103 protein-coding genes (2 of these 103 cut by a window edge) are annotated in these 115343 nt (G+C 42.9%); 15 read left to right on the top strand and 88 right to left on the bottom strand.

Going from position 1 to position 115343, the window contains the following annotated elements:
• The 17 genes from V5M37_RS02140 to V5M37_RS02060 all read right to left on the bottom strand — a co-directional run.
• Positions 1-147 carry the beginning of a galactokinase gene (locus V5M37_RS02140; protein WP_423800545.1) on the bottom strand. It extends 1038 nt beyond the left edge of the window, so 147 of the gene's 1185 nt are visible here — the first part of the coding sequence; its start codon is at positions 145-147; its stop codon lies beyond the left edge, outside the window.
• A 167-nt stretch (positions 148-314) separates the two neighbouring features.
• Positions 315-3467 (bottom strand): beta-galactosidase subunit alpha, encoded by a 3153-nt coding sequence (gene ebgA / locus V5M37_RS02135; RefSeq protein WP_423800544.1) that lies wholly within the window; start codon positions 3465-3467, stop codon positions 315-317.
• Positions 3468-3502: 35 nt separating this feature from the next.
• Positions 3503-4336: a carbohydrate ABC transporter permease gene (locus V5M37_RS02130; protein WP_423800543.1), complete on the bottom strand. Its 834-nt coding sequence runs from the start codon at positions 4334-4336 to the stop codon at positions 3503-3505.
• Positions 4336-5202, bottom strand: coding sequence for a carbohydrate ABC transporter permease (locus V5M37_RS02125; RefSeq protein ID WP_423800542.1), 867 nt, complete (start codon positions 5200-5202; stop codon positions 4336-4338). Before V5M37_RS02125 ends, V5M37_RS02130 begins: the two co-directional genes overlap by 1 nt.
• Before the next feature lie 123 nt (positions 5203-5325).
• Positions 5326-6603, bottom strand: coding sequence for an ABC transporter substrate-binding protein (locus V5M37_RS02120; RefSeq protein WP_423800541.1), 1278 nt, complete (start codon positions 6601-6603; stop codon positions 5326-5328).
• Positions 6604-6816: 213 nt separating this feature from the next.
• Positions 6817-7815 (bottom strand): LacI family DNA-binding transcriptional regulator, encoded by a 999-nt coding sequence (locus tag V5M37_RS02115; protein ID WP_423800540.1) that lies wholly within the window; start codon positions 7813-7815, stop codon positions 6817-6819.
• A gap of 634 nt (positions 7816-8449) precedes the next feature.
• Entirely contained in the window at positions 8450-9634 is a 1185-nt protein-coding gene (locus V5M37_RS02110) for an amidohydrolase (RefSeq protein WP_423800539.1), read from the bottom strand.
• 2 nt (positions 9635-9636) lie between these two features.
• Positions 9637-10866 (bottom strand): Zn-dependent hydrolase, encoded by a 1230-nt coding sequence (locus tag V5M37_RS02105; RefSeq protein ID WP_423800538.1) that lies wholly within the window; start codon positions 10864-10866, stop codon positions 9637-9639.
• A 15-nt stretch (positions 10867-10881) separates the two neighbouring features.
• Positions 10882-12090, bottom strand: coding sequence for a hypothetical protein (locus V5M37_RS02100; protein WP_423800537.1), 1209 nt, complete (start codon positions 12088-12090; stop codon positions 10882-10884).
• Between the two features lie 244 nt (positions 12091-12334).
• Positions 12335-13090: an NRDE family protein gene (locus V5M37_RS02095; RefSeq protein ID WP_423800536.1), complete on the bottom strand. Its 756-nt coding sequence runs from the start codon at positions 13088-13090 to the stop codon at positions 12335-12337.
• Positions 13091-13344: 254 nt separating this feature from the next.
• On the bottom strand, positions 13345-14970 hold the full coding sequence (locus V5M37_RS02090; RefSeq protein WP_423800535.1) for an ATP-binding protein: 1626 nt from the start codon (positions 14968-14970) through the stop codon (positions 13345-13347).
• Between the two features lie 110 nt (positions 14971-15080).
• Complete coding sequence (locus tag V5M37_RS02085; RefSeq protein WP_423800534.1) at positions 15081-16493, bottom strand: sensor histidine kinase; 1413 nt, start codon at positions 16491-16493, stop codon at positions 15081-15083.
• Entirely contained in the window at positions 16483-17157 is a 675-nt protein-coding gene (locus tag V5M37_RS02080) for a response regulator transcription factor (protein WP_423800533.1), read from the bottom strand. The genes V5M37_RS02085 and V5M37_RS02080 overlap by 11 nt, the downstream gene beginning before the upstream one ends.
• Before the next feature lie 170 nt (positions 17158-17327).
• Entirely contained in the window at positions 17328-17987 is a 660-nt protein-coding gene (locus tag V5M37_RS02075; protein WP_423800532.1) for a PspA/IM30 family protein, read from the bottom strand.
• 1 nt (position 17988) lies between these two features.
• Positions 17989-18435 (bottom strand): hypothetical protein, encoded by a 447-nt coding sequence (locus tag V5M37_RS02070; protein ID WP_423800531.1) that lies wholly within the window; start codon positions 18433-18435, stop codon positions 17989-17991.
• A 704-nt stretch (positions 18436-19139) separates the two neighbouring features.
• Positions 19140-20372 (bottom strand): Zn-dependent hydrolase, encoded by a 1233-nt coding sequence (locus tag V5M37_RS02065; protein WP_423800530.1) that lies wholly within the window; start codon positions 20370-20372, stop codon positions 19140-19142.
• 194 nt (positions 20373-20566) lie between these two features.
• Positions 20567-21859 carry an ATP-binding protein gene (locus V5M37_RS02060; RefSeq protein WP_423800529.1) on the bottom strand — a complete coding sequence of 431 codons (1293 nt, stop codon included), beginning with the start codon at positions 21857-21859 and terminating at the stop codon, positions 20567-20569.
• Positions 21860-22077: 218 nt separating this feature from the next.
• On the opposite strand from V5M37_RS02060, the gene V5M37_RS02055 reads away from it, so the two are divergent.
• A complete protein-coding gene (locus tag V5M37_RS02055) occupies positions 22078-23235 on the top strand; it encodes a M20 metallopeptidase family protein (RefSeq protein ID WP_423800528.1) in 1158 nt (385 codons plus the stop codon).
• A 125-nt stretch (positions 23236-23360) separates the two neighbouring features.
• Here the strand turns inward: V5M37_RS02055 and V5M37_RS02050 are convergent, their stop codons facing one another.
• From V5M37_RS02050 to V5M37_RS02030, 5 genes are all read right to left on the bottom strand, one after another.
• Complete coding sequence (locus V5M37_RS02050; protein WP_423800527.1) at positions 23361-24743, bottom strand: L-cystine transporter; 1383 nt, start codon at positions 24741-24743, stop codon at positions 23361-23363.
• 282 nt (positions 24744-25025) lie between these two features.
• Entirely contained in the window at positions 25026-26435 is a 1410-nt protein-coding gene (locus V5M37_RS02045) for an amino acid permease (protein ID WP_423800526.1), read from the bottom strand.
• Between the two features lie 102 nt (positions 26436-26537).
• Positions 26538-28157 carry a M20/M25/M40 family metallo-hydrolase gene (locus V5M37_RS02040; RefSeq protein WP_423800525.1) on the bottom strand — a complete coding sequence of 540 codons (1620 nt, stop codon included), beginning with the start codon at positions 28155-28157 and terminating at the stop codon, positions 26538-26540.
• 29 nt (positions 28158-28186) lie between these two features.
• Positions 28187-28990, bottom strand: a complete 804-nt coding sequence (locus tag V5M37_RS02035) for a dimethylarginine dimethylaminohydrolase family protein (protein WP_423800524.1) — start codon at positions 28988-28990, stop codon at positions 28187-28189.
• Between the two features lie 19 nt (positions 28991-29009).
• On the bottom strand, positions 29010-29864 hold the full coding sequence (locus V5M37_RS02030; protein ID WP_423802559.1) for a dimethylarginine dimethylaminohydrolase family protein: 855 nt from the start codon (positions 29862-29864) through the stop codon (positions 29010-29012).
• A 171-nt stretch (positions 29865-30035) separates the two neighbouring features.
• Between V5M37_RS02030 and V5M37_RS02025 the strand changes: the two genes are divergently transcribed.
• Positions 30036-30770 carry an IclR family transcriptional regulator gene (locus tag V5M37_RS02025; RefSeq protein WP_423800523.1) on the top strand — a complete coding sequence of 245 codons (735 nt, stop codon included), beginning with the start codon at positions 30036-30038 and terminating at the stop codon, positions 30768-30770.
• A gap of 57 nt (positions 30771-30827) precedes the next feature.
• On the opposite strand, the gene V5M37_RS02020 is transcribed toward V5M37_RS02025, so the two are convergent.
• Positions 30828-31298 carry a nucleoside deaminase gene (locus V5M37_RS02020; protein ID WP_423800522.1) on the bottom strand — a complete coding sequence of 157 codons (471 nt, stop codon included), beginning with the start codon at positions 31296-31298 and terminating at the stop codon, positions 30828-30830.
• Positions 31299-31543: 245 nt separating this feature from the next.
• Here V5M37_RS02020 and V5M37_RS02015 point away from each other — a divergent pair, with 245 nt between their 5' ends.
• A complete protein-coding gene (locus V5M37_RS02015) occupies positions 31544-32797 on the top strand; it encodes a GGDEF domain-containing protein (RefSeq protein ID WP_423800521.1) in 1254 nt (417 codons plus the stop codon).
• A gap of 118 nt (positions 32798-32915) precedes the next feature.
• Here the strand turns inward: V5M37_RS02015 and V5M37_RS02010 are convergent, their stop codons facing one another.
• Both V5M37_RS02010 and V5M37_RS02005 read right to left on the bottom strand, forming a co-directional pair.
• A complete protein-coding gene (locus V5M37_RS02010; protein WP_213147678.1) occupies positions 32916-33509 on the bottom strand; it encodes a biotin transporter BioY in 594 nt (197 codons plus the stop codon).
• Between the two features lie 154 nt (positions 33510-33663).
• Positions 33664-34965, bottom strand: coding sequence for a S8 family peptidase (locus V5M37_RS02005; protein ID WP_423800520.1), 1302 nt, complete (start codon positions 34963-34965; stop codon positions 33664-33666).
• Between the two features lie 217 nt (positions 34966-35182).
• On the opposite strand from V5M37_RS02005, the gene V5M37_RS02000 reads away from it, so the two are divergent.
• Together V5M37_RS02000 and V5M37_RS01995 are read left to right on the top strand one after the other, a co-directional pair.
• On the top strand, positions 35183-35695 hold the full coding sequence (locus tag V5M37_RS02000) for a DinB family protein (protein WP_423800519.1): 513 nt from the start codon (positions 35183-35185) through the stop codon (positions 35693-35695).
• Positions 35696-35801: 106 nt separating this feature from the next.
• Positions 35802-36338, top strand: coding sequence for a ribonuclease H-like YkuK family protein (locus V5M37_RS01995; protein ID WP_213147820.1), 537 nt, complete (start codon positions 35802-35804; stop codon positions 36336-36338).
• Positions 36339-36566: 228 nt separating this feature from the next.
• On the opposite strand, the gene V5M37_RS01990 is transcribed toward V5M37_RS01995, so the two are convergent.
• The 25 genes from V5M37_RS01990 to rlmD form a co-directional block, all read right to left on the bottom strand.
• Entirely contained in the window at positions 36567-37577 is a 1011-nt protein-coding gene (locus V5M37_RS01990) for a DUF418 domain-containing protein (protein WP_423800518.1), read from the bottom strand.
• Positions 37578-37615: 38 nt separating this feature from the next.
• Positions 37616-38158, bottom strand: coding sequence for a histidine phosphatase family protein (locus tag V5M37_RS01985; RefSeq protein ID WP_423800517.1), 543 nt, complete (start codon positions 38156-38158; stop codon positions 37616-37618).
• Between the two features lie 127 nt (positions 38159-38285).
• The gene (locus V5M37_RS01980) at positions 38286-39299 is read right to left on the bottom strand and encodes a DUF3231 family protein (protein ID WP_423800516.1); all 1014 of its coding nucleotides are present in this window, start codon (positions 39297-39299) and stop codon (positions 38286-38288) included.
• Positions 39300-39428: 129 nt separating this feature from the next.
• Positions 39429-40946 carry an acetyl-CoA hydrolase/transferase family protein gene (locus tag V5M37_RS01975; protein WP_423800515.1) on the bottom strand — a complete coding sequence of 506 codons (1518 nt, stop codon included), beginning with the start codon at positions 40944-40946 and terminating at the stop codon, positions 39429-39431.
• A 129-nt stretch (positions 40947-41075) separates the two neighbouring features.
• The gene (locus V5M37_RS01970) at positions 41076-41720 is read right to left on the bottom strand and encodes a LytTR family DNA-binding domain-containing protein (RefSeq protein ID WP_423800514.1); all 645 of its coding nucleotides are present in this window, start codon (positions 41718-41720) and stop codon (positions 41076-41078) included.
• A 69-nt stretch (positions 41721-41789) separates the two neighbouring features.
• On the bottom strand, positions 41790-42290 hold the full coding sequence (locus V5M37_RS01965; RefSeq protein ID WP_423800513.1) for a hypothetical protein: 501 nt from the start codon (positions 42288-42290) through the stop codon (positions 41790-41792).
• A 45-nt stretch (positions 42291-42335) separates the two neighbouring features.
• Positions 42336-42944 carry an SAM-dependent methyltransferase gene (locus tag V5M37_RS01960; RefSeq protein WP_423800512.1) on the bottom strand — a complete coding sequence of 203 codons (609 nt, stop codon included), beginning with the start codon at positions 42942-42944 and terminating at the stop codon, positions 42336-42338.
• Between the two features lie 5 nt (positions 42945-42949).
• Positions 42950-44326: an RsmF rRNA methyltransferase first C-terminal domain-containing protein gene (locus V5M37_RS01955; protein ID WP_423800511.1), complete on the bottom strand. Its 1377-nt coding sequence runs from the start codon at positions 44324-44326 to the stop codon at positions 42950-42952.
• A gap of 173 nt (positions 44327-44499) precedes the next feature.
• Positions 44500-45321: an MBL fold metallo-hydrolase gene (locus V5M37_RS01950; protein ID WP_423800510.1), complete on the bottom strand. Its 822-nt coding sequence runs from the start codon at positions 45319-45321 to the stop codon at positions 44500-44502.
• Between the two features lie 114 nt (positions 45322-45435).
• Positions 45436-45993 (bottom strand): hypothetical protein, encoded by a 558-nt coding sequence (locus V5M37_RS01945; protein WP_423800509.1) that lies wholly within the window; start codon positions 45991-45993, stop codon positions 45436-45438.
• A gap of 3 nt (positions 45994-45996) precedes the next feature.
• Complete coding sequence (locus V5M37_RS01940; RefSeq protein ID WP_423800508.1) at positions 45997-46629, bottom strand: SCO family protein; 633 nt, start codon at positions 46627-46629, stop codon at positions 45997-45999.
• Between the two features lie 134 nt (positions 46630-46763).
• A complete protein-coding gene (locus tag V5M37_RS01935) occupies positions 46764-48443 on the bottom strand; it encodes a cbb3-type cytochrome c oxidase subunit I (protein WP_423800507.1) in 1680 nt (559 codons plus the stop codon).
• A gap of 15 nt (positions 48444-48458) precedes the next feature.
• Positions 48459-48926, bottom strand: a complete 468-nt coding sequence (locus tag V5M37_RS01930; protein WP_423800506.1) for a cytochrome c oxidase subunit II — start codon at positions 48924-48926, stop codon at positions 48459-48461.
• An 11-nt stretch (positions 48927-48937) separates the two neighbouring features.
• Positions 48938-49087, bottom strand: a complete 150-nt coding sequence (locus tag V5M37_RS01925; RefSeq protein WP_213120851.1) for a hypothetical protein — start codon at positions 49085-49087, stop codon at positions 48938-48940.
• Between the two features lie 353 nt (positions 49088-49440).
• On the bottom strand, positions 49441-50376 hold the full coding sequence (gene cyoE / locus V5M37_RS01920) for a heme o synthase (RefSeq protein ID WP_423800505.1): 936 nt from the start codon (positions 50374-50376) through the stop codon (positions 49441-49443).
• 161 nt (positions 50377-50537) lie between these two features.
• Entirely contained in the window at positions 50538-51326 is a 789-nt protein-coding gene (locus V5M37_RS01915) for an enoyl-CoA hydratase/isomerase family protein (RefSeq protein ID WP_423800504.1), read from the bottom strand.
• Positions 51327-51444: 118 nt separating this feature from the next.
• Entirely contained in the window at positions 51445-53520 is a 2076-nt protein-coding gene (locus V5M37_RS01910; RefSeq protein ID WP_423800503.1) for a DUF4179 domain-containing protein, read from the bottom strand.
• A gap of 13 nt (positions 53521-53533) precedes the next feature.
• Positions 53534-53998, bottom strand: a complete 465-nt coding sequence (locus V5M37_RS01905; RefSeq protein ID WP_423800502.1) for a phage tail protein — start codon at positions 53996-53998, stop codon at positions 53534-53536.
• 222 nt (positions 53999-54220) lie between these two features.
• Positions 54221-55552: an amidohydrolase gene (locus V5M37_RS01900; RefSeq protein ID WP_423800501.1), complete on the bottom strand. Its 1332-nt coding sequence runs from the start codon at positions 55550-55552 to the stop codon at positions 54221-54223.
• Positions 55549-57261 carry an adenine deaminase C-terminal domain-containing protein gene (locus V5M37_RS01895; RefSeq protein ID WP_423800500.1) on the bottom strand — a complete coding sequence of 571 codons (1713 nt, stop codon included), beginning with the start codon at positions 57259-57261 and terminating at the stop codon, positions 55549-55551. The genes V5M37_RS01900 and V5M37_RS01895 overlap by 4 nt, the downstream gene beginning before the upstream one ends.
• A gap of 75 nt (positions 57262-57336) precedes the next feature.
• Positions 57337-58395 (bottom strand): ABC transporter substrate-binding protein, encoded by a 1059-nt coding sequence (locus tag V5M37_RS01890; protein WP_423800499.1) that lies wholly within the window; start codon positions 58393-58395, stop codon positions 57337-57339.
• A gap of 53 nt (positions 58396-58448) precedes the next feature.
• Positions 58449-59489: an ABC transporter ATP-binding protein gene (locus tag V5M37_RS01885; RefSeq protein WP_423800498.1), complete on the bottom strand. Its 1041-nt coding sequence runs from the start codon at positions 59487-59489 to the stop codon at positions 58449-58451.
• A 40-nt stretch (positions 59490-59529) separates the two neighbouring features.
• Entirely contained in the window at positions 59530-60309 is a 780-nt protein-coding gene (locus tag V5M37_RS01880) for an ABC transporter permease (protein WP_423800497.1), read from the bottom strand.
• The gene (locus V5M37_RS01875; protein WP_423800496.1) at positions 60302-61138 is read right to left on the bottom strand and encodes an ABC transporter permease; all 837 of its coding nucleotides are present in this window, start codon (positions 61136-61138) and stop codon (positions 60302-60304) included. Before V5M37_RS01875 ends, V5M37_RS01880 begins: the two co-directional genes overlap by 8 nt.
• Before the next feature lie 308 nt (positions 61139-61446).
• Positions 61447-62817 (bottom strand): 23S rRNA (uracil(1939)-C(5))-methyltransferase RlmD, encoded by a 1371-nt coding sequence (rlmD, locus tag V5M37_RS01870; RefSeq protein WP_423800495.1) that lies wholly within the window; start codon positions 62815-62817, stop codon positions 61447-61449.
• A 233-nt stretch (positions 62818-63050) separates the two neighbouring features.
• Between rlmD and V5M37_RS01865 the strand changes: the two genes are divergently transcribed.
• Positions 63051-63371, top strand: a complete 321-nt coding sequence (locus tag V5M37_RS01865; RefSeq protein WP_213147746.1) for a hypothetical protein — start codon at positions 63051-63053, stop codon at positions 63369-63371.
• 200 nt (positions 63372-63571) lie between these two features.
• Here V5M37_RS01865 and V5M37_RS01860 read toward each other — a convergent pair whose 3' ends face one another.
• The 3 genes from V5M37_RS01860 to V5M37_RS01850 all read right to left on the bottom strand — a co-directional run bounded on the left by V5M37_RS01860 (position 63572) and on the right by V5M37_RS01850 (position 66819).
• Complete coding sequence (locus V5M37_RS01860) at positions 63572-65041, bottom strand: nicotinate phosphoribosyltransferase (RefSeq protein WP_423800494.1); 1470 nt, start codon at positions 65039-65041, stop codon at positions 63572-63574.
• Positions 65042-65105: 64 nt separating this feature from the next.
• Positions 65106-65657 (bottom strand): cysteine hydrolase family protein, encoded by a 552-nt coding sequence (locus V5M37_RS01855; RefSeq protein WP_423800493.1) that lies wholly within the window; start codon positions 65655-65657, stop codon positions 65106-65108.
• Positions 65658-65877: 220 nt separating this feature from the next.
• Positions 65878-66819, bottom strand: coding sequence for a diacylglycerol kinase (locus V5M37_RS01850; protein WP_423800492.1), 942 nt, complete (start codon positions 66817-66819; stop codon positions 65878-65880).
• A 414-nt stretch (positions 66820-67233) separates the two neighbouring features.
• Between V5M37_RS01850 and ehuB the strand changes: the two genes are divergently transcribed.
• The 5 genes from ehuB (at position 67234) to plsY (ending at position 71230) form a co-directional block, all read left to right on the top strand.
• The gene (gene ehuB, locus V5M37_RS01845) at positions 67234-68103 is read left to right on the top strand and encodes an ectoine/hydroxyectoine ABC transporter substrate-binding protein EhuB (protein WP_423800491.1); all 870 of its coding nucleotides are present in this window, start codon (positions 67234-67236) and stop codon (positions 68101-68103) included.
• Positions 68104-68192: 89 nt separating this feature from the next.
• Entirely contained in the window at positions 68193-68849 is a 657-nt protein-coding gene (ehuC, locus tag V5M37_RS01840; RefSeq protein WP_423802558.1) for an ectoine/hydroxyectoine ABC transporter permease subunit EhuC, read from the top strand.
• Complete coding sequence (ehuD, locus tag V5M37_RS01835; protein WP_423800490.1) at positions 68846-69556, top strand: ectoine/hydroxyectoine ABC transporter permease subunit EhuD; 711 nt, start codon at positions 68846-68848, stop codon at positions 69554-69556. Before ehuC ends, ehuD begins: the two co-directional genes overlap by 4 nt.
• A gap of 76 nt (positions 69557-69632) precedes the next feature.
• Positions 69633-70415, top strand: coding sequence for an ectoine/hydroxyectoine ABC transporter ATP-binding protein EhuA (gene ehuA, locus V5M37_RS01830; RefSeq protein WP_423800489.1), 783 nt, complete (start codon positions 69633-69635; stop codon positions 70413-70415).
• A 188-nt stretch (positions 70416-70603) separates the two neighbouring features.
• Positions 70604-71230, top strand: coding sequence for a glycerol-3-phosphate 1-O-acyltransferase PlsY (gene plsY / locus V5M37_RS01825; RefSeq protein WP_423800488.1), 627 nt, complete (start codon positions 70604-70606; stop codon positions 71228-71230).
• 123 nt (positions 71231-71353) lie between these two features.
• Here the strand turns inward: plsY and V5M37_RS01820 are convergent, their stop codons facing one another.
• Entirely contained in the window at positions 71354-71908 is a 555-nt protein-coding gene (locus tag V5M37_RS01820; protein WP_423800487.1) for a thioredoxin family protein, read from the bottom strand.
• 224 nt (positions 71909-72132) lie between these two features.
• Here V5M37_RS01820 and putP point away from each other — a divergent pair, with 224 nt between their 5' ends.
• Positions 72133-73611, top strand: coding sequence for a sodium/proline symporter PutP (gene putP, locus V5M37_RS01815; protein WP_423800486.1), 1479 nt, complete (start codon positions 72133-72135; stop codon positions 73609-73611).
• A gap of 40 nt (positions 73612-73651) precedes the next feature.
• Here putP and V5M37_RS01810 read toward each other — a convergent pair whose 3' ends face one another.
• Positions 73652-74194, bottom strand: coding sequence for a DUF1697 domain-containing protein (locus V5M37_RS01810; protein ID WP_423800485.1), 543 nt, complete (start codon positions 74192-74194; stop codon positions 73652-73654).
• A 141-nt stretch (positions 74195-74335) separates the two neighbouring features.
• On the opposite strand from V5M37_RS01810, the gene V5M37_RS01805 reads away from it, so the two are divergent.
• On the top strand, positions 74336-74767 hold the full coding sequence (locus tag V5M37_RS01805) for a VOC family protein (RefSeq protein ID WP_423800484.1): 432 nt from the start codon (positions 74336-74338) through the stop codon (positions 74765-74767).
• Between the two features lie 497 nt (positions 74768-75264).
• Here the strand turns inward: V5M37_RS01805 and V5M37_RS01800 are convergent, their stop codons facing one another.
• The 12 genes from V5M37_RS01800 to V5M37_RS01745 form a co-directional block, all read right to left on the bottom strand.
• The gene (locus V5M37_RS01800) at positions 75265-76413 is read right to left on the bottom strand and encodes a cation:proton antiporter (protein WP_423800483.1); all 1149 of its coding nucleotides are present in this window, start codon (positions 76411-76413) and stop codon (positions 75265-75267) included.
• Positions 76414-76953: 540 nt separating this feature from the next.
• Positions 76954-78381, bottom strand: coding sequence for an Asp-tRNA(Asn)/Glu-tRNA(Gln) amidotransferase subunit GatB (gene gatB / locus V5M37_RS01795; RefSeq protein WP_423800482.1), 1428 nt, complete (start codon positions 78379-78381; stop codon positions 76954-76956).
• Positions 78382-78393: 12 nt separating this feature from the next.
• Positions 78394-79845 (bottom strand): Asp-tRNA(Asn)/Glu-tRNA(Gln) amidotransferase subunit GatA, encoded by a 1452-nt coding sequence (gene gatA / locus V5M37_RS01790; RefSeq protein ID WP_423800481.1) that lies wholly within the window; start codon positions 79843-79845, stop codon positions 78394-78396.
• Positions 79846-79858: 13 nt separating this feature from the next.
• Complete coding sequence (gene gatC, locus V5M37_RS01785) at positions 79859-80152, bottom strand: Asp-tRNA(Asn)/Glu-tRNA(Gln) amidotransferase subunit GatC (protein ID WP_213120875.1); 294 nt, start codon at positions 80150-80152, stop codon at positions 79859-79861.
• A gap of 174 nt (positions 80153-80326) precedes the next feature.
• The gene (locus tag V5M37_RS01780; protein WP_423800480.1) at positions 80327-80983 is read right to left on the bottom strand and encodes a bifunctional 4-hydroxy-2-oxoglutarate aldolase/2-dehydro-3-deoxy-phosphogluconate aldolase; all 657 of its coding nucleotides are present in this window, start codon (positions 80981-80983) and stop codon (positions 80327-80329) included.
• 21 nt (positions 80984-81004) lie between these two features.
• On the bottom strand, positions 81005-81946 hold the full coding sequence (locus V5M37_RS01775; RefSeq protein ID WP_423800479.1) for a sugar kinase: 942 nt from the start codon (positions 81944-81946) through the stop codon (positions 81005-81007).
• 20 nt (positions 81947-81966) lie between these two features.
• Positions 81967-83115, bottom strand: a complete 1149-nt coding sequence (gene dgoD, locus V5M37_RS01770) for a galactonate dehydratase (RefSeq protein WP_378587982.1) — start codon at positions 83113-83115, stop codon at positions 81967-81969.
• Between the two features lie 52 nt (positions 83116-83167).
• Positions 83168-83989, bottom strand: coding sequence for a carbohydrate ABC transporter permease (locus V5M37_RS01765; protein ID WP_423800478.1), 822 nt, complete (start codon positions 83987-83989; stop codon positions 83168-83170).
• Positions 83986-84864, bottom strand: coding sequence for a carbohydrate ABC transporter permease (locus V5M37_RS01760; RefSeq protein WP_423800477.1), 879 nt, complete (start codon positions 84862-84864; stop codon positions 83986-83988). Before V5M37_RS01760 ends, V5M37_RS01765 begins: the two co-directional genes overlap by 4 nt.
• A 123-nt stretch (positions 84865-84987) precedes the next feature.
• Positions 84988-86310, bottom strand: coding sequence for an ABC transporter substrate-binding protein (locus tag V5M37_RS01755; protein WP_423800476.1), 1323 nt, complete (start codon positions 86308-86310; stop codon positions 84988-84990).
• Positions 86311-86600: 290 nt separating this feature from the next.
• Positions 86601-87347 (bottom strand): IclR family transcriptional regulator, encoded by a 747-nt coding sequence (locus tag V5M37_RS01750; protein WP_423800475.1) that lies wholly within the window; start codon positions 87345-87347, stop codon positions 86601-86603.
• 172 nt (positions 87348-87519) lie between these two features.
• Positions 87520-88002: a VanZ family protein gene (locus V5M37_RS01745; protein ID WP_423800474.1), complete on the bottom strand. Its 483-nt coding sequence runs from the start codon at positions 88000-88002 to the stop codon at positions 87520-87522.
• Between the two features lie 96 nt (positions 88003-88098).
• On the opposite strand from V5M37_RS01745, the gene V5M37_RS01740 reads away from it, so the two are divergent.
• The gene (locus V5M37_RS01740; protein ID WP_423800473.1) at positions 88099-88548 is read left to right on the top strand and encodes an OsmC family protein; all 450 of its coding nucleotides are present in this window, start codon (positions 88099-88101) and stop codon (positions 88546-88548) included.
• Between the two features lie 23 nt (positions 88549-88571).
• Here the strand turns inward: V5M37_RS01740 and fosM are convergent, their stop codons facing one another.
• The 16 genes from fosM to V5M37_RS01660 all read right to left on the bottom strand — a co-directional run bounded on the left by fosM (position 88572) and on the right by V5M37_RS01660 (position 109689).
• A complete protein-coding gene (gene fosM, locus V5M37_RS01735) occupies positions 88572-88994 on the bottom strand; it encodes a FosM family fosfomycin resistance protein (protein WP_423800472.1) in 423 nt (140 codons plus the stop codon).
• Between the two features lie 80 nt (positions 88995-89074).
• Positions 89075-89518 carry a YueI family protein gene (locus tag V5M37_RS01730; RefSeq protein WP_423800471.1) on the bottom strand — a complete coding sequence of 148 codons (444 nt, stop codon included), beginning with the start codon at positions 89516-89518 and terminating at the stop codon, positions 89075-89077.
• 324 nt (positions 89519-89842) lie between these two features.
• Positions 89843-91126 (bottom strand): isocitrate lyase, encoded by a 1284-nt coding sequence (gene aceA, locus V5M37_RS01725; RefSeq protein WP_213147767.1) that lies wholly within the window; start codon positions 91124-91126, stop codon positions 89843-89845.
• Positions 91127-91201: 75 nt separating this feature from the next.
• Entirely contained in the window at positions 91202-92794 is a 1593-nt protein-coding gene (aceB, locus tag V5M37_RS01720) for a malate synthase A (RefSeq protein ID WP_423800470.1), read from the bottom strand.
• Positions 92795-92993: 199 nt separating this feature from the next.
• Complete coding sequence (locus V5M37_RS01715) at positions 92994-93611, bottom strand: NAD(P)-binding protein (protein ID WP_423800469.1); 618 nt, start codon at positions 93609-93611, stop codon at positions 92994-92996.
• A gap of 12 nt (positions 93612-93623) precedes the next feature.
• Entirely contained in the window at positions 93624-95093 is a 1470-nt protein-coding gene (gene cobA / locus V5M37_RS01710) for a uroporphyrinogen-III C-methyltransferase (protein ID WP_423800468.1), read from the bottom strand.
• A gap of 27 nt (positions 95094-95120) precedes the next feature.
• Positions 95121-95441 (bottom strand): nitrite reductase small subunit NirD, encoded by a 321-nt coding sequence (nirD, locus tag V5M37_RS01705; protein WP_423800467.1) that lies wholly within the window; start codon positions 95439-95441, stop codon positions 95121-95123.
• 5 nt (positions 95442-95446) lie between these two features.
• The gene (nirB, locus tag V5M37_RS01700) at positions 95447-97873 is read right to left on the bottom strand and encodes a nitrite reductase large subunit NirB (protein WP_423800466.1); all 2427 of its coding nucleotides are present in this window, start codon (positions 97871-97873) and stop codon (positions 95447-95449) included.
• A gap of 229 nt (positions 97874-98102) precedes the next feature.
• Positions 98103-99650 carry an L-glutamate gamma-semialdehyde dehydrogenase gene (pruA, locus tag V5M37_RS01695; RefSeq protein WP_423800465.1) on the bottom strand — a complete coding sequence of 516 codons (1548 nt, stop codon included), beginning with the start codon at positions 99648-99650 and terminating at the stop codon, positions 98103-98105.
• Between the two features lie 182 nt (positions 99651-99832).
• Complete coding sequence (locus V5M37_RS01690) at positions 99833-100996, bottom strand: CamS family sex pheromone protein (protein ID WP_423800464.1); 1164 nt, start codon at positions 100994-100996, stop codon at positions 99833-99835.
• 12 nt (positions 100997-101008) lie between these two features.
• Positions 101009-103015 (bottom strand): NAD-dependent DNA ligase LigA, encoded by a 2007-nt coding sequence (gene ligA / locus V5M37_RS01685; protein WP_423802557.1) that lies wholly within the window; start codon positions 103013-103015, stop codon positions 101009-101011.
• Positions 103016-103113: 98 nt separating this feature from the next.
• The gene (gene pcrA / locus V5M37_RS01680; RefSeq protein WP_423800463.1) at positions 103114-105435 is read right to left on the bottom strand and encodes a DNA helicase PcrA; all 2322 of its coding nucleotides are present in this window, start codon (positions 105433-105435) and stop codon (positions 103114-103116) included.
• Between the two features lie 71 nt (positions 105436-105506).
• The gene (locus tag V5M37_RS01675; RefSeq protein ID WP_423800462.1) at positions 105507-106190 is read right to left on the bottom strand and encodes a heptaprenylglyceryl phosphate synthase; all 684 of its coding nucleotides are present in this window, start codon (positions 106188-106190) and stop codon (positions 105507-105509) included.
• A gap of 297 nt (positions 106191-106487) precedes the next feature.
• Positions 106488-106793 carry a YerC/YecD family TrpR-related protein gene (locus tag V5M37_RS01670; protein ID WP_213147778.1) on the bottom strand — a complete coding sequence of 102 codons (306 nt, stop codon included), beginning with the start codon at positions 106791-106793 and terminating at the stop codon, positions 106488-106490.
• A gap of 24 nt (positions 106794-106817) precedes the next feature.
• The gene (locus V5M37_RS01665) at positions 106818-107870 is read right to left on the bottom strand and encodes a DUF3048 domain-containing protein (protein ID WP_423800461.1); all 1053 of its coding nucleotides are present in this window, start codon (positions 107868-107870) and stop codon (positions 106818-106820) included.
• Positions 107871-107943: 73 nt separating this feature from the next.
• Positions 107944-109689 carry an adenine deaminase C-terminal domain-containing protein gene (locus V5M37_RS01660; protein ID WP_423800460.1) on the bottom strand — a complete coding sequence of 582 codons (1746 nt, stop codon included), beginning with the start codon at positions 109687-109689 and terminating at the stop codon, positions 107944-107946.
• A 166-nt stretch (positions 109690-109855) separates the two neighbouring features.
• Here V5M37_RS01660 and V5M37_RS01655 point away from each other — a divergent pair, with 166 nt between their 5' ends.
• Positions 109856-110167: a YgaP family membrane protein gene (locus V5M37_RS01655; protein ID WP_423800459.1), complete on the top strand. Its 312-nt coding sequence runs from the start codon at positions 109856-109858 to the stop codon at positions 110165-110167.
• A gap of 58 nt (positions 110168-110225) precedes the next feature.
• Here the strand turns inward: V5M37_RS01655 and purD are convergent, their stop codons facing one another.
• The 5 genes in view from purD to purF are tightly spaced (at most 15 nt apart) and all read right to left on the bottom strand, a layout consistent with a single transcriptional unit that may run on beyond the window.
• Positions 110226-111497, bottom strand: a complete 1272-nt coding sequence (gene purD, locus V5M37_RS01650) for a phosphoribosylamine--glycine ligase (protein ID WP_423800458.1) — start codon at positions 111495-111497, stop codon at positions 110226-110228.
• A gap of 15 nt (positions 111498-111512) precedes the next feature.
• Complete coding sequence (gene purH / locus V5M37_RS01645; protein ID WP_423800457.1) at positions 111513-113048, bottom strand: bifunctional phosphoribosylaminoimidazolecarboxamide formyltransferase/IMP cyclohydrolase; 1536 nt, start codon at positions 113046-113048, stop codon at positions 111513-111515.
• The gene (purN, locus tag V5M37_RS01640; RefSeq protein ID WP_423800456.1) at positions 113026-113628 is read right to left on the bottom strand and encodes a phosphoribosylglycinamide formyltransferase; all 603 of its coding nucleotides are present in this window, start codon (positions 113626-113628) and stop codon (positions 113026-113028) included. The genes purH and purN overlap by 23 nt, the downstream gene beginning before the upstream one ends.
• Complete coding sequence (gene purM, locus V5M37_RS01635) at positions 113625-114659, bottom strand: phosphoribosylformylglycinamidine cyclo-ligase (RefSeq protein WP_423800455.1); 1035 nt, start codon at positions 114657-114659, stop codon at positions 113625-113627. Before purM ends, purN begins: the two co-directional genes overlap by 4 nt.
• Before the next feature lie 5 nt (positions 114660-114664).
• On the bottom strand, positions 114665-115343 hold the final stretch of the coding sequence (gene purF / locus V5M37_RS01630; protein ID WP_423800454.1) for an amidophosphoribosyltransferase. It continues 731 nt past the right edge of the window; the window shows 679 of its 1410 coding nt (coding positions 732-1410); its start codon lies off the right edge, out of view; the stop codon is at positions 114665-114667.

The raw sequence follows: 115343 nt of genomic DNA, 5'->3' as shown, positions 1-115343 counted from the left end.
ATACGTAATGGCACACGGAAATACATGGCCGCCGTTATAGTCAGTATGTTCGCCGATTAAATTGATCCTTCCGGGAGCGAAGAATGCCCTTTCGGGTAAAGAATGAAATAATTCTTGAAATTTATTAGATAGTACTGTGATGGTCATTTCCTTTTCCTCCAGAAGCTAAGGTTTGGTTCGTAACTTCATTTTATCCCCCATAGTAAAAACAATCAATATTTTAGTAAAAATTTAACTAAAAAAATAAAAACCCTTCCTGGAGGGAAGGGTCACTTTAATTAATATTGCAATTTGGCAGATTACTAGCCTATTTGTCACACCAATTTACTTAATTCAACTGGCGATATTTCATTTTTTGAAAATGCTTTGAAACTTACTGCAAAGTGGAAATCTTTGTTTAACAGGCGATATTGTTCTAGCACTCCTGGTCCACAGCTTGCGGATCCAAGTCCCTGCTGTTTATAATCAACATTAAATGTAATGAAGTCTTCTTTAACCAAATCATAGGTATGCTTTGCCCGTTCTAAACCTTCTGTAGTGTAAAAATGTGCGCTAAAGTCAAAGCTCGGCTTCCCTGCCGCTAACAAACCGGTCCCTGAAAGATTTGTCAAGGACACCCATCTTACCTCATGACGGTTTCCATTTTCCTGTGGGACCACATAAGGAGTAAATAAACCAGCAACCGTCGAAGACCAGATACCAAACCGTGCCGCTTGTTTACTATCGGCATACGATTCACCTGGCCCCCGTCCATACCAATCCACCTGGTCAAATGGACGTTTTAATTTCATTTGTAAGCCTATTTTCGGTAATGTGGCTGATGACACACCAAATTTTTTACCGCTCACATCGACTGATACCACACCATTATTCGTGATTTGATAGGTAATGACCGTATTAAATCCCCAAGCAAGAACAGGTGGTGCAAGTCTTGATTTTACAGTAATGGTGACTACATCCTTAGCCTGAGACAATTTATAGTCAAACGATTCAATGCGGTTTTTCATTTGGTGCAGTCCATACTTTCGCCATTCTGACTCTTCTTTTTTAACGCTGAATTCTTCTAATCCCAGCCTGTCATTATCAGTCGGCGCCCGCCAAATGTTCACAGTTGGACCGCTTTCTAATAGTTCCATCCCATAAACCTTCCAAGAATTTAGGACACCAAATACACGGTCAAAGGCAAGAGAGAAGGATTCCCCCGCTACTATTAACTGATGTCCGGATTCTTCTATTAATAGCGGACTGAGGCATCGTGGATAAGCAATATCTTTATTACTCTTGACAGCCGAAGGCAGTTCGAATTGTGCCCAGGCAACTTCATGGCCCGCCTTTGCCCATTTTAGATCTTCTGCTTGAATAAATGAAATATTTAACCAATAATCTGTATTTTGACGTTTCACACTAGGCAATACAAAAGGAATTGATACTTCTTGTGAATCACGGGGTAAAATTTCAGGCATTTTCATTGTTCCATTATCAAGAATCTTACCGTCAGACTCTACCGTCCATGATAAACTAAGATGATTTAAATGAATAAAGTCATACAGATTATGAATACGAACTACACCGTTCTCGAGGGCAACTGCCTCCACGCGAACCGGCTCAATAACCTTTTTATATTCAAGCAGGGCCGGAGAAGGTGTTCTATCAGGCATAACAAGCCCATCAATAACAAAATTGGAATCATGAGGGGTCTCACCGAAATCGCCGCCATACGCAAAATACTCTTCACCATTTTTAGCAAATTGACGGATGCCATGATCCAGCCATTCCCAAACAAATCCACCTTGTAATCTATCATATTGATAAAAGAGATCAAAATATTCTTTTATCCCCCCGGGTCCATTCCCCATTGCGTGAGCATATTCACATAGAATATGCGGCTGTTTTAAATCTGTACGTCTACCCAGTCGTTTCATTATTTCATGAGGGGTGTACATAGTTGAAAACATATCAGCAGCTTCGTGCAGTCGTGTTGGATTATGATCTGATTCCGTCATGATAAAACGCGTTTCGCCTTCGTAATGTATGAGTCTGGTAGGATCCTTTTGTTTTGTCCACTTCGCCATTTGTATATGATTTTCCCCAAATCCAGATTCATTCCCTAAGGACCAGATAATAATCGATGGATGGTTTTTATCGCGCTCCACCATCCTCTTCATCCGATCAACATAGGCTTCCTTCCACTCCGGATCTTGGCTTAACTGATGAATATTGCCAATTCTATCAAAACCATGAGTTTCCAAATCTGTCTCATCTATGACATAAAGCCCATATTCGTCACATAAATCGTAAAAACGCGGATCATTTGGATAATGGGCTGTCCGAACAGCATTAATATTATGCTGCTTCATCAACTTAATATCTTTTTCAATCCAATCTATTGGAACAGCCCGGCCTAAGTCTGGATGATGATCATGTCGGTTCACACCTTTAAATAGAATCGGCACACCATTCACTTGAATCAAGCCATCCCTCAGCTCCACCTGCCTAAAACCGATTTTTGCCGGAATAACTTCGATGGCCTCACCATTTTCACCCTTTAAGGTTATCAGCAAATGGTATAAATACGGTGTTTCGGCCGTCCATTTGTTAGGGGAAGAAATCGGAATGGTGATATTTAAGCTTGATTCACCTATCCCATTCAGTACAACCTCCTGCGTTTTCTCAGTTACTTTTCGATATTCACTGTCAAGAAGTTGTACCATAAACTCATGACGATTTATCCCGTCCCTATAGGAATGAATCCATGACTCAATCCGTAATTCAGCATCTGTATAGTCTTCATCAAGAATTGTCTTTACAAAGAAATCATGCGTATACACTTTGGGCTTTGCTACCAAATAGACATCGCGGAAAATACCGCTTAGCCACCACATATCTTGGTCCTCAAGGTAGCTTCCATCCGACCATTGGTAGACCTGTACCGCAATAGTATTTTTTCCCTCTTTAACAAACGGCGTCACATCAAATTCTGAAGGAAGGCGGCTCCCCTTGCTGTAACCAACCTCTTGGCCATTGATCCAAAGATGGAATGCACTATCCACTCCCTCAAAACGCAAGAACAGACGCCCCTCCAGCATTTCTTTTGATAAATAGAAATCTCTTCGATAGGAGCCTGTTGGATTTTCTGTTGGAACATATGGCGGGTCTACAGGAAATGGATACTGTACATTGGTATAATGCGGTCTGCCGTATCCTTGCATCTGCCAGTTAGAAGGCACCTGCAAATCTGCCCAAGCACTTACATCATATTCATTTTTATAAAATTGATTCGGGGCTAGTTCAGGTGTTTCAGCATAATGAAATTTCCACATTCCATTCAACAATAAAAATCCATAAGCGCGGCCGCGCTCATAGCTGATTGCATCCTCCATATTCTTATAGGACATAAAATAAGAGCGATCTTTTATTCGATTTCTATGAAGTACAGAAAGTAATTCATAATCTTTTGTTTGTCTCATTCTGAACCTCCTGCATCTTCTTATTTAAGTGCTGCTTATTTCACCGCACTTCCTAACATACCTTGGATAAAGTGCTTTTGAAGGACTAAGAAGAAAATAATAATTGGAATAGTCGCAATCAGGATTCCGACATTAATTTGCCCATAGTCAATAATCGAACTTCCTCTAAGACTTGATAACGCGACTGGGAACGTATACATCTCCTTGGATGTCGTGACAACTAACGGCCATAAGAAGTTATTCCATTGCTGCAGGAATAAAAAAATGGACGTCGCCGCAAGCGCTGGTTTCATAGAAGGCAATACAATCCGGAAGAAAATTCTCAACTCACCAGCGCCATCCATTCTAGCTGCCTCCATTAATTCGGTTGGAAACGCCATAAAGTTTTGCCTCATTAAAAAGATCGCAAACGGCGTACAAACAGACGGCAGGATAAGCGCCAAATACGTATTCAGCATATTAAAATCCGACATCATCCGAAATTGCGGTATCAACAGTGCCTGATGAGGAATCATCATCGATAACAAAAACGCCATAAAGATAAATTTATTTCCTTTAAAGTGAAACTTTGATAATGCATATGCCGCCATGGTCGAAACAATCAGCGCCAAAATCACATAGGAAATGGACACAAAAAGGGAGTTAAACAGCACCCGCCAAATCCCAATCGATGCATTTAGATTATTTAAATTCGTTAAAAATTGATCTCCCACAACCATCGTCGGCGGATTGGAAAATATTTTACTTGTGTGATTGGTGGATCCAACAAGCATCCAATAAAAGGGGAAGATTGACATCACAATACCAATGAGCAATAGGAGAGGAAGAATCACTTTTTTAATCCGAGTGGAAGCTGTCTTTTCCTGCATTATTTTCCATCCCCTGTCGTTTTCATTTGAATGATTGAAAGAATAGCTACTAAAATCACCACTACATAGGCTATTGCAGATGCATAGCTAAAGTCATAGTACTTAAATCCATTAGAATAAATCATTAACCCAAGTGTCATCGTAGCATCCCCTGGACCACCTTTTGTCAGGTTAAACGGTTCATCGAATAACTGTAAGGTGGAAATAGTTGAGATCACAGACGTAAACACGATAATCGGTTTTAATTGTGGAATTGTAATCGAAAAGAACTGTCTGATTTTCCCAGCCCCATCAATAGATGCCGCCTCATAGGTTTCTTCCGGGATGTTTTGCATTGCTGCAAGATAAATGACCATATTATAGCCTGTCCATCTCCATGTCATTGCAAGAATAATTGAAACCCTCGCCCAAAAAGAATCTTTTAACCACGGAATGGGGTCAATCCCTATCAATGTTAAAAGCTGATTGACAATTCCTTTATCCATCAAAATGATAGAGAACAAGATGGAATAGGCTACTAACGATGTAACCGACGGCATAAAGAATGCTGTACGATAAAGTCCTTTAAACTTTAACAGTTTACTATTTAAAAATGCTGCTAATATGAGAGCTAGTATTAGCATAACTGGTACTTGGATTATGAAAATAATAAAGGTGTTAAATAACGCCCGATAAAATGTCGAATCGTGCAATAATCGGATATAGTTATCTAAACCTGCAAAAACATAGGAGCCGCCTTCTAATTTTTGAAAACTTAAAATGAAAGAGGAAATAATCGGATATATCGTAAAAAGAATGAAAAATATGACAGCTGGGGCTAAAAATAGATACGGCGTTATTTTTGCTTTATTTATTCGATTAATCATGCTGTTCAACCCCTTAAATGGTAATAAACGCTTCAGCACATTACCTCGCTAAAGTTTAAAATTGGAACTTTGGTTAATGAATAGCTTCAGCACCCGCTTGAAAAAACGGGCGCATCTGCACTTTTACTTCAATCTGTTTTCAATATTCTTCTTGGTATTTTTAATTATATCTTCTGGATTAGCCCCATTTATAACTTCCCCTAAAGCTTTGACAATTTCATCTCGAACAATCGGGTCATTTTTTGTATACGTAATGCTAGGGATTTTATCCATTTCACCAGCAAAGAAACGCCATATTTTTTGATTTCCAAAGAACTCTACTTCTTCATCAAATAGCTTCGATTCAAACACTGGGTTATACGAAGGGAAAAGCCCGCCTTTCATGGCAATTTCCTGAGCTTCGAAGCTAGTTGTAAACCATTTTAAGAATTCATACGTTTCTTTTACATTTTTACCTGTAGACGGGATGACAAATGAACTTCCTCCCTGAAGTGATGAACGTGAGCCGCCTTCTTCGAATGCAGGCAACGGCATTACTCCCCATTTTCCCTTTGTATCTGGTGCTTGCTGTTCAATGGTTCCTGTTAACCATCCGCCGGCAACTACGGATGCAGTATCAGAATTGGCAATGCTTGTAACCCATGAATCCCAGCCTGTTACACCTAACAATATCCCTTTGTCGTTTAACGCCTTCATCACTTTCATGGCTTTAATGGATGCATCACTGCCAACCGTTAATTTATTGTCTTTATCAAAATATCCTTCGGCTTGTTGATTTAACAAAATCGTATAGACATTTGAATCTGCTTGGTCAAAGGCTAACATTGCTTTACCAGTTGCTTTCTTAACTTTTTCACCTGCTGCGATGAAATCATTCCATGTTTTAATTTCTTCCGGATTTACCCCCGCTTTTTTGTATAAATCGGTTCGGTAAAAGACACCTGCCGGACCAGCATCAAATGGCATCCCATATATTTTTCCATCTTTTGATACTGCGTTAATTTTAAACTCTGGGAAATCCTTTTTATACTTGTCATATCCTAATTTACTTAAGTCTTCAAATGCGTTCGGAAAAGCTTCTAATTTACCATTAAGGTCATCATCTGATTGTAGTAAGCCATCTGGCAGGCCTTTGCCCCCAGCTTGCAAACCAGTTGTGGTTTTTTGAATAATGTCTTTTCCGCCAGTTTCAATCACATTTACTTTAAAATCAGGATGATCTTTCTGATAGATTTCTGCCGCCTTTTCAAGGACCGGCACATTAATATTGTTTGCCCAAATCGTGATGGCTCCGTCTTTCGAAGCTCCATTCTCCCCGCTGGAACCGGAGCCGGAACCGCATGCTGCAAGGAGCAGAGATAATGCTGCAACTGATGAAAATAATTTTAGCTTTATTTTCATAAAATAATCACCCCTGTTTTAGTGTTTTGTTTACTAAAAAATAGTAACATGTTTTAGTTAAAATGTAAACGCTATTTTTATCAATATTTTAGTAAATTTGTATATTTCAATTGATCGTCTATGTTTAGTTTTTTACCTTCCAAGTTTGGCTATTGTTAATCTCTTTTAAAACACACAAAAAAAAAACGAGCTGGTTTGCTCGTCTTTTTTGGTTTATTTAGCTGGAGTACTTTTGCGGAAAATCGGTGTACCTTGTATGTATACCGTTTTTGCTGTGGTTCGATTCTTAAAGAGTCTCTCGGTTATAAGATCTAATCCGGTTTCACACATCGTAGGAATATCAATATGGAATGTCGTTAACGGAGGCGACACATATTTGGTGACACTGATATTATTTATACTGAAAAAGGCGACCCTTTGAGGAATCGGAATCTGCTTTTCATTAAACGCCTGCAAGGCTCCGATTGCAAGTGGATCTGTCGCAACAACAAATGCCTCCGGAAGGTCATCCCCCATCTTCTCAATTGCTTGCAATGCAATCTGATAGCCATTTTTTACTGTACTAGAAGGAACAATTAATATATCTTCTTCTCTTAATTTATTTCTTTCCCTTTGATAGTTCCGAAAGGTGATTTCCCTTAATTGTGGAATTGGTTCTTTCGTTTCAACGTCATAGTCCATTGCTCCAATAAAACCAATCCGTTCATAGCCGCATTCTTCAAAAAATTGAATCATATATTCTGTCATCAGTTTTAAATCTGGGAGCACCGAATCCAAATTCTGCGGATCCCTGCTTGTATTTAAAAACACACCATGGGGTGTAATTTCTTCCAAATACTTTATTTCTCGATCCGTTAATTTTCCGATCGCGATAAAAGCCGATGAATTTTTATCAATTTTCTCAATACCATCTTTTTGATGGTATCGTATTAATTCTATTTTCCTTTGTTCTGCCTGCTTTTCTAACTCTGTACGAATTCCCTTAAAATAAACATCCTCAAGCTCTTCCTCATTAGATATCCAATATAAAAAAGCAACATTATTCAATTGAGTTATCCCTTGTTTTTTCTTATAGCCCATCTCTTCCGCAATCGCTTTTATTTTCTCCCGTGTATCATCACTTACTGATAAATTGTTATCATTATTAAGAACTCTTGAAACGGTTGTGATTGAATATCCTGATTTTTTGGCAATATCCCTAATGGTTGCCATTCTCTTCCACCCCCTCTTCTTCGCTCCATTTTTATTTTATCCAAATGAGCTAGCAAAGTAAATAAGTTTACTAAACGTTTTATTCACGAATCATACTAAGTCGCGGGATTTTTATCACAGCCTTTTTGAAAATTTCCATTCTCCTATTTTAACGGTTTATCTCCTTATCCGCCATGTTCTTAATAAAATTCAATCAAACGTTTGATTAATTTTTCCTTTCAACCTAAAATATCCAATCATACGTTTGATTAGTTTTTTAATTAAAGGCTCTGTTATTATACCGAACGTTGATTTCACTGTGTTTGAAAAATAAACGGTAAAGTTCCGTTTAAATTGGGAAATACCCATATTACCTTAAAAATAAAGGAAGTTTTTCCGCTTATATTATCCAAATCTTTGGGTTTTGTCTTATTTAGAGCAGTTAATCGGAATATCTTCGCTTATATCTGCTTCTTAAGCTTCTTCTTTATACATTAGCCGGAAATTCTCCGCCTATGAATTACATAACTAAACGGATATCAACAATGAATAATAACAGAGCCTAAATAAAAAAGGTGTCAGGCACCCTCCGTGGACAAAATCCCATTTTGTCCATGAAGGGTGCCTGACACCTTTCCTCATTTTATTCCATTTCCTATGCTTTCTTTTCGTTCAAATATGCCCATGCATATTGTGCGTAAAGTTCGGCGCCGGTTGCAAGGGCGTCTTCGTCGATGTTGAATTTGCCATGGTGGTGGGCCCATTGTGTGTCTTTTTCAGGGTTGCCGCAGCCTACAAGAGCAAAGCTGCCAGGGGCCTCCATCATGTATTCACTAAAGTCTTCACCGCCCATGGTTGGCTTTTCGAAGTAGATGGCCTCCTCGCCAAACGCTTCGGAAGCTGTCTTTTGAACAAGCTTTGCACTGTACTCATCGTTGTTGACTGCTTGGGTGCCGTGAACATAGTCGACCTTTGCCGTTGCCCCGTAAATGGCAGCCACTTGTTCCGCATATTGCTTCAGCTGGGTTTCAATATGGTCTCTTACTGCCGGATCAAAACAGCGGACCGTTCCCTCAATGTACGCATTTTCAGCAATTACGTTAAACCGCGTCCCGACGACCATTTTTCCAACCGTTAGAACGGCTGGTTGCTGCGGATCGACGGTACGTGAGACCACAGATTGCACATTCATCACAAAGGAGGAAGCCACAACCGCTGCATCAATACAAGCTTGTGGAATTGCTCCATGACCGCCTCTGCCTTTAAAAGTGACGGTAAATAGGTCTGCGGACGCAAAGGATGGACCAGGATTGCAGGAAACCTTTCCTGTTGGCATCTGTGACCAGATATGGATGCCGAAAACATTATCGACCCCATCCATCGCCCCTTGCTTCACCATTCCTTTCGCACCTGTCGCCACTTCCTCGGCCGGCTGATAAATCAAACGGACATTTCCGGGCAGTTCTTCTTTTATATCATTCAGAGCCTTGGCGGCAATCAATAGCATCGCAGTATGAGCATCATGGCCGCAAGCATGCATTTTGCCATCTTCTTGGGACGCATACGGAAGTTCCTTATTTAATTCCTCCACTGTCAAGGCATCCATATCCCCCCGCAGCCCCACGGTTTTACCAGGCTTCCCGCCTTTAATCGTAGCAATGACTCCCGTTGGCTCTGTCTTCCGGTACGGGATCCCAAGATTCTCAAGATACTCACAAATAAAGGCGGTTGTCTTATATTCCTCCCAGGACAATTCCGGTTCACGGTGAAACTTTCTGCGTAATTCTATTAATTCTTCGTTATATTTTTGAATCGCTTCTTTAATTTTTGCATGAATCATATCTATTCTGCCTCCGTTAACGTTTTTGCTGCTTCGTATAGAATCTCAACGGCATTTGCGATATCCTTAACACTCGACCACTCTTCCGGACAATGGCTAAGCCCGTCCTTACTAGGAATAAACAGCATCGCCACGTCGGTCACATCAGAAAGGACCATTGCATCATGGCCCGCACCGCTGTTGATTGAGCAATAGGAAAGGTTCCGTTCGCTACATTTCTGTTTTAAAAGAGAGACAATCTCTTGATTCATCACTTTCGGCGGCATGTATAATTGCTGCTGTACTGTCGTCTTAATTCCATGGCCATTATAGGACTTTACCCATTCCGTTACTTTCTCGACCGCATCAAGGACGCGTTCTTCTTTTCCGGAACGGATATCGACGGTAAAAACAACCTTATCAGGAATCACATTCGCCCCGTTCGGCCAAACGTTAAGACGGCCGGTGGTTATGACTGTTCCATCCCCTTCCTCGCAAGCGAATTCCGGGAATTTAGCAATCATTTGTGCAGCAGCTACTAAGGCGTCTGCCCTTCGGTCCATTGGGGTGGTTCCCGCATGCCCTGCACGACCTTCAACCGTTACTTCCAATTGGGTTAATCCGACAATGGCTTCGACCATGCCAATCGGAATGCCCTTTTCTTCAAGGATTGGCCCCTGTTCGATATGCAGTTCCAAAAAGACCTTCAGCGTTTTTGGATCCCTTTTTTTCGGCAGAGTCGGGTCAAGGCCAATTTCCGTCATCGCTTCTACAGTGGTCTTCCCGTCTTTGTCGGTAATCTTGGAAAATTCTTCCTCTGTCAGCAAGCCAGTTATCCCTCTCGACCCCATCAGACCGCCGCCAAATCTAGAACCCTCTTCTTCTATCAGGGCGATCACTTCCAATGGGTATTTGGGTGTCAGATTATTTTTCGAAAAAAGACCGGCCACCTCAAGTCCTGCCACTACTCCGGCAGGACCGTCATAGGACCCGCCGTTCGGTACGGAATCAAAGTGGGAACCGACCAAGACACTAGGTGCATCCTTTAACGTCCCTTCGAGTTTACCAAAAATATTGCCTAGACCATCTTCACGAACCTCTAGTCCATATTCCTTCATGATTTCTTTAATATAATTCCGAGCCTGCAAGTCCTCTTTGCTATAAGTCAGCCGGGTCGTCCCTTTTCCCGGTGTGGCAGTGAATTGGCTCAAGACTTCTATATGTTTTTCGATTCTCTGCTGTAAATCGCTCAATGTTTTCCCCTCCAATTACTTCAAGAAACCAACAAAGATACCCGCTAAAACAACCGATACAATTGTCACTGTGATGAAACCACCCACTAGCATTGGCGGCAGCATTTGGTTTGTCAGCATTTCTCTTTCTTTCTCGTCATCCGTTAACGATTTGATTACCTCATTGGTAATGATATAGTCAGCCGGAAATCCGTATAAAGCAGTCAGAGAAACGGCAAACGCCATATTTTTGCTCACCTTCAAAATCTTGCCGGCGATAAATGAAAAGATATACATACCGATGACCGCTAAAATGATAGTTCCCACCAATGGGAATAAAATTTCCAACATCATGCTTGGTGTCGCTTGCTTTAGGCCGTCAAAAACAAACAACATCAACGCCATAATGGCTAGACCAAAACCATTGGCTTTTTGCAGAACTTGCTTTTCCAAAAATCCTACACTTGAGGCGATGACCCCAAACAATAAACAAAGAACAAACGGGCTGATGGAAACAACCGGCGCGGCTAGCGTTGAAACAAGATAAGCAAGGTAAGCAACTAGCGCAAGTCTAAAGAACTTAAAGAAATCGGTGTTGTATTTATCAGGTAAATTTTTAAACAGCTTAAGCTCTGGTTTTGCAATTGCGGAAGCGGCTACCTCTGCAGCAGCATTTTCCTGTTCCTTAACTGCGGCAATTTCCCCGCTGCGGTACTGCTTCAAAAGCCTTTTTCCCTCTTTCTTTAACACGATTGAGGTGATTGGATAACCTGCAAACCCCTGAATAACATAGATAACAATGGCAAAAACGGATAGTGTTGCAAGGCCTGCTTCCTTTGCTCCCTCTGACATGATCAATGCAGAAACCACCCCGCCCACTAATGGCGGAATCGCAACAACGACTGTCTGAAAACCAAAAATAAGGCTGCCAACGGTCATCAACACAGCAATAATGCCTAGGATTCCTGATAGGGCGATAACAATCGTTTTCCACTGATTCTTCAATTCACGAAGGGATAGCAATGTGCCCATATTGGTGATGAGTAAATACATCATCATCGTGGCCACAACGGGCGGTACACCGGAAATGGCTACGATATCTTTTGGAAAAAAGGTCCAATAACCGATCAGGAATAACACAGCACTGACAAATATCGATGGGATCCACGCCTTCGTCCGTACTGCAACAAGGTCTCCTACTAATAAAATGAATACTACTATGACTAAGGCTAGCATTTGTGACATAAAATCACTTCACTTTCTCTAAGATGGAATATTAATATTTCGCGTTGCTAAATTATTGTTATTAATAGAATAATAATATAATTTTATTTTTCAGTCAATTTATAATTTTTCCATTTTTCAAGTAACCGTTTTCAAAGCATTTACCCAATTACCTGCAAATTAATTGTTATTTTAGTAGTTTTATAAAATTATTCCAAAATATTTATAACCAAAAAAAAATACAGCAGATGCTTGATCCGCTGTATTAATAGGAGATGATATATATTTGATCATTGGTACCTTCAATTGAAAAAACTCGTTCTATATATTTGATTCCATTATTGTACATAAGCATAACCGTCGAACTTCTTGTCCCGTAATTCCCACTTTTGATAAACATAGGTGAAAGCATTCTTTCCATCTCTAATGACACGCCCGTATTCGGCAGTCGTTCATCCGGAGCAGGATCTGCATTATTGAGGAGAGTCATAAGCTGCTCTTCGAGGTCCTTTGAGTCTTCGGTTACGATGTTTGACAGGCCTTCCTTCCCTGTTATCACCTTCGGCCACTCGGTATTAAGAAGATGGTTACTGACCCCATAAATGCCCGGCTCAAGCTTTTGAAGCTCTTGTCCAATGTTAGAATAATAATAAAGCCCCTCGGTATCTCCAGCCAGCAAGTTGTAGCCGGGATACTGCTCCTTTGTTTCCGACAGCTTTTGCATGTAGCTTTCAATGGTCCCATTATAATTCAAGGCATCGGCCACCAGTTCCCCCCGTGACCGTTTTCCCTCGGCAACCTCTTTTGGATTACGATAGTTGGTCAATGCGGCAAACCGCCCTCCCCGGGTAACGCCCATCCAAGTTCCCATTTTCTCCAGGTCCCTTCCGGCAAGGATATCCGGCTCATCTTTCCAAAAATGGGCAGGGGCAGTCGGTCTTTTATAAAACTCATCTCGATTGGCAGCCACAATCAACTGATGCTTAGGGTGGACTTTATACGCAAAAAGAATTAAACACACGAATCATCACAGCCTTTTTGAAAAATTTCCCTTCTACTATTTTAACGGTTTATCACCTTATCCGCCATGTTCTTGATAAAACTCAATTAAACGTTTGATTAGTTTCGCAAAGCCTTATGTATCAAGTATTCCGGCGTTTCAATCAAACGTTTGGTTAGTTTTTTTCTCTCTTTCCCAAGTTTTAATCAAACGTTTAATTAGTTTTTCCCACAAAAAAGAGACTTCCTGAATAGACAGTCCCTTATACCAATCTTTTATTCTGCCAGCGGCAGTTTAATTACCACTACTGTTCCTTCGTTTTGTTTGCTTGAGTACGAAATACTTCCTTTATGCTGCTTGATGATCTTGTGGCAAATCATGACACCAAGTCCGGTTCCTTTTTCTTTTAAACTATAAAACGGTTCACCTAACCGCGGCAAAAGCTCTTCCGGGATCCCGCAGCCATGGTCCCTGATTTGGACAATACATTCGTCGTCATCCCCTTTACGGAGATAAATCTCGATATTACCGCCCTGGGGCATTGCCTCCATGGCGTTTTTTAAAATGTTCAGGAATACCTGCTTCAATTGGTTTTTCTCACAAATAATCGGGAACGGTGCTTCCTCGAACAAAGTGTTCATTTGAATACCGTTCATAAGGGCCTGAGGAGATAGAAATTCAATCGTATTTTCAATCAATTCCCGTAAATCTGCCTGGCTGAGTTTGACCGCCTGCGGTTTACCTAACGAAAGCATCTCGCTTGTAATCGTTTCAATCCGTTCAAGTTCACCCAGCAGCAAATCACTATATTCAAGATTATTGTTACCAGCCTTATAAAGCTGAACAAAGCCCTTAATGGTCGTAAGGGGATTCCGTATTTCGTGGGCTACCCCTGCAGCCAGCTCTCCAACAATTGAAAGCTTCTCGGATTGCAAGAGAATCTCTTCGGCCTTTTTCCGTTCTGAAATATCCCTGCTGACAATGACAAGGTGCTCGATTAAATTATTTTTTCCTCTAACAGGCATACAGCGGGATTCAAACTCAATCCAGCGGCCGTCCTTGTGAAGGAAACGGACCTCCATTGACTGTGCTTCTTCTTTTTCAAACAGCCTTTGGACGTTTTTTCTAAAAAATCCAACATCATCAGGATGAATGAAATGGCAGAGTTCTTTCCCTTCCAATTCTGAAAGCTGATATCCCAGGACTAGCTCATGTGACGGGGAAAAATAAGTAATCGAGTGATCCTTCCACATTACTTTGATTAGGTCCGATGTATTTTCGGCAATCAGCCGATACTTTGCTTCGCTTTCTTCGATCATCTTATACGTTTCTGCCAATCTATTATTTAATCGATAAAGCTTCAGATAGGATTCAATCAGGATCACACCCGAAATGACCCCCAGCATCACGAACAGAACATATTGAAGATGAAACAAGGGCTTATCTCGAAAAATATGAAATAGGATTGGTACATCTATGACATAAATAACAGCATAAATGACAAATAATATAGCGCTTTTTTTCACTGCAGAAAAGCGGGCTATAAACAAATGGCTGATGCAAAAACCTGCCATAATGATAAGCCAGCCAATGACAGGTGTAACCCACTGCCCTCCAGCCATCAGTCTTGCGGTTAATGAAAAAACGGCCGTAACCAATCCGCCGATCGGCCCCAGATAAGCAAAACTGATAATAACAGCAGCATAGCGGATATCGTAAACGTAGCCATTCTGATGGATTGAAATTGCAACAAGAATAGCCGCTACAATTCCCGCATAAAGACCATATAGTATAGTTCTATGCTTCACCTGTTTCATGATATTAAACGATTGAAGCACCAAAGGGATACATACAAGGACAGAAAAAAGTGACAGATTAACAATGTAATCTAATAGAACCAACGGACTCCCACCTAAAAACTAGTATATTCATATCATAAACCAGACTGTCTTTCATTGGAATAGTTACCTTTAGGTGGAATTTTCCAATAAATGAATAATCTCCAAATGCATTAGCCAGCCAATTTGATGCCTTGAGGAATCTGGATGATAAAGCGGCTTCCTTTTCCCAGTTCACTGTCGACTTTTATGGTCCCGCTGTGGGTTTCCACAATCCATTTGGCAATCGAGAGCCCCAAGCCATGCCCTTCTGTTTTCCGAGTCCTCGATTTATCAGCCCGGTAAAAGCGCTCAAAAATATGGGGGATATCTTCCTTTATGATTCCTATCCCTGTGTCCTCGACGACCATTCGCAGCTCCTGCCCGTCCTTTTCAAGACGGAGATGGACTTCCCCGCCGTTTGGGGTGTATTTAATGGCGTTGTCCAATAATATATATAAAAGCTGTGATAGTCTGTGCGGGTCGCCAATGCTATTCAAGGTTTCCGGCGCACTCAGCGTAAAAATGATCTGTTTGGAAGCGGCAAGGGCTCCAACAGATTCGATGGCTTTATCAGCAAGCAGCCGGAAATCAAATTGCTCTGCCCGTAATTCAATCGTATTCGAGTCCAATCGGGCCAATGTTAGCAGGTCACTGACCAAATGATTCATCCGCTTGACTTCCTGCCGCATGTTCGCGAGGACCCTGTCTAGAAAAGCCTCCCTCTGTGGTTCGATGGTCATTTCCATGGCATCAATTGAAGACAGCAGGACGCTTAAAGGAGTCCGCAGCTCGTGGGAGGCATCCGCGGTAAACTCCTGCTGCCTTGTAAAGGCTCTGCTGATAGGCACCATGGCTTTTTTTGACATATTTGCACTGATTAAGAGGGCTACCCCGATAAAAACAAACCCTAAGACAACAAACACAATCAGCAGCAAGTAGAACATCTGATAGGCAAATGAAATGTCTTTTCCTATATAAAGCTGGCCCACAAGCTGGCCTTTCACATAAATAGGCTGGCTGGCAGTGAGAAGACGGACATCCTGGGGCTCCTGAGAAGGGCGGAATTCCCCCGGCTTTCCCCTTCCCCGGGGATTACCTTCCACATGCAGTTTTACATGACGGATCTCGGCCATCTTTTGAAACTTACCGCTCACCATTCGAAGCAGGTCAGGGTGAAGCCGGTAATCCGTTTCATTTCCCATGATGATATCTCCTTTTGAGTCAACTACATAATAAAAGGATTGTCCGGCACCGGCAAATACGATTTCTTGATTCTGAATTCCCTGGAGACTGTTTTTTCCATTTTCCCATAAATAATTCTCTATATACGCAGCTTCCTGCTTCACCAATGTTTGCAGATCTCGTTCCTGCGTTTTTAAAATGACGAGATAAAGAACGGAAAACACGATGACAATAAAGATGGCAAGAAATAGAACTAACAGCCCGCTATATATCCGTGCCAATTTCCCTTGTGTTTTCTTAAAGACATTCTTCTCGTTTCGGTTGGTAAAAAGGCGGAAAAATGAAAGGATATTAGTGTACAAGCTTATAACCTACCCCTCTTACGCTTTGCAGCAGCTCCTGTTTTCCAATCGGATCAAGCTTCTTACGGATTAACTTCACGGTGGCATCAATCGTTTTTGGCGCGACATCCGCATCAAAACCCCAAATCCGTTCCAAAATGACCTCGCGTGGCAGGACCTGTCCCTTGTTTTGCACGAGCAGATCCAAAAGCTGAAATTCGCGGGGGCTGAGCTGGATTTCCCCGTCCTGTGTGCGGACGGTATGACTGTTTCGGTTCAGGACCAAATCTTGAATCCGGGTTTCCTCTTCCAGTATTGGCGCATAGTTGCGACGAGATAGGGCCCGCAGCCTGGCTAAAAGCTCATCAATTTCAAATGGCTTCACCAAATAATCATCGGCGCCGGAATCCAGGCCTTCAATCCGGTCCTGAACGGAATCTTTTGCCGTTAACATCAAAATGGCGCCCGGATAGCCTTGTTTGCGAAGACGGCGGCAAACCTCGACTCCGTCGCCGTTCGGCATCATCCAATCCAGTATTAACACATCATAGTGGGTGGCGGTAGCATAATATAACGCATCCTCCCCTTCCTGGACCCACTCGACTTTGACGCTGGCCTTTTTTTCTAACATATAGACAACTAGTTCTCCTAGATTAAAATCATCTTCAGCTAATAAAATTCTCATTAGTAATAAGAGCCCCTTTCGAGTTTGATAGGACGCAAATTTCTACAGCTTGAATCTACTATCGGAACCTTAACTTTTACTTAAAATCGAGTAAGGGCTTTTTTGCATTGCGACATAAAAAAGAAGCACCCGGACTGTCTAAAGCCGAAGGTGCTTCTTTCCTGCCTGTACTATACAAGCAGTTCTTTTTCCGTTTTAAGTTTTTCGATTTCTTTATTCAGTTCATCCTCGTTAACAAAGCTATTGAACTGAGTGACCGGCGGGGCGAATTGGCTGCAGGCTTGTACTTCTGCTTCCATTAATAGAATTTTATCTTCAGCGCGAGCAATTCCCCTTGCAATCGTGTCGGTTTGGAAGGATACCGTTGCTTTTTGAATTTGTTTCATTGACAGAGCTACATTTGCACGGGATGCCAGCACAATCTTCTTTTGCTGAAGGTCGTGATAAAACTCTTGCAGCTCCTGGATTTTCCCTTTCAGAACTTCAGTCTGGCCTTTCATGGCTTCATATTGCTGCTCATACAGGTTTAGCTGCTTTTCTTGGGCTAGTTTTTCCTGCACGGCCAATTTCGCCATCGTTTCCTCGCCTTGCTCGATCGCAAGCTTCGCTTGGCGGGTTCTTTTTTCAACTAATGCCTTCGTGTCGAGAATGAGAGCCGCAAGTTTATTTTCCGCAAAAATTTGCCGGGACAGAGCTTTTTGGGCTTTAACCAATTCTTCTTCCATTTCTCTTGAATATTCGTTTAACATGGCAATTGGATCCTCAAGGCTGTCTAACAAACCATTGATATCTGCCTTCGCGATTGTTTTCATTCTTTTAAAAATACCCATTTTACTGATTCTCCTTTTTGATAGTAAGATTTTTTTCCCATTGGTCTAAAAGGTTTGCATTTTGGTTGATTAAAGGTTTATGTGAACTCATTAAAGATGTATCTATAAACTGCTGCATCGAAGAAGCCTTAGCCCGTTTTCTTAGCCACTTCACTAAGAAGTATACGGCCGCTACTGCGATTGCAATGAATAATAGGGTGCCAAGCCAGTGGAAGCCGCCACCGTGATGAGGGCCGTTCATGAAATGCCCATGTCCGAAACCGCCTTGAGGATTCATTCCGGCCATGCCTCCGCGGCCGCCTGGCCCTCCTTGTCCCATTCCTGGGCCATGTGGACCGCGGGCCATGGCACTTGCACCTCCAAACAGATAATGGAGGACATTTACTACAAACACCATTGCAGCAATGATCACAACCCAGAAAACTCCTTTTTTCACTTTCGTATTCATCATCTCTTGCCTCCTTTCGTCCTTGATGATTGAAGTGTATAAGAGTTTGGTGAAAACTTGGTGAAAGAATGGACATGCTATAAATTTTTTCAAAAAAAATATGACTCCCCCGCTAAAGGAAGAGTCTGTTCTTCTAACTGATTCCGTTTCCTATTGCAAAACGTCAATTTGCACAGGAAAATGCAAACCAAAATGTAATCCTTTTTGCACTATAAATTGTAGGGCAGAAAGATTAATCGATTTTTGTGTAGGCATAAGAAATTATAGGCGGAGAATTTCCTGCTAATGTATGTTGGGGAAGCTTGAGAAGCGGATTAAGCGAAGAAATTCCGGTTAACTGCTCTAAATAAGACAAAATCTAGTGATTTGGATGATATAAGCGGAAAAACTCCCCCTATTTTTAAGGAAATATCGGTATTTCCCAATTTAGCCGGAATTTCTCCGTTTATTTTACTTACCCAGTGAAATCAACATTCAGTTATAACAGAGCCAACCAAGATTTTTCTGTAAAAATGTGTTGTATTTTCCTTCGGTACACAAGCTATCAAAAAGGCACTACAAATTACCCCAAAATAATGATCGAAATCCATTCCTATCAACAAAAATAGACCTCCAAATTGCCATACAATTTGAAGGTCATTTTGCATTACATTTTTAATGTTTGCGATAGTTAAAGGAACCCGTTACTGTTCTTCATTGCTATTTTACTTATTTAACAGCTTCAGAACCGTATCCAGAACGACATTGACCCCTTTTTCACAGTCTTCCCAGGTAGTCAGTTCTTCCTCGCAATGGCTTTTTCCATTAATACTTGGAACAAATAGCATGGCTGTTGGGACATAGCTTGCCATGAATTGGGCATCATGCCCCGCACCGCTAACCATTCGTTTATGGGTATACCCTAGTGACTGGGCGGATTGTTCCAAAGAAGCGCACAGTTCAGGCGCAAACCAGACCGTGTCGCGCTCCCAAAGTTTTGTTACCTTTACCTCACAGCCTTCGTTGAGGCCTTGGTGCGGCAGCCCTTGAACAAAATCCTTAAAGCTGTTGACGATGTCCATGTCCTTATGGCGTGCTTCTAGCGTAAAGACCACTTTGTTAGGAATGACGGTATGGATGCTTGGATATACGTTGACCCTGCCGATGGTGAAAACAAGATCGGAGTCCAATGCACTTAGACGTTTACGGGTTTCATTAATTAGGTTGTTGGTGGCAAATAGGGCATCCTTGCGCATGCTCATCGGAGTTGTTCCGGCATGGTCCGATTCGCCGGTTACCTCTATTTCAAAGCAGGCCATGCCCACTACGCATTCGACGACACCAATTGTAAGGCCTTCTTTTTCAAGGATAGGACCCTGCTCAATGTGCAGTTCCAAAAAGGCTGTTGCTTCTTTGAGACGATTTTCTTCACTGCCTTCGTATCCAATTGCCTTAAGGGCTTCCTCAAAGGTTATACCCTCTGAATCTTTCTTTTGCAGCATGGCAGCTTTGTCAAATTTTCCGGCGAGCACACCTGAAGCCATCAGCGAAGGCTCAAATCTTGCTCCCTCTTCGTTTGTGAAGTTTACGATTGTAATCGGGTACTTGGGTTGGATTTTATGATCGACGATTGTTCGCACGACCTCCAGTCCCGTTACGACACCCAAAACACCGTCAAACCGGCCGCCTTTTTTGACCGAATCAAGATGGGAGCCAATCAGGATGGGCGGCTTATTTTCCGTTCCGGCCAGTGTCGCGTACATACAGCCCATGTCGTCGACCTTCACAGCCATCCCCAGATCCTCACAGCATTTGCGGAAATAACCTCTTGCCGCACGGTCCTCATCCGATAAAGAAAGACGAGTGACACCATTGTTTTCCGTTCGGCCGAACTGGGCAAAACGTTCCAATTCTTCTTTAAGTCTTTCTCCATTAATCAACAGCTTTTGTTTTTGCATTTAAACACTCCCCTTATAGATTGATAACATTTTTTAAAAATCTCTTGGAGAAGAAATGCTTTTGTGTTAAAAATGCCCCTTAAACATTACAGGAATATTCAGTTATTTTAATTATAGTCCAGCTAAACAATATTTCACTAGACAGTTTCAAAAATAAAAAAGGATAACCGACTAGGGCTATCCGTTCATATAAATTACTCTTCGTGAAATCCGATGAATCCCATCGAAGCATTCGAATCGTTGTCATCCCACAATTGTTTTTTCTGTTTTTGCTGGATGGATTTTAAATCGGCACAAAGTCGCGCGATGTCGACCTGCTGTTCATAATGCCATTGAAGTGCAATGGAGGTGTACAGTTCGTTCAACTGTGCATAGGAAAAGTCCTTCGATGTCTCGACGACCTCCCTTATTTCCTCCTCTGATAAGATTCGGTCAAGCTTTTTCGCCATTAAATACTGATAGCGAAGCTCTTTTGTCGGCAGTTTAATTTCATAGGCGCGGTCAAACCGGCCGGAGCGGTTCATTAGGGCCGGGTCAATTTTTTCCGGATAATTCGTCGTGCCGATTAAGAAAACACCCTCTTTAGAGGTAGCTCCATCGAGCGTATTCAAGAATACCGAGCGGACCCCCGCTGGCATTGAGTCAATATCCTCAATCACCAGCACCATTGGCGCCAGCTTCAAAACCGAACTAAACACTTCTTTAATCGTATAGCTCGAGGTATATTCGGTAATCTGCCAATAAGCCACCGGAGCATTGATGCTGCTGGCAATTGATTTTACTAATGTTGTTTTGCCGTTGCCGGGACTGCCGTATAACAGAATCCCTCGCTTGTAAGGGATATCATACGTCTTGAAAAACCCACCGCTATCTGAGAAGAATTCGTCAATCGACCGGAAGATTTCCTTTTTCAAGGGTTCTTCAAGGAAAACGTCTTCTCTTCTTACCAAACTATTAATGCTTTCGATGTCTGTCTCCACACCATCTTCGGTATCCGTATAAACGGTCACGTAGTTTTTAATATAATCCCGCTTTCTTTTTAGAACATATTGCAGGAAAGAAACCAAACATGCGTCATTTTCGGCAAAAATAAGGTCGCGGTGGAGCTCGCCATCACTTTGAAAGGTTAGCACCCTGGATAAGGCAACCCGATAGGCTGGATAGTAGTAAAGACCATTCGCAATCCGCGGCTTGATGATAAACTCCAAAGCTTTATCCGTATGGTTGGAGGAAATTGTCCGGGTCTCACCCTCCTTATAAACATAGCTTAGAAGCCGTACCTCGGGTGATTCCACCTTCAAATCTTCCTCGAGAATCTCCCAAATCTCATTGGAGGTGTCTTCATCGGAATACATGTTGAAGTCCACGCCCACTTCCTCATGAAGACGATATTGAATCGTGGAAATTATTTTTCCATAATCGTAATAGTAAGGTAATTCTGTGCGGTCCATTTCCCCTGTATTAAAAAGCACTTTATTGTTTTTCATCCGGCTCTCCTTTTTCAAAAATCTTACAATAAATATATCTCTTAATTAGGTTAATAGTCTAGTGGATTTCTTTTCCGGATTAGGACCTTTGGAACTACCTAGATTAGCCGCTGCATGACAGCATTTTTTTCCATCCAGCATTTGATTCTTGTAATATTAGTGAATATACCTTAAAATTGGTTGCATAAAAATACACACAGAATCGAAGGAGTTACATCATGTTACAGACAAAAAATGTAGATTCAGAGTTAAAGGCTTGGGCCATCGAGCAGCGCCGACATTTTCATATGAATCCGGAGCTGTCCGGGCAGGAATACAATACCTCCGCCTATGTAAAAGAAAAATTGGCGGAATTCGGCATCCCTTTGGATGACAGATTTTCAGGCCCAAGCGTAGTGGCCTTTTTTAAAGGAACGGAAGGCAACAAGACGATTGCCTTAAGGGCCGACATGGATGCCCTGCCGCTCCAAGAGGAAGGGGACAAGCCTTATATTTCCAAGGTTCCAGGCGTCATGCACGGCTGCGGCCATGACGGCCATACGGCGGTTTTGCTAGCGGCGGCAAAATGGATGAGCAATCACCCTGATTTGGTGAAAAATAATATCCGCTTGATTTTTCAAAGCTCAGAGGAGGCCTCGCCAAGCGGCGCCCAGAAGCTTGTGAAAGAAGGAGTGCTGGACGGGATTGACGCGATTTATGGAATCCATCTGATATCACGCATGCCTATGGGAAAGGTTGGCTTTGCCACCGGCTATGCGATGGCTTCCTGTAATGATTTTGATATAAAAATTGAAGGTAAAGGCGGACATGCAGGCTATCCGCATGATACGGTCGACCCAATTTATATTGCCAGTCACTTGATTCAGGCTTTCCAATCCGTTGTCAGCAGGAATTTACATCCATTACATGCAGGCGTTATTTCATTTGGTGGGATGCAGGCAGGAAATTCCTACAATGTCATTCCTCACGAAGTAACGTTGAAGGGGACAATCAGGGCGCTGACCTTTGAGGCAGCCGAGCTCATGCACGAGAAAACGGCCCAGCTGACAGAGTCCATCTGCGCAAGCTTTGGGGCTAAAGGACATTATCAATTTATCGAGGGAACCCCTCCGTTGTACAATCACCCGGAGGCATGTGAATTTGCCCGCAGTGTCATTGAAAATACCTTCGGAGCAGATGCCTTCTTGCCAATAGATCCTGTATTAGGAGCCGAGGATTTCTCCTATTACCTAAAAGATAAGGTCGGGGCCTTCATCAACGTCGGGATGCAAAGTGAAAAAAGCCAGTATCCGCACCACCACCCGAAATTCGATATTGACGAAGAAGCTATCCCAACCGCTATCGAACTTATGATCCAACTGGCGCTGCAAGCATAGATTAGAGAGTTTAATAAGGAATAAAAAGAAGCCGAACCCAACCGTAACATTTGGGGCTCGGCTTTTTATATTAGGTGTCCACCCTAGGCGGACAAATATCCACGAGCGTTGCCTGACACCTGTGCTTATGCTTCAACGATATCCGGCTGTTTGTAGGTGTCTGTATCGAATTCGCCTGTTGCTTTGCTAGTGAGGACGCCAGCTGTCATGGCGCCGCTGACGTTTAGTGCGGTACGGCCCATATCAATGAGCGGCTCAACGGAGATGAGCAGGCCGACGATGGCAATTGGCAGGTTCATCACGGATAGCACGATGAGGGCTGCGAAGGTCGCACCGCCGCCAACACCGGCAACACCGAAAGAACTAATTGCGACGACAAGAATAAGGGTCAGAATAAAGCTTAGACTCGTCGGATCGACCCCGGCAGCCGGTGCAACCATGACCGCCAGCATTGCTGGATAAATCCCGGCACAGCCATTTTGCCCAATGGTCAGTCCGAAGGAGCCGGCAAAGTTTGCAATCCCTTCAGATACACCCAAATCCTTCGACTGGGTTTTAATCGTCATCGGCAGCGTTCCCGCACTCGTTCGTGAAGTGAACGCAAAGGTTAACGTTGGCAATGCTTTTTTCACATAGTTATATGGGCTTAATTTCGCCGCCATTAAAAGCAATAGATGCACAATAAACATAATGATGAGCGCTACATAGGAGGCGATCACAAACGTCCCCAATTTCACAATCGCGTCGTAATCGCTTGTTGCAGCCACCCTCGTGATAATCGCAAGAATCCCATATGGTGTCAGCCGGAGCACCAGGGTGACCACTCTCATAACGATTGAATAAACGGTATCAATGATTTTTGCAAAGAATTCCGCATGATCCGGTTCTTTTCGTTTTACCCCGAGATAAGCAATCCCGATAAAGGCGGCAAAGATGACCACCGCGATTGTTGAGGTTGCTCGGGCACCTGTAAGGTCTTGAAACGGGTTACTTGGGATGAAATCAACGATTTGCTGCGGCAATGTCATATTTTCCACGGTCGGAACCCGTTCCTCCAACTGTGCAATACGGGCCTTCTCTGCATCGCCCTGGGTCAACTGAGCGCCGTCTAAATTAAATCCTAGGGCAGAACCAATTCCAACGGCTGCCGCAATCGCCGTCGTCCCCAGCAGGATACCAATGACAAGGACACTGATTTTGCCAATGTTTTTGGATAATTTCAGTTTCGTAAATGCCCCGACAATCGAGACAAAGATCAACGGCATTACTAACATTTGCAGTAGTTTGACATAACCGTTTCCGGCAATATTAAACCATTCAATGGAACGGGCCAGCACTTCAGATGTCGTACCGTAGATGGCATGAAGAATAATTCCAAAAATAATACCTAAGCCAAGCGCCGTAAAAACACGCTTCGAAAACGAGACATACTTCCTTTGCATTTGGAACAACCCGAACATGAGCAACAACAGGACAGCAATGTTTACAATGATCAGAATGGTATTCATGTTAGTCCTCCCTTTAAAAGTTGTGGGAAACGCTATTCTACACATTCCAATGCGCCAAGTCGGAATTCCGTTTTTAAAATCATCAAACGTTTGATATTACATAAATATGTCTAGAAGAATATTAAAATTCCATTACAGAAGCGGTGTAATCGAATAAATTTTTTAAATGGAAACTCCGATTGGCTAGTCCGATAGGACGAAGACAGAGGCGAAGTTGAATTTCCTATTAGCTAAAAAAAAAAACTGACCTGCCGCGAAGCAAGTCAGTTTAATAGAATGTTCTTAAAGTGGATTTATATCGTTACTCGTTGCGCTCAGTTTCTCCAACTTCTTATTTCTAAAGTAATAGAACAAATAACAAATTAATAAGAAGCCTAGTCCAATCAGGAGCCCGGTCAACTGGGTTGGGTCAAAGGCCAGGAATATTAATATGGATACACAGAAGATGATGCAAACGAGCGGAACTAGAGGATAGTAGCGAACCTTAAATTGCAGGTCTTCCAATTTTCCGCCTGCTTGCAAGAACTTTCGCCGGAACATAAACTGGGACAGAGCGATCCCAATCCACGAAATAGTAACAGAAATTCCAGCAATGGACATGAGCAGCACAAACACTGTATCTGCCGCCAACACGCTTGTAAGCAGTGACAATAATGAGAAAATCATCGTAAACACAAGGGCTGCGAACGGAACTTTCCGTTTCGATAATTTTCCAAAATACTTTGGCGCCATATCGTCATGCGCCATCGCCCAAAGCAGCCGGGTGGAAGCATAAATACAGGAGTTCCCCACCGAAAGAATTGCAGTTAAAATAACAAAGTTCATAATATCAGGAGCAAATGGGATTCCCGCCATATCCATTAGCGTTACGAACGGGCTTTCCAGCAGGCCAAGTTCTTTCGTTGGAAAAATAGCCGATAAGATAATAATAGAAGCGATATAAAAGACGATAATTCTAAAAAGGACATTTCGAATGGCACGAGGTATATTCTTCTGAGGTTCTTCACTTTCGCCGGCGGCAATGCCGATTAATTCTGAGCCTTGGTAGGAAAAAATAACATTCATCATGGTGACAAAAATAATTGTCAAGCCTGCTGGAAACAGCCCTTTGGGAGCGAGGTTTTCCATAAATGGTGCCGGTCTGTCTTCAAGCGGAATGATCCCAAAAATAGCCGCTGCCCCAATAATAATAAAGAAAATTACGGCTACGACCTTAATACCTGCAAACCAATATTCGGCCTCAGCAAAGCCCCTTGTGGTCAGGGCATTAAGGACAAATAACAAGGCGATGAAAATGGCGCACCAAATCCACACTGAAACACCCGGAAACCACCGCTGCATCAGGATCCCCGCAGCTGTAAATTCCACACCCGCAGTGGTAGCGGAACCAATGAAATACATCCAGCCCAACGAGAAACCGGCTGCTGGATTAATAAATTTGCTGGCGTATGTTTGAAAGGAACCTGTAACCGGCATATAGACCGCAAGCTCTCCCAGGCACACCATTACTAAATATAAAATAAGGCCGCCAAATAAATACCCTATTAACGCCCCGCCTGCTCCTGCCTGGTTAATCGTGTAGCCCGCATTTAAAAATAACCCGGTACCAATGACACCTCCTAACGAAAGCATAAACAAATGACGCCGTTTCATTGACCTGCTTAACTGGTTCTTTTGACCTTCTTGTTCCATCTTTGCCCCCCCTTTTTTAGCGGTGTCCAACCTCACGTGGACAAAACACCCATTTGTCCACGCGCGGTGCCTGACACCCATTCCAATAACATTCATTAATTCCTAGCAGCGAACCTTTTTCTCCGCCAGCATTTTGACCATGCCTTCGACGAGGGCTGGCACTTCTTCGAAGGCGTTTTTGATGTGAAGGCGTTCGGTTCGTTTGTGGGCATCTTTGCCTAATGGTCCGACGTTTAGAACCGGTGCATGGAGCTTGGTCATTTCATCGAATGGGATGCTGTAGCTTGTTCCCCAAACCGGTGTGTTCTCTTTAAATACGGTCCAGCCCTCCCCGGCATCCTGGTAATTGACATAGCTTAAATCGCTGATTCCATTAAAATAATGGACTTGGTTGACAGGCAGACCAAACTTTTCGAAACCGCGTTCCTTCACGTATGAAATACACTTTTTCACTAATTCATTTTCTGATGAATTTACTGCCGGATAATATGGCGGTGCATACAAGAGGACAATCGCCGGTGCGAGTTCTTGGCACTCAATGATTAACGCATCCGCAATTCGGAAGGATTTTTCCCGGTCGTCCCATTCCTCCCTTTTCTGAATCGCAGCTTTGATTCCCGCAACATACTCAACACCAAATTTTCGAACCGCATGCTTTTCCAAGTCTTCGTAACGGAGCACGCGGACGTCTCCTACCGGAGTGACAGTCTGCTCTTTGCAAATCTCATGATAGGCCTGGTTGCAAGCTTTAGCTGCATCTGTAGCCACCTTTTCAAACATATTCATAATTTCTTCGGCGTTTCGCTGCATTAAAAATACATTATATAAAGCTGCCGAACGGTACGGTGTTTGAACAGAGTACTCCGATCGCAAATCCTTTTGCTGCAGTGTCACCGGAAGGGGCGTCCTCTCTCCCATCACCGTTTCCTGCAAGCTTAAGTTCCACTCCATCCGCTGTGTTAAAAATGATGCGATATACGGGGCCGTAATGCCGCTGAGCGGTTGCCCCACATGTGTTTCTTTTCCGTAAAATAAAGCGGATGGCATGATTTTGCCAATTGAACCTGAGTACACATAATAATTTCGGTCACCTGGCTCCTGGGTAAAGACCGGCTCACCGTTTAGGAAAAGCTTAAAGGTTAGCTGATGCTTTTCCTTTAATTCCAATAATTTTGGAACCGCTGCCCGCATTCCCGAAGAATTCACTTCTTCATCCGGAACCGTCAGGAGCAAGAGATTAATCGGCCATTGCTCGACCGAAGCTTTTTCAATCAGCCCCATATGCATGACCAGACCCATTTTCATATCCATCGTGCCCCTGCCAAATAGGTACTCTCCTGATAAAAGATCTTCCCGGGCCTCTGCCGGCAATTCATCGATTCGAGAATGGAGAAGCCTCGTTAATTCCTCTGGCTGGTATGCATACTCCTGAAGGTCTCCGTATTCTTCGGTATTCACCGTATCAAAATGACTAATCAATACAACCGTACCCAAGGCACTCGGGTGTTTATATAAAGCGGTTACAAAGCGGCGTCCCAGATCGGCATCATGAAGACCCAAGTGTTCTGGATTTTCTTGAAAATATGTCAAACCTTTAAGCTTCGCCGCCACCTTGGAAGGAAACTCACGCTCTCCCTCCGTCAGCGTCATACTTTTCCAGCTTACTACTTCGCATAACAGCTCCCTCAAAGCCTTCGGTGTTCCCCACTTAAGCTGTGTCATTGCTTCCAAAACTCCTTCACACACAATTTTTAAAATCTTAGTGACAAGCAGCTCAAACCGCCGTCTAATTTCCTGAATTCCGAAGTATCCAGCTCAATCGTCTGATAGCCGGCTTCCTCAATACTTTGTTTAGTTTGCGGATAGCCTGACGGGATTATAACGTAGTCGTTTATGCGAATACAGTTCGCTGCATACTCCTCTTCCGGAGGCACAATAATTTTTTTGTAAGAATTGAAATCAGGGTGATCGACAAATTCACCAGCCGCCACAATGGTTTGATTTCCCAAATAAGCAATTCCGGTTTTTAAATGGAAAAACTTCTGAAGCGGTACAATGGTAGCTTTATAGTTTTCAGATTCTAAGATTAGTTTCAGCTGCTCGGCGCCTTCCTGGTTTGTCCGGGCGGAAATTCCGATATAAAAATGGTCTTCAGCTTGTAAAATATCGCCGCCATCGAGTGTACCTGGCGCTTTAATATAGTAAATTTTATCGTAGAAGGATTTGATGGCCGGCTCCATGTCATGGATTTCTCCGTTTCTTGCCTCAGCTCCCGGATTGGAAATAACCGCAAATTCCGGGGTTAAAACAGCTGTATCTTCCACAAAGGTGGAGTCCGGAAACTGGTCATTGCTTGGCAGGACAGTTACTTCAGTGCCGCACTTTTTAAGTGCTTCAATATAAGCATCGTGCTGCTCAAATGCTTTTTCCAAAATCGGTTTGCCAAGGTCTGAGGTAGTTAAGCCATTAACGTAAGTCGTTCCAGGTCTTTTAACAATTGTATGATGGAACAATTTTGTTCCTTCTGTTGATTTCAACGCAGAATCTTTTAACATTTTTTCATCCTCCAATTTCTTATTCTCGTTCTACTGGGCATGTCAGGCAGGTCGGGCCGCCAGTCCCTAAATAAGAGATTTCGTTTCCGTCATATTCATAGACAGTTGCTCCGGCATCAATTAATTGCTGTTTTGTGAAGGGGTTTCCAGAAACCATCATACAAACCCGAGGTGCCAGCGCGAGCACGTTGCAGCCAAGTCTTAGGTACTCATCTTCGGGTACCTCAACCAGCCGGAAGCCCCGTTTAATCAGCATTTGTCTGAGAAACACAGGCATCAATCTTGAATAGACTACTGACAAATCTTTGTCCACGATACTGATTATGGACATTAGGTGCAGACACTCGTTCTCCCCTTGGTCATGCGGGAGCTGCACCACGATTACCTCTTCGACTTGATCTGCGACCATCTCTTTAATTTGCCGGATAGCTTCATCATTTGTCCGGTAGCCACGTCCGATTAACAGTGTGCGGTCATCAAGCCAGACAAGGTCTCCCCCGTCGGCAACTGCCTCGCCCGTCAATTCTCCTACTATCGGAATCTCTTTTTCTTGTAAAAAATCTTTGTAAACCTCTGCCTCCGGCTGCCGCAATGTTTTTCCTGATTTCAAAATGATGGCGCCCTTTGGCGTAAATTTAACGGGATCATGGGCATAGAGTGAATCCAATCCAACCCGTTCCGAGACAGGCAAAAACTCAATATTTCCCACATGCTCCTTGATGATGGCAATAAACTGCTCATATTCATGTTGAGCCTTTAGAAAATCCGGTTCATTAATATAGTTGAATTTTTTCCACTCCCTGCCTAAATGTTCTTGACTGATAAAAGCGTCTTTCGGATGTTTGACGATGACTCTGTTGAGCTTCTTATACATGGACGTCAGCAAAAAATCTCCTCCGTTTTCCGAATAGTGGAATACGTTTCCTGTGACAGGAAAACTTATAATATGATATTATAATCTTAGAAATTACATGTCAATATTTTTCGAATTTACAGAATATATACAGTATCTTCCAGTAGTTTAATAAAGGCAGGGAATAGCTATATGCAAACAATCGATCGAGCAATGCAGGTTATTAAGGTTCTTGCAGGAAGTGATACAAAAAGATGGTTCGCCATTTCTGAATTATCGAAGGAATGTGGACTGCCTGTCAGTACACTTCACCGGCTTTTGCAATCCATGAAGCAGCACGGTCTTATTCAACAGGATTCCGATTCAAAATTCTATTCAATGGGGAATGCCTGGCTGGAGTACGGCCTGCAAATGTACGATACCTTTGATTTTGTGGGACTCATCCGTCCAGAAATGGAAAAGTTAATGAAAATCGTGGAAGAGAGCGTTTATTTTAGTAAACCAAACGGATTAGAGTCTATGATTGTAGAAAGGATTGACTGCCCGAATAATCCTATCCGTATTTATGACCAGCTTGGAATCCGGATCCCTTTGAACATCGGGGCAGCCAATAAAGTAATGCTCGCCCATATGCCCCAAAAGGAAGCCATCAGCAACGTTTATTCGTTAGTAACTGAGGATGAACGAGAGGCATTTTTGAAACTATTGCGGGAGATTAGGAAACAGGGCTATGGGGAGAGCCATGGGGAGAGGACACCAGGCACATCATCCGTGGCCGCCCCGATTTTCAACCACCAAAATGAGCTGATTGGGGCCATCAGCATTGGCTACGTCGATCTCAACGTAACGGAAGAACGAAAAAGCCTTTTAATTGAAAAAGTAATTGAATACGGGCTGCGCATTTCCGAAAAATTAGGTGCAAAATAAAAAAGCGGTGTCAGGCACCGCAAAAAGACAATGTCCACCCTAGGTGGACATTTGTTTTTAGTATTGTTGTTTGTTTGGTTTGTTGACCCAAGCAGTGAAGGGCTGATAAGTGTTGTTTGTGAAAAGCCGTATAAAAGGAATGGTGCGTTTTTCAGGAGGCACTTCAAGCTGTTCGTAAATAAATTGGTCGTCGAACCCGATTTTCGCGGCATCTTCATGTGTACAGGAATAATACACCTTCTCTAATCTGGACCAATAGATGGCGCCGAAACACATGGGGCAGGGCTCACAGCTTGTATATAGTTCACAGCCGGTTAATTGGAAACTATTTAAAACCTTGCAGGCTGCCCTAATCGCCTGCATCTCAGCATGGGCGGTCGGGTCATTCTTCACGGTTACCTGATTACGGCCAACACTGATAATCTGGCCATTCTTCACGATAACCGCCCCAAACGGACCGCCGCCATAACGGAGTACATTATCAAGCGCTACATCAACGGCCATTTTCATAAACCTCTCGTCCCTCATAAATTCCCCCCAACACTAAGACATTATCTCTTCCCTTCAATTTATTATCCCACCTATGAAAAAAGAATGATGACTTATTTTCCCACCTAAAATTGAGGCAGGATATTTTTTAAAAAAATGTAGGTTATACAATAGAAATTTTGTAAAATATGATTATCCATTTGCTTGGCCTATAATCATTCTTTGTTAATAAATCGGCAATTTCATTGCCTCTTCTTTGAAACCTATTGGAAGGACTGACAATCATGCATAAAGCCAAGCTTTACGAGATTTCCTTATTTACCGCTGCTCTTTTGGCAACTTTAAGTTCTTCCGGTATTTTAGTGGACCATTCCATTTTTTTAATAATATTAATTGTATACTGGTTCTTCTCCATTCTTTACTTCCGCCTTCGGGTGTTCTTTAAAAATGGCAATACCAATATTGAATATGGGATTAGCTACGACCTATCCTTTGTCCTATTTGCCGGGCCGCTCGGCTTATTTATATTTGAGACGATTTACCGTTTTTCTGTTTATATTTATCGGAAATGGACAAAAACAGCAGACCCGACCGAGTTTTTTGATGCCTTTTATAATACTGGAACCTTTGTGATCACTAACTCGGCAGCCTACCTGTTATTTCACTACCTCCATGAAAGCTTTCAACCCATTCCCTTTGGATATTGGATTCTAATCTTTCTAATTGTTTGCATTACCTCTTACCTTTCCGGTACCACGATGGTCATCCTGTTTCTATTTTTGGGTGAAAAAATATCCTTTAAGAAGGCCATCGATTTTATTTTTAAAGACATCAGCATGCTGGATTATGGGAAAGTCGCCATATCAAACGGTCTTCTTTTCCATTTCCTTCAGGATCAAAAATGGGAAATGTTAATCATTGTCTTTATTTTGAATTACATCGTCAGCCATTCCTTCTATTTAAAATCGCAAAACATTCAAACGAAATTGGAGCGTGACCAATTCGAGCAAATGGCCTATACAGACTTTTTGACAGGGGCCTTCAACCGGACCTTTATGGACAAAAAATTGGCCGAGCTCAGTCGATCTAATGAAAATATCGGGATTGTCGTAACCGATATTGATAAATTCAAAGGAATAAACGACAGCTATAACCACGCTGTGGGTGATAAAGTCATTCAGCAGTTTGCCGCCACATTAAAGAGTTATCTTGGACCGGAGGATTATCTGTTTAGGAGCGGCGGTGAGGAATTTACACTTTGCCTCCGAAATCGGAATTTCGAACAAACCGTTGATTTGGTTAACGATATTCGCAATGGGATTGAAAAAGGGTCAGTAAGTGCGGAATACAACGGGGAAAACATTCTGATTTTTTATACCGCATCTTTCGGACTTTACTACTATAAGGTTAATGAATATGTATCAATGGAAAAAGCCTATATCCTTGCCGACGAATTAATGTTCGAATCCAAGCAGCTCGGAAAAAATCATGTATCCTATCTAAACGGTCTTATAAACAAAGAAGCGGCAGTAACCTAACAATAGGTACTGCCGCTTCTTTGTTTTGGTGTGGTACCATTTTTGGTGTCAGGCACCACAAAAGACATTTGTCCACATGGGCGGTGGACATTTCAAGATGTCCGCTTAGTCTTCTACCTTAGGATGCCCGCTTCAGGTTTTTGAATTGACCCTTAGAGAGGACGGTTTTTTCTAGACGGTGGGCCATGATGCCTGCAAATACGGACAGGATGATATCTTTCGGAAGCGGCGGTACCATCCATAACCAGGCCATTTTATAGGTGAAGCCTTCCGGCGCTGCAGCCCAAAGCTTGTAGGCATAATACATCCAGTTGGTTCCAAACAGGTAATTCACCGTCATTCCAATTAAAGCCGCTATAATAAAAGCAGGCAGGCTTTTTTTCTTTTCGACGATTTTCCCAATGATAAAAGCTGCAAAAATATAAGAAATAATAAAGCCGAAGGTTGGTCGAAGGATGATCCCGAGTCCTCCAAAAAAGCCGGCAAAAACAGGTACTCCAATCATGCCAACTAAGGTGTAAACAATCATCGCAATGGCTCCCAATCGGCTTCCTAAAATTAACCCTGCTAAAATAGCAAAAAAGGTCTGCAGCGTGATTGGCACTCCGCCAACCTGCAAAAATGGTGCAATCGTCGTAATGTTTGCCCCGACCGCCATTAGGGCCACGAACATCCCGACAAGCGTGATATCCAGCGCTCTTAACTTTCTCATTTTCTCCCCACCCTAAATTAAATTCTGATATCTGATAATTTAAAAATAATGGGCGGGTGGTTATTTGTCAACCAAAATATGATTTAAGTTAACAAAAATAACTGATTTCTACCATAATTAATGAGATATCTCCCTATTCCGCTTTATTGGCTTACTACGGTATTGATCTATCCGCATTAATGTAGCCTTCGCCGTAAATCGCGTTTTCGCGGTTCTTCCATAAATCTGTGTTATTCTTCAATAGGTCTTTCACTTGCTGCGGTGTTGCTCCAGGCACGCGTTGTTTAATCAATGCACATATACCCGCACAAATAGGTGTTGCCATGGAAGTACCTGATAAAACAAAGTAATCATTGTCTACCCTTGCTGATTTTTGCAGCTTGTCTAGATAAGAATTAGGGGAACGGAGGGATGTAATGTTCACCCCAGGCGCTAAAATATCCGGCTTATTTAGCTCATCTTTAACATCCTTTCCCCCTCTGCTTGAAAAGCTGGCCACATCGTCATCGCTACGGTCCACTGTATTCTTATCATCAAGAGCTCCAACGGTAATCACTTTTTGACTAATACCAGGGCTTGCGATGGTTCCATAATTCGGACCTTCATTTCCAGCCGCCACTACCACGACAATCCCTGCTGCCCAGGCCCTTTCAACGGCCTTAACCATTAGATCTTCACCCGGCTGAGCTGTGCTGCCTAATGACATGCTGATGATATCAATTTTTTCAGGCGGATTACCGGCATTGTACTTAATGCACCAATCCACTCCTTCCATGACGGTATCCAAAGAACCCGAGCCCATTTTATCCAACACCTTTACGCCAATCAGATGAGCTCCTGGGGCTGGTCCTGCATAGGGACCATTGGCAGCCGCATCACCGGCACAGTGCGTGCCATGGCCATTATCATCATAAGGGTCTGTTTCATTATTGACGAGGTCAACAAAGCCTTTAATTCTATCCCCTAAGTCCTTGTGTGGATAAATGCCAGTGTCGATAATCGCGATTGTTACTCCTTCCCCTGTAAGTATAGTGTTATTTCTTTTGATATTTTTGGCATTAGCGGCAGGCACAGCAACATCAAGCAACGCCTTTACTTCCCTGTTTAAATAAACCTTTTTGACATGATGGCAGCTTGACAGGATCCCTTCTAACCCATTTGGCGTCACATCTGCACTATGGCAGGACATACTGGATAAACTTCGTTTCATGCCATTTCGGGCATGCTGTTTCATCACCTCGGATACCTGCTGGCAGCCTTTTTCAAAACAGCCTTCCTCAAATTCAATAATGACGGACATTTTGCGGCCCCATTTGAGGAATCCCTCGAAATGTTTATGCAAAAAGCACGGTGTCCAAGTAAACGGCTTGTACAGGTTTAAAACTTCTTCGCGCAAATGCCTGTCCAGTTTATGTGCATGAGTCCGCACCATTTGAACCATTGAATAACCAAACAATTATTCTCTCATCCTTTCATCACTTTTTAAATAAATTATGAAACTTTAAAAAAATGGTAACGGTACATGTCCACATTCTAGTAAATAGGCGAAATGTCATAATCTAAGGCAGGCGGACACCCAACCTCTATTTGTCATAAAAAGGAATAATTAGCTTAGTGCCGAATATAAAACATAGTGGGACATATTTTGTTAGTCCAATTTAGGGGGAATGGTTATGGTTGAATTGGAGGTACTTCGTGAAAGGCTGGCGGAGGCTCGCTCGCAATTGATTAACGAGATACAAAATCTCGGTTTTGATGGTTTCAATAAATCACCTGGAGAAAGTAGCTGGAGTGTGGCCCAAGTCTGCCACCATCTTTACTTAGCGGAAAAATCTTTTACAAGCGGACTTATTTATGGGATGAAATCTGAAAAAAGCCAAAAGGCAGATGCAAAACCGTTACAACTGTATTTATTGGACCGCACGAAGAAAATAGATGCTCCGAGTATCGTCGCTCCTTCTATGGGCCCTTTCGAATTACAGCAGATTCTCAATTTGCTGGAGGAATCAAGGGCAAATTTACTGACTGTTATGGATGGGGTAAAAGATAAAACTGTTCTAACTGAGAAATCTGCTAAACATCCTCTTTTTGGTTATCTGCCTCTTTACCAATGGATTGAAAACGTCTATTTGCACGATCAGCGGCATATTGAGCAAATAAAGGAAATTAAATCTGAAATTCTCTAAAGCCCATCCCTAGAATCATTGCAATCGCTGCACGCCAATCCTTACTTCTCCATAAGCTAGAGTAATAACATCAAAGAATTGAAGGGAAAGATGTGGTGGATTCATGATGGTAAATCCCAGGCCTGCAGGCCATACATTTAAAAATCTTCAAGAGAGCAAAATGGCATTTGAACAGGTTTTCGAGCGAATAACTGAATTTATGAAGTGTGACCCACGCGGGAATTACCGCTTAATGGTGGGAACCGATTCTCAGGTTCACAGGTCACATACCATTTTCATTACCGGCATTGTTATTCAAAATATGGGGAATGGCGTATGGGCGTGTATAAAAAAGGTGATTGTTCCAAGAAAAATGACTCAGCTGCACGAGCGGATTTCACTGGAATTATCATTAACGGAGGAAGTCGTCTCCCTGTTTACAGAGGAAAAGAAAAATGAATTAATCAATATTGTTCTGCCAAATGTTTATCAAGGGGCTACTTTTACAATAGAGGGCCATATCGACATCGGAGCGGGAATTCGAAACAAAACGAGTGAGTTTGTTAAAGAAATGGTCATGCGAATGGAATCTATGGGCGTAGAACCTAAAATAAAACCTGATGCTTTCGTCGCCTCAAGCTATGCCAATCGCTATACAAAATAATGCTAAAGTAAGCAAAAAAAGTGTCCACCCTTGGTGGACAAATGGCCCATTTGTCCACGAGCGGTGCCTGACACCTTTTTAAATATGTTCCAATTCCACTTTTACTGTTTTGCCATGCCGATATGACTTTCGTTTTCTTGGTGCCATGGTGTTCTTGGATAATTTTGTTGCTGACAGTTAGGCCAAGCCCAATTCCTCTGTCCTTTGGCATAGAATGGGATCCGAGGGTCAGGCCTCCGGTATCTTCATGCGTCGCATTGGCGGAAGCTTCGTATATGTGATTGCCCGCCAAATCCATTCGATCGGGCCGTATTGGAAGAATCGCAGCCAAATGACACTAACTGTCATTTGAATAACGTAAATAGCCAGACATATATAAAGAGTTTCTATGTAAGAAACCCTTCCGAACAGGTTAAGGGTATAGCCTGCCAGATAGATAAACACAGTTTGCAATAGATAGTTCGTCAGTGCCATCCTTCCGTAGCTTTTTAAAGGTGACAGCAGCTTTTGGATAATCTGAATCTGCAGCAACAGCACTACAAGACCCGCATAAAAAGCCGAAACAATCGGACCTATTGTTATGCCAAGATCAATAAACCTCGATGGCTCTCTTCCAAATGATACACCCTCGGATAAAACCGGGGCATATTGGTATTGATAAAGCAGTCCTATTACACTTAACCCGAACATAATCACCGTAAAAACGGCAACCGGCTTTACCCTTTTGGATATAACCTCAAACAAACCGAACTGCCCTGCCGCAATCCCTAACAGCATAACCGGAACGACCATTAAAATTTTTATGGCGGAAATGCCAATTATGACTAACAAGCCAAATCCAATGATGAGGTTCACCACTTTAGTCAGCTTATAAAAAGGCAAAAGAAGAAATCCACAGATAGCGTAAACGGTTAACGCCTCTCCAGGATGAAACCGTACATGAATCAGGCCAAAGACAAATAATATGGCAATCCGCCGCAGGAATAATACATATCCGTTCATACCCTTTGCTTTCGCCCGTGTGATAAAAATATAGAACCCGACGCCAAACAAAAAGGTGAAAATGGTGTAAAAGCGGCCTTCTATGAATAAATATAAAAACCGCCAGTAGGATGCGTCCAATGAGTGAGGCGCGGGGGTTTTAGCAGACAGCAACGGTCCAATATTCACTAGAATGATTCCCAACAAAGCAAAACCGCGCAAATAATCAAGCACATCAATTCGTTTATTTAACTCCATTGTACTCTCCTTAAATTGATCCCTGACACCAGATCACTCTACTCCCACACACGCTTAATACTGACATTCTGATTGCAAAAGGTCAAAAGGTAGACATCTGGGTTACTGAGGTTCTTCCACTCTTCAAATCCAAAATTCGGTTGAAAATATTTTAATAGCAATGACATCAAGTTCCCATGGGTGACGATAAGCGTATTTTCAGTCTCCACAGCCAAAACTTCCTTTACGACACTAACAATTCGGTCCATCGCTTCGGCACTGGACTCCCCGCCATCAAATTTGGCCTCTAGATCCACAAATGAAGTCTCTAATTTTTCTTGCCAATCCTCCAATGGCTTGGTACTTAGAATGCGCTCTGACAGGCGCTCATCCACTTCTATTCTAATTTTTCCCGAAAAAGCGGCAGGTTCAATCGACTGAACAGCACGTCGAAATGGACTTGAAATTATTTTATCAATCTTTACCCCCGCCAAAAATCCAGCCAATTCCTTCGCCTGCTGTCGCCCCTTCTCTGTTAACTGTGCTCCCTTTGGCTGTCCCTCCGCCTCACAATGCCTAATCACGTACACCTTTTTTTCCATTAAACATTCCCCCTTATAAATAAACACTTCTTTTATTTCGCTGTTCTCCTGGTATCTCCTCCATATAAAAAAGGGAATTAACCATTCACCAGGTTGATTCCCTTTTTTAATCATTTATTTTCATCATTTATTCCTTTTTAGCCAATTTATCATGATCATTAAATTGCGGCGGCTGTTCCATCCATCTTCTATCAATCATTAAATTCAAACCATCCTCGCCAAACGTTCCTGTTTTGGCGATAAAGCCGGTGTACATGGCACTTATGTCCCTGCGCATGGTAGCTGACATTGCAGCACCATAAGAAGAAATGCCAAGATTAGAAAGAACCCCCACGATATAAAGCATTAGTTGATCCGAAAATGGTGCAGCTGTTGAGTCGGTTACACCTTGATCCCACGACATCGCTGCTGGTACATCACTTTCTATTAACACATCATGGATGGAGCTTAGGATATGTTTGCAGATGTGTTTGCCACGAAGAAAATAATCTCTAATCTCCTGGTCTTGGGCTACTTGAGAGAATCCAGCACAAAGTGCTCTTCCAATTTCATTCTGGATGGCATTGACCATTAGATGGGTTACTTCAATACCTAACAATGGACGCCTTCTGCCAAACCAGCCGGTTAAAAAACTTTCTTTATTAACAAAGTCAATTTTTGTTGGATAGTTCATGTATGGCATTCTTATAAAAATCCCTTTTTCTTGCATACAAATTACAACCTTATTATGGAGATAAGAAACATCGTCAAACATATTCTTATAAAATTGCCGCACATCCTCTCGTGCTGCCAGAATCATTCCAACATTATGGGAGGTAACCCCGTACTTGACCATATGTAGTAACGTATGGATATAAAATATATCGGAAAATAGTTTTGGTGCGCGAGGGATGACATGCTTCTCCACCTTAAAGCCCTCAGGCAAGGCGATTTTCTCTGCATGAAACAAATCTTCTATCAGTTGCAAATGCTTTTTGGCATAATGTTGTGCTTCCTCAACCATAGCAAGAATTTCCTGATCATTACACGTTTCCGCATAGTGTGTTAATAAACAGTTTGCGACACCGATGTTCAGAAATGTAGTCCATAATGAGGATATTTCAGCACTTGTTAATTTGAGATTTTCCATTTTATTAGTCATTTTTATCCCTCCATATCTAAATTCCCCCACATTTGATAAATTTATGTTTTGTATAGAATAAGAACCGAAAAAAACGCAGAAGGTGAGCCCTAGCATGCTAGGGCTCACCTTCATTTTCAATTTAATACTTTAAACCGTTACCGTTACTGGCTGCAGCATGGTACCATTCGCAGCGAAATTGGTATGCCAGGAAAATGCTTTTTCCAATACATGAGGGGTTTGTCCGCCTCTTGTGAGAGCTTCCTGGTAATATTCGCGCAGCTGCTGACGGTACATTGGATGCGCGCAGCGCTCGATGATCAATTCTACTCGCTGTCTCGGTGAAAGTCCCCGTAAGTCTGCATACCCCTGTTCCGTCACAATGACATCGACATCATGCTCGGTATGGTCGACGTGGGAAACGAAAGGCACGATACTTGATATCTTACCGCCCTTGGCGATGGATTTTGTTACGAAAATCGCAAGGCGGGCATTGCGGGCGAAATCGCCGGAACCGCCGATTCCGTTCATCATTTTCGTTCCAAGTACATGAGTGGAGTTGACATTGCCGTAAATGTCTAATTCCAGCGCGGTGTTAATGGAAATTAATCCAAGACGGCGGATAATTTCCGGATGATTGGAAATCTCCTGCGGCCGCATGATAAGCAGATCACGGTATTTTTCAAAATTGCCATAAACCTCTTTCATCTTCTGCTCTGACAATGTAATGGAGCAGCATGAAGCATACTTAACCTTCCCGGCATCAATTAAATCAAACACGGCATCCTGCAATACTTCAGAGTATACTTCAAGGTCTTCAAACTCTGAATCCAAGAGGCCATGAAGAACTGCATTCGCAACCGAACCAATCCCTGACTGAAGCGGCGCAAGCCGGTTTGTCAGACGGCCCGTTTGCACTTCGGTACGTAAGAAATCAATTAAATGGTTGGCCATGATGACCGTTTCCTCGTCTGGAGGAACAATCGTTGAAGGTGAGTCTAGCTGGTTGGTAAACACAATCCCTCTTACCTTATCAATATCAACCGGTATTCCAATCGTGCCAATCCGGTCTTTTACCCCCGTCAATGGAATCGGTCCGCGCTCTCCCTGCTTCCCAGGCTCATATAAATCATGCAAGCCTTCCAGGTTCACCTGATGGGCCAAATTGATCTCAATAATAATTGACTTTGCATTCAGGGCAAACGATAGAGAATTGCCCACTGAAGTGGTCGGAATCACCATTCCATCCTCGGTAACTGAGAACGCTTCCAATATAGCGTAATCGACAGGATCCATTACACCAGCGCGAACTAGTTCTGAAGTGTGTGATAAGTGCTGATCTACAAACAACATCTCACCGTTATTGATTTTTCCGCGCATCGTCGGGTCTGCTTGGAAAGGCAGCCTTTTCCCAATAATTCCAGCCTCTGCAAACAGCTTGTCAACGTCTGAGCCCAATGATGCTCCCGTATAAACATTTACCTTAAACGATTCGTGCTCGGCACGTTTCACTAACGCAAAGGGAACCGCTTTCACATCACCGGCACGTGTAAAGCCGCTTAATCCCAGCGTCATACCGTCTTGAATCCAAGATGCTGCCTCTTCCGGCGACACTACACGGTCCCAAAGTCGTGAATCTTTAATCCGTTCGTATTTGCTATCCAACATTTCATCCCACTCCCCAATGGAATTTTATTTTAATTGTAACCGATAAAGGTTTTCAGTCAGAGAAATTGGGGACTAGTTACGAAATTTTCGGATAAAACAGAAAATCTACGTGCTAAAGCAGAATTTTTTCTAAAATCCTAACAATCTACGAAAATAGCTCGAATAAGATTGGCTGACCTGCACCCTGTCGCCATTTTTCATCGTTAAAATAAAGGTTGAATGGGTGTCTGGGTGAATCTCCTTTATATGATTGACATTCACAATAAACGAGCGGTGGCAGCGGATAAAGTCATCCTTTGGAAGTAGAAATTCAAATTCCTGCAGCGAATATTTATGTGTGCCGCTGTGCTCCTCGGCGTAAACAAAGGTCTTCTTTTCCTTAGCCTCGAGGTAGATCACCTGAGAAAACGGAACTGGAATCCAGCCGTCTTCTGATTTAATGGTGACGACTAACTTGCCGCTGGTTAGTGACGGAAATATCGCCGTCACACAGCCTTCAATCTTCCCATCATGAAAAAATGGCACAGCCATCCCGTGGTATGGAATCCCAAAAACGTCACGGTCGATAAACTCCGAAACCTTCTGCCCAGTATTCACTGCCTTATAGGCAATCGTGCCATCCTTCAAAGGATCGCCACGCCGAATCTTCAAATCAATCCGCTTGCTCGGCCGGTAATAAATATACTCACTAGTGTTGGAAACCGCAATCGAAATCTCATCCGAAAACAACTCACTAATTACATCTAACAGCGAAACAACCGTAATACTCTCCAATTAAAATCACCTCCAAATTAGGTGTCAGGCACCGTCCGTAGACACTTCAGCTAATTTCAATACCTTTTATTATACTGGAATAAACATATGGACCAGGAATATGACTAAAAAAATCATCGCGGCGGTGAGGTGGAACCTACGGCGAAAGCCGGATGCCCTTTTGTGCCTTAGCCAGCCCGCAAACAACACGACTGCCAGCGTCACCAGCGCCAATACGCCGCTCCATAATTTTAAATGTCCCCAGCCAAGCAGTGGGGCAATTGCATATAAATTGATCGCAGCATGCCCAATAATCGTTGACGTACCCAATACCGCAATCGGGATATGCCATTTCATAAAATAGCGCGAAAACTTGGCAAGCCGGATTTTCACCTTTCGTATCGATGTTTTCCGAATCACCAAAAAGATGAAATACATATTGATGTTGACTAGAAACAATAGCATTGCCACCTGAGCCAAAAACTGCGCCAGTACTACTAGTGAATTATCATGAGGACTGAATAACCAAATATAGACGATAGAAATCAAGGCTAAACATCCATTAAAAAAAATCCATAAACGGTGGTACATTCATAATCCCTCCCGGTGGATCCTGACGCTGCCCGTGCAGTTTCTCTAATATCCCAGCCTATAAATTAAAAATCGCTCGTTTTGATTATGACGATAAACATACGGCAACTTTACTTCCTCATGCAGTTCAAAGGCCGTTTGATTTTCCAAAAAATAAATATAATCCTCAGAGGGGTAATATAAAATCACATCAATTTCCCGCGGGTGTTCTTCCAGCGAAACTAAGATATTATTAATAACCTTTTGAAAGACCTGAATCGAAAATGGATTGAAAAAGTAAAACCGATTATCCCGAGGAGCTACCGGATACTCTTCTGCCAGGCAGCAACGAAACTCAACTTTGTCGCTGCGACTCTTTGTTTTTCTAATATAACTTTCACGATTTGCCAAAGCTGCCTGAAACAGCCCCTCATCCATTTCAACTCCAACCACTGATGCATGAAAGAAATAGTGGATATAAAAGTTCAGCCGTCCCCGTCCGCAGCCAAAGTCCACAACCCGGTCGCCTGGTTTCAGCTCATAGGTTTTAAATAATTCTTCCAGTCCGCTATAGGGAGTTGGCTCATAGCGGTGGTAATGCAGGGACTGGTGAAATCCCTGCTGCTCCGCTCTTGTCTTTATATTTAATAGCTTATCATAATAATGTTCTTTCATGTCCCTCAACCAATCCCAGTCCAGCGCAGCCCTTTTGGGAAATGGTTTTTCAAAATATGATCTGACAGCTTGCCCCAGCCGATGGAATAGCCGTCTACCTCCAACAAGTACCAGCCTTTCGGACCCTCTGCCGCCAAAGACTCTCCTTTTAAATAGGCGAGCATTTCACGGGAATCCTTCTCTAGATTCCATTTATGCTTCACCTGTTCCCCGGTTAAACCTAAAGCAAGGGCATGTGACGGCTCAAAACGGTTCTTTTTAATCGTTCCTAGATGCCATCCCGGCCGGACAACCTTCAAATTTTCCAATGACAGCATCTCTTTCGGAAGCAAGTACAACTGCTCGCCAAATAAAAGAAATTCCCCTTTTGGCGTTTCAAGTAAAGTCTCCTCCGCAAACTGATAATAGCTTTTTAAAATTTTCTGGTCGGACAAGGTTTTAGCGTACTTCAGCCTGCCGCCCGCCTCGTCACCATCCGTTTTTCTTAGAACAGCAATGTAGTGCCCCTCACCCTGTAATTGATGAGGCCAAATCCTGACCGTCTTTCCAAGACCAGAAGCACCATCTGAAATCCAGTCTGGCCTGCCCTTTCCAAAGCCCTCATAAACCTGAACATCCTCTATCTCAAAGTTAGGGCTATCTTTTAAAAACTTACTAATAACACCTTCATTTTCTTCGGGTGAAAATGTACAGGTCGAGTATACGAGCCTGCCCCCCGGACGAAGCATTGTCCCAGCGTGTTCGAGAATATCAAACTGCCGAGCGGCACATACCGCTACATTCTCAGGACTCCATTCAGCACAGGCATCAGGATCCTTGCGAAACATCCCCTCTCCAGAGCACGGTGCATCGACCATGATCCGGTCAAAATACCCCGGAAACCGCTGGGCCAGTCTCGCCGGAGTTTCATTGGTTACAACGGCGTTCCTAATCCCCATCCGCTCGACATTCTGCGAAAGAATCTTGGCCCGTGCAGGGTGAATTTCGTTCGTGAGCAAAAATCCCTGCTGCTGCATTTTTCCCGCAATATGAGTGGTTTTCCCACCCGGCGCTGCACATAAATCCAAGACACGCTCACCCGGCTGCGGGTCGACTAGCTCCCCTGCCGCCATCGCGCTTGGCTCCTGAATATAATACAGGCCTGCCTCATGGTACGGATGCTTTCCAGGCCGGTCCTCTGTTCGATAGAAAAACCCCTCTTTCACCCATGGGACTTTTTCCAGATTAAAAGGGCTGATTTTTTTAAACTCCTCAACTGAGATTTTTAAAGGGTTCACCCGAAACCCTTGCGCTCTATTATCGTGATAACTTTTTACAAAATCCTCATATTCCTCATCTAAAAGGCTCTTCATTTTTTCGAGAAAGTCCTTTGGCAACTCCATGTTGATCACCCATCTGCTGTTTAAAATAATGTTTACGATAAATTTACCACTGTTTTTAAAAAAATAAAACGGCAGTACACTGTTTCAGAGTTTCTGCCGTTCGAGTATACTTACCTGACCATAACAATGAGTAAATTCATGCTTGTCCAGTTGCTATTTAGACTTCAAGGCCATTAATCTTGTGACCCACTTTTGATAACACCTTTCGCAAAATCCGCGACTATTGATGAAACGATATGAATCGAGTCCCATTCCCCGCCCGAAACAGTAATAAGCGGGTATTTTTTTGGAAACAGCTTTTCATTAATCTCTGCTACAGAAAGCCCGATTCTATAAAGATGCTCCACTTCCCCGCTAAGATTCTCGAGATTGTCTAATTTTTGCTTCAGCGTATCTTTTCCATTCTGTATGTAACCTGCATGAGCGCAAAACATTGAACCAAAATCATAGTTTAATAACGTCCGAAGGGAATTGATAATAACCGGAATCGATTCGCTCGACATAATTACCTTTGTTTTGGGAGCAACAAATAAATCTCCGGAAAAAAGCCGTCCAGTTTCCATATCTAGAAGCGCAACATGATCATCGGCATGGCCCGGGGTGTAAATCACTTTCCAAGTTGATTTGTGCGATTGAATTGATTCTCCCAGCGGCAATGCCTGAAACTCCCTGCGCACCCCCCAAGTAATCTGGCGGTATTTCGGATAGGGAGCAAACTCCGCACAAACGCCGACCCCTTTTGGATGGACATAAATTGGAATATCGCGATTCTCCTGAATCCACGGAGCGGTTCCGGAATGGTCCTCGTGACTATGGGTTAAAACAGCCTTATCAAATGAATGTTCTTTATAAAAAGAAATAAAATCCACTTCAATAGATTGAGGACCCGTATCAACCAACATGCCGTCTACTAAATAGGCAAAAATTTTGCGGCCAAACCTTTCCACGGTCCCTTCAACACAGACAACATCCTCTTTTGAATACACTTCAATCATTATTAAATCACCTCTTTATCTTCCAGTCATCTACTTCTACACTGCCATTAAACATCCCTCTTTATTTGCCTAAAAACAGCCGCCCGGAAATCACTCCAAGCGGCTGCATTTCTATTATTCATATTTCGTCCGGTCCGTAAAGGTAATATATATCAAGTATATAACTATACAAATTGCCGTAGTCAAGAAGCCCCAGCCTAGCGTGATTTGTTCGATAACCAAGTAGTTATTGCATAACTGGACAGGTGCATCAATATAAAGCCAGCCCACCACCAGGAACAAAATGGTGAAGAAGATGAAAAAAATATTTTTACCAAGAGAATTTAACTTTTTCCAGCTGTCCCTCAAGGGAATTCCAGCTAAAAGTGATAAACTCAAAAACTTAAATACCTCTACGCTTTGATCAGTTAAAGCATCATCCATCGAACGCGGCAGAGTCCAGAAGCCTATAATTATGACAAACAATAAAATTCCCGGAACGCCATTCCCGTTCCATTTTTTAAAAAATCTCGGAAAGCGGTCCATAAAAAGTCGTGCCATCAGGAACCCCGCAAATACCACCATTGGCATTTGCATATGCATATGGATAATCATCACGGATTCCATAAAATGAGCAATAGGCGGAATAGCTAGGGCAATAAGTAACAATAATCCATATATAAATTGTTGCATTGATTATTCCCCCGCTTCCTGATTCAGAATCTTGACAACCTTATCGGCTGCCTCATCTATTTTTTTATAGTCCATCACATCTTGAAGACTGCCTTTCGGGTCCACTAAATAAAATGCGGAATTATGAGTGAAATTCCCGTATCCGTCAGGAATAACAGTCACTCCAAATTCTTTTAGCAATGCATCCAATTCATTCTTGTCCGGAACCCTTGCCATCCGCCAGGTTTCCCCATCACTTTTAAAATAAGTGCGGTATTTTTCGAGCGTCTGTGGAGTGTCTCTGGATGGGTCAAAGCTGATGCTTAAAAATACAATATCTTTTCCCAAATATTTTTTCGGAATCTGCTCGTAAACCTTTAACATGTTCATTTCCAACTGCGGACAGACAGATGTACAAGACGTATAAAGAAAGGTAATAAATACGTACTTCCCTTTGAATTCAGAAATGGAATACTCCCGTTGCTTACTGTCCTCCAACGTTATTTTAGGAAATTTCGGCTTCTCATCCAGCAGCCTGTTCACCCTGGCCGTTTCCGCCGTAAAGGCCCGAAACCCATCTGTACCTGTATAAAATAAAACAAATCCAAACACAAATACGACTAATAGTGAAATTACCTGATGGCGATTTTTGATCATAACGACCACTTCCCAAACCTATTTTTAAAAAAGTTCTCTCTCTTTTAGCAGAAAGAGATAGCCCAGCAAACGAGCTATCTCTTTTGTTATCAATTCTGTCCAGCTTCAGCGCCTAGGCGCTGAAGCTTTTCTGTTTACCAGGTCTTAAACCCAGGTGATCCTGGAGGTGCATTAACAATAAATTCTGTTAATGGAACGACATATGCCATTGCAACGACTACTAGCATAACCACAATCCAAAGTCCCCAGCGCTCTGTCCAATAAGGAGTTGGAGAAGCATTTTCTTCTGCTTCCGCAATTGGGAATTCTGTTTCCCCTTTTGGTGCAAAGAACATCATATTAATTACCGCATACACTTGGAGAATAACACCGATGATTAACAAAGTACCACCGACAGCCAATGCCATCATATATGGGTTCCAGCCTAATGCTGTTGCATGATCGCCATATGTTGTAAAAGAAGTTCTTCGTGGTGAGCCAAGTAATCCAACTGTGTGCATGGCACCTGACATAAAGATCATGCCGATTGTCCAGATCCAAGTTTGAATGACACCTAATTTATTGATTTGTGGTGTTAAGACACGTCCTGAAATATATGGAACTAACCAATAACTAATCCCAAAGAATGCCAATGCGACCGTCACACCAAGTGTTAAGTGGAAGTGACCGACAATCCACATCGTGTTATGAACAACTGTGTCCAATTGGTTGGTTGTTTGCGCAATACCACCGGCACCCGCTGGAGCAAAGGAAGCCATACTGATAAATAGCGCTAGGAAACGAACATCGCCCCATGGCATTTTTTTATACCAGCCGATCAGTCCTTTTCCGCCTTGCTTTCTTGCCGTCTTTTCAAATACTGCAAACATGGCCCAAGCGGTCATTAATGATGGGAAACCAATGGCTAAACTCATAAATACGTGCATCATTTTAACTGGTAAAGAAATACCTGGGTCAATGATTTGGTGATGGAATCCACCTGTAATGTTCATGATTACCAAAGCGATAATAACGACGCGGGTTAATGTATCGCTCCAGCGTTTGCCGCCGATTAATTTCGGTGCAATGACATACCATGCAGAAGTAGCTGTTAAATACCAGATATTTACAAGCGTATGCCCAAAGGCCCAGAATAATGTACGAGAAACCATAACATTAACGGTCTTAACCCAGCCTAAAGACCAAGGAACTAGAATTAAAACTTCAACTGCTACAGGAATAAGTGCAAAAAACATTAGAACGTTGATACCAGTTGCAAAGTAAGAAAAGATTGGAACATGCTTTCCTTTATTATTTTTCCGCCAATTGGCTACTTGGATAAATGCGCCAACGTTGCACAACCACATACCTACTGCGAAGAATACTAAACCAATATAAAACATTGGGTGTGCTTTTAAAGGCGGATAGAATGTGTACATTACTGATGCTTCATTCATAAGGATTGGAATAACAACCAATACCGCGCCAATAATTTTGGCTGCAAATGCTGTCCAGACAAACTTTCTAACCTTTGGAAGAAGACCTCCCAGTTCATGTGAAAGACCTGCATACAGATAACCAAATGTAAAGAAAGTAGTGAAGGCAAGAAGCATGAACACACCGTGCATCGTAAGAACCTGATAATAGTTTAACCACGAAGGCAGCTCCAGAAGACCGGCACGGTTTAAACCTTGTGCTAATCCTAAAAATCCACCAATTAACAAGATGACAAATGATACAAATAAATATGTTTTCGAAATTTTTGCGTCTTCTTTATTAACACCTAGCAATTTAGTTGTTTTTGTTTTAAACGTTTGATTTATTGCTGTTTCCATTAGTCTTTCCCCCCTTTACTTAACCGTAATTGTAGTGCTCATCATTTGGTGGCCGGCACCGCAATATTCGTTACATAGCACTAAATAACTTCCCGGTTTATCAAACTTTTGGGTAACTCTTGAGATATAACCTGGTGTTACCATTGCGTTAGCGTTGGTTCCTGCAATTTCAAAACCGTGGACAACATCTTTTGAAGTTAAGATAAAATGTACAGTTGATCCAGCTGGAACTTCAATATTTCCAGGATTAAAGCTAAAAACTTGCAATGTCATGACTACTTCGTATTCATGATCGCCAATCTGTTTAATTCCAGGCTTATCAAAAGGCGCTGTTTGATCTACTTTTTGCGAATCGATAGTTTGGATATTACTTGGCGGTGCCATTCCTTCAGCAACAGCCTGATAGCCCGTGATTAACATGAAAATCATCATTATACCGAAGCTTAATGCCAGCCATATTTTTTCATCAAGATGCATTTTCATTTCTTTCCCCCCTATACTCTAGTCATATAAAGCCCATATAAAGTTAAATAAGTAACGAGAATAACGACGCCAACCACACCAACGGAAATCCATGTACCTTTTAACGGTTCTTCGTGCTGCTTGCCTGGCTTATTATTGCGATTTGCTTTTGCAGATGCCATTTGTGAATCCCCCTTTTGATTTATTCTGTTTTCTTACTTCTATCATAGTTAGGAACGATTCTCAGCGAAGTGAACTGCGTCACATTTCATAAGTGATTTTGGTCGTAAGAAAAAAGGAAATATTATTGTACCTTTTGTCCAAAATCCGAATGTTTATGAAAAAGAGTACGGAAAATAGCTGTATTTCCACTGTTTTTAACTTGTTAATCGAATAATTTTTATTGTGGAATAGAAAAAAATGGCGGAAAAAGGGGAAGAAATCAAAAATGACAAATTTGTGAATTAAAGTAAAATCATCTTAAAAAAACAAAAAAAGCCGCCCTTATTTTTCATAAGGACAGCTGCTAAATAACCTATTTAAATATTGGCAATGTTACCACAATCATCATAAGAAACAGGATGGTGATATAGTTTACGGAGTACAGAAAATTAATCTGGGCCCATTTCAGGTCATCTTTTGTAAAAAATCCGCTTATGCTCACAATTAGCCAGCCAAGGTTCATCACTGTAGCAATGACAACAAAGGTAAGCCCAAGCGATCCTAGATAAAACGGCAATGGCAATAGGCAGGCGATATAGACCACCATCTGCCGCTTCGTCATTTCAAACCCATGTACCACAGGCAGCATCGCTACCTTCGCCGCACGATATTCCTCGCACTTCTTCATCGCAATGGCAAAGGTATGCGGCATTTGGAAAACAAAGATAATCAGAAATAACATAATCGGAACAATATGAGTCCCTGGCTCAATTGCCGTCCAGCCAATTAGCGGAGTAACAGCACCTGAAACGGCACCAATCACGGTGTTAAGTGTATACCTCCGTTTGGACCACATTGTATATAAGATGACATAAGTAAACCAGCCTACGAAAGCATAAATCACTGCTTCCCATCTTGTAAAAGACAAAAGAATGAAGCCTAGTACTGTGAGGACAATTCCTATCGTTAATACTACTTTAAGAGGAATATGCCCTGTTACGGTCGGCCGATGCTTCGTTCTATCCATGACAGTATCGATGTCAACATCATACCAGTTATTAATGACAAGTGCTCCGCCCATGACCAGCGTACTGCCGATGATGGTCAGCAAAAATACATTCAAGTAATCAGAAAAAGAGGCGCTGGTAAAATAAAGTGCCAGCCAAAACCCAGTAAAGACGGGCAGTACATTGGCTATTAAGACAGGTCCTTTAAAAAGAGCTTTTATATCAGCCATAAGGCCGGAACGATTATTTGAAATAGCAGCACTTTTGCCTTTCAGTGCGGAAGGTATTCCATTTTGACTCATCCTTACAAACCTCCCCCAAAAATGATTATTACTATCTACAACTTAAGTACATGATTCCATATTACCATACTTTATCATGGAACACCCTTGTAGAAAAATTGGCAAAAAAAAGACGGGGGATGGCCCCCCGAAACTTATTCATTCTTTTAATTTACTTATTACTACTCTCCCCGGAAAACAGGTTTCCGCTTCTCGGCAAAGGCTTTTACCCCTTCTTGGACGTCTTTAGTGCCAAAACAAACTTTAATGGAAGCTAACTCTTGTTTTAGAATCGTTGTAAGATCTGTGTCAGGGCTTGCGGCAAGCAATCTTTTGGAAAGTGTCAGCGCAACAGGCGGTCCTTCCGCTAACTCCTTGGCAAAATTCATAACCCGATCTTGAAATTCTTCATCAGGGAATATCCCGTTAACCAAACCAATCCGTTCTGCTTCTTCAGGATAGATGTCCCGACCCGTATATATCAACTCCGTTGCTTTCCCCTGTCCTACCAAGCGCGGTAAAAAATAGGTCATTCCCGCATCCGGATTGAGACCGCGGCGAATGTATCCAGCCGTTACCCTTGCACCAGCAGACATAAAGCGCAGGTCACAGGCAAGAGCCAGAGCGAGTCCTGCACCAGCTGCAATTCCGTTAATTGCGGCGATGACAGGTTTATCACAATGAACGATTCCTAACGCCTGATGACCAACCCAGCCCAAGTTATCTAATGTTTTATGACGAGAATCAGCGGATTTATCTCTCTTAGCAAACTCGGTCAGGTCAAGACCTGCACAAAAACCTTTTCCACTCCCGGTTATCACAATGACACGAACTTCATCGTCGGCAGATGCCTCCGCAATAGCCTGAATGATCTCAGCACTAAGTTTATCATTAACGGCATTGAGGCGCTCTGGCCTGTTTAGTGTTAAGGTGCGAACCCCATTCTGCGTTTCTACTAAAATATGTTCCATTTTACTCCTCCTATTCTATTAATTTAAATTTTCAGATTAATAAAAACATAGCATATCCAAGATGGTTTGTACATGCGAGTTACTTATTTTGGAAAAATATAATCACCTATGATGTATGTTAGTCCACTGAAATCTTCACAACATCATCCAAATATTTTGTAGTGCTATACCCATAAATCTCCAGTCTTTTAGGGATTACTTTATCTTCAGCGTTGTTACTGTGTAATCTTATTCTTTGAACGGTAAAAAAATTGCGAGGCTGTTCGATTTCTTCATATGGCATTTGAATTTTACTCATATCGTATTCTACTCCGTCTTTATCAACGAGCACTCCTTCTGAATCCATCTCCATTGAACCAATTTCATTTTCATCCTCACCCACAATATTGAAGTTAAGCGACTCATATGCCCGATTCTTAATTTCATGATTGCTTATGATAACATTGGCAGGCTGTCCAACTTCCACCTGGTCGATAGTGATTGTACTGCCTGCATACTCAAAGGTTTGAGGATATTCCTTAGCAGCGTCCAGTTCAATGGTTTTGTGGTCTTCAAACGTTAAAAGAACAGATTTGAATTGAACGCTGATCTCTTTAGGCTTCTCTCCAAAAATAGAGTCAAAATGTGTTTGAAAAGTAGTCCAATTCATGTCTTGCTGTAAATCCAAAAAATTGCTGCCATACCTATCAGCTTTCATTTTTTTATCGTTCACTTCTAGATTGTCAAAATTAAGAAAATCCACCCGTTTCTCTGTCTGTTCATTATTAATAGCATATTGCAGAATCGTTGCTGTTGGAGCAATCGTTAGTTTATCAAATCGAATTGGGATCCCGTCGATGTCAGTCTCTTCATTCAACGCATATTCGATAGATGGCTGTTTTGTTACAGGAATCTCGAAGTTCCACTCCCCTGCTTTATTCTCCATGTTCCCGTAAGGCCTAAAACTATTCTGCTCGGAAGTATCACGAATCAATTTCTGAAGCTTGGTGATCTTGAGTTTGATTGTCCCGTTATCCGTTGTGAGTGGCAGCAGACTAATCTTTCCATGATACACATTCTTTTCACTATTATTTTCAGCCGATTTAAGGTCAGGAGGATAGTACCTTGGATATGTATCACGGCTCATGATGTCTTGTTCGTTCTCTACAAAAAAACCTTCATTAAAATCCATTACATATTGATTGTCTTCTTCTGTATCTTCTATTTCATAAAGGATAAGCGTCTGAACATCATCAGCAATCGCACTCTTGATCTTAATTTTCACCCCCGCGCTTTCCGCTTCCAGGTTCAGCCTTTCACCCAGGCCCTGTTGCAGAAAGGCACGCAACTCTTGATCTTCTTCTGTCCATGTGTAGTAAAGGTTGGTAAAAGAGCCTGTAAAAACTTCTATACCCATTAATAATGCTAAAACACTTGCAAAAACAAGGCCCATTCTTTTACGTTTGTTATTCTTCTGTTGCCTTTGCTTTTCCCTTTCTGCCAGCCTAGCTTTGACGTTCTCCATGAAATCAGATGGCACACGGAAATCCTTCATCCTTTCAGTAAGATTTACCATAGTTAACATGACATCCTGAAAGGGACCCAAATCCTTCTGACAGTCTTGACAATGATAAATATGCACCTCGAAATCAATCTTTTCCGACCGATCCATGGTTCTTTCCAAGTAATCGATATAATTTTTTTGATACTCCTTACAACCATTAAAGGATGACCCGTACCCCATTTCTTTTCTAAGTGACTGGATACCGGAAAACAGAAGCTCTTTCAGCTTTTCCATTGAAACCTGGAGAAGATGTGCCGTTTCCTCCTTAGAAATTCCTTTTACATATGTAAGGGCCACCGCTTCTTTCTCATCCTCTTTCAACCGATCAAGTGCTTTAAATAAATCCTTATGTTGTTCACTTTCCTCTGAGTCTTGTAAACTTCTATCTTTAGAAAGTTTTCGGCAGTTATGTATAAAAATAGATGTAACCCCCGTTTCGTATGTTGTTTCACTTTTAAAACGAGGTAATTCCTTGTGCACTTTTATAATAGACCGGTAAAAAAGCTCTTCCATTTGCTGCTGAGTCCTAAGATAAGACCAACCCAGAGTATAGAACGATTGTTTATGTTGGTCAAACCAATCAACGATGGACTCGAGGCTTTTTTCCCTTATTGGAGTGATAGATAAAGGATCTATTTTTGCTGGGATCATAAACATGTTCCCCCTAATATTCACCTTTAATGACAAAAAACGAGCCACGAATGGTTCCAGCTAGTTTAGACTTCTGCCTAGCAAACTTAAACTTCCCTTCTAACTCTTCTGGTACCTCCATCCCCTCAGAAAGCTTAAAACCAACAGCCCGCTTCTTAGGATTATCAACTGTATACAGGACGTTGACCGAAAGGCCATCCTCATAAAAGACATAAGTCCAATCAATATTTTCCACTTGAAAACGCGACGTCTCTAACGGTTTAGCGGCAAACTCAATACCACGTTCTTCTTTCAAAATTCGGTTCACATAATCAAGGGTCTCCCCGCTTTCGCTAGCTGGTACGACAGTAAATTCATGCTTGTATTTGTTCATAAAGTAACGGGCTTCATTAGCACGTAAACCAGCAAGCGCTTCTGCTACCGGTGAGGACTCTAAACCCACTGTAGACACATTTTTAAAATCAACGATATAGGACATTTTCATCTCTCCTTTAATCTCTTATTTCATAACAACAGGATACCACATTTCACCAAAAACTAATCCGTTTCACTGCCATATCTCAACCTTTTTGAATTAATCATAACCGGCGAAAAATTAGTAGAAATAGAAAAAAGGCAACGCCCAGAGGGTTAGTTACCTTTCTTTAAAATGAGTTGCGCCCCACATTCTACATTTGGAGTTACCAACCAACTCTAAATCCTATTTTCCCTCCATTGCTTTTAGAGCCTTTCTTTTAAATCCACATTCCTCCATGGCTGAAGTAAGCTCTGCTCTTAATTTCATTAGATCAAAATTTACTAATTGTTTTTCTGCCACAACTTGCTTTCCATCGATAAATACATCTCTTACATTTCCGGCATTTGCAGAGTACACTAAAACACTGTACGGATCAAAAATAGGAAACATATTGACCGAATCGATTTCCACTAGAATGAAGTCAGCTTGTTTTCCTGCCTGGATTGAGCCAATTTTGTCCTCCATACCTAAAACTTTCGCTCCTCCGATGGTCGCTAACTTCACAATCTCTTCAGCTGGGAAGACGCTGCGATCCTGTAAAATAGTTTTATGGAAATTAGCAAACAAGCGCATTTGGCTGAATAAATCGAGCGTATTCCCACTGCTTGGGCCGTCTGTTCCCAACCCAACTGTCACACCCGCAGACAATAACTCCCGGACACGGGCCACTCCCTTAGCCGATTTCGTATTGGCGCCGATACAATGAGCAACCTTTACATCATACCGCTTCAGCAATTCAATATCATGATCAGACAAATGAATACAGTGGGCAGCTACCAGCCTTGAGCTTAGCACACCAATCTCTTCTAAAAATTCAATCGGCGTTTGGTTGCGCTCTTTACGATACTTCTCCATTTCAAAATCCATTTCACTGACATGCATCATCCATGGCACCTGGTACCTTTGAGACAAAGCATCCGCCTGCTGGAGCACTTCAATTGTGTTCGTGTAAGGGGCATGTGGTGCTACCGTTGCCCGAATCCTGCTATTTCCTTGCCATCTTGGCAGAAACCCTTCAGCGTATTGCAATCCGCCCATTGGCTCCGGCACATCAACCGTTACGGAGTCGATGACTGTTTCCGCAAAAATGCCGCGGCTATGCATTTCATCTGCCGCTTCTGCTAATTTTTGCTCAAAATAATACATATCAAAGAAGGTTGTCACACCGGCAAGCTGCATTTCGGCAATCGCATATTTTCCGCTCGTGTAGGCAAGCTGTTCATTCATACATTCATTTTCTAACGGAAATAAGAAGCGGCGGAGCCGGTCAGGATAGTCATCACCTAAAGAACGAAACGGGATCATCCCGACATGAGTATGTGTATTGACCATACCCGGCAGCAAAATCGCCCCTCTAGCATCGATGCATTGGTCGAAGGCCAGCTTCTTTGGCAGTGAATCCATTGGACCTACTTCTACAATTTTACCCTCGGCTACTATTAAATAGCCGTCTTGAAACTGCTCCATTTTTTCATTCATCGTTAATATCCAGGCGTTTTTAATGAGTAAATTCAAACTTTCTCACCCTCCACCAATGGGATCATCATTTGCGAACGTACATTCATCATCCCTTTGTCGGTAATTTTGATTGCAGGTGAAACCGGCAAGGATAAAGTTGAAAAAGACATGATCTCGTTACTGTTACGATAGCCTAAGCTAATAATTGCTTGACGTACTTCCTTTAATTGCTGGCCTAATTCTTGAATCGGTGCATCGCTGATAATCCCGCCGACTGTCAATGGGCAAACCGCATGCACCTGCCCCGCTTGTGTCACGACATATCCGCCTTGCATGTCCAATAATTGTTTCTGCGCCGCTAGTATATCTGCCGCACTCATCCCCATTACCATCAAATTATGATGATCATGTGCCCAAGTAGTGGCAACAGCTCCTTTTTCAGATAAAGCATTCTCAACAAACCCATAGGCGATGTTCCCTGTTTTCCCATATCGCTCCATCACTATAATTAAGGCCAGCCCGCTATTCTCCCAATCTAAATAACCATCTGTAACGGCCATCTCTCTCTGTACATGTTCGGTAAAGGTACCCACTTCGGAAATTCGCATCACGTTGACGACAACCTTTTCAGCTGAATTCACCTTAATCCGCAAATCCTCTAAAGTCAGTTCCCGACAATGTATGGATTGATAGAAGTGCTCAGGAAAAGCAGGTTCCACTGCTGGATACTTGATTGCATTTCCCCGCTCGTGTACCAATTTTCCATCCTTATAAACTGCCGCAATATCCAGGCGTTCCACATCATCTACTAATAGAAAATCGGCTTTAAACCCCGGGACAATGGCGCCGCGGTCCTGGAATCCCATCCGTCTTGCAGGGGTATAGGTAGCGCAGTACAGCGCCTGTTCTGCCGGCATGCCGCATGAAATGGCTAAACGTACGTTTGCATCCAAATGTCCTTCCAGCAAGTCGTCCGCCATCACATCATCTGTAATGATTGCCATATATTCATAGAATTGATTTTCCACAATAACACGCATATTTTCCGGCGTTATTGATTTCTTTTGAAATTCTAAAAACATCCCGCCGGTGATTTTCTCATAAATCGATTGGGGCGACTGATGGGTGTGGTCAGCGGTAATGCCCGCATATAAAAATTTGGCCAATTCCAAATCCGAAACACGCGGCACATGTCCTTCCAAAGGCATAGCTGGCCTCTCCGTTTGAACAACGCGTAAAATCTGCCGAATCAAGGAATCCTCTTGATTAACAATGCCATTGAAGTCCATTGCTTCCCCTAAAGCGATTACTTTCGGATGCTTGAGGAGCTGCTTCACTTCTTCAACACCAATATAACCGCCAGTCGTTTCCAGCTCTGGGGTCGTAGATGGAACAGACGAAGGAATCGCATAGAAAATATCCATGACACTTGGCTGGGCAAAAAACGCCTCCAGCCCTTCCATGCCAAACACATTGGCGATCTCATGAGCATCAGCCACAACGGTTGTCACTCCATGGGTTAGGACAGCCTCTGAAAAAATGGCAGGGGACGTCATAGAGCTTTCAATGTGCATATGAATATCCATTAAGCCTGGGACCAAATACTGACCTCTTGCATCGACTACATCACCAGCCTGGAAATTCTCCACTTCGTCAGGTGTCAAATAATAAAATTTATCCTCAACAATGTACACATTTTTCTTTTCAAACTTTTTGGTAAACGTGTTAAAAACCTGTCCATTAATAATGGCTAAGTCAGCTTTCATTTCCCATTCCCTCCTTTAGATCAACCGCTAAAGAAAAAGGGCCAAGATGATCCTCAGCCCTTTTCCTAACCCAAACTATTTGTTCAAAATTCTATTCCACTGATTGATCCATGATTCAAGGTTCTTATTGACCAATAGTGAATCCACTTTCTTGGTACGAGCTGCCACATCACCATATGTTTTATTTTTAGCTGTTTCTTCGTTTAGCTCTACCTTTTTATTGGTTGGGGCTTCATTTAGAGATACGGCAGTTTTTTCTTGAACTTCCTGACTTAATCTCCAGTTGATATACTTATAAGCTAAATCTTTATTTTTAGAATTTTTGTTGATATTGATAGTATTAAAGTTGGCGTAAGTCCCAGATTGCGGTACAACATAAGCGACATCCGGATTGGATTCTGTAATCATCGGTACAGCAAAGTCGCCGACAACTGCTGCTGTGATTTCTCCTGATTGGAACATGTTAGCTAAATCGGATGATTTGCTATATGTTTTTACTATGTTTGGCGCTATCTCAGTGATTCCTTTAAACGCTGCCTTGCCATTATCCTTTGAAATGTCAGTATTCTCGTGGTTACTTCCTAAATAAAGCATGGCCGGACCAAAGGTTGTTGCAATGTCAGGAATAGAAACTTTCCCTTTCAAAGATGGATCCCATAAATCATTCCATTCTTTGATTTCCTTCCCTGCTGCCTTCTTATCGTAGACAATTCCGATACTGTTTAACGTGTAGGCAGGGCCAGATCCGTCTGCAGCTAATTCTTTTGCACTATCAATTAAGTTGTCCATATTTGGAACCTTGGAGCTGTCGACTTTTTCAAATAACCCTGCTGCTACACCGTCAGCGGCATTGGATTGGGACAATTCAATTACATCAACTGTTGAATTTGGATTGCTTTTAAGCTTTGTTAAACGCTCAGAGCTTGTACCTGTTTCTAACACAATGTCTACATTATATTTTTTTTCAAATGGTTTGAAGACGTCTTCCTGCATTTTATCTTCTTCCAAACCGAAAGTTGAGATAACCAATGTTTTTGGTTTTTCCTTGCTTGCAGTGCTGTCACCGCCGCCGCATGCAGCCAATACACTAGCAGCTGCAAGAGTTAAGCCTACTAAACCTAATGTCTTTTTCATTTTTCATGTCCCCATTTCGTAGATGTAGTTTTTATTAATAATTTTATTGCCTATTAAACTATGATTAGCTTGTGAGCAGGAATGGATAATGTAACTGTGTCTCCAACTTGGTAGATGACATCATCCGCTTTATTTGCCCGTAATGTTCCAATCGGGGTTTCTACCTCATATTGGTAGGACTTGCCTAGGAACGTCCGGACCTTTATCTTTCCTGATACAGCATTGTTGGTATTTGGCTCGGTACCTTTCCCAATCTCAATATCATCTGGACGAATGGTTCCTGTACCTTTTGCTGGTCTCCATTGGCGGGTGCTTTCGAAGACCGTTCCATCGACTGCTTTATACTTCCAATCTTCAGTAGGCGCTAGCTTAAAGAAGTTCTCAAACCCGATAAAGCGGGCCACAAACTCCGTTTTTGGGTTTTTATAAATTTCTTCAGGTGTGTCGAACTGCTCGATCACGCCTTTATTCATAACGGCCACCTTGTCCGAAATGGAGAAACACTCCTCTTGATCATGCGTGACAAACACGGATGTAATCCCCAATTGGCTTTGAATCCGTTTAATTTCAATCCGCATCTGCAGGCGCAATTTCGCATCCAGGTTACTGAGAGGTTCATCTAATAATAATAATTTCGGCTCGATCACTAAGGCACGAGCTAATGCTACACGCTGTCTTTGCCCGCCGGAGAGCTGTTTCGGATAACGATTGCCCAGCTCTTCTAACCCCGTAATGGCTAAAATATCATTTACTTTTTTTTCAATGGTTTGCCTTTTTTCCTTGCGTAATTTCAACCCGAACGCAACATTTTCTTTAATTGTTAAATGGGGAAACAAGGCATAGCTTTGGAAGACCATTCCAAACTCCCGTTTATGAACGGGCACTTTCGTTAAGTTTTTATTATCAACCACGAACTCGCCATCATTTGGCTCAATTAGGCCGGCAATCACCCTTAAAGTGGTTGTTTTCCCGCATCCGGATGGTCCTAATAAGGAGACCAATTCTCCTTTTTCAATCGATAAATTTAAATCTTTTAATATATCAGCTTTGTTGTCATAACTTACACGAATATCTTTTAATTCAACATAGGACATAATGCTGTTCTACCCCCGTCGCTGTTGGATTCTGTCTGTTCTATGAAATACTGGCTAACCCTAATGTTTTTTCAATAATAAACATCAAAACAATCGTCCCAAGCATTAATACAACGGATAATGCCGAAACCGATGGGTCGTAGTTGTATTCAATATAATTCATTAAGTTAGTTGGCAGCATCGTAACACCTGGTCCTGATAAAAACTGCGAAACAGGAATATTGTTAAAGGAGTTAATGAACGCGAGCATAAAGGAAGCAAAAATTCCCGAAGTAATGTTTGGCAGCACTACTTTGATAAACGTCTGTAATTTTGTACAGCCTAACGTCCATGAAACCTCTTCAATTGAAAAATCTAACTGCTCTATCGTTGAGCCGACAACCCTGATTACGTATGGCAGGCAAATTAAGAAATGGCCTAACAACAGTCCTTGGATAATCGGGAATTGGAACTTAATCACGATAAATTGATACATGGCATATCCAACGACCAATCCAGGCACGATTGTTGGCGAAAGAAAGAAACTCTTAATCCAATTTCGTCCAAAAACCTTATGACGGGCCAATGAATAGGCAGCTGGTACACCAATTATCAACGCCAAGAGTGTCGCAATAAAAGCTACTCTTAAACTGAGAAAAAAGCTGTCCATAAAGGCTTCATTGCTAAACACTTTGCCGTACCAATCAAGGGTAAAACCTTTAATTGGAAATTGAATGGTTGAATTCGTTCCAAAAGAAGTCACGATAATAATCAGCAAAGGCACTAGCAAAAATGCAAAAACCAAACCCGCAAATACCTTTAAACCAACATTTTTACGCACTTGCCTCACCTCTCTTATCCATGCGGCCCGCAACCCAGTTGAACAGCTTCATCACAATCAAAGTCGCGGCTATCATAATCAAAGCAATAACACTGGCACCCTGCCAGTTTCCTAACGCAGTCGCATTTTGATATAAGAAGGTTGCAAGCATGATATTCCGGTTTCCACCTAATAATTGCGGAGTAGTATAGGCTGTCATGCTTCCGGTGAAAACCAATATACTGCCAACAATAATTCCTGGCACGCTCAACGGCAGAATAACCTTCATAAAAGCAACCAAACGATTGGCGCCTAACGTTTCTGCAGCTTCCATAATTTCCGAATCAATGTTCTCTAATATCCCCACTAAAGTAATAACCATTAAAGGTAAGAAGAGATATACAGAGCCAATCACAATTGCGAATTCCGTATAAAGCAGGGTAAGTGGTTTTGATATTAACCCAATGCTCTTTAACGCATTATTTAGAATACCGTCTTGTCCTAAAATGGTGATCCATGCAAAACTTCGCACAACCGAATTCGTTAACAACGGAAACAGGGTAATCGACATTAACAGGCCACGCCATTTTTTTGGACTTTTCGAAATATAATAGGCGGTCGGAACTCCTAGCACTACACAAATTAAAGTTGCAATCAGTGAAATTTTTATCGTCCGCCAAAAAATACCGAAATTATATTCATCCATAAAGAACGAAATGTAGTTCCTCAAAGTGAATCCTCCATCAAAGAAGGTTGGGTAAATCGCGGTAATAAGCGGTAACACCAAGAATAAAATCAAAAGAATCAATCCTGGAGCCAAGATGATGTATGGGATTCTTCGCTGTGTCATATCTGGCCTCACTTTCAAAAAGGGTTATTCATGTTGGTAAACAAGTATAAGTTGTATTCCTTTCATAGAGTATTATAATTTATTAATTTCTCTTTGACAACACAAAATACGAATAATATGTATTGTATTTGTTTTTAATGTTCGTGAATTGTATTTATCAACACAGGTATTCGTAATCGGATGATTAATTTTACCCTCATTCACGAATGTTATCAACAAAAAACCACTCCCTATTTTTATAAGGAGTGGTTTTTTGGTATAGAAATAAAACCTTTCACGGTTAGAATTATAATAGTTGGTTAGTTGTCTTACTTTAAAATGAGTTGCGCCACACATTCAACATGCGTCGTCATTGGAAACATATCAACCGGCTGGACTTCCAGTGTTTTGTAGCCGCCATCTTCTAATATCCGCAGATCCCTCGCCAAAGTTGCGGGATTACAGGAAACATAGACTACCTTTTTCGGCTGCATTTCAATAATGGTGCGGAGAAGGGCCTCATCACAGCCTTTGCGCGGCGGGTCTACCACTAGCACATCCGTTTTATTGCCTTCCTTGTACCATTTTGGTATAACAACCTCGGCTTCCCCGACTGCAAATTCAGCATTAGTCATTCCGTTCAACGCCGCATTCCTGCGCGCATCTTCAATCGCCTCCGGAACCACTTCGACACCAAAAACCTTCCGAGCCTTTTGTGCCAAAAATAAAGAGATGGTACCAATTCCGCAATATGCATCAATGACACTTTCCTCAACGTTTAAATCCGCATATTCCAAAGCTTTATCGTAAAGCACCTTCGTTTGAACAGGATTAACCTGATAAAAGGATAGCGCTGAGATTGCGAATTTCACATCGCCAATATAATCATAGATCACTTCGCTGCCCCATAAAAGGTTGGTTTTCTCGCCAAGGATGACATTCGTCCGCTTCGAATTCACGTTATGGACAATCGACTTTACCTTTGGAAGGCGGGCGATGATTTCATCAATTAACTCCTTTTTATACGGGATTTCCGGTGTTCTGGTAATCAGCACGACCATGAGTTCCCCGGTTTGTTTTCCATACCGGGCCATAATATGCCTTAAAACACCTTTATGAGTTTCCTCATTATAAGCCGGAATCCCGAGCCGGCTGCAGATTTCCTTGGCCGTCTGGATAGCCTCATTTACTTCAGGCAACTGGATGACACTTTCATCCATATCGACGATTTCATGGCTTCTTTGCTTAAAAAAGCCGGCAACCAGCTTGCCGTCCTTTTCACCGACAGGCACCTGGGCTTTGTTACGGTAATGAAATGGGTTGTCCATTCCTAAAATCGGGTGAACTGTCACATCCTCCAATTTACCAATCCGTGTGATTACCTGCCTGACTTGATTTTCCTTGTACTTTAGCTGCCCCTCGTAGCTGATATGCTCAAGCTGACAGCCCCCGTATTTCGTTTTCTCACTGTCAGGGATATCCACCCGATACGGACTTCGTTCGTAAAGCTCGATTAACCGCCCAATCCCGTAGCTTTTATTAACCTTGATGACTTTGACTTTCGCCTTTTCACCCGGCAGGCCGTTCGGCACGAACAGCGGATAGCCTTCCACCTTCGCTACCCCTGCCCCGTCATGAGTTAAATCTTCAAATTCAACATCTATATAATCATTTTTATTGACTGGTAATGCTCTGCTCATTCGCTTCTTCCTTTACATCTATTTACTAGCAAGATTTTAACATAAAGCAGTATCAAATGCGAAAAGACCCTTTTCCAGTTTATCAAAGACATTTTCATCTGATTTGGATGCGAGTTTGTCCTTGAAAAAATAATATTGTAAAATAGGCACAAAAATTGTCAGAATATTTTTGTTTTAAAATATAATGATAGTGTATATGATTAAATTATCCCTTTTGGAAGGAGTGGATCGCGATGAAGATGATAAAAGGCTTCTCAATCATCATGTTCCTTGCCTTTCTGGCCTTCACCTTTTTACATTCTTCAAATTCGCCTCCCCACCACCATCCAGAAAGCAAGGCAATCATTCAATTAGATGATTGGACAGCCAAGCATCAATGGAACGATGAGAAAAAACAGCCATTTGACCTGCATCTATTCTTCCTGCTTACATCCATTATGCCTTTCGCAGCAATACCTCTCCAATTTTTTCAGACCAACTTCAGAAGAAGGCAAAGTTTTCTTATCCCCATTTTTTATCAAGCTAACTATGTGATTAAAGCCTCCCTTTTTTAAATAATTTTAAAAATAAGGGAGGAAATATAAATGGCAATGTGGTTCCGACTAATAATGATTGGTTACTTTTCCTTAACAGCAGCTGGACTTCTGACCTTCCAAGGCATCGAAATTTACCATGCCTTTATCGATTTCTTTAAACAAAAATAAAAATAAGGCTGCCCCCTCAATTAAAATGAACCTCGGGGGCAGCCTTTTTGTTATTCTTCTTCTTTCATCGCTTCTACTTTATCTTTCACTTCTTCGATATTTCTCATTTTGTTATCCCAGCATTTTTGGCTTAAGTCCACTGGATAATGCTCTGGATTCAGCATCCGCTTGTATTCATCCCAAAGAGCAGCCAAATTTTGTTTTAAATAATCCCGGGATTCCTCCAAACAAGGAATTTCATAAACATACTCCCCGTTTACAAAAATATCCTCATGAAGTTCTTTTGCTGTGAAATTCGTGACCACCTTATTTAAATACGTATGGGTCGGATGGAACATGCGCAGCTTCTTTTCCGGAAGCTTTTCACCCTCCATTGCGATATAATCCCCTTCCGCATGATGGTTTGTATTATTGATAATCCGGTAAACCTTTTTCAGGCCCGGGGTTGTTACCTTTTCAGGGTTGGAAGAAATTTTAATCGTATCCTCCATTTCACCTGCTTCGTTTTCAATCGAAACGATTTTATAAACAGCACCTAATGCAGCCTGGTCATAGGCAGTAATCAATTTCGTACCAATTCCCCAGCTATCGATTCTCGCGCCCTGAGCCTTCAAGTTAATAATCGTATATTCGTCCAAATCGCTAGATGCAAAAATTTGTGCGTCTTTAAAGCCTGCTTCATCCAGCATTTTCCTCGCTTCCTTGGAAAGATAGGCAAGGTCGCCGCTGTCGAGGCGAATTCCGATAAAATTGATCTTGTCTCCAAGCTCTTTTGCCACCTTAATGGCATTTGGCACGCCAAGGCGGAGCGTATCGTACGTATCGACCAGAAAAACACAATCCTTATGGGTTTCTGCATATTTATGAAAAGCAGTATACTCGTCCTTATAGGCTTGCACCATGGAATGGGCATGTGTTCCGGCCACAGGGACCCCGAACATTTTCCCCGCTCTTACATTGCTGGTAGCTTCAAAGCCGCCAAGATAAGCCGCTCTTGTTCCCCAAATGGCCGCATCCATTTCCTGAGCCCGTCTTGATCCAAATTCCATTGCCACTTCATCGCCAACAATCTGCTTGATTCTTGATGCCTTCGTTGCGATTAATGTTTGATAGTTCACAATGTTAAGCAAGGCCGTTTCAATAAGCTGTGCCTCTGCCAGCGGTGCTTCCACCCGCAAAATCGGCTCACTGGCAAAAACAAGCTCGCCTTCCTTCATGGACCGAATGGTTCCAGTGAAACGCATCCCCTTTAAATAGTCTAAAAAATCTTCCTGGTAGCCTACTTCATTTTTCAAATACTCAAGGTCTTCCTCACTAAAACGAAAGCCTTGAATAAATTGGATGACTTTTTCAAGACCGGCAAAAACGGCATAACCATTGCCAAACGGCTGTTTGCGGAAAAACAATTCAAAGACCGCCCGTTTATTGTGAATGCCATCCCGCCAATACGTCTCTGCCATATTAATCTGGTAAAGATCTGTATGCAGAGTCAAACTATCATCATGATAAATGTGTTTCATAAATTGACCTCCGAGATACTATTACAGCTTTTCAATATTATATCCCATATTACCATTAAAAAGACTATTTAACTACAGCCCCCAGCGACTGTTCGAAGTGGCCGAGAGCCCACTCATGCCCCGCTGGATTAAAGGAAGCAACCGCATCCTTGTAAACAACAATCTTAAAACCTTTGTTATAGGCGTCAACGGCGGTATGGAGGACACAAATATCGGTACATACACCAACTAGGTGAACCTCCGTGATTTCGCGCTCGCGCAGCTTGATTTCAAGGTCTGTCCCAGCAAAGGCAGAGTATCTGGTTTTATCCATATACTTGACATTTTCCTGTTCCTTATTTTCCTCATATACTTCCTGCAACGCCCCGAATAAATCCCTTCCGGAGGTGCCGCGCAGGTTATGGGGCGGAAATAGCTTTGTTTCCGGATGAAATTCATCATCTTGGTCGTGGACATCAATCGCAAAAACAACATAGTCGCCGCTTGCAATAAACTCTTTTGTCAGTTCTACAATCTTCCCCTCAATAGCCTGCCCTGGTGCGCCACAGGTTAATGCCCCGGCATCGGCAACAAAATCAAACGTATAATCAATATTTATTAACGCCCTTTTCCCCATGTGAAATCGCTCCTTTTAATCGTGTCATGACTTATGTCTTTAATTCATTATACACAGTCTTTGAAACCTTTTCACACAATTAAGAATTCATAAATGGAAACTCGCCGATTGGCGAGTCCGATAGGACGAAGACAGGGCGTAGTTGAATTTATTCTTCCCTATTAGCAAAAAAAGTCCGCTCCATCTGGAACGAACTTTTGCGATTGTATTTATTTTTCCTCTAACTATATCGCTTTCCCGGAACCCAATCCGTAGGCCGGTCATTTGGACGGATATCATCAAATCGGACGAATACTTCCAAATGGCGGTACAGGTTTTCGAATTCAGCCGGCAGCAAGCCGCCAAATTCTCCGTCTAAATTTAACTGCACCTTTTCATCTGAAAACACTTTCACTCGGTTTGCTTTGGTATAAAGGACGTTTGGGTCATTTACATGCTCACCGCGAACAGCTAGCGTTGCAACCCTAATAAATTCAGCCAAATTTACTTTTTTCAAAATCAGCAGTGAAAATAATCCGTCGTTAATTGATGCATCTGGAGCTAACCTTTCAAATCCACCAATGGAATTGGTCAACCCGATGAGAAACATCATCGCTTCCCCTTCGAATATTTTTCCATCATATTCAATCTTGAGATGGGAAGCCTTAATTGACGGCAGCATTTCCATTCCTTTTAAGTAGTAGGCAAGCTGGCCGAGCATTGTTTTCAATTTGCTGGGTACCTCATAGGTTAATTCGGTAATCCTTCCCCCGCCGCCAATATTAATAAAATATTTATCATTAATCCGGCCAATATCAACAGGAATGAGTTCCCCGCGTGTGATAATATCAACTGCTGCCGTAATATCACGCGGTATATGCAGGGCCCTGGCAAAATCATTGGTCGTACCGGCAGGAATAATCCCTAGTCTCGGACGGTAGTCTTGCTCGGCAATGCCATTAACCACTTCATTAATTGTTCCGTCACCGCCAGCAGCAATGACCACATCGTACTGACGTTCAACAGCAATTCGCGCCGCCTTTGTCGCATCGCCTGCACCTGTTGTCGCGTGGCAAGATGCTTCATATCCGGCGAGTTCTAATTTTTCAAGGATTTCCGGTAAATGACGTTTAATCATTTCACGTCCGGAAGTAGGATTATAAATCAGTCTTGCTCTTCTCATCCATCATCATCCTAATTTTAATATCGGCTTGTTATTTCTATATTCTACCAATTAATGTAATGCGTTACAATTATGCCTTACATCCTATTTTTAGGGAAAAACGTCCCTTTACTATAATACCTTTGTTTTATTTTTTTGCAAAAAATAATTACCCTTTAACTCAACAAAAAAGGCCTTTAGACTGTACCAGATTAGCATCCAAGAGTATCTGGGAGCATATGGGAGGATTTTTTAGGATGTTTCAGCTCATAAAACGAGAGCTATCGAGAGCCCTTCTCATCCAAAATAATCCTGAAATATCAGATTTGTCTGATTTTTAAACTTAAAGTAAAATGGGAACCAACCCTTTTCTGCCCAGTTTTCTTCCATTTTTCCAATCAAAGAATTTTATTATTTTTATCAGGGAGGTCGATCATGAAACAGTTAAAAACTATATTGATAGGCATTTTATCTATTTTTCTATTAGCCGCTTGTTCGGTTACTACCTCAGGGGATGAACAGCTATCCACCCTTGAAAAAGCAAAAAAGGAAGGCAAGATTGTTGTTGGATTTGCCGGTGAAAAGCCGTATGCATATGAAGATGAAAACGGGAAATTGACAGGGGAAGCGGTTGAGGTTGCCCGTGCCATCTTTAAGGAAATGGGTATTGAAAAAATGGAAGGAAAATTAACTAAGTTTAGCTCACTGATTCCGGGGCTAAAAGCTGGGAAATTTGATGTCATAACGGCTGGGATGTACATAACACCAGACCGTTGTAAACAAGTGGATTTTGCCGAACCTGATTATTCCATCGGTGAAGCACTTGCTGTTAGAAAAGGGAATCCCAAAAACATTCACAGTTACAAAGATATTGCTGCAAACCCAGATACCAAAATTGCCGTTATGAACGGCGCAATTGAAATAGAATATCTTAAGGCTGCCGGGGTGAAGGAAAGCCAGATGGAAGTTGTCACCGATATCCCATCAAATATCACCTCACTAGAGTCCAATCGTGTTGATGCCATTACGATGACAGGCCCGACACTAACTGCTGCCCTGGACACAGCCAATGCCAAAAACATTAAGGTCGTGGATGATTTCACTCAGCCTTCTGTTGATGGAAAAAGCGTCCGCGGGTACGGAGCGGCAGCGTTTAAAAAAGGCGATAAGGAAATTGTCAAAGCCTATAATGACGAACTGAATAAAATGAAAGAATCTGGGGAGCTTTTGGATATCCTCAGCAAATTTGGATTTACGGAGTCAGAATTACCTGGAGATGTCACAACAGCAGAACTTTGCAAATAATGATTGTTGTTCCAGTTTAAAAAGGCACTCCTCCTCGAGAGTGCCTTTTTCCTGCTAATCTATGAAACTATTCTATGGAGGGATGAATTATCAATAAATATATCGATATTTTTTCAAAAATATTACCAGGGGCAGTCGTGACCATTGAGGTTTTGCTTGCATCCGCCGTATTGGCATTTGTTATAGCATTCATCGCCGGGCTCGGACGTGTATCCCGATTCTCCATTATCCGCAGAGTCACCGCTGTTTATGTTGAGCTGTTTAGAGGAACATCGTTACTTGTACAGCTATTTTGGATTTTCTTTGCCCTGCCGGCTTTCGGAATTCAGTTTTCCGCTTTTCTCGCCAGTGTCGTTGCCCTCGGGCTAAATTATGGGGCGTACGGTTCTGAAATTGTTCGCGGCGCTATTACGGCTATCCCCAAAGGGCAGACAGAAGCTTCAATTGCATTAAATATGACGAACTTCCAGCGGATGAGACTGGTCATTTTACCGCAGGCCTTTCGCATGATGCTGCCAGGATTCGGCAATATATCAATTGAACTTTTGAAAGGGACCTCGCTTGTATCCTTGATTACCTTAACCGATTTAACTTATAGGGGCTTAATCATTCAGAATTCAAATATTAGCTATACGATGCCAGTTTTCGTTACCTTGCTGTTCGCCTATTTCATTGTGGCACTGCCGCTTATTATCCTCGCTAGAAAACTGGAGAAATGGTCAGCGAAAGGAGTGGCAAACGCATGAGTTGGGATTGGAATTTTGCCATTGAAGTTTTCCCTGAAATCCTCGGCGCTATTTGGCTCGTGATTGCAATAACTGTTGGATCTTTCCTTGTTTCATTAATCCTCGGGCTCATTTTGACTTTTGGGAGACGGTCAAGGTTTAAGCCATTATCACTAACCGTTTACGCATTTATTGAATTTGTCAGAAGCACTCCCCCGCTTGTTCAATTGTTTTTTGTATACTTTGCACTTCCTGCGATTGGCATTTCCATCAATAAATATGCGGCAGGGATCCTGACACTAGGGGTTCATTACAGCACTTATATTTCTGAAGTATATCGTTCGGGAATAGAGGCTGTTCCTAAGGGGCAATGGGAGGCCGCTACAGCCATGAACTTTAGCAAAACACAAACCTGGTTCCGTGTCATCCTGCCGCAAGCCATACCTCCAGTTATCCCGATGCTTGGGAACTATTTTATTGTGTTATTTAAAGAAACCCCGATTTTAATGGCCATTGGCATCGGGGAATTTTTACAAAAAGCGCAATTGATAGGAGCTAATCAATTTAAATATCTCGAACCAATTACCATTGTTGGATTGTTGTTTCTCCTGCTTAGTTACCCATCGGCCTTACTTATTAATAAACTGGAACAGAAATCAAAGCTGGCATTCAGCGGTAAAGATAAACGCCTGAGCAAAAACCCTTTTCGATTAAAGTCGGGGGCTTAACATTAATTTAAAAAATAGAAAGGATGAGATGATGAGTATTCCTGAAAGGAAGCTAGAGCCGTCAAAGGTATATCCAATGAAGAAAACAAATAATCCTATTGTTGCCTATGAAAATATCAAAAAAAGTTTTGGTGAGGTTGAAGTATTAAAGGGTGTGAACCTTAACATCAGTCCTGGTGAAAAAGTGGCATTAATCGGCCCGAGCGGTTCAGGAAAAACCACGATTATCCGGATGCTTATGACATTGGAAAAACCGACTTCCGGTTTTATTAAGGTAGAGGGGAATTATTTGTGGCACAAAGAAATGAATGGAGGATTAGTTCCGGCCACTGAAAAACATTTACGCAATATGCGCCAAAATATAGGGATGGTCTTCCAGCACTTTAACCTCTTTCCCCACATGACCATTTTACGGAATGTCACAGAGGCACCCATCCATGTATTGGGAATGCCGAAGGAAGAGGCCCATCAAAGGGCAGTTGAAATGCTTGAAAAAGTTGGCCTAGGCGACAAATTGGATGCCTACCCAGCCCAGCTTTCCGGCGGACAAAAGCAGCGGGTTGCAATTGCCAGAGCAGTTGTCATGCAGCCAAAGGTGATGCTGTTTGATGAGGTCACTTCTGCACTTGACCCGGAGCTTGTGGGTGAGGTTCTCCAAGTGATCAAGGACCTTGCAAAAGAAACGGATATGGCGATGATTTTGGTTACCCATGAAATGGACTTTGCCCGTGATGTCGCCGACCGAGTTGTCTTTCTTCACAACGGTCAAATTGAAGAAGAAGGAGCACCAAAGGAAATTTTCGAAAACCCTAAAAGTCCAAGATTAAAAACCTTCTTAAGCCGATTCTTGAAATCTTAATATCAATAAAAGGAGGGCGTCGGTCCTCCTTTTTTCTCAATTTACTAATCCCAACTTACAACTAGTACTCTTATCTATCATTGTCAAGAACACACTTGTAAATTTTCCAATTAATGATAGTTCGACAAAATACTTCCAATTATTTATGGTAGAATAAAAGAAAATTCTTCTAAAAGGGAATGATTGTTATGTTCTGGTGGCTGCTGCTTGCCTCCTACTTAATTGGAAGCATTCCGACTGCATTAATTATAGGAAAACTGGCCTATGGTATTGATATCCGTGACCATGGCAGTAAAAACCCCGGTGCTACCAACACGCTGAGAGTATTAGGTAAAAAGTCCGCGGTCTTCGTCCTCGTGATTGACCTGGCTAAAGGTGCGTTAGCGGCGGCACTTCCCTTCTATTTTCAGCTCAATGCAGAACCGCTTTACTTCGGCCTGGCAGCTGTGGTCGGCCATTGCTTTCCCATTTTCGCCGGTTTCCGCGGCGGCAAGGCCATTGCCACAACAGCCGGTGCTTTATTGGTTGCAAACCTGCCATTACTTGCAATCGCTTATGTCACGTTCTTTGCTGTTATCTTTTTGACGAAGTACGTATTTTTCGGTTCCATATCTGTCGGGCTCAGCATGCTGATTTATGATTTGATTTCTCCGAAGATTGAATTTGAACTGATTTTTCTTTTATTCCTTTTCTTGTTAATTTATCTTCATCGTTCTAATATTCGCAACTTCATTCTTGGGATTGAGCCAAAGATTAATGACAAAAATTTAGGCAGGGACCGGATCCCTCCCAAAAATAGCGGAATTAAATTTTAAATCAAAACTCACCGATTGGCGAGTCCGTTAGGACGGTTCATGAGGCTTAGTTAAGTTTATTCTTTCTTATTAGCTAAAAAAAGGGCCCCAAATCGACATTGTTTGTCGCCGGGGCCCTTTACTTTACTTTAATAGCACAGCCATGATGCTGTTTGCAACCGTCTGCCAAATGGAGGCATCCGTTTGATAAGAGGCAGCTAGTTGTTTATATAAAGCAAGCTGCTTTTCCTGAAAGTCCTCTGCATCCTTGTCTGGCAGGGCAGCACGCTCTCTTTCCACCCTCGCCTGCACTTCCGGTGCACGCGGGCCCCAAACTCCTACCTCATTTCCTTCCTGGTCGATAAAAATAAAGATTGGAATCGCCCTTGATGTTCCATTGGTCAAGTATTGGTCCATCAATTCCAGATTTTGATCGCGCAGGACCATCCGCACTTCCATGTCCGCTGCCTCGGCAATTCGCAGCAATACCGGATTATTCAGCATCGCATCCCCGCACCAATCCTCTGTCAAAACAATTGCCCTCAACTTCCGAGGCTTTAGCGTTTCCAGCCGGACTGTATCCTCTTCCTTTAAAGCAAACTTCTCATAAATGGAAAGCATTTGCTCCTTATTTCGAGTCATCGCGCCAATGTACTCATTGACCGACATTCCTTTTTCGAACCAATCATTTAAATTCATCATGTCCCAACCTTTCTTTTTTTCTTTTATGATAAACATTTTCAATTTGAATTACAAAAACACCGCTTACATAAGGTTATCATATTATTCTAAAAATATTTTTCATTATTTTAATAAATCAATATTTTGGTAGTGGAATTTTATACAGCAAACAGATAAAATATAAATACTGCAGAAAATATTATTCTAAATATTTTCTGTTTTTAAAAAAAGGGGGTAAATGTATGTCCAATGAAACTTTACAACTTGTTTCGATTGGAATTTACTTGGCCGCGATGCTGTTTATTGGCTGGTATTCCTATCGAAAAACAAGTAACTTAACTGATTACATGCTCGGAGGACGTTCTTTGGGTCCTGCTGTAACCGCTTTAAGTGCCGGTGCTGCAGACATGAGCGGATGGCTCTTAATGGGACTGCCTGGGGGAATTTATGTAACCGGTTTAGCCGATGCCTGGATTGCCGTCGGTTTAACAATTGGTGCTTACCTGAACTGGTTATTAGTTGCACCGCGCCTTCGCTCTTATACGCAAGTAGCAAATGACTCCATCACAATTCCTAGCTATCTAGAAAACCGCTTTAAAGACAACACGAAATTGCTCCGCATTGTATCTGGTATTGTTATTCTTATTTTCTTTACTTTCTATGTTTCATCAGGGATGGTTTCTGGAGCAGTCTTTTTTGAAAATTCCTTCGGTACAAGCTATCATACCGGACTTTATATTGTTGGCGGCGTTGTTGTGGCCTACACCTTGTTTGGTGGATTCTTAGCCGTAAGCTATACCGACTTCATTCAAGGTTTAATGATGTTAGTCGCTTTACTTCTTGTTCCTGCACTTGGGATTTTTAAAACAGGTGGCCCGGCAGAAACGTTTGATACGATTCGAGCCATCGATCCGACTCTACTTGACTTCTTTAAAGGAACTACTACTCTTGGAATTATTTCAGCAATGGCTTGGGGGCTTGGCTACTTTGGCCAGCCGCATATCATTGTCCGCTTTATGGCCATCAAAACAGTTAAAGAAACAAAAAGTGCCCGCCGCATCGGTATGAGCTGGATGATTATCTCGCTGATCGGAACAATTTTTACCGGATTTATTGGACTTGCCTACTTCCACCAACATACTGAGAATGTGTTAAAAAACCCGGAAGCTGTCTTTATTACACTTAGCCAGATTTTATTCCACCCATTATTTGCAGGCTTTGCCCTAGCCGCAATTCTGGCAGCGATTATGAGTACAATTTCTTCCCAGTTGATTGTTACTTCCAGTGCGCTGGTTGAGGATTTGTACAAAGTAGTCGTGAACAAAAAGGCATCTGATAAACATTTAGTTTTCTTAGGGAGAATGGCAGTACTTATCGTAGCTGTTGTTGCCTCTGCACTTGCCTTTAAGCAAAACAGCACCATCTTAGACCTTGTTGCTTATGCATGGGCTGGCTTTGGTGCCGCGTTCGGTCCTGTCATCCTGTTAAGCTTGTTCTGGAAAAAGATGACGAACTGGGGCGCCCTGTTTGGAATGATTGTAGGGGCTGTCACAGTTATCGTTTGGAAAAATACCGGACTTGGCGATACGCTGTATGAAATCGTCCCAGGCTTTGTTTTCAACCTTGTCGTATCTGTTGTTATCAGCATGATCACATATAAGAAAAATGATGTGGTTGAGAAAGAGTTTGAGGAAAGCGTTCGGTTGTTGAAGCAAGAATAGCTTTATGAGGAAACGCTCGGAATTGTGATCCGAGCGTTTTTTATTTATCTAGTGCCTTTGCCAGCGTATCGAGTTTAACTACCGTCTTCCAGTTCCTCACGGTCGCAGGAACACCTAACTTCGGAAGCTGTTGTGCCAGCTTGGAGGTCCGAATGCTTTGACGGAGATACAAATAGACATCTTTCCCCTCTATTTTAAATTCATCCTGATTACTTTGGATGGAGCCCAATTGCTGAACACCCTCCTCTGAAGGTTGACCTGCCAAAAATGCCACTTGTATACTTTCTTCCTCTTTTAAAGACTCCGTCGGGAATGGGCATGTCCGGATGATTCGTTCAAAATCCTCTGCTGTCCTTAAAACAACCGGAACCGGAAATCCAAATTTCTTGGCGATTTCATCTTCCAACAGTTGGGTAAGCTTTTCCGGCTTCTCGTTTGATTCAAATAAGACGTTCCCGCTTTGAATATAGGTTTTGACCTTTTTTAGCCCTAGCTCTTCCAATAGATTTTTTAAGTCTGCCATTTTGATAATATTGTGCCCGCCAACATTTATGCCTCTTAACAGTGCAATATAAATGGTCATAGTAAGCCCCTCACTTTTTCCCGCTTTTCTTTCAATCTTACCATTTCTTATCATGGATAAACGAATTGAACTGGTGTGGGAAGGAGTTTTTTGGAAGTTTAGAGAAAAAATAAGTAATAAACATATTTGGAGGTTTTATTGATGATTCCACAACGAGTAAGCCTGGTTACCATTGGTGCCAATAATCTGCCTGCACTGCGTGCTTTTTATAAGTCTTTGGGCTGGGAGGAGACTGAGTTCAGTTCTGACCAATATGCTGTATTTAAAACGGCTGGGGTGCTTATTTCTCTGTTTCCTATTGAGGAGCTGGCGAAGGATGCCGGGATTGAGTTTGGAGGCTCTGCTGAACATTATCGCCCTGTTACCTTGGCGATTAATGTGGACCATAAGGAACAGGTAGATGAAGTTATCGAAAAAATCCGCGCGGCAGGGGCCCGAATCTTAAGGGAGCCAAGTGATGCCTTTTGGGGCGGTCGGACAGCCTACTTCGCCGATCCCGAAAATAATCTTTGGGAAGTCGCCTGGAACCCAAGTTCAGTATTTGATGAGCGCGGTGCGATGATCTCTTTCTAATGTTTTGATTTATACTTTTCATAACTACATGGAATCTGGGCCTAGTCAACCTAGGGTTTTATGAACATATTATAACTCCCTGGCATCGAATTCCGGGCTCCTTCGGCATTGTGAAAATTTCATAACTACCTAGTCCTCAGGCTCAGCTGCCTTTCAGGCGTTATAAACCCTTCATAACTACCTAAGCCACGGGCCCGACTGCCTTTCGGGCGTTATAAAACCCTCCATAACTACCTGAGCCACGGGCTCGACTGCCTTTCGGGCGTTATGAACCCTTTATAACTACCTGGGCTCCGGACTCAACTGCCTTTCGGGCGTTATAAACCCTCCATAACTACCTGAGCCACGAGTTCGACTACCTTTCGGGCGTTATGAACCCTTCATAACTACCTGAGCCACGAGTTCGACTACCTTTCGGGCGTTATGAACCCTTCATAACTACCTAAGCCACCGGCTCGACTGCCTCTAGGGCGTTATGAGCCCTTCCCTGCCATTACTTATCCAATATTCTGACTTGCCGCCGCCCTCTTAAAAAATAATTTCATCATCGGCGGAGTAACCAACGTGGACACCAAAGTCACAACAACAATTATGGCGAACATGTCCTGACTTAAAAGTTTGGTCTCCAACCCAATATCGGCAATAATCAATGCCACTTCGCCGCGCGATACCATCGCAGCACCAATTCCCAAAGCACTGCCCCAAGAAAATCCGGCTAAAACTGAACCAAGAGATGCACCAATTAATTTCGTTAAAATAGCTAAAATACTTAATAATACGATTGGAATAATGTTTTCACCAATGCCGCCGAACTGTGCGGTCACACCAATTGAGGTAAAGAACACTGGTACAAAGATGGAATAACTGATGGTTTCGACCTTTTCAAAGATTTCATGTTTGAAATCCGTTAAACTGATTGCCACACCTGCAATATAGGCCCCTATAATAGCCGCAACTCCTGTAAATTCCGCTAAATAAGCATAAACAAAGCAAATTATCAGAGCTGACGATATAACCGTTTCTGATTCTTTTAAAACAGAGAATCTTTTTAAAAATAATGGGACAACTGCCCAGCCGATTAAAAGCGCCCCTGCAAAAAATGCTACCTTTTTTAAAATAACGGCAGTTAGATTCACATCTCCGCCTGAGAGGCTCATTAAAAATGCTAACGCTATAATGACCACAACATCATCAATTACTGCCGCTCCCAAGATAGTAGTGCCTTCCCGGGTTTTTAGCTGATTCATTTCTTTTAACGCTTGTACAGAGATGCTGACGCTTGTTGCAGATAATACTAGCCCTAAAAACCAAGATTGTGGCGCTGACATTCCGAGTAAAATTCCAGCACCATAACCGAAAACAAGAGGGAATATTATCCCTCCAAACCCAACATACGTTGATGCTATACCTGACCTCTTAAATTCATCCAGATCCGTTTCCAAGCCGGCAATAAACATAAGCAGGATCACGCCAATTTCACTGAATTCTGCTAAAGTTTCAGTTTCATTTACCAATCCCAATACTGAAGGCCCTAAAACAATTCCAATCAAAAGGGTGCCGAGAACGGATGGCTGCCCAAGTCTGACACTTAGACTTCCGGCAATTTTCGAAGCAATTAAAATGATAGCCAATTGGAGAATTAACATATTTCACCCCTCTCTCAATTGTTAGCATTTGTTTTAAGCGAACCAAAAATGCAACACTATTATAAGGCTTCTATCACCGACAAATTCTCCCCCTCTTCCCTGCTAATCAAACGTTTAATTAAAAAGATAATAATACTTATTAATTCAAGGATTCAGATAAAATTAACCTTAATTTTTTGCCGAAAACATGCGTCCCAATCAAACGTTTGATTAAATCACCACTTCTTCTTAGAAAAATATAGCTTTTCTCTTCTACAAGGGCAGAACAATGTCGTTTCACATACTTTGTATTTCATATGAAAATCTCAAATCAACTCGAAAAATAAATCATCTCGGCCTATTTCCCATCCTTCGACACATTATCCCACTTTGCAACATCATCCAAACGTTTGGTTATTTCAAAGGAAAGCCCTATTTACAAAGGATTTTTTCCCGGGAAATGGTGCAGCGATTGTCGAATATTGCCCCGACATTATCTGCAAAGAAACTCCTTTACAGCATGCAAAAAACCGGCAGAAAAAATTCTACCGGCTTGCAAGCTTATCTCTTATTCAATTCCTGCACTAACAACTGATTCACCAATTGCGGGTTGGCTTGTCCCTTTGTCGCTTTCATGATTTGGCCAACAAGGAAGCCAGTGGCCTTTGCCTTGCCACCCTTAAAATCTTCAATCGATTTCGGATTGTTATCAAGAATCTCACCAATAATTTTCAAAAGCGTTCCTTCATCGGAAATTTGCACAAGCCCTTTATCTTTAACAATCTGCTCGGCATCTCCGCCGTTTTCGATTAACTCCTTAAAGACAGTCTTGGCAATCTTCGAGGATATTGTGCCATTATTAATCAACTTGATCATACCGGCTAAGCCCTCTGGCGTTAGCGGAACATCATGAAGTTCTTTGCCCTCGGCGTTCAAGTATGCGGAAACTTCACCCATGATCCAGTTGGACGCCATTTTTGCATCAGCACCTGCTGCTACTGTCGCTTCGAAGAAATCAGCTGTTTCTTTAATTACGGTCAATACTTTTGCATCATAAACCGGGAGGCCAAGCTCTTCGATATAACGCTTTTGACGCTCATCTGGAAGCTCAGGAATTTCGGCACGAATCCGGGATTTCCAGTCTTCGTCAATATATAATTCGAGAAGGTCCGGTTCCGGGAAGTAACGATAATCATCGGAGCCTTCCTTTACCCTCATCAGAATAGTGGCACCAGTTGCCTCATCAAAGCGGCGTGTTTCCTGATCGATTTTTCCACCGCCCAAGACAACCTCGCGCTGACGCTTTTCTTCATATTCAAGTCCTTTTCGTACAAAATTGAACGAGTTCAGGTTTTTCAACTCTGTCTTTGTTCCAAATTCCTCTTGCCCGACTGGACGAATCGAAATATTGGCATCACAGCGAAGTGAGCCCTCTTCCATTTTACAATCGGAAACGCCTGTATATTGGATAATGGACTTTAATTTTTCCAAATAGGCATAAGCTTCATTTGGAGTTCGAATATCCGGCTCAGAAACGATTTCAATCAGCGGCGTTCCTTGACGGTTAATGTCCACTAATGAATAGCCTTTTTCATGGTTCAGCTTGCCGGCATCCTCTTCCAGATGAATCCGGGTTATGCCAATCCGTTTTGTATAACCGTCCACTTCAATTTCAATCCAGCCATGCTCGCCGATCGGCTGATCAAATTGCGAGATTTGGTATGCCTTCGGGTTGTCTGGATAAAAATAGTTTTTCCTGTCAAACTTCGTATGCGTGGCAACTTGGCAATTCAGCGCCATTGCTGCTTTCATCCCATAATCGACTACCTTTTTGTTCAGAACAGGCAGCACCCCTGGGTAACCAAGGTCGATGACAGTTGTATTTGTATTCGGCTCAGCACCAAAGTGGTTTGGGCTGGACGAGAAGATTTTTGATTCTGTTTTTAGCTCTACATGGACCTCAAGTCCAATCACTGTTTCGAATTCCATTCTATTCACCCCCTACAATTGCGGCTTCTTTTTATGATGGTCGGTTGCCTGCTCGAACGCATGGGCAACACGATAAATAGTTGCTTCGTCAAAATGCTTGCCGATAATTTGCAAACCTAACGGCAGTCCGCCTTCAAAGCCGCATGGAACTGAGATTCCCGGCACACCGGCAAGGTTCATTGGTATTGTCAGAATATCGTTCACATACATCGTTAATGGATCATCAATTTTTTCACCAATTTTAAAAGCAGGAGTTGGCGTAGTTGGCCCGATGATAACATCATATTTTTCAAAGACCTGCTCAAAATCCTGTTTAATCAATGTACGTACCTTTTGCGCCTTTTTATAGTAGGCATCATAGTAACCGGAGCTTAGCGCAAAGGTTCCGAGCATAATCCGGCGCTTTACCTCATCACCGAAGCCTTCTGCCCGTGTCTTCTTATATAAATCAAGTAAATTCTCTGCATCAGGTGTTCGGTAACCGTAGCGGACACCATCGAAGCGGGCCAGGTTGGCAGATGCTTCTGATGAAGAAATTAAATAATAGGCTGCCAATGCGTACTTGGAATGCGGAAGAGAAACTTCTTCCCAAACCGCGCCAAGACCTTCAAGCACCTTTAGTGCATCCAAAACAGATTGACGGACAGATTCTTGTACCCCTTCGCCAAGATACTCCTTCGGTACAGCGATTTTTAGACCCTTCACATCGCCTGTTAAGGCTCCAGCAAAGTTTGGAACGTCCACGTTTGCTGAAGTGGAGTCCATTGGGTCTAGTCCGGAAATGGCTTGTAATAAATAGGCATTATCCTCGACTGTCCGTGTGATTGGACCGATTTGATCAAGCGATGACGCAAAAGCGACAAGCCCAAAGCGGGAAACCCGGCCATAGGTTGGCTTCATGCCGACAACGCCGCAAAAAGCAGCTGGCTGACGGATCGAACCGCCTGTGTCAGAGCCCAGTGAAAATAGCACTTCTCCAGCTGCAACGGATGCCGCTGAACCACCTGAAGAACCGCCTGGGACCCGGTCAAGATTCCATGGATTTCGCGTCTTTTGGAAGCGGGAATTCTCGTTGGAAGACCCCATCGCGAACTCGTCCATGTTTAACTTACCGATCGTTACCGTTTCTGCCTGCTGCAGCTTTTGAACTACTGTAGCATCGTAGATTGGGTCAAAGTTTTCGAGTATTTTGCTGGCACAGGTTGTCCTTAGTCCTTTTGTGACGATATTGTCTTTCACGCCGATTGGCATGCCGTAAAGCAACCCTTTTGTGGCATCCAGATTGTCATCCAGGGCCTTTGCCGCTTGTCTGGCACGCTCTTCATCCAATGTTAAAAACGCCTGAACCTTGTCCTCGACCTCAGCAATCCGCTTATAGGATGCATCAACAAGATCGGAGACCTTCAGTTCTTTTTTATTTAAAAGCTCATGAAGATCTGAAACTTTATGGTCAAATAAACTCACACTAATAATCCTCCTACTCCCCTAAAATAGATGGCACTTTGAATTGGCCGTCCTGATGCTCCGGCGCATTTTTCAATACTTCCTCACGCGGCAACCCTTGCTTTGGGATATCCTCGCGGAGAACATTTTTCATATCAAGCACATGGTATGTAGGAGCCACATTGTCCGTATCCAGTTCATTTAACTGTTCAGCAAATGTGATGATGGCATCAAGCTGCTTGGTGAACTTTTCTGCCTCATCCTCGGTAATCGCAAGACGCGCCAAATTGGCCACGTGCTTCACCTGGTCGGTTGAAATTCGCGACATGTCTAAGTTACCTCCGATTATTGTCATTTAATATTGATGATACCAAACTTTTTCGCTTTACCGCAATGATTACTCTTTAAGTATGGACAAGAGTTTTTAATTTTAGTTCAATTCGGACATTGAAAGTGCCTTTCGAAAAAGAAAAAGCACCCTATTCAGGCGATGGGTGCCTTGTTATTTGATCAAGTTACGTGCAGCTCGTACTGCCTCAACATATGCAGTTGCTTTTTCTTTTAGTTCGCTGAAGTTGCGTTCTTCTATTAATTTAGAATTGACCAAGCTCCCTCCGATTCCACAAGCTACTGCGCCGGCTTTAATATAGGACTCAATATTTTCTAACGAGACGCCGCCTGTTGGAATGACAGGAATGTGAGGAAACGGAGCCCCGACATCCTTAATATACTTTGGTCCAAGATTCCCAGCTGGAAAAACCTTCACTGCATCCGCGCCCCATTCAACCGCTTGAATCATTTCAGTCGGGGTCATCACACCCGGAATCGCTATTTTGCCATAACGTAGTGCCGTTCTAATCACCTCTTCAGAAAGGCTAGGGCTAAAAACAAAATCTGCACCTGCCGAGATGGCACGCTGGGCGGATTCACGGTCAATAACCGTTCCCGCTCCGATTAGAGCTTGACCTTTAAATATCTGCGAATATTTTTCAATTGTTCGGTATGCATGTGGTGAATCTACAGTCACTTCGAGTGCCGTCACTCCGCCCTCAACAAGGCTTTCAATCACCTGTCCGACGATCTCCTCGGGCACCCTGCGGATAACTGCGATAATACCGCTTTCGACTAATTTTTGCAGCAACTGTACTTTCGGTATCACGAAAATCTCTCCTTCCCACTACTATCTCAAGATTTCTTCAGAGCGATCAGGAGCGATTTCAGCCCAATATGGATAACCCTCCACATCACCCGCCACCGTTACAGCAGAAGCGCCTACCCGGTTTCCTAGGTAAACGGCATCCCTATAGGACCAGCCGCGAAGCAAGCCCGATATGAAGCCGGCAGCAAACCCATCGCCAGCACCAACAGTGTCGACTACCTTCTCAACTCTGTACCCGTCGACGTATTCCTGCTTATCTCCATCATTGTAATAGGCTCCGGAATCACCGAGTTTCACAACGACCGCCTTTGATCCATTTTTAATTAATCGCTCAGCTATTTTCTCCGGTGTTTTTTCACCTGTAAGAATCAGACCTTCTTCAATACCCGGCAAAACGATATCGCATTTACCGGCAATATCCATTAACACTTCACGCGCTTCTTCCTTTGTCCAAAGCTTCAGGCGAATATTCGGGTCGAAAACAATCGTCACCTTATTTCGTTTGGCTGCATCAATCGCATGATAGACAAGCTCTCTGCAGGATGGACTTAACGCTGGTGTGATACCTGAAATATGAAGGATTTTCGCTTTGGCAATTTCACTTTCCTGCAAGTGAGCTTTTCCCATTCTGCTTGCCGCCGATCCGGCCCGGAAATAGTTTACTCTAGGATCTCTTCCATCTTGCCGTTCCTTAAAAAATACTCCTGTGGGGCAAGAGGGGTCAAAGGTTACCAAACTGGTATCGACCCCTTCACCGCGAATAAAGTTACGGATGTATAGGCCGAATTCATCCTCACCGAGACGACTCACCCAACTTACCAGATGGCCAAGTCTGGCGAGAGCGATGGCCACATTGGACTCTGCCCCGCCGATGGTCTTTTCAAATTCGTTGACATATCTTAGCGGCCCTGCTTTTGAGGGGTTTAATAGGACCATTGTTTCACCAAAGGTAATCACATCCATTTAATTTTCCCCCTTATTCATTACCACTCGGCAACACTGCCATCTTTATAGCGCCAAATTGGATTCTTCCAATCGTGCCCAACCTTCGCCATTTCCTTTACATGCTCTTCATCCACTTCAATCCCCAAACCCGGGCCTTCAAGAATGTTCACATACCCATTTTCATATTTAAAGACAGAACGATCCTTAAGGTAATCAAGCAAATCACTGCCCTGATTGTAATGAATTCCTAAGCTCTGCTCCTGAATAATTGCATTAGGCGTACAGAAATCCACCTGTAAGCACGAAGCTAGAGCAATCGGACCGAGCGGACAATGAGGAGCAACCGCAACATCAAAGGCTTCAGCCATAGCCGCAATTTTCTTCATTTCGAGAATTCCTCCAGCGTGCGAAACATCCGGCTGGATAATATCAACATATCCATCCATCAAGAGCTGCTTAAAGCCCCAGCGTGTATACTGTCTTTCGCCAGTCGCGATTGGCGTTGAAGTATATCGGGCGATTTCACGTAACGCCTCGTTATTTTCCGGAAGAACTGGTTCTTCAATAAACATTGGACGGTATGGCTCCAATTCTTTCGCAATGATTTTTGCCATTGTTTTATGGACACGGCCGTGGAAGTCCATGCCTATTCCCACATCTTTGCCTACCGCTTCACGGACTGCAGCAATTCTATTTATGACACTTTCCACGCTGGAAGTATTATCAATGTATTCCATTTCTTCAGTGGCATTCATTTTTACTGCTGTAAAACCTGCCTTAATCTTTTCCTTGGCTTCGTTCGCTACGTCGCTTGGGCGATCACCGCCGATCCATGAGTAGACGCGGATTTTATCACGTGCCGCCCCGCCAAGCATTTCATAAACAGGCATATTGTAGAATTTCCCTTTTATGTCCCACAGTGCCTGCTCAATTCCCGAAATGGCACTCATCATGATTGGACCGCCGCGATAAAATCCTCCACGGTACATCACCTGGAAAAGATCTTCAATTTTCCGTGGGTCCTGACCGATTAAATAGTCACTAAGTTCCTTTACACAAGCCTCTACCGTGCTCGCCCGGCCTTCGACGATTGGCTCGCCCCAGCCTTCTAAGCCGTTATCCGTTTCAATTTTTAGAAAAAGCCAGCGTGGAGGAACTTTGTATAATGTTAGATTCGTGATTTTCATAGTCAATTCGCCTCGTTTATATTATTTTTAAATCACGCATTTGCTAAGACTATTAACCTTTCACACTTCCGCCTGTTAATCCTGCAATGATATATCGTTGGGCAAATAGTGCGATGACTAGTACAGGTGCCGTAATGATGACAGATGCCGCCATCAGACCGCCCCAGTTAATTTCCGAATAGGATAGGAAATTAAAGATGGCAATCGGTAAGGTCTTCGTGTTATCGCCTGCTAAAATCAGTGAAAACATAAAGTTATTCCATGAGAAGATGAACGCCAAAATAGATGAAGTCACAATCCCCGGTCCCGAGATTGGCAGCATAACTTTGACAAACGCCCCTGGAATAGAACAGCCATCTACACGTGCTGATTCTTCAAGCTCATGCGGAAGCCCTTCAAAAAACGGAATCATAACCCAGATAATAAACGGCATGGTGACAAGCATATGGCTTAGGATTAGCGACGTGTATGTGTCAATTAATTGCAGTTTTGAAAAGATAATAAACCATGGGATAAGGAAAGAGATACCCGGTACAATTCTTGCTACAAGAATTAAAAGACCAAAGCCTTGCTGCTTGAATTTTGCAATTGAATAAGCGGCAGGAAGGCCAAGGATGAGCCCAAATAGGGTTGCCCCTGCTGCAACGACAAAGCTGTTCCATATAAAACTAAGAAAGTTATATTCTTTAAAAACATTAATATAGTTATTAAAGTTTGCTGTAATTTCAAAGATTTTATTGGTATTAAGAATTTGTACTTGTGTTTTAAATGAAGCGAGTAACATCCACAGGAACGGGAGTAAGAACAAAAACAGTACAAAATAAACGCCGAAATGGGTGAAAATGGATTTAATCGGACTTCGTTTTTCACTCATAGCTGTACACCCGCCCTTTTCCGTAAAAGAATCGTGAAAATACTAATCGATAGAACGATGATAAAGAAGATCATTAATAATGCAGAAGCTTGACCAATCTTGAAGTATTGGAAGCCTAACACGTACCCGTAAATGTTGGTCGTTTGGGATGAAGTCCCCGGTCCGCCCTGAGTAGTAGCATAAATAATGTCAAATGTTTTTAACGCGTCAATCATCCTTAATAAAACAGCGGAATATAGCGTCGGTTTTAACAACGGAAGCGTAATTTTTGTAAACGACTGCCAAGGAGTCGCCCCGTCAATCATCGCTGCTTCGTAAGGATCCTTCGGCAGGGAAACAAGACCTGCTAGAACGATTAAGGCGATCATCGGGGTCCATTCCCAAACATCAATAAAAATTAACGAAGGCATAACGAGACTCTGTGAGGTTAACCATTCCTGACCCGGAATTCCGAGTTTGCTTAAGAATATGTTAAGAATCCCAATATTCGGTTCGTAAATTAGGACCCAAATTAAACCGACAGCAACCGGAGTTGCTACCATTGGGAGCAGGAATAAGGTTTTGACAACGCCTTTTCCAACGATATTCTGATTCATAAGAATCGCAATTCCAACCCCTAATACCGTTTCAATCAACACAGCTACAATTGTAAAATAGAACATTAACCAAAGTGATTTAAGGAAAAGTTCATCTTTAAATAATGCGATATAATTATCCAAAGCCACCCATAACGGAGGAGTCACATTCGACATGCTCCACTCATGAAAACTCAGCCAAAACGTATAGCCCACAGGCATGACCATCATTAATCCTACAAAAAGCACAGCCGGCAAGGTAAAAACCCACTTGATGTGACGGTCAATCCAATTTGTCATTCTTTTGTTCCTCCCGGAAAAGATTATGTTTTGTTAAAACAAACGGCTTTCGGGCATGATCCAGTATTACAACCTAGATTGCTGACCGAAAGCCGATTAAAAATTTGTGCTAATTAGAACGGATTACTTCTCGCTGTCAAGAATCTTTTGGAATTCTCCGTCTGCCTTTTCTGCAGCAGCCTTAACATCCTTGCCTTCGATACCAGCAATGATGATATCGCCGATGGAATCACGTGCGCTTCCTACGTTGATTACCACTGGACGGTCATAAGAAGTACCAGCTTTACCATTTTCAGCAATCGCTGCCGCTAAATCTTTCGGGAATTTAGCAGTTCCTTCTGCAGAATCCCAAACAGAAATACGTGCACCAGGATTTCCTTCAGCTTGAAGCTTCGTAACCATTTCTTTGCTTTCTACCCACTTAATGAATTCCCATGCTGCATCTTTCTTCTCAGAGTTAGCGCCAATACCAAGTGCCCAAGATGTTACGTTGTATGGCTTAGAACCATTAGCACCAGCTGGGAACGGAGCGAAACCAACTTTGTCAGCCACAGCAGATTTTGATGGATCAGTTGCGTTTGTGAACAAGGAAGATGCATCTGTATAGAAAGCAGCTTTTCCTTGAGTGAACACAGCCATTGCCTCAGGCCAGCTCATGTTTAAAGTACCTTTAGGGCCATACTTATTTAAAAGGTTCCCATAATATTCAAATGCTTTTAATGCCTCAGGTGAAGTAAGGGTGGATTTTCCATCCTTCATAAAGTCGCCGCCAAAGCCATATAGGAAGCTGGAGAACTGTGTAACTGCAGCAGCACGTTTACCACGGGCAACAAATCCAGCAACGCCATTAGCAGGGTCGTTTAACTTCTTAGCCGCTGCTTCAAGCTCTTCTAATGTCTTTGGAACTTCGATGCCGGCTTTTTCTAACAGGTCTTTACGGTAGTAAAGAACTTCCGTCTCTGTTACAAGCGGTAATCCAAAGTATTTTTTGTCTTGTTGCACGCTTCCTAGGGAAGAAGGAATAAAATCCTTTGTATAGTCTTGTTCTTTAGAAATATAACCAGTCATGTCTGCAAAGTAACCGCTCTTATGGAACATCTTACCGTCTTGGAGCGGACGGAACATAACAACGTCGATGTTCTTAGAGTTAGAGGCAAACTCAACGGACGTTTTTTGTGTTAATTGGTCTTCAAAATAGCTGTCAATCTTTACTTTAATGCCAGTCTCTTTCTCAAACTCTGGCAATTGTGCCTTAATTGCTTCTGTCCAAGGATGGTTAGCAGCAACCAAGCGGATTTCTTGAACCTTTTTCTCAGTGTTCTTCTCCGGCGCCTTTGAGGTGTCAGAGGAATTCGAACCGCTGCAGCCAGCTAGTGCAGAGCTAAGACCAACGGCTAAAGCAAGAACACCAGCAGCTTTTTTAAAACCTACAAAACTCTTTTTCATAATTTTCCCCCTTGCTGTTATTTTCACAAAAGTGATAGCGATTTCATTTTATACTGTAGACCTATAACACATATTAAAAAATAGTTTGGTAGAATAATGAAATTAATAAATTCCCTTGCATGAAATTTTCCTTAAGTACCCACATTACACGATTGTTGCCTTAGCGTTTTAAAGCGTTTTCAAAAAAACTATAGATAATCAGCTTTTTTATATAATGAATAGAATCATAATGACCCTTTTCCTACATGCAAGTCCCCCTTTCAAAGAGCTAATAAAATTTAGCATTGTGGTTATCTGTACCCAATACTGTCAGAAATTTTCATTGAGGTATGGAGCAAGTTTTCCACAATTCTATCTTTATTTTTTAACATTCTTTCTTTAGGACCTGCTACGCTAATTGCGGCCTGAATCGTACATTCTACTCCATATATAGGAGCAGCCAGACAATATAACCCCTCTTCATTCTCTTCATCATCAATGGCATAGCCAAGACTTGCGAACATTTCCAGTTGCACTTTGAGAGATGTTTTGTCAGTTATCGTCTTGGGTGTAATAGGCTGCAATATTAGGTTTCTGATAATTTCCTCCCGTTGCTTATCCGAGAGAAAGGTTAAGAAGGCTTTTCCTAATCCCGTGCAATACAATGGCTTGCTTTTTCCTGGTTCCGCTGTTGTACGAATGGATCGATTGCTGTTGATCTTCGCCACATAGATAAGTTCAGAATCTGATAAAACAGCCATAAAGACGGTTTCCTGTACCTCTTCCATTAGTTTTTTTAGAAAAGGCAAGCCTTGGGCAGCAACATCGAGACAATTCATCGCTATGCTTCCAAGGGGTATAAGCTTTGGTCCAAGCCTATACTTTTTTGAATAATCGACCGTCAAATAGTTTGCTTGAAATAACGTCTCAATCAAACCTGATGTACTGCTCTGCGGAAAAATAAGTGTCTCGCTTATTTCTTTGATTGTTAATCCCTCTGGGTGCTGTGCAAGCAACTCAAACACTTTTAACACGCGTTCTGCCGATTTAACAGCCATCTCCGATCCTCCTTGGAATCACATATGTGATTTTAAATCATGTATGTGATTTCATTACCCATATTACTACATGATGTAAACCCTTACAACACATTTTTTTCTGATAAACTAAAAAATCTGCAAATTTTTAAAAAACGTTGCAGATTTCAACATAATTTCGGTTCAGTTTGCCTTATTTTTTTCTTTTCCTTTTGGGGCGGGAAAAAAACTGCAAAATTTTAAACGGGATATAGCCCAAAATTCCGCCAAAGGTATTTAAGATCAAATCATCCACATCGAAGCTGCCAAATTCGAACACCAACTGCAGTATTTCATAGGATAGACTTAAACTGAACGCGGCTAGCATGACGGTTCTAAGTTTTTGAAATTTTTTTGCCAAGAGTGGTAAGATAAAGCCAAGCGGGATAAAGCCAACCACGTTTCCAGCTAGATTCTTCACCCGAATATCGAAATTGACATCGGCTATATACAAATAAAAATGAATGGTTTTAAAGGGAACAAAATTGTTTGAGCGCCAGTGGTATCCGTCATAGGTGAAATTAAAATGATTGATAATCTGAGATAGCGGGATATATTTAAATAATACGAGTTTTGTAAGAATGGCTAGATAAAGGCAAAGTATTAAAAACAGAAATAGCTTCTTTATTAGGTTCATATTTTTTGCTGCTCCATTAAATTAATAAACTAACCATACCATATTTTAAAAATCATCGGGTTTTTATACAAGAAATATTTCACTGGAGGTTTTTGGATGGCTGAACATCGATTTTTATTAAAAGCAAACTGGCCTGGGCTTCGGAATGATGTAGGTGAAATTGAAACCGCAAACCTGAAAACGAAGGTATCCATCCCGCCGGAAATGGACGGCCCGGGGGTCGGGACGAACCCCGATGAAATGCTGCTGGGTGCGGCTGCGACTTGCTATATCATCACGCTTGCCGCCACGATGCAGCGGAGCGGGCTTGATAAGGCGGGCTTAACGATGGAATCCGAAGGGATTGTCGATGTGACCAATGGGGTTATTACCTATAAAAAAATCATTCATAAACCACTTATCGTTTTGAAAGCGGATGCTGCTGAAAAGGATTTTGCATTAGCACACAGGCTTGCCAAGAAGGCGGAGACCTCCTGTATGATCAGCAGGGCGGTGCAGGGAAATGTGGAGATAGAATTGCGCGCTGCGGTCGAGGCGTCAAACTAATAAGGGGCTTTAGGGCCCCTTTTTCAATTGAAAAACTCCATATGCTTTTTTTCTTGTTTATAGTAATCTAGTCTGTCTTGAAGTGTACCTGTGTGAAACTCAAATTTATGTCCATCCGGGTCGGTAAAATATAGTGATCGTTTATCCCTTTCGTCTCTTTGGCGGCCCGGCAGAATGTTGACCTGGAGTTGTTTCAGTTTTTCAAACATGTTAAGGAAGTCTGCCTCTTCGATTGAAAAAGCCAGATGCGTATAGGAATGATGTATTTCATTTCTCGGTATATCCTTCTCCTCATTCAGGGCAAGCCATATGCCGTTTAGATCAAAATAGGCGGTGGTCCTTCCTTTTACTAGCAATTTGGCGTCAAACACGCCTTGATAGAATTGGATGGATTTTTCTAGATTGGAAACGGAAAACAAAATGTGGTTTATTCCTTTAATAGTCATGGTTCATCCTCCCCTCCTAAATATTACCACAATTTTACTTTTGGACATAAAAAAACCCATGGCACCTTTAAGCCACGAGCTCATTTGTTTGATTTTCTTTTAAATAACTTTGAAAAAAGTCCTTTCTTCTTATTTTGCTTTGGAATCACAATTTCCTTTTTTGTAAGGTAAATTTCTTCTTTATCAATAGCATGATTCATTGCTAAAACTAAGCCGATGTCGGTGTCATGCTCCTTGTTGGTGACAATAGTGTGGCCAATCTTGTGTTTGGATGCGACTTTTACATATTTGGATAATTGGGCGTAACCCATATTTCCGTTTAGAAAAAGATGGGCACCAGGATATTTCTTCATTAACTGCCCTACTTGAGGGTACACTTCGGTTTCAGCTACCTGTTTTTTCGTAAGAGCGACAATAATTCGTTCGCGTAAAGATCCTAAAAATTTCCTTCTTTCCTCAGGCTTGGTTTCAATCGTTCCATAGATGCCTTGCTGCAAGACCTCGTCAACGGTAGGCTTTTTCAAAAAGAATCAACTCCATTTAAAAGGCTAATTACTATGTATGATTTCTGTATAGAAAACGTTCCAATCTCAGCATCTCTGAGAGTAAATGATGGCCATTCGCGAGTATTTTCACTTTATCCGAGAGTATTCCGCTCCTATCCGAGAGTAATTTGCGGTTACGAGAGTAAATTACGGTTATCCGAGAGTATTCCCGCGTTATCCGAGAGTAAACATACCTTATCCGAGAGTATTCACCGCTTATCCGAGAGTAACCCCCGCCCCCAGCCACAAAGAAAAAACCCCTCCCTCCATTAAGGAGGGAAGGATTCACGTCCGATCACTATATTATTTAGAACCAGTAAATTGCTCTTCTTCCGTAGAGCCTTTCAACGCAGTAGTGGAAGAAGTACCGCCGGAGATTACCATAGATACTTGGTCGAAGTAACCAGTACCAACTTCGCGCTGGTGACGAGTAGCAGTGTAGCCGTATTGCTCGCTGGCGAACTCAGCCTGCTGCAGGACAGAGTAAGCTGCCATGCCGTTTTCTTTGTAACCGCGGGCAAGTTCGAACATGCTGTGGTTTAGAGCATGGAAGCCTGCAAGTGTAACGAATTGGAACTTGTAACCCATTTTGCCAAGCTCTTGTTGGAACTTTGCAATCGTTTCATCGTCAAGCTTCTTCTTCCAGTTGAAGGAAGGTGAGCAGTTGTAGGCAAGCAGTTTGCCAGGGAACTTCTCATGGATTGCCTCTGCAAAGCGGCGTGCTTCTTCAAGGTTTGGCTCGGAAGTTTCGCACCAGATTAGGTCGGCATATGGAGCGTAAGCCAATCCGCGGCTTATTGCTTGGTCAAGACCTGCTTTTGTACGGAAGAAGCCTTCAGCTGTACGTTCGCCAGTAATAAACTCAGCATCGTTTTCATCGATATCGCTTGTGATTAAGTCTGCAGCGTTAGCATCTGTACGGGCAACCAGCACAGTTGGAACGCCCATAACGTCAGCAGCTAAACGGGCAGCAATCAGGTTGCGAACCGCAGTTTGTGTAGGAAGCAATACTTTACCGCCTAAGTGGCCGCATTTTTTCTCAGAAGAAAGCTGGTCTTCGAAGTGAACGCCGGCAGCACCTGCTTCAATCATGCCTTTCATTAGTTCGAAGCAGTTTAGCTGGCCGCCGAAGCCTGCTTCAGCGTCAGCCACGATTGGAGCGAACCAATCGATAGAATTGTCGCCTTCTCCATGAGTGATCTGGTCAGCGCGCTGAAGTGCTTGGTTGATACGCTTAACAACAGCCGGAACGCTGTTTGCAGGGTATAAGCTTTGGTCAGGGTACATGTTACCGGAAAGGTTAGCGTCTGCAGCAACCTGCCAGCCGCTTAAGTAGATAGCCTTAAGCCCAGCTTTAACCTGCTGAACCGCTTGGTTACCAGTTAAAGCGCCAAGAGCGTTGATATAATCTTCTTCGTTTACTAGTTTCCAAAGCTTTTCAGCACCTTTGCGTGCTAATGTATGTTCAATATCGATAGAACCTCGAAGTTTGATCACATCCTCTGCAGTATATGGACGTGTAATCCCCTTCCAACGTGCATCCATTTCCCAGCTTTCTTGTAATTGCGCTACTCTTGCATCAGTCATTTTAAAATCCTCCTATCAACCTATTAAAGTATTTTTTGAAAATATATTTTTGAAGAGTTAAAAACTCTCAAATCCCTATAGTTGTTGGTAACCTGGAATAGTTAAGAAATCTGCAAAATCGTCATTTAAGATTAAGTTATCAAACAGGTTAACGGCTTCGTCGAACCGCCCGTTCAAGTAGGCTTGGTCCCCAATTTCCCGCTTGATTTCCGTAAGTTCCTCGGCCTTTAGCTGTTCATATAATTCGGAAGTTAACTTCCGGTTGTCTTTTAAGATGCCCTTTGGATGACGGATCCACTGCCATAGCTGGGCCCGTGAAATTTCGGCGGTTGCCGCATCCTCCATTAAATTATGAATCGGTGCTGCACCGCGTCCTGAAAGCCAGGAAGCCACATATTGAATACCTACATTGATGTTGGTACGGACACCTTCCTCAGTAATCGTACCCGTTGGCACTTCCAATAAATCACTAGCTGTAATGGTAATCTTCTGCTGTTTCATCGTATGGATTTGGTTTGGAGTCGGCATTTCGCGGTTGAAAACCTCCATCGCCACCGGAACAAGTCCAGGGTGGGCAACCCACGTCCCATCGTGACCGTCCCGTGCCTCGCGCTCTTTGTCAGCGCGAACCTTGGCAAATGCCTCTTCGTTTGCCTTGGGGTTATCCTTGATTGGAATCTGTGCTGCCATTCCCCCTATTGCCGGTGCCTTGCGGCGGTGGCAGGTTTGAATCGTAAGTAAGGAGTACGAACGCATGAACGGCACTGTCATCGCCACCTGCGAACGATCCGGTAAAATAACATCATCTTGGTTACGTAGTTTTTTCAAATAGCTAAAAATATAATCCCATCTTCCGCAGTTTAATCCGGCTGAGTGTTCCCTTAATTCATAAAGAATCTCTTCCATCTCAAAAGCGGCCAGGATGGTTTCAATTAACACAGTTGCTTTGATGGTGCCTTGGGCAATCCCGAGCCTTTCCTGTGCGTATACAAATACGTCATTCCAAAGCCGTGCTTCCAAGTGGCCTTCAAGCTTTGGCAGGTAAAAGTAAGGACCGGTTCCTCTTGCCAGCAGTTCCTTTACGTTATGGAAAAAATACAATCCAAAATCGAAAAAGCTTCCTGAAATGGTTCTGCCGTCTAATAACACATGCCTTTCCTCGAGATGAAGTCCGCGGGGTCTGACAATTAGTACAGCTGTTTTTTCATTCAGTTCGTATTTTTTTCCGTCTGGATTTTCAAAGTTAATCGTCCGATTAACGGCATCCCGTAAGTTGATTTGCCCTTCAAGGAGATTCTCCCATGTTGGTGACGTGGCATCCTCGAAATCGGCCATGAACAATTTGGCTCCGGAGTTTAAGGCATTGATGACCATTTTTCGGTCAGTCGGCCCGGTAATCTCCACCCTTCGGTCCTGAAGGTCATGAGGCAATGGTTCAATTCTCCAGTCACCATTTCTGATGTGCTTCGTCTCAGGGAGGAAAGCAGGAAGCTTGCCGTTATTAATTTCCTCTTGGCGTTTCTGTCTGGACTGTAACAGTTCAGCCCGCCTTGGGCCAAATTTGGTTTCAAGTTCTTCAATAAATTTCAAAGCATCTGGCGTTAAAATCCCGTCGTATTGGGCCTTCAAGGCCCCAACCACTTCCATCCCCCTTGTTTGCGTCGACACGAACTTGATCACCTCTTTGTTATAATACAGTAACTATCCTCGTTTTGTATTATATAACACACTTCCGGAAAATGGAACTACTTTTCTGAAAAATTTTAAAAAATAGGTAAAATTCCCCTGCGCAGATAAAAAAATCCTTGATATTACTAGATTCTTAACACAATAAAAAAAGCAGATACCTCCTACTCAGGTAGCTGCTTTAAATCATTTGTTCATATAAACTCTGAAACATCTCATCCCAGTCGCCGCTGTTCAAAAATTCCGGGCTGACGATGGCTGTTAACAATTTTCTTTTTAAATCCGCATCCTCAACATTTTTCAAAATCCATTGTCGTTTTGAAAAAAGAAATTCTAGATAATCCTCGTACCGGGAGTCAAACTGCTGCTCAAGCTGCTTGCGGATCTGTTTCGCTAGGATTGGGCTTGCTCCTCCTGTGGACACCGCAATGCTTAAGCGGCCCCGCTTCAGATGGGAAGGCAGATGGAAATCAGACTCCTCCGGATTGTCCGCAATGGATACAAGCTGCTGCACCGCCGCTTCTTCCTTCACCAGATTGTTGGTGTGTGGGTCATTCGTGGCCGCTATGATGAGAAAAGCCTCCTGGATGTCCGACTTGGCAAACGGCTTTTGCTTCCAGGCTATTTTTCCTTCGTGAGCCAAATGTTGTATAACAGGCGTACTTTCCGGGCTAATGACTGTAATGGCTGCTCCCGTTTCCAGCAAGCCTTTTACCTTCCGCTCAGCTACCGTGCCGCCGCCGGCCACTATTACCTTTTTTCCTTCAAGCTTAAGCATAATTGGGTAATAACCGTTCATTCTGCCCCTCCATTATCTATTGGCAGGAGTCTTTTCCGGCCAAGGACCAGTTAAATACTCGACTAGCGCCTCTTTAGTGGCCTTTTTTGGCATGCCGCTTTCCGCAAGACCTAGTTTGGCCACTTCGCCCATCGTTTGTTTGCCCATTCCGACAACTTGGACATTTTTCAAAAAAGCTTCTGTTTCGATGCCGAATTTTTGCAAAGCTGTTATAAATGGCTCAACAGAAGCGCTCGAAGGGAAAACGACTGTATTTACATCCGCATCGTCCATCATTCTTTTAAAAATTGAAAAGAACTGTTCATCTACTTTTTTGTCGCTTGTTTTCCAGAAATCAGCGTTATCATATTTTTGTACCTGGGCCCCGCCATCTCCAACTACAAGCATTTTTCCCCCATCGGACATTTCATCGATCAAGGCTGGAACGAATCCTCGTTCTTTTAAGGCATTGATGGTTTTGATGGAAAAACCGAAAAGGTCTGCTGTAATTTTCCGAATATCCACCCCATGATTCTTTAACGCCGTGAAAAATTCTTCGATACTCTCAGGCGATGTGAATAAGATTTTTTGATAACTGGATATAGTACCCATAATCTCTTCGTTAACAGGTGCTGCGATTCTTTTCCACCTTGGAAACTCGATTACATCCGCGCCTTGACGCATCAGTTCCTTCGCTAACTCGCTCTCGCCTTCACTCGTGCGCGCCAGAAGAATCTGCCGGCCATGTAATGGCTTTTTCTCAAACCAGCTTATTTTTTCACGGAGAGATGCGACATATCCTACCAAAATAATCGCCGGATTGCTAAACTTCGCCTCTTCAGCCTTGGCGGCAATATCAGCCAATGTCCCCTGCAGTGTCTTCTGACGGCCGAAGGTGCCCCATTGAATTAAAATTACTGGGGTTTCGGCTGGCTTCCCGTGGGCAACCAAGTTTTCACAAATGTATGGCAAGTTCCGGACTCCCATATAAAAAGCGATTGTATCCATCCCGCGGGCAAGACTTGCCCAGTCAAGGAGCGGCTTGCCTTCCTGTGATTTATCATGGGCCGTTACGACCGTAAATGATTCCGCATGTTCCCGATGGGTAACAGGGATTCCGGCATAAAGAGGGGCAGCCATTCCCGATGTGATACCTGGGACAATTTCGAATGGTATTTGGTGGTTCGCCAAGGCTTCCGCTTCCTCGCCAACCCGGCCGAATACACCCGGGTCGCCGCCTTTAAGCCTGACCACAGTTTTACCTTCCAATGCTTTAGCGACCAAAACGTCATTTATATTTTCTTGCCGTAAAAAATGGCGGTCCGGTAATTTCCCCCCGTAAATCAGTTCACAATTGTCCGGAGCAAACTCCAAAAGCTTCGGGTTGGCTAGGCGGTCATATAGAATAACCTCCGCCTGCTTGATGGCTTCAAGCCCTTTCACAGTAATTAGTCCAACGTCCCCCGGTCCTGCTCCTACTAAAAAAACTTTTCCAGTTCCCATCGTGCAGCATCCTTCCGTGTTTTCCTTCTATGATACGACAAATATAATATCTTTTTCTATTTCTATGTTAAATGTTTTAACATAGCCGGTATCCGGAGCCTGCACAAGCCCGTCTTTTAAGGAGATTTTCCAATCATAGACAGGGCAAAAAACATAATCACCACTGACAAGCCCCTCCGAAAGAACACCGCCCTTCGAATGGGGACTGCGGTTTTCCAAGGCATAAACATTGCCATTAGATGTTTTAAAGAGCGCAATTTCCTTGTCATCGATCTTAATGGTATAACCAGATCTTGCTTTTAGGTTTGAATAGTTTGCAACCGGTATACGAGTTATAGTTTGCAGCATTTTGCTCACTCTCCGACCTTAATGGTATGTTTAGTATAATATTTCTCTTGAATTTCTTCACTATGAATGGCTTCATCCCATGGCTCGATATATTTTTTCAAAGTTTTGTCCATCCGTTCGTTTAAGGCCTTGCGTGTTTCCTCGTTTGCCAAGACCCCTTGGATATGCTCTAGGCCCAGGCGCTCTAGCCATTTGGAAGTACGCTCCAGATAGTTTGCTGTCTCACGATAGTATTGCAGATAGGCCCCGGTCATTTCGATAACCGCTTCTTGGGTTTTCACCGTGCATAAGTGGTCGCCAGCGCGAAGGTCAACTCCTCCGTTTCCACCGACATAGATTTCCCAGCCGCCATCAATGCCGACGAAACCGATATCCTTGATTCCTGCTTCAGAGCAGTTTCTTGGGCAAGCAGATACCCCCATCTTCACTTTGTGCGGCGTATCAAGACGCTCAAATTTCTTTTCAAGCTCAATGCCAAGTGCCATTGAGTCCTGTGTACCATAGCGGCAGAATTGGGCACCGACGCAGGTTTTGACGGTGCGAAGCGTTTTTCCGTAAGCATACCCTGATGGCATATTAAGCTCTTCCCAAATGCTTGGCAGGTCTTCTTTTTTGATGCCAAACAAGCCAATCCGCTGGCCGCCGGTTAGTTTTACTAATGGAACATTGTATTTCTCGGCCACTTTGGCAATTTTTATTAAATCCTGTGGTGTTGTCACCCCGCCGTACATTCGCGGCACAACGGAATAGGTTCCGTCCTTTTGGATATTGGCGTGCATTTTTTCGTTAACAAGGCGGGAATCGCGGTCATCCTTATACTCGTCCATGTGAATCATGCCGAGGTAGTAATTAATCGCGGGACGGCATTTTGTACAGCCTTCCTCGTTGTTCCAGCCTAAAACGTTCATGACTTCTTTGACACTTGTTAAGCCCTTTACTTTGATTTCTTGAACCAATTCCTCGCGGCTTAAGGTTGTGCAACCGCAAATGCTTGTCTTTTGAGCTGTTGATGCGTCAAATTGGTCGCCGAGAGTATGTTCTAGTATGCTCGCTACCATTGGTTTACAGCGTCCGCATGAGCGGCCGGCGTTTGTGCAATGGCTTACCTGATCTAGAGTGGTCAACCCTTGTGTTTTGATCGCCTCGACAATGGTTCCCTTGGTAACGCCATTACAGCCGCACACCAGTTCATCATTTGGCATGGAGGCAATGTCATCACTGGAGGAGCCGCTTGCACTGCATTCTGACTGAAGAATCGATACGCTGGTCATGCCGCTGATGTTTTCCTGTTTCGTTAGCATCCGAAACAGTTTTGTGCTGTCTTTTGTATCCCCGTAAAGGACAATCCCGACAATCCTATTATCTCTTGTTAGAATCCGTTTATAAATGCCGTCATATTCGTTGTAGGCCATGATTGATTTCGTTGTGCCGTCTTCAAAAATTTCTCCCGCTGAGAAAAGGTCAACCCCTGCTACCTTAAGCTGGGTGCCTGTTACTGAACCTTTATATGGCTCCGCTTCGAAGCCGCTGATGCGATTCGCCAGGACCTTCCCTTGTTCGTACAATGGCGCCACTAAACCATAGACAATTTCCCTGTGTTCGGCACATTCTCCGACTGCGTAAATGTGAGGAAGACTGGTCTCCATAAAGTCATTTACGACAATGCCTCTGTTTACATAGATGCCGCTGTTTTTGGCCACTTCTGTGTTTGATTTGATGCCTATTGCCATGACGATTAGGTCGGCTTCTACTTCTGAACCATCTTTAAAGCGTAGTCCGGTTACCCGCTCATCTCCAAGGATTTCAACGGTTTCCTTTTCCATTAAAAAGTTCATACCTTGGCCTTCTAGTTCTGCCTTAAGCATAGATGCTGCAATATGGTCCAGTTGGCGTTCCATTAGAGACGGCATTAAGTGAACGACATCCACTTTCATTCCTAGGTTTAGCAGGCCTCTTGCAGCTTCAAGGCCAAGCAGACCGCCGCCGATAACAACAGCTTTTTTGCATTCCTTTGATGATTTGATCATCATTTCACAATCATGGATATCACGAAAACCGGTCACACCCTGTTTATCCGCACCTGGAATTGGCAGAATAAAAGACTTGGATCCTGTTGCGATAATTAATTCATCGTACTCCACTTCACGGCCTTGGTCACTGATGACTCGTTTGGCTTCTGCGTCAATTTTTACAATAGCTTCGCCTGTATATAATTGAATATTGTTTTCTTTGTACCAATTCAACGGGTTGATAATGATTTCATCGAACCTAGTATCGCCTTGAAGAATATTTGATAGCTTAATTCTGTTATAGTTTGGATGTGGTTCTTCTCCAAAAATGGTGATTTCAAAATGTTCAGGTGCAAGTTTAAGGATTTCTTCGATTGTCCTGACTCCAGCCATTCCGTTACCGATCATTACTAATTTTTTCATGTTGGGCCGCTCCCTATATGTTTTGTTTAGTTATTTTTAACGGTTATTAAGGTTTCATTTATAGTTAAATTGTAAACTCCAGCCTTTTAAAAAATTGTGAAGTTCGTCACATTTTGTTGTTTGCTTGTGAATCATTTCACATTATTGTCACTTTAGACACTTCTATTGGACATTTAATCTTTATTACACAAAAAACCCCTTCCCTAAAGGAAAGGAGTTTACTGTTTTATTAATATAATTCCGATGTTGTTTTTCCTTGCATATGAAGAAGCAAATAGTCAGGGCCGCCAGCTTTAGAGTCAGTTCCGGACATGTTGAAGCCTCCGAATGGCTGGTAGCCGACAATGGCACCCGTACAGCCGCGGTTGAAGTAAAGATTACCGACATGAAAGTCCTCACGTGCCTGCTCCATATGGGCACGGTTTTTGGTAATAACCGCACCAGTTAAGCCATATTCAGTATTGTTGGCTATCTCAAGCGCTTCGTTGAAATCCTTCGCTTTTGAGAAACCTACCACCGGTCCGAAAATTTCCTCTTGCATGATGCGGGACTTCGGATCTAAATCAGCAAATATAGTTGGCTTGATGAAGTAACCTTTGGAGCTATCTCCTTCGCCGCCAGTCATCAATTTGCCTTCTGACTTACCGATTTCAACGTATTCCATGATTTTCTTGAAAGCATTATTATCAATAACAGGGCCCATGAAAGTATCCTGTTCAGATGGCTCGCCAACTTTTATTTGATTAGTCAATTCCACGACGCGATTCAATACTTGATCATATACGTCCTCAACAATAACAGCCCGAGAACATGCAGAACACTTTTGACCGGAGAATCCGAACGCTGATGCCATGATGGATTGTGCAGCCAATTCAAGATCTGCTTCACTGTCCACAACAATCGTATCCTTACCGCCCATCTCGGCAATTAATCGCTTCATCCAAAGCTGTCCTTCGCTGATTTTGGAAGAGCGGTCGAAAATGCGCAGGCCAACATCTCGGGAACCAGTGAAGCTGATGAAACGTGTATCCTTATGATCAACTAAGTAGTCGCCCACCTCGGCGCCGCTGCCTGGAACGAAGTTTAGTACACCCTTTGGCAGTCCTGCTTCTTCCATTACTTCCGCAAATTTAGCTGCAATAATTGGTGTCGTGGAAGCAGGCTTCAACAAGACCGTGTTGCCAGAAACAATCGCGGCAACGGTAGTACCTGCCATGATCGCAAATGGGAAATTCCATGGTGAAATGATAATACCTACACCAAGCGGAATATAATCGTAACGGTTAAATTCGTTGGGACGGCTTTGTACAGGCACACCATTTTTTAAGACAAGCATTTGCCGGCCATAGAATTCTAAAAAGTCAATTCCTTCTGCTGTGTCAGCATCTGCTTCTCTCCACGGCTTACCCGCTTCTTTTGTCATCAAAGCAGAGAACTCATGCTTGCGGCGGCGGATAATAGCTGCCGCTTTAAAAAGCACATCTGCACGGACTTCCGGCTTGGTTTTTCTCCATGTTCTAAATGCCTCAACGGCCGCCTGCATCGCTTTTTCTGCAAGTTCTTTATTGGCCTTTGACACGCGGCCGATTACTTCCTCTTTGTTGGCGGGATTATAGGAAACGATTTTTTCCTCAGTAGTCACTTTTTCACCGCCGATGATTAAGGGATAATCCTGTCCTAAATAGCCTTCAACTGTTTTTAAGGCTTGAAGATAGGCTTGGCGGTTTTCTTCCACAGTAAAATCTGTTAATGGCTCATGTTTATATGGTTGTACCATGCTAAAATTCCTCCTATGTAATCAATCATTTAATCCTTACGGAAAAAATAATAGGTTGTCTAAAAATACACTGAAAACCCCCTCTTTCAGGAGGCGGCGAACTTCGCAGAGAAACAATCCTATTTTGCCTCGAAAAATAGATTGTTAACCAAAAAAAAGACCCGGCCGCCGGCGGCCGAATCTTATTGGTAAATATACACAAGCGGTTCATTTTCATTGGCTTTACGGACAATCAGTGCTTCAGGGCCGTCCACGGAGGTCACGTTTACTGATACCGAAATGTATTCAGGAAAATGCTCCATGACCAACCCCGTGACATATTGGGTAAATCCAATTCCCTCTGTTTTTCCGTAAAATTGAATTGGAATCGTGATATCCAAATTTTGCAGCTGATCGCCGACGTAAAACGCCCGGCCAATAACGCCGTTGAAGTTAGGAAAATATTCTTCAACATCCTGTTTAAAGTTTAAAAAGGCGATTGTATCATCGCGGTGTGCTTCCTGGGCATCACTGGATGGGAATAAATAATATTTTTCGTCGACTTTTTCCCATGAGTTTAGACTTGAGCTGCCTTTATCAACTGTTGTATATGCAATGAAATTTCCTGGCACAACCGAAGATTTGCTTTGCTGGGCGAATAATGCAATCGTGATTGGAACGTCACTTACATTTTTCATGGTCCTAATTCGTTTGATCATTTCTTCCGCTATTTTCTTTCCTTCGCGTTCCATGTCTGCAAAGTCAATATGCTGCTCTTTTTCAACAGTACCGCTATCGACTTGAACCTTGTAATAGTAGGTTGAATTAAGGGCAAGGCCAATGGTAATTCCGCCAAGTGAAACGTTACCTTTATCATCCTTTGTTAAATAATCATGCTCCAAAATATGTGCTAAATAAATCGGACTGCTCGGTTCCCCCGGCGGTCCTGTATCAACAGGGTTTAATCCGATATTATCCGCTGCCTTCAGGCTTTTTGCCTTTAGCTGCTCCTCTGTATATTGTCGGTTCAGCAATTGTCTTACCGTTTTTTCCTTGATTTCCTGTCCTTCACGGAAATAATATTTATCGGTATCAAAGCTATTTTGGGCTATACGCATTAAACCCATTTCAAACTCGTTTAAATCATATCTTGTATTGATATTATTGACGACCAATCCGCGGGCCTGCCCCGGCTCAAATGGCAGAATGGTCCGGTAATATTTATCTGAAATATTATATTTCGGAATAATCGCCTTCCCCTTATCCTTCTCCTTTGTTTGCACTTCTTCATTTTGCTTTTGAAAAGTAGGTGCGCAGGCACTCAGCAAAAAGACAAGGGAAAGCGCGAGCAATGAGAGTTTTCTCAAAACTGACACCTCTTACTTATTTAATTCTTCAAGGAGCTTCTCTTCATCCCACACTTCAATTCCCAGTTCCTGTGCTTTTGCGAGCTTGGAGCCTGCATCTTCACCAGCAATGACCAAGTGGGTTTTTTTGCTTACACTTCCCGCCACATTTCCGCCTAACGCCTCAATCTTTTCTTTTGCTTCATTTCTCGATAAGCGTTCCAGTTTGCCGGTTAATACCACCGTTTTGCCGGCAAAAATAGAATTAGATTCCTCGGCGGATACCTTTCTTACCCCTTTAAACTCCATGTTCACTCCAAAAGAAGCTAATTCCTGAAGCAGTTCGGTTGCCTCTTCCTGTTCGAAAAAGCTGACGATGGAATCAGCCATTTTATCACCGATTTCATTGATGGCAATCAGATCTTCTTTGGAAGCAGATGCTAATCTTTCCATTGCCCCAAATTCCTGGGCCAAAGTTTTTGCCGCCTTTGCCCCGACATGACGAATGCCAAGCCCGAAAAGCAGTTTTTCCAGCGAGTTTTCCTTAGAGGCTTCAATCGCTTTTAACAGATTGGAAACCGACTTATCTCCCATTCTTTCAAGGGCAATAAGCTGGTCATAGGATAGCTTATAAATATCAGCCACATCGCTGATTAATTTTTCGGCAAACAACTGGCTGATGACCTTTTCCCCAAGGCCATCAATGTTCATCGCATCCCGTGAAACGAAATGGATTAAACCTTCACGGATTTGCGCCGGGCATTTCGGATTAATGCAGCGAAGGGCCACTTCACCCTCTAATCGGACTAGTTCGCTTTCACATTCCGGACAGTGTGTCGGCATATGAAAATCGACCTCTTCTCCCGTGCGCTGATCCGCCAAAACATTGACGACTTCCGGGATAATGTCGCCGGCTTTTTTAATGACGACCTTGTCGCCAATTTTGATATCCTTCTCTCGGATTAGATCCTCATTGTGCAAGGAAGCACGCTGCACAGTGGTACCAGCCACTTTAACCGGTTCTAAAATAGCTGTAGGTGTAATAACGCCGGTGCGGCCGACGCTTAATTCAATATCCTTCAAAGTTGTTACAACTTCTTCAGCCGGGAACTTATATGCTATTGCCCAGCGCGGGCTTTTGGCAGTCGTTCCAAGAGCAGCCTGCTGTTCTAAGGAGTCAATCTTAATAACGATCCCGTCAATTTCATAAGGCAGATGCGGGCGCTTTTCCACCCAGCCATTTACATAGTCAATTACCTCATCGATATTGACGCACTTTCTCCGCTCTTTATTTGTTTTAAACCCAAGTTTGTCCAAGTAATCTAAGCCTTCGCTATGCGAGACGACGCCAAGGTCCCCTGGATTTCCAATTCCATATAAAAAGATATCCAGTCTCCGGGAAGCCGCCATTTTCGTGTCAAGCTGGCGGAGTGAGCCTGCCGCCGCATTTCTTGGGTTGGCAAATAGCTCTTCCCCCCGCTCTTTCCTTGCCTCATTCAGCGCTTCAAAGGAACGCTTCGGCATAAAGGCCTCACCGCGGACCTCCAAGGACACAGGTTCTGTGAGGCGGAGCGGAACGGATTTAATTGTTCTTAGATTTGCCGTTATATCTTCGCCAATCGTACCATCACCGCGGGTAGCCCCCTGAATAAACAAACCGTCTTCGTAACGTAAAGAAACTGCAAGGCCGTCAATCTTTAACTCGCAGACATATGAAAAGTCATCCCCTACAGCCTGACGGATACGGCGGTCAAAGTCTCTTAAGTCCTGTTCGTTAAAAGCGTTGCCCAAGCTTAGCATCGGTGTCCGGTGCTCGACTTTTTCAAAAACATCGAGAACCTCTCCGCCAACCCTTACAGACGGAGAGTCAGGTGTTTTTAATTGGGGGAACTTTTCTTCAAGCTCCAATAGCTCCTGCATCAATCGGTCATATTCAGCATCCGGTACGGATGGTTTGTCTAAGACATAGTATTCATAACCGTATTGGTTTAATAGTGTCCGCACTTCGGATATTTTTTGTTCAGCGGTTTGAAGGTCCATATATCCAACCCTTTCCTCATCTAATTGCAGCAAGTTCCCCAATAAAAATGAGGAGACCTATTTTCACTTACTTTAAGACGACTTTTCAGGAAAAATCGTTACACTTTTTTGATCGGTGCAAATTTGGCAAGCAGGCGTTTGATGCCAGTTGGACTTGGAAAAGCAATATCGAGTTCGATCCCTTCTCCCTGTCCTTTCACACTAACAACGGTCCCAATGCCCCATTTTCCATGTTCAGCTTTGTCGCCAACCTTCCAGTCAGCTCCCTCACCGCCCGAAGCAGCTGAAACTGGGCGCATAACTGGCTTACGTGGAGAGGCTGGAGTGCCAAATGTACTCCGGCCGGTGCCTGAAGCCCCGGCTGATTCGAAGGAAGAACGTGACCCTCCAAAGGAAGAACGGCTCGAGCCAAATGAACTGCCGCTCGATGAAAAAGAAGAACCTCTTGAGCCAAACGGCGAATTTCGTCTTTCCGGTTCAAAGACTTCCAAAAGGTCTTCGGGAATTTCACTAATAAACCTAGACGCCGGATTCATATTAGTCCGTCCAAACAGGGTTCTCATTTGGGCATTTGTAAGGAACAGATTTTGCTCCGCTCTTGTGATTCCTACATAGGCAAGACGGCGTTCCTCCTCCATTTCCACCTCTTCCATCAAGGAGCGGCTGTGCGGGAAAACCCCTTCTTCCATACCAATTAAGAATACAATGGGGAACTCGAGTCCTTTTGCGGAATGCAAGGTCATCAAAACAACTGAGTCTGCCTTTTCCCCGTCATCATCCATGGAATCAATGTCGGCAACAAGAGCTAAATCAGTTAAAAAGGCAACAAGGGTTTTATCATCATTTGTTTCTTCAAAATTTTTCGTAACAGATAACAATTCCTCAAGGTTCTCTAAGCGGCTTTGCGCTTCTATGGATTTTTCTGCCTTTAGCATTTCGCTATAGCCGGTTTTATCGAGAACTTCTTCCACTAATTCAGTTACGGATAGAAACTCCTGCATATTCGTATAATTTTTGATTAAATCGCGGAATTCTGCTGCCGCTTTTGTTATTTTTGGGCTTAAACCAATTAAATCAATGGAGTCAAGCGCTTGAAAAATCGACAGATCATGCATCGCGGCAAAATCAAAAATTTTATCAAGCGAGCTTGAACCGATGCCGCGTTTCGGAACATTGATTACTCGCTGCAGGCTGATGTCATCATCTGGATTGGAGATTAATCGCAAATAGGCAAGCATATCCTTGATTTCTTTTCGATCATAGAACTTCGTACCGCCGACAATGGCATAACCGATGTTTGATTTAAGCAGGACTTCTTCCATTACACGGGACTGGGCGTTCGTACGGTACAAAATGGCGATGTCCGAAAGCTTGTACTTCCCATCGCGGGTCAGTTCCTTAATTCTGCCTGTAACAAACTGTGCTTCGCCCTGCTCGCTGTCGGCACGGTAATAAACAATTTTGTTTCCTTCAGGATTTTCCGTCCATAAATTTTTCGCCTTACGGTTAAAGTTCTTTTCAATCACTTTATTGGCTGCCAGAAGAATCCTTTTGGTAGAGCGGTAGTTTTGTTCAAGAAGAATGACTGTAGCGTTTGGATAATCTTTTTCAAAGGAAAGGATGTTGGCAATATCCGCACCTCTCCAGCGGTAAATGGACTGGTCGGAGTCGCCGACGACACAAAGGTTTTTAAAGCGGTTTGCCAGCAGTTTGACCAGTAAATATTGTGCTTTGTTCGTATCTTGATACTCATCCACGTGAATATACTGGAACTTGCGCTGATAGTACTCCAATACTTCCGGCAAACGCTGGAACAATTGAATCGTCTTCATGATCAGGTCATCAAAGTCCAGGGCCTGATTTTTCCGGAGGCGTTTCTGGTATTCTTCGTAAACATCGCTGACAACCTGTTCGAAATAGCCCCCAGCGGTTTTTGCATATTCTTCCGGGTCGATGAGTTCGTTTTTAGCAGAGCTGATGGAACCCAGGATCGCGCGCGGGTCAAATTTCTTTGGATCAATGTTCTTTTCCTTTAATATCCCTTTAATGACGGATTGCTGGTCGCTTGAATCCAAAATCGTAAAATTTCGGTTAAACCCGATCCGGTCGATGTCACGGCGTAAAATGCGGACACACATCGAGTGAAAGGTAGAAATCCAAATTTCTTCTGCAGCGCCGCCCATCATCTTCGCAATCCGTTCTTTCATCTCTCGGGCAGCTTTGTTCGTAAATGTAATAGCCAAAATATTATAGGGATTAACCCGTTTTTCCACAATTAAATAAGCAATTCGATGCGTTAACACTCTAGTCTTGCCGCTTCCGGCCCCGGCCATGATCAACAGCGGTCCGTCCGTGGCTTTTACAGCCTTTTGCTGCTCCGGGTTCAAGCCGTTTATCAATTTATCAGTTAAATATTGCAATCTATCCACCACCAAATACAAACATTTGTTCTTATTTTTATCATAACGGAATCTGTGTCCTTAAGCAAATTTTATCGGACACTCTTCACGGTTTCTAATGCTAGGTCAAAGTTATCATAAATAGCGTTTCCTACTACAATTACATCCGCATGCTTGGCCATTTCTGCAGCCTGTTCAGGAGTTGAAATGCCGCCGCCATAAAACAGCTTCGTGTTATTAAGCACCTTTTTCACCTCAGCAACCAATTGCAAGTCGCCGTATTTGCCACTGTATTCTAAATAAAAAATGGGCAGATTAAACATTTTTTCCGCCATCATCGCATAGCCCTTAACATCATCAATGGTCAATTGTGCATTGGCGGAGGAAAGTTTAGCTGCTTTGCAATCACTATTAAGGATGCAGTAGCCCTCCATGACTATTTCTCCCCAATCCATAATTTCACCAAACTCCTTCACCGCTTGATGATGAAGGCCGGTAATCCATTTTGTATCGGTACTATTTAGGACGGTTGGGATAAAATAAAGATCGAAGCCGGGGGTTACGGTTTCGATGTTTGATATTTCAAGTACACAGGGCACAGTATAGCGACGGATCCTAGCCATCAAATCAAGAACATTTTCAAGTGTGACTCCGTCCGTTCCGCCGACAATCACGGCATCCGTACCAGATTCGCAAATTTTTTCAAGTTGTTCGTCCAATATTTCTTTATTTGGGTCGAGTTTGAACACGTGGCGCCACGCGTGAACATCATACATCTATTAAGCCCCCCAATTCATAATTCCATTAAACCATTATAGCACTAGAGCATTCGATACAAAAACAATACAATGAAACTATTTTTGGAAAATATCGGTATGCTAAATGGAAACTCGCCGATTGGCGAGTCCGATAGGACGAAGAAAGAGGCGTAGTTGAATTTATGCGTTAGGAAAGTATAAATTTGTGAAAATTTATGCGTTAGGAAAGTATAAATTTGTGAAAATTTATACTTTCCTATTAGCTAAAAAGAAAAAACCGGAGAGACTTTCTACTCCGGTTTTTTGATATTTAGGTTATGCCTGGCTGTTTTCTTCCTTTATCCGCTCTAAGACCATTTCATAGGTGTCGTTTCCAAAGTTCAAGCATCGTTTTACGCGTGAAATGGTAGCTGTGCTTGCTCCAGTTTCCGATTCAATTTTGTGGTACGTGTTTCCTTCACGGAGCATTCTAGCTACATCCAGGCGCTGGGCTAAAGCCTGAATTTCGTTAATCGTACATAAGTCATCAAAAAAACGATAGCATTCCTCCAGGTCCTTCAATGAAAGAACGGCTTTAAACAATTGGTCAAGCTCTTTACCACGTAGTTTATTAATTTGCATATAATTTCCCCTTTACCGTATAAATCATTGTACATCAAATGAGACGCTTTGAGAAAGGCCTGGTTTAGCCGGCACTACATTGACCCATGTTTTTCCTGGAACGAAGGGAACCTCTTGGCCCTCCTTCATCGGAACAATTCGTCCGTCCTTGTTCGCCCAATTCACTTCGTTTACTTTTCCCATTTGCAGCAGGTAGGCTTTTCCTCCGGATTTTAAATCCACTTTCAGGTGGCCTGCCGAATCATAAACCTGGTGAACTGCTTCAATGATAAAAATATTATCCAATAGGACTGGCTCATTATTTTCTAAATCCACGGTCTGTTCACCGCCAGAAAAGCGTTTGTACTTGCCAGACTGGAGATCAAACGTAAAAGTCGAATCAGAGATGCCTCCTCTTGAGTAGGAAATCATCACAGATTTTGCTTCATTTCCTGTGACCTTACTCTTTTCGTCCTCTTTTAAAAATGTAAAGCTTGGTGGTGTTTTATCCAGCGTATAGTGCTTTTGTTCAACACCCTTTAAAATGTTTTCGTACGTAATGTACGAGTTATGCGGTGCTTTGCGGGCACTGGACCGCTTAAACAATGTACCATCATATTGCATTCCATTTAAGTTATCAACATAGTTGCTCTCAAGCATCTGCCTTGCTTCTTCACTGTACCCATGGGCGATATAAAGAGCGTTTAGACCTTTGGCCAGATCAATATAATAGGCTCGTGAACTTCTTACCGGACCTATATTTGCCGGCTTTTCACTTTGAAAGACAGCTAAGAAACGGGTCATATCCCCTTCTGCAATAAGTTCATAGACAATATCCGCCTTAGACAAGCCTGATTGCGGCCTAGCCTTTGGGTGATTATTAATCATGACTGCGACTGCTCTTCCATCTGTTTTCGTTTCTGATTTTACGCCAGTAAGAGGAAAATAGTAGGCGGTTTCTTCCTTCTTTTCTTCTTTTTTCACTACCTTGTCAACCACTTTTTCTTTTGGTTCCAGTGGTTTTACCGTTTCTTCTTTCTTACTGCATCCAGAGAACAGTAAAAGAAGCGCTGCTGCTGCAACAGCCCATTTTTTCATCCAGTCAACACCCCTGTTTCCTCTCCATACATCCAATCACTTTCGCGCGTTAAATCATTAACTTAATTATAGTTTAACGCATTATCGATGGAAAGAGTACTGTTTTGTTCATCACATCATACATCCCCTGCTGGGTAATCCGAATATACGGCAAATGCGTCGTTGAGAAAAACAACAAGCTATAAATCGGATCGGAAAAGCTGTAGCCTCGATTTTTCAATTCCTCAAGCAGACGTTTCTCCTGAACCATTAACTCCTCCATTGGAAGATTTGACATAATTCCAGCCAATGGCAGCTGCAGCTCGCAAACAACCTCCCCGCCTTCGACCAGAACGATCCCTCCGTTCAATTCTTTCATTCTATTAAATGCCAAAAGCATATCCTGCTTGTTTTTTCCAATTAAAATGATATCCCCTGTATTGGAAAAGGAACTTGCCAGTGCAGATAAATTATTGGCAAATCCTTTTAACATCGTGTTAATCCGCCATTTCCCTTTTCGGTCAATCAAGGTAAAGAAACACTCATCATGATCGGTTGTCAATTCATCTCCCGAAACATCAATGGCGATGGAATATGGTTTCGTGATAACAGAATTCTCCATTTTGATTCCGAACGGCATGGAAAATTGCAAGTCGTCCATTGTTAATTCCCAGTCTAATTCCATCGGCTTTAAACCATACTGTGACCAATCAACAGAAGGGTAGGCTTCCTCAACCTTCATTCCATTCCGTTTTACCCATTTTCCTTTAGCCAGTACAGATACCGGTGTTGGATTTTCAACGCTTGATAAGAAGTTAATATTTGCTACTCTGCCTGTGGCAATGTTCCCGAGAAGGTGGTCGATGCCGTAGTATCTAGCAATATTAACTGAGGCCATATTATAGGCATCAATAACCGGAACATCTTTTTCAATTGCAATCCGGATCATTGCATCGGTTATGCCCTGCTCGTAAAAAGTCGAAGTAGCTCCGTCCGTATTAAATATTAATCTATCATATGCGTCAATTCCCATCCGCTTCATGTCATCAAGAATATCAGGCAGATCAGGGCGAATTGACGAATAGCGTAGGGAAACCATATAGCCCTGCATGAGGCGGTTATAAATTTCCTCACCCGTCATTGCCTCATGGTCACAATCAGCCCCCAAAAGCATCATCTTTGCCAAGGTTTTTTCCGAAGCGCCAGGAAAATGGCCTTCAATTTTCTTGCGCATCCGTTTTGCCTCTTGAATCCAATGAAGCATCATATCATCGCCGTTTAAAAGCTTAGGCCAGCCCGTCAGCTCTCCGCCCTGAAGGACCGCGTCGTGCTCTAGCCAGGACTTAATATTACTGTGTGAAAAAGTTTCTTCCTCATACAAAATTTCTGTTTGCGAATCAAACCGGCACCACCAAAACATTGTGGATGGAATCGAGCGGAAATCCCGCAATAATGAAAACGCTTCCCTTTTTGGTAAATTCAAAGCAAGGGCCATATTGTCATTAATTAATGTCGTGGTTCCAAACTGCGATGCATAGGCAGCAAGAGTATGGGGATTATATAATTGAAACGGATGAGCATGCGGTTCAATATAACCTGGAACAAGGATTTGTTCCGTACAATCAATGATTTCACAGTTTTCTGTGTTGGCAGGCAGGTTTTCGCCAACATAAACAATCCGATCGTCATATATCCAAATATTGGCACGCATCCATTTCTTAAACGTCTGATTTAAGTATAAGGCGTTTTTTAACAGAATGGTGGGGGCTGTTGTCCCATCCAAAACGGATACATGCATGCGTAATTGTCTGTTTTTCCAGCGGTAGCGCTGTTCCAGCATACAAAATCCCTCCCTAAAATGAAACGTATCTATTTATAAATTGTTTGATTTCACAATAAAGAAAACCCTTACAAATTTCTTAGTTATTATACTATCATATTTTGTAATTTAAAGCAGTAAAGAAAATGATAAATATTGTAAAACTTTTGTGAAGGAGTGAACAAAAATGAAAATTACACCAAACATAGGGATTTTAAACGCCCTAATCCGTATTACTGTTGGACTTACCTTGCTTTCTTGGTGCACTGCTAAATTGGTGAAGCAGCCATGGAGAGATTCCTACTTGTTCGTCGCTCTTTGTGCGGCCATGAAGGTGGCGGAGGGAATTGTCCGCTACTGTCCAATGACGGCATTATTTGAGAAGTATCAGTGTATGGTCGATGAAGGGAAACTCGGCGGATCTGTTGATGGAAACATTGATGCCGCTGATGGGGTTGAAGGGTTGACCGGGGATGCCATGCCGTATAATCCGACCTGATGTTTAAATTAGTAAAGTTTTAAAAAAGGGCTGTCCGCAGGTGCGGCAGCCCTTGAATCTAGAAGACGTGCGCGATAGCCTTAAAACCGATATCCCTCCGGTAAAAAACACCTTCGGACGTTAATTTTACAAGCTCAGCATAAACTTTTTCCTGTGCTTCTGCTAAGTTCCCAGCCTTAGCACCAACCAAAAGAACTCGGCCTCCAGTGGTCACAAACTCACCAGTTTCGTTTTTAGCGGTTCCCGCATGAAAAACATAAACCTGTTCAGGGTTCAAATCTGATAAACCGTCTAGTACAGCACCTTTTTCGTAATCCCCAGGATATCCTTTGGAAGCGACCACCACTCCCAGCATGGCCTCTTCATCCCACTCCAGAACAGGAGTGCCTCCATCCAACAATTCATTCACCACTTGAACTAAGTCTGATTTTAAGCGCGGTAAAATTACCTGAGTTTCCGGGTCGCCAAAACGAGCATTGAACTCAATTACCTTCGGACCGTTCTCCGTTTTAATCAGACCGGCATATAAAATCCCGCAAAAGCTTCTACCCTCTTGAACCATTGCTTTGGCCGCTGGTTTCAGAATAGTTTCAACGGCAGTCTGAACAAATTCTGCGCCAATTTGCGGCACCGGTGAATAGGCACCCATCCCGCCGGTGTTCGGTCCTCTATCGCCGTCAAAAGCCCGTTTATGATCCTGGGCGATTTCAAGCGGAACCACTACCTCGCCATTGACGAAAGCCATTAAGGAAAATTCTTCTCCGTCCAAAAATTCCTCAACCACTACCCGGGCAGACGCAGCGCCGAACTGTTTATCCAATAACATGCTTTTAAGGCTTTCCAGTGCTTCCTCCATGGTCATGGCCACGGTAACACCTTTCCCTGCTGCCAGACCATCCGCCTTTATGACAATTGGAGGACCCTTCTCTTCAACATATTGACGGGCCTCATCATAAGAAGTAAAGACAGCATAATCAGCCGTTGGAATTTGGTATTTCTCCATTAATTCCTTGGCGAATGACTTGCTTCCTTCGATTTCAGCCGCTGCCTGACGCGGTCCAAATACCCTTAGCCCCGCCTCAGAAAACTTGTCGGCCAATCCCTCAAGAAGCGGCACCTCTGGACCGATTATCGTCAAAGCGACGCCCTGTTCCTTGGCGAACTGGATCAGTTGTTCGTGGCTGGATTCCTCAATCGCAACAAGCTCTGCCACATCTGTCATGCCAGCATTGCCAGGGGCAGCAAACACTTTCTCCACTTGCTGGCTTTCGCTCGCTTTCCGGCAAATCGCATGCTCTCTACCACCGCGGCCAATTACCATAATCTTCACTGTTCTTCACCCCGATTAATGTTTAAAATGTCTGACGCCAGTAAACACCATAGCAATTCCATATTCGTCCGCTTTTTTAATTGAATCCGCATCACGAATGGAGCCGCCCGGCTGAATAATCGCTGTAATACCTGCTTTTGCTGCAGCTTCGACGGTATCGTCCATTGGGAAGAAAGCATCGGAAGCAAGCGCCGCACCTTCAGCCTTTGCACCTGCCTGCTTAAGGGCAATTTCTGCTGAGCCGACACGGTTCATCTGTCCAGCACCGATTCCAAGCGTCATGTCCTTGTCAGAAACGACAATAGCATTGGATTTCACATGTTTAACAACCTTCCAGCCCAGCTTTAACGCTGCCCACTCAGCCTCCGTCGGCTGTCTTTTCGTTGGAATTGTGATATTGGCATCATCCAGGCTATAACGGTCTTGGTCCTGCATGAGCAGTCCGCCTTCAATCGTTGTCATTTTCCGTTCCACTTTTTGTCCCTGCTCAAATGGAATGGTTAACAGACGCAGGTTCTTTTTAGATGTCAAAACCTCAATCGCTTCCTTCGAGAACGAAGGGGCAATAATAATTTCTAGAAAAATTTCATGGAGCTTGCGGGCTGTCTCTGCATCCACTTCCTGGTTTAAGGCAATAATTCCGCCGAAAATGGAAACGGGGTCTGCAGCAAACGCCTTTTCAAAGGCTTCGAAGACAGTTTTTCCCGTGCCGACTCCGCACGGATTCATATGCTTAACGGCAACTGCTGCTGGTTCCGTGAACTCTTTCACGATTTGCAGCGCTGCATCAGCATCGTTGATGTTATTATAGGAAAGCTCTTTGCCATGAAGCTGGTCGGCATAAGCAATCGAGAATTTGGAACCAAGCGGCTTTTTGTAAAAAGAAGCCTTTTGATGAGGGTTTTCTCCGTAACGAAGCGATTGCTTCAATTCATAGGTAACCGTTAATTTCTCCGGATTTTCTTCCTCAGCTAGGTTGGTCATATATTCTGCAATTAACGCATCATAAGCGGCAGTATGACGGAAAACCTTAGCAGCAAGCTTACGTCTTGTTTCTAGCGTTGTTTCCCCGCTGGCTTTTAATTCTGCAAGCACAGTTTCATAGTCAACAGGGTCGACAACCACGGTAACATATTGATGGTTTTTTGCCGAAGCGCGAAGCATTGCTGGTCCGCCGATATCGATGTTCTCAATCGCATCTTCAACCGTCACATCCGGCTTTTCAATTGTCTGCTGGAATGGGTAAAGATTGACACACACAACCTGGATAGGGTCAATTCCATGCTCTTCAAGCTGCTTTTGATGGTCTGCTTCGCCATGTTTCGCCAGCAAGCCGCCGTGAATAAATGGATTTAATGTTTTGACACGGCCTTCCAAAATTTCCGGAAATCCGGTAACGTCCGTTACACTAAGAACAGGAAGCCCCTGTTCCTGCAGCATTTTTTTCGTCCCGCCCGTCGAAACAATCTCAAATCCTAGATTGATCAATTCCTTTGCAAATTCGCTTACCCCGTTTTTGTCTGATACACTAATTAGCGCGCGCTTTTTCATTTTGTAATGCATCTCCTTTTGTCAATAACATCTGCAGAATGGATGGGTATAGCTTGTGTTCAATCTCCTGAATCTTCCACTGTAGGCTTTCTCTCGTTTCATTTTCCTCAATTCGTACCCGTTCCCGGACAATGACCGGCCCTGTATCCATTCCTTCATCGACAAAATGGATGGTCACGCCGCTCCATTTGGCGTTTGCAGCTAATGCCTGGCCAATCGCATCCTTGCCCGGGAAGTCAGGAAGCAATGAAGGATGGATATTGATAATCCGTCCTTCATATTCACTTAACAAGGTAGAGCCAACCAGCCTCATATAGCCTGCCAGCACAATCAAATCGACTTGTTTATTTTTCAATAACAAGACGATTTCTTCTTCATAAGCTTCCTTGTTTGGATAGTCTTTGGCGTTAAAAACAAATGTGGAGATTTCAGCCTCCCGCGCCCGTTCAATCACATAAGCCCCCGGTTGGTCGCAAACAAGCAGGGAGAGGTTTGCTGAAAGCTGGTTCGCTTGGACAGCGTCGACAATCGCTTGAAAATTACTTCCGCTTCCGGATGCAAAAATTGCGATATTTTTCATCGACGTCCACCTCTGCCATTAATTTTGATGCCTTCGCTATCAGTTACTACTCCGATTTCATAAGGGGTTTCGCCGCATTGTTTAAAGTGTTCAAGCACATCAGCAGCATCTTCCTTATTCACCGCTATTACCATACCAATTCCCATATTAAAAATATTATACATCTCTTTATAGTCAATTTGTCCAAGCTCTGAGATCAGCTTAAACACATATGGAATATTCCAGTTTTTCTCATCGAGCTCCGCCCCTAGTCCTTTGGTGAGCATCCTTGGGATATTCTCGATAAATCCGCCCCCAGTGATATGGGCCATGCCTTTAATGTTGAATTTTTTCAATGCTGACAAAATCGGCTTTACATAGATTTTTGTCGGTTTCAGCAATTCTTCTCCCAAGGTGCAGCCAAGTTCATTCACAAATTCAATCAATGACCAATCATTAAATACCTTCCGTACTAAGGAATAGCCATTGCTATGGATACCGCTTGACGCAAGACCAATCAGGACGTCGCCTGCCTTAATCGTTTCACCAGTAATCAAGTTGGACTTTTCACACGCCCCGACCGTAAAACCTGCCAGGTCATACTCATTTCCACGGTAGAGTCCAGGCATTTCCGCTGTCTCTCCGCCAATTAAGGCACATCCGGCTTGCTCGCAGCCATCGGCAATCCCTTTGACAATTGCTTCAATCTTTTCGGGGAGCGCTTTGCCCGTTGCAATGTAATCAAGGAAATACAATGGCTCTGCACCTTGGACGACAATATCATTGACGCACATCGCTACGGCATCAATGCCGATTGTATCGTGGCGGTCCATCGCAAAAGCAATCTTTAGTTTAGTTCCTACCCCGTCCGTTCCTGACACCAAGACCGGCTCTTTTAAGTTTAGGGTCGATAAGTCAAACATCCCGCCAAAACCGCCGAGGCCGCCCAAGACGCCGGCCCGGGCTGTTTTTTGGACATGCTTTTTCATTCTTGCTACGGCTTCATAGCCTGCTTCGATATCAACACCAGCTTGTTTGTATGCATTAGCCACTGCTGTCACCCCTTTTGGTAGTAGTATTGAAGTGTATCTGGATAGATTTCAGTCGGATAATTTCCGGTAAAACAGCCAAGGCAAAATCCGTTTGTTCCTTCCTTCTGACCAAGGGAGACAAGCATCCCTTCAAGGCTTAAGAACGTTAAGGAATCTGCTCCAATCAGCTGTCTGATCTCCTCAACCGATTTATCTGAAGCAATTAATTCTTCCTTTGAGGATGTATCGATTCCGTAGTAGCATGGGTTTTTGATTGGCGGTGAGCTGATGACAACATGCACCTCGGTTGCCCCTGCTTCCTTTAGCATTTTGACAATTCTTCTGCTCGTTGTTCCGCGGACAATCGAGTCATCGACCATGACGACACGCTTCCCTTCGACTACCCCTCGGACAGCCGACAGCTTCATTTTTACCCCTTGCTCACGGAGCGACTGGGACGGCTGGATAAAAGTCCGGCCGACATATTTATTTTTAATTAAGCCCATCTCATAGGGAATACCCGACTCTTCGGCATAGCCAATTGCAGCAGAGATGCTAGAATCTGGAACTCCTGTCACCACATCTGCCTCAATTGGCGCCTCCATGGCCAATCTTTTCCCCATATTTTTACGAGCGGTATGCACATTGATTCCCTGGATGTTGCTGTCCGGTCTTGAAAAATAAACATATTCCATCGTACAAATC

The organism is Neobacillus sp. SAB-20_R2A (assembly GCF_049568635.1).
Lineage (GTDB): Bacteria > Bacillota > Bacilli > Bacillales > Cytobacillaceae > Neobacillus > Neobacillus citreus.
Note: the sequence above shows the minus strand (reverse complement) of the source record. Positions and strands in the feature narration are given on the sequence as shown.

Bases quoted from the DNA above. Each gene is read 5' to 3' on its own strand.
- V5M37_RS02055 (WP_423800528.1), top strand. From the start codon at position 22,078: ATGTTACAGACAAAAAATGTAGATTCAGAGTTAAAGGCTTGGGCCATC.
- V5M37_RS01875 (WP_423800496.1), bottom strand. From the start codon at position 61,138: ATGACACAGCGAAGAATCCCATACATCATCTTGGCTCCAGGATTGATT.
- gatB (WP_423800482.1), bottom strand. From the start codon at position 78,381: ATGGAATTCGAAACAGTGATTGGACTTGAGGTCCATGTAGAGCTAAAA.
- V5M37_RS01980 (WP_423800516.1), bottom strand. From the start codon at position 39,299: ATGACTAATAAAATGGAAAATCTCAAATTAACAAGTGCTGAAATATCC.
- V5M37_RS01865 (WP_213147746.1), top strand. From the start codon at position 63,051: ATGAAGATGATAAAAGGCTTCTCAATCATCATGTTCCTTGCCTTTCTG.
- V5M37_RS01905 (WP_423800502.1), bottom strand. From the start codon at position 53,998: ATGTCCTATATCGTTGATTTTAAAAATGTGTCTACAGTGGGTTTAGAG.
- ligA (WP_423802557.1), bottom strand. From the start codon at position 103,015: ATGGACCTTCAAACCGCTGAACAAAAAATATCCGAAGTGCGGACACTA.
- V5M37_RS02000 (WP_423800519.1), top strand. From the start codon at position 35,183: ATGGTTGAATTGGAGGTACTTCGTGAAAGGCTGGCGGAGGCTCGCTCG.
- V5M37_RS01760 (WP_423800477.1), bottom strand. From the start codon at position 84,864: ATGACAAATTGGATTGACCGTCACATCAAGTGGGTTTTTACCTTGCCG.
- aceA (WP_213147767.1), bottom strand. From the start codon at position 91,126: ATGACTGATGCAAGAGTAGCGCAATTACAAGAAAGCTGGGAAATGGAT.
- V5M37_RS01755 (WP_423800476.1), bottom strand. From the start codon at position 86,310: ATGAAAAAGAGTTTTGTAGGTTTTAAAAAAGCTGCTGGTGTTCTTGCT.
- V5M37_RS02015 (WP_423800521.1), top strand. From the start codon at position 31,544: ATGCATAAAGCCAAGCTTTACGAGATTTCCTTATTTACCGCTGCTCTT.
- V5M37_RS01950 (WP_423800510.1), bottom strand. From the start codon at position 45,321: ATGATTGAAGTGTATTCAAAAGAGGATGTTGTCTGTGTTGAAGGGACC.
- V5M37_RS02045 (WP_423800526.1), bottom strand. From the start codon at position 26,435: ATGGAACAAGAAGGTCAAAAGAACCAGTTAAGCAGGTCAATGAAACGG.
- V5M37_RS02060 (WP_423800529.1), bottom strand. From the start codon at position 21,859: ATGAAAAACAATAAAGTGCTTTTTAATACAGGGGAAATGGACCGCACA.
- putP (WP_423800486.1), top strand. From the start codon at position 72,133: ATGTCCAATGAAACTTTACAACTTGTTTCGATTGGAATTTACTTGGCC.
- purH (WP_423800457.1), bottom strand. From the start codon at position 113,048: ATGAAAAAGCGCGCGCTAATTAGTGTATCAGACAAAAACGGGGTAAGC.
- fosM (WP_423800472.1), bottom strand. From the start codon at position 88,994: ATGACTATTAAAGGAATAAACCACATTTTGTTTTCCGTTTCCAATCTA.
- nirB (WP_423800466.1), bottom strand. From the start codon at position 97,873: ATGAAAAAATTAGTAATGATCGGTAACGGAATGGCTGGAGTCAGGACA.
- plsY (WP_423800488.1), top strand. From the start codon at position 70,604: ATGTTCTGGTGGCTGCTGCTTGCCTCCTACTTAATTGGAAGCATTCCG.
- V5M37_RS01810 (WP_423800485.1), bottom strand. From the start codon at position 74,194: ATGACCATTTATATTGCACTGTTAAGAGGCATAAATGTTGGCGGGCAC.
- V5M37_RS01995 (WP_213147820.1), top strand. From the start codon at position 35,802: ATGGTAAATCCCAGGCCTGCAGGCCATACATTTAAAAATCTTCAAGAG.
- V5M37_RS01945 (WP_423800509.1), bottom strand. From the start codon at position 45,993: ATGCAACAATTTATATATGGATTATTGTTACTTATTGCCCTAGCTATT.
- V5M37_RS01885 (WP_423800498.1), bottom strand. From the start codon at position 59,489: ATGTCCTATGTTGAATTAAAAGATATTCGTGTAAGTTATGACAACAAA.
- V5M37_RS02030 (WP_423802559.1), bottom strand. From the start codon at position 29,864: ATGTATAAGAAGCTCAACAGAGTCATCGTCAAACATCCGAAAGACGCT.
- V5M37_RS01855 (WP_423800493.1), bottom strand. From the start codon at position 65,657: ATGGGGAAAAGGGCGTTAATAAATATTGATTATACGTTTGATTTTGTT.
- V5M37_RS01895 (WP_423800500.1), bottom strand. From the start codon at position 57,261: ATGAAAGCTGACTTAGCCATTATTAATGGACAGGTTTTTAACACGTTT.
- V5M37_RS01935 (WP_423800507.1), bottom strand. From the start codon at position 48,443: ATGGAAACAGCAATAAATCAAACGTTTAAAACAAAAACAACTAAATTG.
- V5M37_RS02080 (WP_423800533.1), bottom strand. From the start codon at position 17,157: ATGAGAATTTTATTAGCTGAAGATGATTTTAATCTAGGAGAACTAGTT.
- V5M37_RS01820 (WP_423800487.1), bottom strand. From the start codon at position 71,908: ATGAATTTAAATGATTGGTTCGAAAAAGGAATGTCGGTCAATGAGTAC.
- V5M37_RS02040 (WP_423800525.1), bottom strand. From the start codon at position 28,157: ATGACACAGCTTAAGTGGGGAACACCGAAGGCTTTGAGGGAGCTGTTA.
- rlmD (WP_423800495.1), bottom strand. From the start codon at position 62,817: ATGAGCAGAGCATTACCAGTCAATAAAAATGATTATATAGATGTTGAA.
- purN (WP_423800456.1), bottom strand. From the start codon at position 113,628: ATGAAAAATATCGCAATTTTTGCATCCGGAAGCGGAAGTAATTTTCAA.
- V5M37_RS01965 (WP_423800513.1), bottom strand. From the start codon at position 42,290: ATGTACCACCGTTTATGGATTTTTTTTAATGGATGTTTAGCCTTGATT.
- V5M37_RS01665 (WP_423800461.1), bottom strand. From the start codon at position 107,870: ATGAAAAAATGGGCTGTTGCAGCAGCAGCGCTTCTTTTACTGTTCTCT.
- V5M37_RS01925 (WP_213120851.1), bottom strand. From the start codon at position 49,087: ATGGCATCTGCAAAAGCAAATCGCAATAATAAGCCAGGCAAGCAGCAC.
- V5M37_RS02070 (WP_423800531.1), bottom strand. From the start codon at position 18,435: ATGAATACGAAAGTGAAAAAAGGAGTTTTCTGGGTTGTGATCATTGCT.
- V5M37_RS01655 (WP_423800459.1), top strand. From the start codon at position 109,856: ATGAAAATTACACCAAACATAGGGATTTTAAACGCCCTAATCCGTATT.
- pruA (WP_423800465.1), bottom strand. From the start codon at position 99,650: ATGGTACAACCATATAAACATGAGCCATTAACAGATTTTACTGTGGAA.
- nirD (WP_423800467.1), bottom strand. From the start codon at position 95,441: ATGCTGCAAACTATAACTCGTATACCGGTTGCAAACTATTCAAACCTA.
- V5M37_RS01850 (WP_423800492.1), bottom strand. From the start codon at position 66,819: ATGAGAAGAGCAAGACTGATTTATAATCCTACTTCCGGACGTGAAATG.
- cyoE (WP_423800505.1), bottom strand. From the start codon at position 50,376: ATGAGTCAAAATGGAATACCTTCCGCACTGAAAGGCAAAAGTGCTGCT.
- V5M37_RS01740 (WP_423800473.1), top strand. From the start codon at position 88,099: ATGGCTGAACATCGATTTTTATTAAAAGCAAACTGGCCTGGGCTTCGG.
- V5M37_RS02010 (WP_213147678.1), bottom strand. From the start codon at position 33,509: ATGAGAAAGTTAAGAGCGCTGGATATCACGCTTGTCGGGATGTTCGTG.
- V5M37_RS01915 (WP_423800504.1), bottom strand. From the start codon at position 51,326: ATGGAACATATTTTAGTAGAAACGCAGAATGGGGTTCGCACCTTAACA.
- V5M37_RS01800 (WP_423800483.1), bottom strand. From the start codon at position 76,413: ATGTTAATTCTCCAATTGGCTATCATTTTAATTGCTTCGAAAATTGCC.
- V5M37_RS01745 (WP_423800474.1), bottom strand. From the start codon at position 88,002: ATGAACCTAATAAAGAAGCTATTTCTGTTTTTAATACTTTGCCTTTAT.
- V5M37_RS01960 (WP_423800512.1), bottom strand. From the start codon at position 42,944: ATGAAAGAACATTATTATGATAAGCTATTAAATATAAAGACAAGAGCG.
- V5M37_RS01670 (WP_213147778.1), bottom strand. From the start codon at position 106,793: ATGCAAATTAATAAACTACGTGGTAAAGAGCTTGACCAATTGTTTAAA.
- V5M37_RS01860 (WP_423800494.1), bottom strand. From the start codon at position 65,041: ATGAAACACATTTATCATGATGATAGTTTGACTCTGCATACAGATCTT.
- V5M37_RS01955 (WP_423800511.1), bottom strand. From the start codon at position 44,326: ATGGAGTTGCCAAAGGACTTTCTCGAAAAAATGAAGAGCCTTTTAGAT.
- V5M37_RS02050 (WP_423800527.1), bottom strand. From the start codon at position 24,743: ATGAATACCATTCTGATCATTGTAAACATTGCTGTCCTGTTGTTGCTC.
- ebgA (WP_423800544.1), bottom strand. From the start codon at position 3,467: ATGAGACAAACAAAAGATTATGAATTACTTTCTGTACTTCATAGAAAT.
- V5M37_RS02115 (WP_423800540.1), bottom strand. From the start codon at position 7,815: ATGGCAACCATTAGGGATATTGCCAAAAAATCAGGATATTCAATCACA.
- V5M37_RS01660 (WP_423800460.1), bottom strand. From the start codon at position 109,689: ATGCTGGAACAGCGCTACCGCTGGAAAAACAGACAATTACGCATGCAT.
- V5M37_RS02130 (WP_423800543.1), bottom strand. From the start codon at position 4,336: ATGCAGGAAAAGACAGCTTCCACTCGGATTAAAAAAGTGATTCTTCCT.
- V5M37_RS01775 (WP_423800479.1), bottom strand. From the start codon at position 81,946: ATGGATGTGATTACCTTTGGTGAAACAATGGTCCTATTAAACCCCTCA.
- V5M37_RS02020 (WP_423800522.1), bottom strand. From the start codon at position 31,298: ATGAGGGACGAGAGGTTTATGAAAATGGCCGTTGATGTAGCGCTTGAT.
- V5M37_RS01990 (WP_423800518.1), bottom strand. From the start codon at position 37,577: ATGGAGTTAAATAAACGAATTGATGTGCTTGATTATTTGCGCGGTTTT.
- V5M37_RS01910 (WP_423800503.1), bottom strand. From the start codon at position 53,520: ATGATCCCAGCAAAAATAGATCCTTTATCTATCACTCCAATAAGGGAA.
- V5M37_RS02025 (WP_423800523.1), top strand. From the start codon at position 30,036: ATGCAAACAATCGATCGAGCAATGCAGGTTATTAAGGTTCTTGCAGGA.
- V5M37_RS02125 (WP_423800542.1), bottom strand. From the start codon at position 5,202: ATGATTAATCGAATAAATAAAGCAAAAATAACGCCGTATCTATTTTTA.
- V5M37_RS01805 (WP_423800484.1), top strand. From the start codon at position 74,336: ATGATTCCACAACGAGTAAGCCTGGTTACCATTGGTGCCAATAATCTG.
- V5M37_RS01765 (WP_423800478.1), bottom strand. From the start codon at position 83,989: ATGAGTGAAAAACGAAGTCCGATTAAATCCATTTTCACCCATTTCGGC.
- V5M37_RS01930 (WP_423800506.1), bottom strand. From the start codon at position 48,926: ATGAAAATGCATCTTGATGAAAAAATATGGCTGGCATTAAGCTTCGGT.
- V5M37_RS02110 (WP_423800539.1), bottom strand. From the start codon at position 9,634: ATGATTCATGCAAAAATTAAAGAAGCGATTCAAAAATATAACGAAGAA.
- V5M37_RS02075 (WP_423800532.1), bottom strand. From the start codon at position 17,987: ATGGGTATTTTTAAAAGAATGAAAACAATCGCGAAGGCAGATATCAAT.
- dgoD (WP_378587982.1), bottom strand. From the start codon at position 83,115: ATGAAAATCACGAATCTAACATTATACAAAGTTCCTCCACGCTGGCTT.
- V5M37_RS01715 (WP_423800469.1), bottom strand. From the start codon at position 93,611: ATGAACGGTTATTACCCAATTATGCTTAAGCTTGAAGGAAAAAAGGTA.
- V5M37_RS01940 (WP_423800508.1), bottom strand. From the start codon at position 46,629: ATGATCAAAAATCGCCATCAGGTAATTTCACTATTAGTCGTATTTGTG.
- V5M37_RS01975 (WP_423800515.1), bottom strand. From the start codon at position 40,946: ATGTTGGATAGCAAATACGAACGGATTAAAGATTCACGACTTTGGGAC.
- V5M37_RS01985 (WP_423800517.1), bottom strand. From the start codon at position 38,158: ATGGAAAAAAAGGTGTACGTGATTAGGCATTGTGAGGCGGAGGGACAG.
- ehuB (WP_423800491.1), top strand. From the start codon at position 67,234: ATGAAACAGTTAAAAACTATATTGATAGGCATTTTATCTATTTTTCTA.
- cobA (WP_423800468.1), bottom strand. From the start codon at position 95,093: ATGGGAACTGGAAAAGTTTTTTTAGTAGGAGCAGGACCGGGGGACGTT.
- ehuA (WP_423800489.1), top strand. From the start codon at position 69,633: ATGAAGAAAACAAATAATCCTATTGTTGCCTATGAAAATATCAAAAAA.
- V5M37_RS01890 (WP_423800499.1), bottom strand. From the start codon at position 58,395: ATGAAAAAGACATTAGGTTTAGTAGGCTTAACTCTTGCAGCTGCTAGT.
- V5M37_RS01675 (WP_423800462.1), bottom strand. From the start codon at position 106,190: ATGTATGATGTTCACGCGTGGCGCCACGTGTTCAAACTCGACCCAAAT.
- V5M37_RS01750 (WP_423800475.1), bottom strand. From the start codon at position 87,347: ATGGCTGTTAAATCGGCAGAACGCGTGTTAAAAGTGTTTGAGTTGCTT.
- V5M37_RS02065 (WP_423800530.1), bottom strand. From the start codon at position 20,372: ATGCAAAAACAAAAGCTGTTGATTAATGGAGAAAGACTTAAAGAAGAA.
- V5M37_RS02100 (WP_423800537.1), bottom strand. From the start codon at position 12,090: ATGTCACAAATGCTAGCCTTAGTCATAGTAGTATTCATTTTATTAGTA.
- V5M37_RS02120 (WP_423800541.1), bottom strand. From the start codon at position 6,603: ATGAAAATAAAGCTAAAATTATTTTCATCAGTTGCAGCATTATCTCTG.
- ehuD (WP_423800490.1), top strand. From the start codon at position 68,846: ATGAGTTGGGATTGGAATTTTGCCATTGAAGTTTTCCCTGAAATCCTC.
- V5M37_RS02035 (WP_423800524.1), bottom strand. From the start codon at position 28,990: ATGTTAAAAGATTCTGCGTTGAAATCAACAGAAGGAACAAAATTGTTC.
- gatC (WP_213120875.1), bottom strand. From the start codon at position 80,152: ATGTCGCGAATTTCAACCGACCAGGTGAAGCACGTGGCCAATTTGGCG.